This window comes from Nocardia sp. BMG111209 (assembly GCF_000381925.1).
Taxonomy (GTDB): Bacteria; Actinomycetota; Actinomycetes; order Mycobacteriales; family Mycobacteriaceae; genus Nocardia.
The window spans coordinates 4,476,933-4,591,703 of record NZ_KB907307.1 but is presented as its reverse complement, the minus strand read 5'-3'; the positions used below and the strand labels follow the sequence as shown (position 1 = coordinate 4,591,703).

Annotated in this window: 105 protein-coding genes, 2 tRNA genes and 1 pseudogene (2 of these 108 running past the window's edge); 45 read left to right on the top strand and 63 right to left on the bottom strand. The window is 69.4% G+C overall.

Annotated elements, in window-relative coordinates; translation table 11 throughout:
- A protein-coding gene (locus tag G361_RS0121310) for a TetR/AcrR family transcriptional regulator (RefSeq protein ID WP_019929139.1) crosses the window boundary here: on the top strand, nucleotides 1–468 show its 3' portion. Its footprint begins 150 nt before the window's first position; 468 of the gene's 618 nt are visible here — the last part of the coding sequence; its start codon lies off the left edge, out of view; its stop codon occupies nucleotides 466–468.
- A gap of 91 nt (nucleotides 469–559) precedes the next feature.
- Here the strand turns inward: G361_RS0121310 and G361_RS0121305 are convergent, their stop codons facing one another.
- The gene (locus G361_RS0121305; RefSeq protein WP_052172850.1) at nucleotides 560–1,585 is read right to left on the bottom strand and encodes a TIGR03857 family LLM class F420-dependent oxidoreductase; all 1,026 of its coding nucleotides are present in this window, start codon (nucleotides 1,583–1,585) and stop codon (nucleotides 560–562) included.
- Nucleotides 1,586–1,710: 125 nt separating this feature from the next.
- Here G361_RS0121305 and G361_RS47110 point away from each other — a divergent pair, with 125 nt between their 5' ends.
- Genes G361_RS47110 through G361_RS0121290 form a run of 3 tightly spaced genes read left to right on the top strand, consistent with a single transcriptional unit; the run spans nucleotide 1,711 to nucleotide 4,147 of the window.
- Nucleotides 1,711–2,322: a TetR/AcrR family transcriptional regulator gene (locus G361_RS47110; protein WP_019929137.1), complete on the top strand. Its 612-nt coding sequence runs from the start codon at nucleotides 1,711–1,713 to the stop codon at nucleotides 2,320–2,322.
- Nucleotides 2,319–3,410, top strand: a complete 1,092-nt coding sequence (locus tag G361_RS0121295) for a phosphotransferase family protein (protein ID WP_019929136.1) — start codon at nucleotides 2,319–2,321, stop codon at nucleotides 3,408–3,410. The genes G361_RS47110 and G361_RS0121295 overlap by 4 nt, the downstream gene beginning before the upstream one ends.
- A 38-nt stretch (nucleotides 3,411–3,448) precedes the next feature.
- Nucleotides 3,449–4,147, top strand: coding sequence for a response regulator transcription factor (locus tag G361_RS0121290; RefSeq protein ID WP_019929135.1), 699 nt, complete (start codon nucleotides 3,449–3,451; stop codon nucleotides 4,145–4,147).
- 65 nt (nucleotides 4,148–4,212) lie between these two features.
- On the opposite strand, the gene G361_RS0121285 is transcribed toward G361_RS0121290, so the two are convergent.
- From G361_RS0121285 to G361_RS0121260, 6 genes are all read right to left on the bottom strand, one after another.
- Nucleotides 4,213–4,548: a hypothetical protein gene (locus G361_RS0121285; RefSeq protein ID WP_019929134.1), complete on the bottom strand. Its 336-nt coding sequence runs from the start codon at nucleotides 4,546–4,548 to the stop codon at nucleotides 4,213–4,215.
- A 229-nt stretch (nucleotides 4,549–4,777) separates the two neighbouring features.
- Nucleotides 4,778–4,984 (bottom strand): hypothetical protein, encoded by a 207-nt coding sequence (locus G361_RS0121280; RefSeq protein ID WP_155981529.1) that lies wholly within the window; start codon nucleotides 4,982–4,984, stop codon nucleotides 4,778–4,780.
- Between the two features lie 8 nt (nucleotides 4,985–4,992).
- The gene (locus tag G361_RS49615; RefSeq protein ID WP_155981528.1) at nucleotides 4,993–5,295 is read right to left on the bottom strand and encodes a hypothetical protein; all 303 of its coding nucleotides are present in this window, start codon (nucleotides 5,293–5,295) and stop codon (nucleotides 4,993–4,995) included.
- A gap of 308 nt (nucleotides 5,296–5,603) precedes the next feature.
- Nucleotides 5,604–6,767 (bottom strand): lipase family protein, encoded by a 1,164-nt coding sequence (locus tag G361_RS0121270; RefSeq protein ID WP_063711871.1) that lies wholly within the window; start codon nucleotides 6,765–6,767, stop codon nucleotides 5,604–5,606.
- A 48-nt stretch (nucleotides 6,768–6,815) separates the two neighbouring features.
- The gene (locus tag G361_RS44360) at nucleotides 6,816–7,553 is read right to left on the bottom strand and encodes an AraC family transcriptional regulator (RefSeq protein WP_036495310.1); all 738 of its coding nucleotides are present in this window, start codon (nucleotides 7,551–7,553) and stop codon (nucleotides 6,816–6,818) included.
- An 84-nt stretch (nucleotides 7,554–7,637) separates the two neighbouring features.
- Nucleotides 7,638–8,246: a TetR/AcrR family transcriptional regulator gene (locus G361_RS0121260; RefSeq protein WP_019929129.1), complete on the bottom strand. Its 609-nt coding sequence runs from the start codon at nucleotides 8,244–8,246 to the stop codon at nucleotides 7,638–7,640.
- Nucleotides 8,247–8,415: 169 nt separating this feature from the next.
- Here G361_RS0121260 and G361_RS0121255 point away from each other — a divergent pair, with 169 nt between their 5' ends.
- Genes G361_RS0121255 through G361_RS51630 form a run of 4 tightly spaced genes read left to right on the top strand, consistent with a single transcriptional unit; the run spans nucleotide 8,416 to nucleotide 11,550 of the window.
- Complete coding sequence (locus tag G361_RS0121255) at nucleotides 8,416–9,429, top strand: Rieske 2Fe-2S domain-containing protein (RefSeq protein WP_052172692.1); 1,014 nt, start codon at nucleotides 8,416–8,418, stop codon at nucleotides 9,427–9,429.
- Entirely contained in the window at nucleotides 9,426–10,511 is a 1,086-nt protein-coding gene (locus G361_RS0121250) for a dihydrodipicolinate reductase (RefSeq protein WP_019929127.1), read from the top strand. The genes G361_RS0121255 and G361_RS0121250 overlap by 4 nt, the downstream gene beginning before the upstream one ends.
- A gap of 8 nt (nucleotides 10,512–10,519) precedes the next feature.
- Nucleotides 10,520–10,951, top strand: a complete 432-nt coding sequence (locus G361_RS50450; protein WP_019929126.1) for a nuclear transport factor 2 family protein — start codon at nucleotides 10,520–10,522, stop codon at nucleotides 10,949–10,951.
- Nucleotides 10,952–10,959: 8 nt separating this feature from the next.
- Complete coding sequence (locus G361_RS51630; RefSeq protein WP_019929125.1) at nucleotides 10,960–11,550, top strand: TetR/AcrR family transcriptional regulator; 591 nt, start codon at nucleotides 10,960–10,962, stop codon at nucleotides 11,548–11,550.
- Here the strand turns inward: G361_RS51630 and G361_RS0121235 are convergent, their stop codons facing one another.
- The 5 genes from G361_RS0121235 to G361_RS0121215 form a co-directional block, all read right to left on the bottom strand.
- The gene (locus tag G361_RS0121235) at nucleotides 11,551–11,991 is read right to left on the bottom strand and encodes a carboxymuconolactone decarboxylase family protein (RefSeq protein ID WP_019929124.1); all 441 of its coding nucleotides are present in this window, start codon (nucleotides 11,989–11,991) and stop codon (nucleotides 11,551–11,553) included.
- 46 nt (nucleotides 11,992–12,037) lie between these two features.
- Complete coding sequence (locus G361_RS0121230) at nucleotides 12,038–12,913, bottom strand: NAD(P)-dependent oxidoreductase (protein ID WP_081635443.1); 876 nt, start codon at nucleotides 12,911–12,913, stop codon at nucleotides 12,038–12,040.
- Nucleotides 12,914–13,016: 103 nt separating this feature from the next.
- On the bottom strand, nucleotides 13,017–13,874 hold the full coding sequence (locus G361_RS0121225; RefSeq protein WP_019929122.1) for a TIGR03619 family F420-dependent LLM class oxidoreductase: 858 nt from the start codon (nucleotides 13,872–13,874) through the stop codon (nucleotides 13,017–13,019).
- Between the two features lie 13 nt (nucleotides 13,875–13,887).
- A complete protein-coding gene (locus tag G361_RS51625; RefSeq protein ID WP_026343313.1) occupies nucleotides 13,888–14,721 on the bottom strand; it encodes an alpha/beta fold hydrolase in 834 nt (277 codons plus the stop codon).
- Nucleotides 14,718–15,308, bottom strand: coding sequence for a TetR/AcrR family transcriptional regulator (locus G361_RS0121215; RefSeq protein ID WP_036494191.1), 591 nt, complete (start codon nucleotides 15,306–15,308; stop codon nucleotides 14,718–14,720). The genes G361_RS51625 and G361_RS0121215 overlap by 4 nt, the downstream gene beginning before the upstream one ends.
- 161 nt (nucleotides 15,309–15,469) lie before the next feature.
- Between G361_RS0121215 and G361_RS0121210 the strand changes: the two genes are divergently transcribed.
- Nucleotides 15,470–16,933, top strand: a complete 1,464-nt coding sequence (locus G361_RS0121210; protein ID WP_026343312.1) for an HNH endonuclease signature motif containing protein — start codon at nucleotides 15,470–15,472, stop codon at nucleotides 16,931–16,933.
- A gap of 469 nt (nucleotides 16,934–17,402) precedes the next feature.
- Here the strand turns inward: G361_RS0121210 and G361_RS0121205 are convergent, their stop codons facing one another.
- Nucleotides 17,403–18,326 carry an SDR family oxidoreductase gene (locus G361_RS0121205; protein WP_019929118.1) on the bottom strand — a complete coding sequence of 308 codons (924 nt, stop codon included), beginning with the start codon at nucleotides 18,324–18,326 and terminating at the stop codon, nucleotides 17,403–17,405.
- Nucleotides 18,327–18,435: 109 nt separating this feature from the next.
- Between G361_RS0121205 and G361_RS0121200 the strand changes: the two genes are divergently transcribed.
- A complete protein-coding gene (locus tag G361_RS0121200) occupies nucleotides 18,436–19,026 on the top strand; it encodes a TetR/AcrR family transcriptional regulator (RefSeq protein WP_019929117.1) in 591 nt (196 codons plus the stop codon).
- A 57-nt stretch (nucleotides 19,027–19,083) separates the two neighbouring features.
- Here G361_RS0121200 and G361_RS0121195 read toward each other — a convergent pair whose 3' ends face one another.
- From G361_RS0121195 to G361_RS0121175, 5 genes are all read right to left on the bottom strand, one after another.
- Complete coding sequence (locus G361_RS0121195; RefSeq protein WP_019929116.1) at nucleotides 19,084–19,662, bottom strand: DUF1003 domain-containing protein; 579 nt, start codon at nucleotides 19,660–19,662, stop codon at nucleotides 19,084–19,086.
- 49 nt (nucleotides 19,663–19,711) lie between these two features.
- Nucleotides 19,712–21,037: a magnesium transporter MgtE N-terminal domain-containing protein gene (locus G361_RS0121190; RefSeq protein WP_019929115.1), complete on the bottom strand. Its 1,326-nt coding sequence runs from the start codon at nucleotides 21,035–21,037 to the stop codon at nucleotides 19,712–19,714.
- Between the two features lie 136 nt (nucleotides 21,038–21,173).
- Nucleotides 21,174–22,202 (bottom strand): TIGR03617 family F420-dependent LLM class oxidoreductase, encoded by a 1,029-nt coding sequence (locus tag G361_RS0121185; RefSeq protein ID WP_026343311.1) that lies wholly within the window; start codon nucleotides 22,200–22,202, stop codon nucleotides 21,174–21,176.
- A 53-nt stretch (nucleotides 22,203–22,255) separates the two neighbouring features.
- Nucleotides 22,256–23,401 carry a hypothetical protein gene (locus G361_RS0121180; RefSeq protein WP_019929113.1) on the bottom strand — a complete coding sequence of 382 codons (1,146 nt, stop codon included), beginning with the start codon at nucleotides 23,399–23,401 and terminating at the stop codon, nucleotides 22,256–22,258.
- A gap of 22 nt (nucleotides 23,402–23,423) precedes the next feature.
- Nucleotides 23,424–24,353 carry a metal-dependent hydrolase gene (locus G361_RS0121175; protein ID WP_019929112.1) on the bottom strand — a complete coding sequence of 310 codons (930 nt, stop codon included), beginning with the start codon at nucleotides 24,351–24,353 and terminating at the stop codon, nucleotides 23,424–23,426.
- A gap of 167 nt (nucleotides 24,354–24,520) precedes the next feature.
- Here G361_RS0121175 and G361_RS0121170 point away from each other — a divergent pair, with 167 nt between their 5' ends.
- Entirely contained in the window at nucleotides 24,521–25,135 is a 615-nt protein-coding gene (locus G361_RS0121170) for a TetR/AcrR family transcriptional regulator (RefSeq protein ID WP_019929111.1), read from the top strand.
- Between the two features lie 16 nt (nucleotides 25,136–25,151).
- Here the strand turns inward: G361_RS0121170 and G361_RS0121165 are convergent, their stop codons facing one another.
- Both G361_RS0121165 and G361_RS0121160 read right to left on the bottom strand, forming a co-directional pair.
- Entirely contained in the window at nucleotides 25,152–26,879 is a 1,728-nt protein-coding gene (locus G361_RS0121165) for a class I adenylate-forming enzyme family protein (protein ID WP_019929110.1), read from the bottom strand.
- Nucleotides 26,880–27,037: 158 nt separating this feature from the next.
- Complete coding sequence (locus G361_RS0121160) at nucleotides 27,038–27,640, bottom strand: TetR/AcrR family transcriptional regulator (protein WP_019929109.1); 603 nt, start codon at nucleotides 27,638–27,640, stop codon at nucleotides 27,038–27,040.
- Nucleotides 27,641–27,776: 136 nt separating this feature from the next.
- On the opposite strand from G361_RS0121160, the gene G361_RS0121155 reads away from it, so the two are divergent.
- From G361_RS0121155 to G361_RS0121135, 5 genes are read left to right on the top strand one after another with little or no spacing between them, the layout of a single operon-like run.
- Complete coding sequence (locus G361_RS0121155) at nucleotides 27,777–29,147, top strand: NAD(P)/FAD-dependent oxidoreductase (protein ID WP_019929108.1); 1,371 nt, start codon at nucleotides 27,777–27,779, stop codon at nucleotides 29,145–29,147.
- A complete protein-coding gene (locus G361_RS0121150) occupies nucleotides 29,144–30,085 on the top strand; it encodes an alpha/beta fold hydrolase (protein WP_019929107.1) in 942 nt (313 codons plus the stop codon). Before G361_RS0121155 ends, G361_RS0121150 begins: the two co-directional genes overlap by 4 nt.
- Nucleotides 30,082–30,870: an SDR family NAD(P)-dependent oxidoreductase gene (locus G361_RS0121145; RefSeq protein WP_019929106.1), complete on the top strand. Its 789-nt coding sequence runs from the start codon at nucleotides 30,082–30,084 to the stop codon at nucleotides 30,868–30,870. Before G361_RS0121150 ends, G361_RS0121145 begins: the two co-directional genes overlap by 4 nt.
- 2 nt (nucleotides 30,871–30,872) lie before the next feature.
- Entirely contained in the window at nucleotides 30,873–31,940 is a 1,068-nt protein-coding gene (locus G361_RS0121140) for an NAD(P)-dependent alcohol dehydrogenase (protein ID WP_026343310.1), read from the top strand.
- Nucleotides 31,941–31,989: 49 nt separating this feature from the next.
- On the top strand, nucleotides 31,990–33,183 hold the full coding sequence (locus G361_RS0121135; RefSeq protein WP_019929104.1) for a fatty acid desaturase: 1,194 nt from the start codon (nucleotides 31,990–31,992) through the stop codon (nucleotides 33,181–33,183).
- On the opposite strand, the gene G361_RS0121130 is transcribed toward G361_RS0121135, so the two are convergent.
- On the bottom strand, nucleotides 33,180–33,758 hold the full coding sequence (locus G361_RS0121130; RefSeq protein WP_019929103.1) for an SMI1/KNR4 family protein: 579 nt from the start codon (nucleotides 33,756–33,758) through the stop codon (nucleotides 33,180–33,182). The two genes, G361_RS0121135 and G361_RS0121130, sit on opposite strands and share 4 nt — an antisense overlap.
- 112 nt (nucleotides 33,759–33,870) lie before the next feature.
- On the bottom strand, nucleotides 33,871–35,475 hold the full coding sequence (locus G361_RS44355) for a DEAD/DEAH box helicase (protein WP_019929102.1): 1,605 nt from the start codon (nucleotides 35,473–35,475) through the stop codon (nucleotides 33,871–33,873).
- 330 nt (nucleotides 35,476–35,805) lie between these two features.
- Here G361_RS44355 and G361_RS0121120 point away from each other — a divergent pair, with 330 nt between their 5' ends.
- Both G361_RS0121120 and sigJ (G361_RS0121115) read left to right on the top strand, forming a co-directional pair.
- Entirely contained in the window at nucleotides 35,806–36,972 is a 1,167-nt protein-coding gene (locus G361_RS0121120) for an NAD(P)/FAD-dependent oxidoreductase (RefSeq protein WP_019929101.1), read from the top strand.
- Entirely contained in the window at nucleotides 36,969–37,865 is an 897-nt protein-coding gene (gene sigJ, locus G361_RS0121115) for an RNA polymerase sigma factor SigJ (RefSeq protein WP_019929100.1), read from the top strand. The genes G361_RS0121120 and sigJ (G361_RS0121115) overlap by 4 nt, the downstream gene beginning before the upstream one ends.
- 39 nt (nucleotides 37,866–37,904) lie before the next feature.
- Here the strand turns inward: sigJ (G361_RS0121115) and G361_RS0121110 are convergent, their stop codons facing one another.
- Nucleotides 37,905–38,510: a TetR/AcrR family transcriptional regulator gene (locus G361_RS0121110; RefSeq protein WP_019929099.1), complete on the bottom strand. Its 606-nt coding sequence runs from the start codon at nucleotides 38,508–38,510 to the stop codon at nucleotides 37,905–37,907.
- Nucleotides 38,511–38,662: 152 nt separating this feature from the next.
- On the opposite strand from G361_RS0121110, the gene G361_RS0121105 reads away from it, so the two are divergent.
- Together G361_RS0121105 and G361_RS0121100 are read left to right on the top strand one after the other, a co-directional pair.
- Complete coding sequence (locus G361_RS0121105) at nucleotides 38,663–39,601, top strand: hypothetical protein (protein ID WP_019929098.1); 939 nt, start codon at nucleotides 38,663–38,665, stop codon at nucleotides 39,599–39,601.
- Nucleotides 39,602–40,118: 517 nt separating this feature from the next.
- Nucleotides 40,119–40,334: a hypothetical protein gene (locus G361_RS0121100; RefSeq protein WP_019929097.1), complete on the top strand. Its 216-nt coding sequence runs from the start codon at nucleotides 40,119–40,121 to the stop codon at nucleotides 40,332–40,334.
- 1 nt (nucleotide 40,335) lies between these two features.
- On the opposite strand, the gene G361_RS51030 is transcribed toward G361_RS0121100, so the two are convergent.
- Nucleotides 40,336–40,482: a hypothetical protein gene (locus tag G361_RS51030; protein WP_019929096.1), complete on the bottom strand. Its 147-nt coding sequence runs from the start codon at nucleotides 40,480–40,482 to the stop codon at nucleotides 40,336–40,338.
- 97 nt (nucleotides 40,483–40,579) lie between these two features.
- A pseudogene (locus G361_RS51860) lies at nucleotides 40,580–40,945 on the bottom strand (acyl-homoserine-lactone synthase); the annotation flags it as partial.
- Between the two features lie 382 nt (nucleotides 40,946–41,327).
- On the opposite strand from G361_RS51860, the gene G361_RS0121080 reads away from it, so the two are divergent.
- Entirely contained in the window at nucleotides 41,328–41,906 is a 579-nt protein-coding gene (locus G361_RS0121080; RefSeq protein WP_196814521.1) for a hypothetical protein, read from the top strand.
- Between the two features lie 104 nt (nucleotides 41,907–42,010).
- On the opposite strand, the gene G361_RS0121075 is transcribed toward G361_RS0121080, so the two are convergent.
- The 15 genes from G361_RS0121075 to G361_RS0121005 all read right to left on the bottom strand — a co-directional run bounded on the left by G361_RS0121075 (nucleotide 42,011) and on the right by G361_RS0121005 (nucleotide 54,637).
- Complete coding sequence (locus G361_RS0121075; RefSeq protein ID WP_019929092.1) at nucleotides 42,011–42,406, bottom strand: hypothetical protein; 396 nt, start codon at nucleotides 42,404–42,406, stop codon at nucleotides 42,011–42,013.
- A 53-nt stretch (nucleotides 42,407–42,459) separates the two neighbouring features.
- Nucleotides 42,460–43,269: an alpha/beta hydrolase gene (locus G361_RS0121070; protein WP_019929091.1), complete on the bottom strand. Its 810-nt coding sequence runs from the start codon at nucleotides 43,267–43,269 to the stop codon at nucleotides 42,460–42,462.
- Nucleotides 43,270–43,477: 208 nt separating this feature from the next.
- Nucleotides 43,478–43,551: transfer RNA gene (locus G361_RS0121065), tRNA-Gln, on the bottom strand.
- A 293-nt stretch (nucleotides 43,552–43,844) separates the two neighbouring features.
- Nucleotides 43,845–45,713: a tetratricopeptide repeat protein gene (locus G361_RS44350; protein ID WP_019929090.1), complete on the bottom strand. Its 1,869-nt coding sequence runs from the start codon at nucleotides 45,711–45,713 to the stop codon at nucleotides 43,845–43,847.
- 218 nt (nucleotides 45,714–45,931) lie between these two features.
- On the bottom strand, nucleotides 45,932–46,378 hold the full coding sequence (locus G361_RS44345; RefSeq protein WP_019929089.1) for a hypothetical protein: 447 nt from the start codon (nucleotides 46,376–46,378) through the stop codon (nucleotides 45,932–45,934).
- 66 nt (nucleotides 46,379–46,444) lie between these two features.
- Complete coding sequence (locus tag G361_RS0121050; protein WP_052172849.1) at nucleotides 46,445–46,918, bottom strand: MarR family winged helix-turn-helix transcriptional regulator; 474 nt, start codon at nucleotides 46,916–46,918, stop codon at nucleotides 46,445–46,447.
- 95 nt (nucleotides 46,919–47,013) lie between these two features.
- Complete coding sequence (locus G361_RS0121045; protein ID WP_019929087.1) at nucleotides 47,014–47,379, bottom strand: DoxX family protein; 366 nt, start codon at nucleotides 47,377–47,379, stop codon at nucleotides 47,014–47,016.
- A 21-nt stretch (nucleotides 47,380–47,400) separates the two neighbouring features.
- Complete coding sequence (locus G361_RS0121040) at nucleotides 47,401–47,844, bottom strand: nitroreductase/quinone reductase family protein (RefSeq protein WP_019929086.1); 444 nt, start codon at nucleotides 47,842–47,844, stop codon at nucleotides 47,401–47,403.
- A gap of 75 nt (nucleotides 47,845–47,919) precedes the next feature.
- Nucleotides 47,920–49,101 (bottom strand): NAD(P)/FAD-dependent oxidoreductase, encoded by a 1,182-nt coding sequence (locus G361_RS0121035; RefSeq protein ID WP_019929085.1) that lies wholly within the window; start codon nucleotides 49,099–49,101, stop codon nucleotides 47,920–47,922.
- An 80-nt stretch (nucleotides 49,102–49,181) separates the two neighbouring features.
- Entirely contained in the window at nucleotides 49,182–50,147 is a 966-nt protein-coding gene (gene sigJ / locus G361_RS0121030; RefSeq protein WP_036495303.1) for an RNA polymerase sigma factor SigJ, read from the bottom strand.
- Between the two features lie 255 nt (nucleotides 50,148–50,402).
- Entirely contained in the window at nucleotides 50,403–50,774 is a 372-nt protein-coding gene (locus G361_RS0121025) for an Lsr2 family protein (protein WP_026343307.1), read from the bottom strand.
- Between the two features lie 378 nt (nucleotides 50,775–51,152).
- The gene (locus tag G361_RS44340; RefSeq protein WP_019929082.1) at nucleotides 51,153–51,833 is read right to left on the bottom strand and encodes an alpha/beta fold hydrolase; all 681 of its coding nucleotides are present in this window, start codon (nucleotides 51,831–51,833) and stop codon (nucleotides 51,153–51,155) included.
- Nucleotides 51,834–51,888: 55 nt separating this feature from the next.
- Complete coding sequence (locus G361_RS0121015; RefSeq protein WP_019929081.1) at nucleotides 51,889–53,538, bottom strand: GMC oxidoreductase; 1,650 nt, start codon at nucleotides 53,536–53,538, stop codon at nucleotides 51,889–51,891.
- Entirely contained in the window at nucleotides 53,535–54,002 is a 468-nt protein-coding gene (locus G361_RS0121010) for an SRPBCC family protein (RefSeq protein WP_019929080.1), read from the bottom strand. The genes G361_RS0121015 and G361_RS0121010 overlap by 4 nt, the downstream gene beginning before the upstream one ends.
- The gene (locus tag G361_RS0121005) at nucleotides 53,999–54,637 is read right to left on the bottom strand and encodes a hypothetical protein (RefSeq protein WP_019929079.1); all 639 of its coding nucleotides are present in this window, start codon (nucleotides 54,635–54,637) and stop codon (nucleotides 53,999–54,001) included. The genes G361_RS0121010 and G361_RS0121005 overlap by 4 nt, the downstream gene beginning before the upstream one ends.
- A 748-nt stretch (nucleotides 54,638–55,385) precedes the next feature.
- On the opposite strand from G361_RS0121005, the gene G361_RS44335 reads away from it, so the two are divergent.
- The 5 genes from G361_RS44335 to G361_RS0120980 are packed head-to-tail and all read left to right on the top strand — an operon-like array spanning nucleotide 55,386 to nucleotide 73,447.
- Complete coding sequence (locus G361_RS44335) at nucleotides 55,386–63,761, top strand: type I polyketide synthase (protein ID WP_081635440.1); 8,376 nt, start codon at nucleotides 55,386–55,388, stop codon at nucleotides 63,759–63,761.
- On the top strand, nucleotides 63,761–69,025 hold the full coding sequence (locus G361_RS0120995) for a non-ribosomal peptide synthetase (RefSeq protein ID WP_019929077.1): 5,265 nt from the start codon (nucleotides 63,761–63,763) through the stop codon (nucleotides 69,023–69,025). The genes G361_RS44335 and G361_RS0120995 overlap by 1 nt, the downstream gene beginning before the upstream one ends.
- Before the next feature lie 13 nt (nucleotides 69,026–69,038).
- Nucleotides 69,039–70,259: an NAD(P)/FAD-dependent oxidoreductase gene (locus G361_RS44330; RefSeq protein WP_019929076.1), complete on the top strand. Its 1,221-nt coding sequence runs from the start codon at nucleotides 69,039–69,041 to the stop codon at nucleotides 70,257–70,259.
- The gene (locus G361_RS0120985) at nucleotides 70,256–72,415 is read left to right on the top strand and encodes an MMPL family transporter (RefSeq protein ID WP_019929075.1); all 2,160 of its coding nucleotides are present in this window, start codon (nucleotides 70,256–70,258) and stop codon (nucleotides 72,413–72,415) included. The genes G361_RS44330 and G361_RS0120985 overlap by 4 nt, the downstream gene beginning before the upstream one ends.
- Nucleotides 72,416–72,472: 57 nt before the next feature.
- A complete protein-coding gene (locus G361_RS0120980; RefSeq protein WP_019929074.1) occupies nucleotides 72,473–73,447 on the top strand; it encodes an alpha/beta fold hydrolase in 975 nt (324 codons plus the stop codon).
- Nucleotides 73,448–73,456: 9 nt separating this feature from the next.
- On the opposite strand, the gene G361_RS0120975 is transcribed toward G361_RS0120980, so the two are convergent.
- Both G361_RS0120975 and G361_RS44325 read right to left on the bottom strand, forming a co-directional pair.
- Entirely contained in the window at nucleotides 73,457–74,851 is a 1,395-nt protein-coding gene (locus tag G361_RS0120975) for an amidase (RefSeq protein ID WP_019929073.1), read from the bottom strand.
- A complete protein-coding gene (locus tag G361_RS44325; RefSeq protein WP_019929072.1) occupies nucleotides 74,848–75,417 on the bottom strand; it encodes a universal stress protein in 570 nt (189 codons plus the stop codon). The genes G361_RS0120975 and G361_RS44325 overlap by 4 nt, the downstream gene beginning before the upstream one ends.
- Before the next feature lie 183 nt (nucleotides 75,418–75,600).
- Here G361_RS44325 and G361_RS0120965 point away from each other — a divergent pair, with 183 nt between their 5' ends.
- Nucleotides 75,601–76,245, top strand: coding sequence for a TetR/AcrR family transcriptional regulator (locus G361_RS0120965; protein WP_019929071.1), 645 nt, complete (start codon nucleotides 75,601–75,603; stop codon nucleotides 76,243–76,245).
- A gap of 47 nt (nucleotides 76,246–76,292) precedes the next feature.
- On the opposite strand, the gene G361_RS47105 is transcribed toward G361_RS0120965, so the two are convergent.
- From G361_RS47105 to G361_RS0120950, 3 genes are all read right to left on the bottom strand, one after another.
- Complete coding sequence (locus G361_RS47105; protein WP_196814520.1) at nucleotides 76,293–78,035, bottom strand: pentapeptide repeat-containing protein; 1,743 nt, start codon at nucleotides 78,033–78,035, stop codon at nucleotides 76,293–76,295.
- A 313-nt stretch (nucleotides 78,036–78,348) separates the two neighbouring features.
- Nucleotides 78,349–78,933: a flavoprotein gene (locus G361_RS0120955; RefSeq protein WP_019929069.1), complete on the bottom strand. Its 585-nt coding sequence runs from the start codon at nucleotides 78,931–78,933 to the stop codon at nucleotides 78,349–78,351.
- Between the two features lie 36 nt (nucleotides 78,934–78,969).
- Nucleotides 78,970–80,142 (bottom strand): helix-turn-helix domain-containing protein, encoded by a 1,173-nt coding sequence (locus G361_RS0120950; RefSeq protein WP_019929068.1) that lies wholly within the window; start codon nucleotides 80,140–80,142, stop codon nucleotides 78,970–78,972.
- Nucleotides 80,143–80,494: 352 nt separating this feature from the next.
- On the opposite strand from G361_RS0120950, the gene G361_RS0120945 reads away from it, so the two are divergent.
- A complete protein-coding gene (locus tag G361_RS0120945; RefSeq protein ID WP_196814519.1) occupies nucleotides 80,495–81,775 on the top strand; it encodes a hypothetical protein in 1,281 nt (426 codons plus the stop codon).
- Between the two features lie 8 nt (nucleotides 81,776–81,783).
- Nucleotides 81,784–82,353, top strand: coding sequence for a class IV adenylate cyclase (gene cyaB / locus G361_RS0120940; protein ID WP_155981526.1), 570 nt, complete (start codon nucleotides 81,784–81,786; stop codon nucleotides 82,351–82,353).
- A gap of 127 nt (nucleotides 82,354–82,480) precedes the next feature.
- Here the strand turns inward: cyaB and G361_RS0120935 are convergent, their stop codons facing one another.
- Genes G361_RS0120935 through G361_RS0120920 form a run of 4 tightly spaced genes read right to left on the bottom strand, consistent with a single transcriptional unit; the run spans nucleotide 82,481 to nucleotide 85,072 of the window.
- On the bottom strand, nucleotides 82,481–82,768 hold the full coding sequence (locus tag G361_RS0120935) for a hypothetical protein (RefSeq protein ID WP_019929065.1): 288 nt from the start codon (nucleotides 82,766–82,768) through the stop codon (nucleotides 82,481–82,483).
- A gap of 4 nt (nucleotides 82,769–82,772) precedes the next feature.
- On the bottom strand, nucleotides 82,773–84,188 hold the full coding sequence (locus G361_RS0120930) for a DUF4157 domain-containing protein (RefSeq protein WP_019929064.1): 1,416 nt from the start codon (nucleotides 84,186–84,188) through the stop codon (nucleotides 82,773–82,775).
- Nucleotides 84,189–84,479, bottom strand: a complete 291-nt coding sequence (locus tag G361_RS44315; protein WP_019929063.1) for a WXG100 family type VII secretion target — start codon at nucleotides 84,477–84,479, stop codon at nucleotides 84,189–84,191.
- Complete coding sequence (locus G361_RS0120920) at nucleotides 84,479–85,072, bottom strand: WXG100 family type VII secretion target (RefSeq protein WP_019929062.1); 594 nt, start codon at nucleotides 85,070–85,072, stop codon at nucleotides 84,479–84,481. Before G361_RS0120920 ends, G361_RS44315 begins: the two co-directional genes overlap by 1 nt.
- A gap of 283 nt (nucleotides 85,073–85,355) precedes the next feature.
- Here G361_RS0120920 and G361_RS0120910 point away from each other — a divergent pair, with 283 nt between their 5' ends.
- Nucleotides 85,356–85,739 (top strand): hypothetical protein, encoded by a 384-nt coding sequence (locus G361_RS0120910; RefSeq protein WP_019929060.1) that lies wholly within the window; start codon nucleotides 85,356–85,358, stop codon nucleotides 85,737–85,739.
- A 229-nt stretch (nucleotides 85,740–85,968) separates the two neighbouring features.
- Here the strand turns inward: G361_RS0120910 and G361_RS0120905 are convergent, their stop codons facing one another.
- The 4 genes from G361_RS0120905 to G361_RS0120890 form a co-directional block, all read right to left on the bottom strand.
- Nucleotides 85,969–87,684: a DUF3556 domain-containing protein gene (locus G361_RS0120905; RefSeq protein WP_026343305.1), complete on the bottom strand. Its 1,716-nt coding sequence runs from the start codon at nucleotides 87,682–87,684 to the stop codon at nucleotides 85,969–85,971.
- Nucleotides 87,627–88,001 carry a hypothetical protein gene (locus G361_RS49605; RefSeq protein WP_155981525.1) on the bottom strand — a complete coding sequence of 125 codons (375 nt, stop codon included), beginning with the start codon at nucleotides 87,999–88,001 and terminating at the stop codon, nucleotides 87,627–87,629. The genes G361_RS0120905 and G361_RS49605 overlap by 58 nt, the downstream gene beginning before the upstream one ends.
- A gap of 6 nt (nucleotides 88,002–88,007) precedes the next feature.
- Nucleotides 88,008–88,163, bottom strand: a complete 156-nt coding sequence (locus tag G361_RS49600; protein ID WP_155981524.1) for a hypothetical protein — start codon at nucleotides 88,161–88,163, stop codon at nucleotides 88,008–88,010.
- A gap of 32 nt (nucleotides 88,164–88,195) precedes the next feature.
- Nucleotides 88,196–88,280: transfer RNA gene (locus G361_RS0120890), tRNA-Leu, on the bottom strand.
- Nucleotides 88,281–88,664: 384 nt separating this feature from the next.
- Here G361_RS0120890 and G361_RS0120885 point away from each other — a divergent pair.
- Entirely contained in the window at nucleotides 88,665–97,979 is a 9,315-nt protein-coding gene (locus tag G361_RS0120885; RefSeq protein ID WP_019929056.1) for a type I polyketide synthase, read from the top strand.
- Between the two features lie 138 nt (nucleotides 97,980–98,117).
- Nucleotides 98,118–98,540 (top strand): holo-ACP synthase, encoded by a 423-nt coding sequence (locus G361_RS0120880; protein ID WP_019929055.1) that lies wholly within the window; start codon nucleotides 98,118–98,120, stop codon nucleotides 98,538–98,540.
- A gap of 47 nt (nucleotides 98,541–98,587) precedes the next feature.
- Here G361_RS0120880 and G361_RS0120875 read toward each other — a convergent pair whose 3' ends face one another.
- On the bottom strand, nucleotides 98,588–99,214 hold the full coding sequence (locus G361_RS0120875) for a TetR/AcrR family transcriptional regulator (protein WP_231387047.1): 627 nt from the start codon (nucleotides 99,212–99,214) through the stop codon (nucleotides 98,588–98,590).
- A gap of 233 nt (nucleotides 99,215–99,447) precedes the next feature.
- On the opposite strand from G361_RS0120875, the gene G361_RS0120870 reads away from it, so the two are divergent.
- Nucleotides 99,448–100,812: a hypothetical protein gene (locus G361_RS0120870; protein ID WP_020647645.1), complete on the top strand. Its 1,365-nt coding sequence runs from the start codon at nucleotides 99,448–99,450 to the stop codon at nucleotides 100,810–100,812.
- Nucleotides 100,813–100,872: 60 nt separating this feature from the next.
- Here the strand turns inward: G361_RS0120870 and bcp are convergent, their stop codons facing one another.
- Nucleotides 100,873–101,346, bottom strand: a complete 474-nt coding sequence (bcp, locus tag G361_RS0120865; RefSeq protein ID WP_019929053.1) for a thioredoxin-dependent thiol peroxidase — start codon at nucleotides 101,344–101,346, stop codon at nucleotides 100,873–100,875.
- Between the two features lie 122 nt (nucleotides 101,347–101,468).
- On the opposite strand from bcp, the gene G361_RS0120860 reads away from it, so the two are divergent.
- A complete protein-coding gene (locus G361_RS0120860; protein WP_019929052.1) occupies nucleotides 101,469–101,693 on the top strand; it encodes a DUF3618 domain-containing protein in 225 nt (74 codons plus the stop codon).
- A gap of 79 nt (nucleotides 101,694–101,772) precedes the next feature.
- On the opposite strand, the gene G361_RS0120855 is transcribed toward G361_RS0120860, so the two are convergent.
- Nucleotides 101,773–102,084 (bottom strand): excalibur calcium-binding domain-containing protein, encoded by a 312-nt coding sequence (locus G361_RS0120855; RefSeq protein ID WP_019929051.1) that lies wholly within the window; start codon nucleotides 102,082–102,084, stop codon nucleotides 101,773–101,775.
- Nucleotides 102,085–102,269: 185 nt separating this feature from the next.
- Entirely contained in the window at nucleotides 102,270–103,247 is a 978-nt protein-coding gene (locus G361_RS0120850) for a pirin family protein (RefSeq protein WP_019929050.1), read from the bottom strand.
- Between the two features lie 59 nt (nucleotides 103,248–103,306).
- On the opposite strand from G361_RS0120850, the gene G361_RS0120845 reads away from it, so the two are divergent.
- On the top strand, nucleotides 103,307–103,777 hold the full coding sequence (locus G361_RS0120845; RefSeq protein WP_019929049.1) for a MarR family winged helix-turn-helix transcriptional regulator: 471 nt from the start codon (nucleotides 103,307–103,309) through the stop codon (nucleotides 103,775–103,777).
- A 70-nt stretch (nucleotides 103,778–103,847) separates the two neighbouring features.
- On the opposite strand, the gene G361_RS0120840 is transcribed toward G361_RS0120845, so the two are convergent.
- Entirely contained in the window at nucleotides 103,848–104,186 is a 339-nt protein-coding gene (locus G361_RS0120840) for a hypothetical protein (RefSeq protein ID WP_036495293.1), read from the bottom strand.
- A gap of 70 nt (nucleotides 104,187–104,256) precedes the next feature.
- Nucleotides 104,257–104,703, bottom strand: coding sequence for a MarR family winged helix-turn-helix transcriptional regulator (locus tag G361_RS0120835; RefSeq protein WP_036494188.1), 447 nt, complete (start codon nucleotides 104,701–104,703; stop codon nucleotides 104,257–104,259).
- Nucleotides 104,704–104,782: 79 nt separating this feature from the next.
- Here G361_RS0120835 and G361_RS0120830 point away from each other — a divergent pair, with 79 nt between their 5' ends.
- From G361_RS0120830 to G361_RS0120785, 10 genes are all read left to right on the top strand, one after another.
- Nucleotides 104,783–105,157, top strand: coding sequence for a cupin domain-containing protein (locus G361_RS0120830; RefSeq protein WP_019929046.1), 375 nt, complete (start codon nucleotides 104,783–104,785; stop codon nucleotides 105,155–105,157).
- A gap of 83 nt (nucleotides 105,158–105,240) precedes the next feature.
- The gene (locus G361_RS0120825) at nucleotides 105,241–105,834 is read left to right on the top strand and encodes an RNA polymerase sigma factor (protein WP_019929045.1); all 594 of its coding nucleotides are present in this window, start codon (nucleotides 105,241–105,243) and stop codon (nucleotides 105,832–105,834) included.
- Nucleotides 105,835–105,913: 79 nt separating this feature from the next.
- Nucleotides 105,914–106,612, top strand: a complete 699-nt coding sequence (locus G361_RS0120820) for a Rieske (2Fe-2S) protein (RefSeq protein ID WP_019929044.1) — start codon at nucleotides 105,914–105,916, stop codon at nucleotides 106,610–106,612.
- A 90-nt stretch (nucleotides 106,613–106,702) separates the two neighbouring features.
- Nucleotides 106,703–107,203 (top strand): cupredoxin family copper-binding protein, encoded by a 501-nt coding sequence (locus G361_RS0120815; RefSeq protein WP_052172691.1) that lies wholly within the window; start codon nucleotides 106,703–106,705, stop codon nucleotides 107,201–107,203.
- Nucleotides 107,204–107,217: 14 nt separating this feature from the next.
- Complete coding sequence (locus tag G361_RS0120810; RefSeq protein ID WP_019929042.1) at nucleotides 107,218–108,126, top strand: metallophosphoesterase; 909 nt, start codon at nucleotides 107,218–107,220, stop codon at nucleotides 108,124–108,126.
- A gap of 123 nt (nucleotides 108,127–108,249) precedes the next feature.
- Nucleotides 108,250–109,503 (top strand): amidohydrolase family protein, encoded by a 1,254-nt coding sequence (locus G361_RS0120805; protein WP_019929041.1) that lies wholly within the window; start codon nucleotides 108,250–108,252, stop codon nucleotides 109,501–109,503.
- Nucleotides 109,504–109,530: 27 nt separating this feature from the next.
- A complete protein-coding gene (locus G361_RS0120800; protein ID WP_026343301.1) occupies nucleotides 109,531–110,808 on the top strand; it encodes an NADH-ubiquinone oxidoreductase-F iron-sulfur binding region domain-containing protein in 1,278 nt (425 codons plus the stop codon).
- The gene (locus G361_RS0120795; protein WP_019929039.1) at nucleotides 110,805–111,014 is read left to right on the top strand and encodes a ferredoxin; all 210 of its coding nucleotides are present in this window, start codon (nucleotides 110,805–110,807) and stop codon (nucleotides 111,012–111,014) included. Before G361_RS0120800 ends, G361_RS0120795 begins: the two co-directional genes overlap by 4 nt.
- 186 nt (nucleotides 111,015–111,200) lie before the next feature.
- The gene (locus G361_RS44310) at nucleotides 111,201–111,827 is read left to right on the top strand and encodes a TetR/AcrR family transcriptional regulator (protein ID WP_036494186.1); all 627 of its coding nucleotides are present in this window, start codon (nucleotides 111,201–111,203) and stop codon (nucleotides 111,825–111,827) included.
- A gap of 25 nt (nucleotides 111,828–111,852) precedes the next feature.
- Nucleotides 111,853–112,917, top strand: coding sequence for an XdhC family protein (locus tag G361_RS0120785; protein WP_019929037.1), 1,065 nt, complete (start codon nucleotides 111,853–111,855; stop codon nucleotides 112,915–112,917).
- 1 nt (nucleotide 112,918) lies between these two features.
- On the opposite strand, the gene G361_RS0120780 is transcribed toward G361_RS0120785, so the two are convergent.
- The 4 genes in view from G361_RS0120780 to G361_RS0120765 are tightly spaced (at most 38 nt apart) and all read right to left on the bottom strand, a layout consistent with a single transcriptional unit that may run on beyond the window.
- The gene (locus G361_RS0120780; protein WP_019929036.1) at nucleotides 112,919–113,785 is read right to left on the bottom strand and encodes an SAM-dependent methyltransferase; all 867 of its coding nucleotides are present in this window, start codon (nucleotides 113,783–113,785) and stop codon (nucleotides 112,919–112,921) included.
- A 1-nt stretch (nucleotide 113,786) separates the two neighbouring features.
- On the bottom strand, nucleotides 113,787–114,131 hold the full coding sequence (locus G361_RS0120775; protein WP_019929035.1) for a glyoxalase/bleomycin resistance/extradiol dioxygenase family protein: 345 nt from the start codon (nucleotides 114,129–114,131) through the stop codon (nucleotides 113,787–113,789).
- Nucleotides 114,132–114,135: 4 nt separating this feature from the next.
- A complete protein-coding gene (locus G361_RS44305) occupies nucleotides 114,136–114,300 on the bottom strand; it encodes a ribbon-helix-helix domain-containing protein (RefSeq protein WP_019929034.1) in 165 nt (54 codons plus the stop codon).
- 38 nt (nucleotides 114,301–114,338) lie between these two features.
- Nucleotides 114,339–114,771, bottom strand: partial view of a trans-aconitate 2-methyltransferase gene (locus G361_RS0120765; protein WP_019929033.1) — the 3' end only. Its footprint extends 449 nt past the window's final position; 433 of the gene's 882 nt are visible here — the last part of the coding sequence; the start codon falls outside the window, past its right edge; it ends in the stop codon at nucleotides 114,339–114,341.

The window sequence follows — 114,771 nt, the reverse complement described above, 5'->3', positions numbered from 1 at the left end:
ATCGCGACTCCCTCGATCTACCGGCATTTCCCGGATCTGGATCGACTGGTGGCGGCGGTGGTCAGCGACCGGTTCGCCCGGCTGGACGCCGCCCTGGCCGAGGCCATCGGGGCCGGCGCCGATCCGGCCGCGCGGCTACGCGCCTGCTGCGCGGCGTATTGCCGCTTCGGCCTGGACAATCCGGGCCACTACCGCATTCTGTTCGGCGCCGAACTCGCGCTGGATCCGGCGCGGCCGGGGGAGCGGCCCGGCGAGCAGGTCTTCGAGCGACTGGTCGCGGCCACCGCGGCGGGTATCGCGGCGGGGGTGGTCACACCGGGTGATCCGGAGGCGATCGCCGTCAACATCTGGGTCGCCCTGCACGGCATCGTCTCGCTGCGGACCGCACGTCCGCACCGCCGCTGGCCGGAGCCGGAGGTACTGGTCGACGCCGTCCTGACCGGTCAGGCCGGATTACGCCGCGACTGACGAGAACCGCGGCGCCACCACGACGATGATCGCGGCGCGAAAATAACGAGAACCGCAGCGCGGCAACGGTTTACGATCGGCCAGTATACGATCAGTGCCCGTATTCGGCCAGGACCGGCGCCAATTCGTCGGGGGTGGCGCCGTGCAGGATGACCCGGTCCGCGCCGTGGCCCAGTTCCTCGCGCACCCGCGCCGCACAGCGGGCCGGACTGCCGGTCGCGGCGGCCGACAGCCACTCGTCCGGCAGCAGGGTCGCGATGTGCTCCAGCTGTCCGGTGTCGGCCTTGCCGTCGATGGCGCCCGGAATCGAGGTCACCACCGGATCGCCGCGGAAGCGTTGCAGCACAGCCGGATCCCAGTCGTTGGTGCGGACCATCAGATCCCCGTAGCCCTGGAGATAGGTGGCGAGCCGGCCCACGGTCTTGCGCAGCCGCAGATCCTCGGGCAGGTGATCGCCGACGGTGGCCAGGCACGACCACACCCGCACCGCATCGGGATCGCGCCCGGCCTGTTCGGCCGCCTTCTTCACCGTCGCGACGCAGCGGCGCAGCGTCTCGGGCGGAAAATAGGTGTGCAGGACGACGTCGTCGAACACCCGGCCGCCGAGGGCCAGCGACTGCGGCCCGAACGCCACCAGCGCCAGCCGGATGTCCTCGTCGAAGTCGGGATCCAGGAACAACACCGGATAGCGGCCGATCGGCCCGTCGTGATTCGCGATGATCTCACCGCGCCACAGCCGCCGCATCACCTGTGCCCAGTCCGCCAGCTGCGCGGTGGTGACGGCGGGTATTCCGAACGCGGCGTGGATCGCCGCGATACCGCGCCCGACGCCGAGGGTGAACCGGCCGCCGGACAGGCGGTGCATGGTGGTCGCCCAGGACGCGGTGATCAGCGGATGGCGGGTGTTGTAGTTGGTGGCCGCGGTGGCGATGGTCATCCGCTCGGTGACCGCGCAGGCCGCGCCGGTCAGCGACGAGGCCTCCTTGGTGTTCCAGCGCTCGGAGATGAACCCGGTACCGAAGCCGAGTTCCTCACCGCGGCGGGCCTCGTGCAGCAGTGCCGCGGGCCCGTCGATCCCGGCGCCGGCGAGCAGATAGAACCCGAGTTCGTCGTAAATGGGTGTCACGTGCCAACTCCTTGCCGGCGGCGATGCCGGAACCGCGTGCCCTGTCGCGCGGTTAAGATAACATAGTTTCCCATTGTGGGGCAGGCGATCCGGATCCCGGAGCGAGGAGCGCGAACGTGCCGAAGCCGTTGCTGAGCGCGGAGGCGATCTTCGACGAGGCGCTGCGCATCCTGGCCGAGGAGGGCGCCGCGGGACTCACCATCCGCACGCTTGCGGCGCGACTGCGCTGTTCGAACAAGACCCTCTACCAACAGGTCGGCAGCTACGAGGTGCTGGTGCGCGGGGTGGTCGCGCGGGCCTTCGCGCGGCTGGAGCTCGGCTTCGCCGCCGACGCGGTGTGGGAGGTGGCCGCCGAATCGTGGTGCACCGAACTGCGCGCGGCCCTGCTGGCCAATCCCGATCTGTGCACCCTGATGACGATCGCCGACCGCGACGTCGTCATCGATCACGTCCACCGGCTGATGACCGTCCTCGAACGGGACGGTTTCAGTCACAGCCGGGCGGTCGAGGCCGGCGGCATCCTCGCGCACGTCACGCTCAGCATGACGTTGTCGGATGTCGCCGCGCCGGGCGAGTGGGACGATCCGCGCGTCTTCGCGACGACCGTCCGCTGGCTCGTCCACGGAATGGCGCTGTCCCGCGCCGAAGAGAATCTGCGCCACCACGATCGGGCCGAATCACCGCGGACCGGCCGGACGGGGCCGCGACGAAGGAAGAACGCATCATGAACACATCGTCGAGGCGGGCCGACGCCGTCCCGCCCGCGCTGCCGGCCGATCCCGGTCAGCTCACCGCCGAATGGCTCGAATCCGTACTGGGAGTGGAGATCTCGTCGGTGCGCGTCGACGCGGTCGGTACCGGCCAGACCGGTGCGACCTATCGGATCACCCCCGTCTACGCGGGCCCGGAGTCCGGCCCGCACGCGCTCATCGCGAAACTGCCGTCGCAGCGCGCGGAGGTCCGCGAGCGCGTCGCGCTCGGCTATCGAGCCGAGCACGCCTTCTACACCACGGTCGCCGGCACCGTCGCGGTCCCGCTGCCGCGGGTGCACCACTGCGATATCGCCCGCGACGCTTCGGAATTCGTCCTGCTGATGTCGGATCTGCATCCCGCCGTACAGGGCGACCAGATCCGCGGCTGCACGCCGGCCGAGGCGCGGGTGGCGGTGGAGGCGCTCGCGGGCCTGCACGGGCCGCGCTGGTGCGATCCGGCCTGGCTGACCTTCGACGGCGCCGCCCTGCCCCGGGCCCAGGGCGCCGTCGCGCGCGGGATGGGCGATCTCGCCCGCTTCGCCCTGGACGCCACGCTCACCGGCCTCGGCGACCGGCTCACCGCCGAGGACCGCGCCACCCTCACCGCGGCGGCGGACGCGATCGAGCCGTGGCTGGGTATCCATCCGGACCGGTTCTGCCTGCTGCACGGCGACTACCGGCTGGACAATCTGCTGTTCGCACCCGATGCGAGCGCGGTGACCGTGGTCGACTGGCAGACCATCACGATCGGGCTGCCGGCACGGGACCTGGCCTATTTCCTCGGCACCGGCCTCACTCCCGACCTGTGCGCGCGAGTCGAGGCCGACCTGGTCGCGGCCTACCACGCACGGCTGCTCGGCTACGGCGTGACCGGTTATCCGGCGGCGGACGGCTGGACCGACTACCGCCTCGGCATGTTGCAGATCCCCATGCTGACCACCCTCGGCTTCGCCTTCTCCACCGAGACCGACCGCGGCGACGAGATGTTCCTGACCATGCTGTCCCGGGGCTGCGCGGCGATCCGCCGCCTCGGCACGATCGAACTGGTGCGGACACTGTCCTGATCCGGCCCGCTCCCGGCGAACCTCGGTAGCGTGGGAGCGTGCCCGATACCGCTACCACCCCGGATGCCACCGTGCTGGTGGTCGACGACGATGTGAACATTCGCGATCTGCTCTGTGAAGCGTTGCGCCTCAACGGGTTCCACACCGTCGCCGCCGACAGTGGGCAGGCCGCGCTGGCCGCGTTCGCCGCGCATCGCCCCGATATCGTCGTGCTGGACGTGATGCTGCCGGATATGGACGGCTACGCGGTGGCCCGCCGGTTGCGGGAGACCGGCAACGAGGCGCCGGTGCTGTTCCTCACCGCCCGCGGCGCGGTGGCCGATCGGATCGAGGGCCTGGCCGCCGGCGGTGACGACTACGTCGGCAAGCCGTTCAGCCTGGAGGAGGTGGTGCTGCGATTGCGTGCGATCCTGCGCCGCACCAGCGGATCCGGCGACGACAACCTGCTGCGGTACGCCGATCTGCTGCTGGACGTCGCCGCGCACCGGGTGGTCCGCGCGGGCACCGACATCCTGCTGTCGGCGACCGAGTTCAACCTGCTGCACTACCTGATGATCAACGCCGAGGTGGTGGTCAGCAAGGAGAAGATCATCGATCGGGTGTGGCACGCCGACGCGGGCCGGGAGAGCCGGGTGGTGGAGTCGTTCATCAGCCAGTTGCGGCGCAAGGTGGATGCGGTGGACCCGCCGCTGATCCACACCATCCGCGGCGTCGGCTACGTGCTGCGGCGCTCCTGAGGACCGCCACCCCCGGCGCCTACGCCACCCGCATCCGAACCCTCCTCGGCCCACCGCCCGACGGGTCAGACGATCCGGCGCCCCGGATCCGGCCGCAGCGCCCGCGCGCCACACCACTGCGTGACCGCGATCCGTCCGCGATCGTTCCCGGTCGCGATCATGAATTCGACCAGCCCGAGCCAACTCCCGTCGCTGCACCGCGCCCAGGCCAGCAACCGCCCCGGCACCGTCCGGCTCAGATCGAGCCCCCCGGCCTTCACCCGCATCGGCACCGTATCCCGCCCGAACCGCCCGCCGGGCGTCCGGGCGATCGCGACCCCGAGTTCCACCAGGACCGGCACCGGCGGATCGACGACCCGTCGCATCGACGGGCTGAAGATCTCGGGCCAAGTCTCGAACATATATTCGAACTATAGTTGACACGTCTCGGAACGGAAGAGTCCGGCATCGGCGTGGCTGATCAGCGTATCGCCGCCCGGTTCGCCGCTCCCGTCACCACGGGACCTTCGCAGCGACCGGACGAGACCGGATCGCGGCCGCTCCTCGTTCGTCCGGGCGGCCGCGGTGCCGTCCGTGGCCGTCCGGACGAGATCGGCTCACCGTGGCCGATCACCTCCCGGGCCGAGGTGATCAGCGCTGCGACCGCAGCTGTTCGCCGACCCGTCGATGTAATTCTTCGGCCGATTCGATGTCCCAGTACTCCTCGGGCATCTCCAACTCGTGCACTTCGTACCCCGGGCCGCCGTGGATCGCGAAGGTCGGATCCTCCTTGTGCGGATTTTTCGGGGGCCGATAAGTGCCGACGACATCACCGGCTTTGTCGGTCAATACCTGCATCTTCATGATCACATCGCCCAATCGCTCTGGAATTCGGGGAAATAGACGACCATCACGCGGCCGGCAACCGGCTGCGAACAGCTGTTGGAGACGAGCCCGTAGTAGTAGACGGGCCCCTGTGCGCTACGGGCCTGGGCAAAGTGCGTGATCGTCAACTTCACATCCTCTGCCACCGCTGGATGGTTCGGCGAGACGACGCACACCACCGGCCCTTTGTTCGGGTTCTGGCCGGGTGGCCACGAAAAAGTGAACCACAACGTTTCATTGCCGGGTGCAATTGTTGCTGTGCCAAACACAAAATCAGCTGCCATCACAGGTCCTTTCGCCAATTTCGTACCGCCGGCACGGCGGGATCGACAGCAACTCGGCGTTCAACCGCCCGGCGGATTCGGCATTTTCGTGGTGATACATCCGTACGGCGACACGCCGATTCAGCAGTCGCCGGATCGTGGGACCGAAGTGCCACCCAACAGCCTGCGTGAGAAATGGATCGGGGAGAATACCCGTTCGAAATTCTACTCGTCCGCCCGGTCCGGATGAACAGGATGAAACGTCACAACCTGATGAACGGACGGACCGCAGTGCGGCACACGGCCGGGTGACCGAACTCCCGTGGCGCTCACCGATTCGGCAGGACCCCGAGCAGGAATGCCCGGTCGTCGTCGGCGGCCTGCGGCAGCACCGTGAAGTGGGTGGCCGAGGGATAGAGCCGCAATCGGCTGTCGGCGCCGCCCTGCCGGAGTTGCTCCTGCAGCAGTAGCGTCGTCGGCATCGGCTGCACGGTGTCGGGCACGCCCTGCAGGAGCAGGACCGGTGCGCGATAGCCCGTGGTGGGCACCCCGAGGTAGTCGCGCAGCGCCGCGCCGATCGCCGGATCGGACAGCGGCTCGGCATACAGCCTGCCCAGGGGTTGTCCCGCGACGGCGGCCTCGATCGCGCCCATGCAGTCCCGGCCCGCCTCCGCGACGGCCAGCATCTGCCGGCCCCACGGGCTCAGGTGGTCGAGGACGTGCAGCTCCGGGCGGGCGTGGTCGAGTCCGGCCAGGATCATCAGGATGCGGACCTGGAGTCCGTCGAGCGCGGGAGCGGCGGGCAGCTCCGGTCCCGCGACCGCGGCGATGACACCGTCGACATTGCTCGTCGGCGCGTAGGACAGGACGCCGCGCACGTCGAGGTCCGGCGCGTAGTCCGGGGCGGACGCCGCGGCGAACAGCACCGACTGCCCGCCGATCGAATGTCCCGCCAGCACAACCGACTCCGAGAGGCCGGGATCCGATGTCCGTCCGGCCCGGACGATGTCGAGCACGGCGTGCCCGGCGGCCCGCCCGGCCAGGTATTCGTAGACGCCGTCCGCGCCGAGCCCGATGTAGTCCGTCGCCTCCACCGCATAGCCCCGCGCGAGATAGGCGGACAGTTGCGGTGTCTCGTCGAATCCGTCGGCCCGCTGACCGTCGAGATTCGGGGTGCAGCCGCGGGTCGTACCGCTGGTGCTGTGCGCCCACGACACCACGGGCCGGCCACCGGGCGGCGCCGCGCCGGCGGGCAGGAAGAGGTCGCCGCCGCTGATCGCGGGCTCGCCGTTCTGCCCGGTGGTCCGGTACACGATCCGAAACCCCCGGGCCGCACCGGGAATCAGCTCCGCGGGGGTCAGGGGCCGGGATTCGACGATATCGCCGGGCCCGGCCGGCGCGGGCCGGGCCGTCGCCACCGCGGTGCCGGTGATCGGGGACAACGCCAGCAGTGCGGCGAGGGCCGCCCGCCGGAAGAGGGCTGAACTGGTCATGCCGCCGATCATCACCGGCACCGGGTGGCCGTGGCTTGAACAAACCGGCTATCCGACCAGAGCCGCTCCGGCCCAGCTCATTCCGGCGTGCACGAATTCCGACGGTGCGTGACCGAACATCCGCCGGCACGTCCGGCTCAGGTGCGCGCTGTCGGCGAATCCCGCCGCGTGCGCGGCCTCGGTCAGCGATCGGCCCGCCGCGCACGCCTCGATGGCCCGCAGTACGCGCACCCACCGCACATAGGGCCGGAACGGCAGCCCGACCTCGGCCCGGAAGGCATGGCGCAGACGGCTTTCCGAGAGTCCGACCGCATCGGCCACCTCGGTCAGCACGACCGGACCCGCACTCGCCCGCTCCGTCAGCAGCCGGATCGCCCGGGCCACCGCCGGATGCGACGTCCCGGCCGAGGAGGTCGCCGCCACCTCCCACGGATACGGCGGCGCGAGCGAGGCGCCGGCCGCCGCCCACGCCTCGACCGAGCCGGGATCGGCCACCATCGACGTCAGCACCCGCCCCGCCCGCGACATCGGCTCGACCTGCGCCACGATGCCGGTACCGGTTCCCCGCACCACCCGGTGCGCGATATCGGCAGGAACGACGAAAGCCGTTGCGGTCGTGGTTCTTCCGTCGGCATCCGCCAGCGTCACGGTCCCGCCGAGCGCGATGTTCACGCCGACCGTGTGATGGGCGTGCAGCCCCGCCGGCCCGATCCGCCCGGTGAACGCCAGCAGTCCCGGCCGCAGCACCACATCGCCCGACCACTGCCTCGCCGGTGCGTCACCCATGACCGCGAGCGTAACCGCACCGCAGCGGCGGCGGCGTTCCGCCTCGGCCCGGGGAAACACTCGACCGGCGAATCCCGTTGCCGCTCAGTCGGAGAGGTACGCGGTGAGCGCCCCGATCAGCCCGTCGAGCGCGTCGTCGAGATCGCCGTAGGTGCCGAGGGTGCGCTCGGAGGTGATGCCGCGCATCGCGGCGGGGACGAGCGCCGCCACCTGCCGCACCTTCACCGGATCCACGCCGAGGTCGGCGAAGGCGCGCTCACATGCCTTGTCCCAGTTGGGTTTCCAGGAGGCCAGCTCGGCGGCGGTGCGGGGGAAGTCGCGTTCCAGCTCGGCCTGGTCGCGGGGGAGGGCGGCGCGCAGGGTCTCGATGGCCAGCGATTCGGGTGTGCGCAGGCCGACGGCCATCGTGCGGATCAGCGCGTCGACCCGTTCGTACAGGGTGCCACCGGGTTTCAGCCCGGCGGGCAGGTCGCCGCGCTTGTCGGCGGTGTGCCGCAGGACCGCCGCCCACAGCCCGTCGATATCGCCGAACTGGTACTTCACCACACCCCAGGTGGCGCCGATGTCGCGGGCGATCCGATTACCGGAGACGGCGGCGGGATCGCCGGTCGCCAGCGAGGCGATGGCCGCCTCCAGCATGCTCTCCCGGGTCGCGAGGCCGCGCTTGTTCGCGCGCCGCCCGCCGATCGCCATATCCGTCACGAGGGCCGATTGTAGCTGCCTCGACCAGGGAGTTCTATTTTCACATAACCCTCTTGTAATCTTTCAAAGAGGGTTCTATGCTCAGGTCGCCCCGTGGCCCGGGTCACAGCCCGGCGCCGGGCGGGGCGGTACGGGTTCCGCGGTGATCGGGAGGATCGAGATGGCGAGACCACCACTGTCGATGGAGCCCACGGGCTGGTTCCAGGTGGCGTGGTGCACGGAGATCGCGATCGGCGCGGTGCACCGGATGAAGTATTTCGGCCGCGACATGGTGGCCTGGCGGTCGGCGTCCGGGCAGGTCGCGGTGTTCGACGCCTATTGTGAGCACCTCGGCGCGCACCTCGGTTACGGCGGCCGGGTCGACGGCGAGAATCTGGTGTGCCCGTTCCACGGCTGGGAGTGGAACCGCGAGGGCCGCAACGTGTGCATCCCCTACGAGGACCACCCGAACCGTGGCCGCCGCATCCGCAGCTATCCGGTCGCCGAGCGCAACGAGGCCGTCTGGATCTGGTTCGACATCGACGGCCGCCCACCGTATTTCGAGATACCGGACATCTTCGCGGCCTTCGGCGACGACAGGTCCGCGGCCGACTACTATCCGCCGGTGCCCGGGGCGACGCTGTTCCGGCCCGGACTCGAACTGCATCCGCAGTACATCATGGAGAACGGTGTCGACTTCGCGCATTTCAAATTCGTGCACAAGACGCCGTTCGTGCCGGAGTTCACCCGTCACGATTTCTCCGGGCCGGTGTCCTTCGTCGATTTCACCATCGCGTTCGAGGCGGGTGTCGCCGCGGACGAGATCGCCAGCGGCGTCGAATCGATCAACGCCGGACTCGGCTGTTCGATCACCAAGAGCTGGGGCATGGTCGACAACCGCACGATGCCCGCGGTGACCCCGGTCGACGAGACCACCTCCGATGTGCGCTTCACGGTGTGGATCGGCCGCCGCCCCGGCGACGACGCCCCCGAGTTGAACCGCTACGGCGCCACGATGGCCGACTTCGTCATCGAGCAGTTCGCCGCCGACGTGGAAATCTGGGCGCACCAACGGTATTCGGATCCGCCCGGCCTGTCGCGCAAGGAGTACCGAGGCTTCACGGCCCTGCGCGCCTGGGCGGCCCAGTTCTATCCCACCCACTCCTCGAACAACAGAAAGGCCGACGCGCGATGAGCACTCCCGATCGGATCCGGGTATTCCAGGTCGCTACCGGCAATCTCGGCACCGAGATGATCGGCCGCGTCCAGGCGCATCCCGATCTCGAACTCGTCGGATTGCACTGCTACACACCGGACAAGATCGGCCGCGACGCCGGCGAGATCGTCGGCATCGGCCCGATCGGGGTCACGGCCACGGGCACGGTCGAGGAGATTCTCGCGGCCCGCCCCGACGTGCTCACCTTCCACGGCGTATTCCCCGACGAGGATCTCTACGAGAAGGTGCTGGCGGCGGGCATCGACGTGGTGACCACCGCCGACTGGATCACCGGATTCCATCGCGACACCAATCATCCACACCCGTCCGGCCGGAAGGTCAGCGAGATCATCGCGGCCGCCTGCGAACGCGGCGGTTCCACCTTCTACGGCACCGGTATGAATCCCGGCCTGTGCCAGATTCTCGGCATCGTGCACACCGCCGACGTCGCCGAGATCGAGAACATCGTCGTCACCGAATCCGTCGACGTGTCCTGCCATCATTCCGTCGACACCTGGAAGGCGGTCGGATACGGCCGCCCGGTCGACGATCCGACCATCCCGGATTCGCTGTACAAGTACACCGCGGTGTTCGCCGATTCGGTGTACCTGATGGCCGACGCCTTCGATCTCGAACTCGACGAGGTCGCCTTCCGCTACGAACTCGGCGCCTGCACCGAGGAGGTCGATCTCGGCTGGTATTCCCTGCCGAAGGGGTCACTCGGCGCCAGCCACATCAAATATCAGGGCATGGTCGACGGGGTGCCGCGCATCGAATCCCATCTCGAATGGCAGATGACCCCGCACACCGATCCGGCCTGGCGGGTACAGGGCTGCTACATCACCCAGGTGACCGGCGATCCGAACATCTACAGCAAACATATGATCTTCCCGCGCAAGGGATTCGACCTGTCGAATCCGGAGAATTTCGCCTCGATCGGCATGACCGTCACCGGACTGCCCGCCCTGAACTCGATAAGATCGGTCGTCGCGGCCCGCCCCGGCATCGTCACCAGTGCCGACCTGCCGCTGCGCGCCTTCGCCGGCCGCTTCAAGATCTGAACCGGCACATGGATATTCAGCGCATCGGCGACACCCTCGACATCCAGGCGGTACTGCACGCCTACTGCCGCGCGGTCGACACGAGGGATTGGGAACTGTACCGCTCGCTGTTCACCGCGGAGGCGATATTGGATTACCGCTCGGCGCCGTTCGGCCGCAGTGGAATCCGGGACGAGATCGTCGACTGGTTACGCGAATCCATGGCGGTGCTGCCCATGACCCAGCATTTCGTCACCAATATCGAGGCGGATATCGACGGCGATACGGCCGAGGTGCGGGCGCAGTTCTACAACCCGATGCAGTTCCCCGGCTTCCCGGAACTCAGTTTCTGCGGCGGCTACTACCACCATTCGATGGTCCGTACCGCCACCGGCTGGCAGAGCCGCGCACTGCGCGAGGACAATGTCTGGTTCGCCAACAACCCGATGACCGGCCCATAATCGACGGTGTGTCCTCGTCACCGGCCGACCAGCAGGCCGCCCGGCGCAAAACCGGACGGCCTCGATCCACCCGCGCACCCGATGCCATTCGGGCCGCCGCGGTTCGGCTGTTCTCCGAGCACGGCTTCAGCGGTACCTCGGTGCGCGATATCGCGGCCGCGGCGGGCGTCGATCCGGCCCTGGTGATCCGGCATTTCGGTTCCAAGGAGGCGTTGTTCCTGGAGACCGTGTCGGTGGATCACAGCCTGCGCGGCGTGGTCGATGGCCCGCTGGACACGCTCGGCCGCGCGATCCTGCGCAGGCTCGTGGAAGAGGTCCCGGACGACACCCGGAAGCTGTACCGCGCGCTGTTCGGCGCACTGGACCGCACCGAGGTCCGCGCCTACCTGGAGAGTTCGACGGCCCGGCACGTCACCGCGCCGCTGGCCGAGCGACTGCCCGGCCCCGACGCGGCGATCCGCGCCGAGTTGATCGCCGCCCAGATCGCGGGCCTGCTGATGAGCGGCCGGCTGTTCGGCGGCGGTCGCGGCCCGCATCCGGATCCGCGGGTGCTCGACATCTACGCCCGCGCGATCCAGGCCCTCATCGACAGTCCGTGACTATTCCTGTTCGAGCGTCTTACCGGTATTCATCTTCACCGCGGCGCTGACATTCGCCTTCGGATCCTCGGCCCGGCCGGATTCGGCTGCCTTCTGCCGCTTGGCCAGTACCCGCTCGACGACCCCGTTGAGCACCGAGCCCAGTGGGAATCCGAGATAGTGGGTGAGGAAGATGGCCGTCTCCCGCAGTTCCTCGGCGGTCAATTCCCCGTTCTGCAACGCGGCATTGACCTGGATCTCGGCGGCATCCGGCAGATTCAGCGCCGTCACCACGGTCAGTGTCATCATCCGGCGATCGCGCCGGGACAGCCCCGGCCGATTCCAGACGGTGCCGAAGAGATGATCCACGGTCAGCGCGAAATACTCGCCCGGCATATCGGGCATATCCCACGAGTACACCTGGTTCATCGTCTCCAGGCCCTTACGCCGCAATTCGTCCACGACATTCTCCGTTCCGATTCGGGGACAAGGATTCTCGCGACCCGCGTCAGGCGGGCCGGGACGGCAGTTCGCCGCTGTACACCGCGCGCATGTGCGGCCGCGCCGCGGCGACGATCGGCACCTCGATCCCGGCGCTCGCGGCGAATTCCTGCACCGCGGCGAGATCCTTCTGCGCCAGCAGATCCGCCGAGGCGACCCGCTCCTCGGGCACGGTGATTCCCGCGGCGTGCACCTGCAACAGCGTCAGCGGCGCCGCACCCCCGTCGGTATCGCTGACCACCTCCAGCAGCCGCGACAGCGAGATACCACCGGCGGTGGCGATGAGCGCCGATTCCCGCACCGCCGCCCACACGGAATAGGTCAGCGCGTTACGCGCCAGCTTCATCGTCATTCCGGTGCCGAGTGCACCGCAGTACACGACCCGCTTGGCGAAATCGTCCAGCACCGGCCGGGCCCGGTCGACGGTCTCGGCCGGCCCGCCCACCAGCACGGTCAGCCCGTTCTGCGCCGCCGCGGTACCACCGGTCACCCCGGCGTCCAGGAAGTCCACGCCGGCCGCCGCGCAGATGGCGGCCAGCTCCCGCACCTCCCCGAGGGCGACCGTCGACAACAGTGCGACCACCAGCCCCGGACGCGCCGCCGCCAGCAACCCGTCCGCCCCGGTCAGCACGGCCCGCGCCTGATCCGCGTCGAGCACCGCGACCAGGACCACCTCGCTGTCGCGCGCCACCTCGGCGAGCGTCGCCACCTGGGCCGGGACCCCCTCGAGCGAATCCGAGATCCCCGGCCGCACGTCGTACACGGTGGGAATCCGCCCGCGCCGCGCCAGGCTCACCGCCACGCCGCCGCCGATCATCCCGAGCCCGACCACGCCCGCGCGCAGTGTGGTCCCCGAGGCCGATGCCGTTGTCCCAGTTGTCATGTCGAGTGCTCCTGTCCGGTCCACGCGGGGACGGCGGTGATCACGCCCACATCATCCTGAGCGTCCGCGGGCCGTTCTGTCAACGGCGTTGATGAAACTCGTTTCAGTCGAGTCCCAGGTCCCGCCGGAACCGCGCCATATCGCGGAGCTTGTCGGCGAGACTCGCCTCCGGCCCGGAGTAGAACATCCACGGCATGGTCAGGACGTGCGTGACCCCGCCCTGTTCCGCGCGCGCATAATCCGCCGGGGTGATCGCATCCGACAACGGCACCAGCACGGTGAACCCGTCCATGGATTTCCCGGCGGCCGAACGTAATTCACGCAGCCGGGCCGCCGCCGCGATCGCCTCGCCGATCCCGAGCAGATCCCCGACCCACCCGTCGTACCGCGCGGCCCGCCGCAACGCCGCATCGCTGAGCCCGCCGACGAGGATCGGCACGGGCGGCGGCGAGGGCGTCATCTCCAGTTTCGGCGTGCGGTAGAACTCGCCCTCGAACTCCGTCCACCCCGGCTCCCACAACCGCCGCATCAGTTCGATCATCTCCTCCGACCGCTTTCCCCGCTGCGCGAAAGCGGCTCCCAGCAGATCGAATTCGTCCTTGCACCACCCGACCCCGATTCCGAGCTCCACCCGGCCGCCGGACAGCAGTGCCGCGGTCCCGATCGCCTTCGCCGCCGAATACGGATCCCGCAGTGCCGCAACATAAACCGTGGTCACGAACCGCAGCCGCGTGGTCACCTGCGCGAGCGCGCCGATGAGCACCCACGGATCCGGCCAGTCGGAGAACGGTTCCCAGCGCGGCCGCCCCGACCGCGTATACGGATACGGCGTCGTCAACTGCTCGAAGTTGACCACATGATCGGGCACCCCGAGCCCGTCGTACCCCAGATCGTCCGCCGCCCTGGCGATCTCGACGGTTTCCCGGGTGTCCAGGAATCCGGTGCTGATGTAGAACTTCACCCGCGTACCGCCCTCACGCCTCGACCGCCGTGGACAGCGCCTCGGCGATCGCCTCGGCGAATTCGACCGCATCGGTGGTCATTCCGTTGTGCGCCCCCGGGAACTCGGCGACCGTGAGCCCGAGCCGGCGCGCGATCTCGACCGCCGGACGATACGGCAGACACCCCCGCGTCTCCCGCCCGGCGGCCAGCGTCAGCCGATCGGCCACCGGCGCCAGCGCCGCGTAATCCGGTACATACGAGATGAATTCGCGCAATTCGTGCGCCAGCATGATCGGCGCGTTCCCCGCACCGCGCTCCCGCCGCTCCACCTCCCGCACCGGCAGATCACCCGTTTCCGGCAACATCTTCATGGCCCCGCCGATCCCGGCGAAGAACCGCGCCCCCGCCGCCGCAGGCCCCTCGGCATGGAGCAACCGCACCACCTCGTCGACCATCGCGCGCTGCTCCTCGGCATCGGGAAGCACTGCGAAACAAGGCGGTTCGTGCGCAACGAGCCCACGCACCCGCTCCGGATGCCGCGCGAGCAGATCCAGCCCCACGATCGCCCCGTTGCTCACCCCCACGACATACGCGGGCTCGGCGCCGAAATGCGCCAGCAGCCGAACGGCATCGTCACTCTGCACCGCGACGAACTGATCCTCCGGCACCCCGCTGTCGAGCGCGCTGCGCGAATACCCCCGCGCATCGAAGGTGACAACCGTGAACCGCCGCCGCAACACCGCCGCGATCCCGTCGGCCGCCCCGGCATCCCCGCCGCCTCCCGGAATCACCAGTAGCACAGGCCCTTCCCCGCCCACCTCGTAGTACAGCGCGGCCCCGGGCACGCGCAGAAATCCCGATCTCATCGGTCGTCCTTCTCTCCGTAGACAGGCCAATTCGACAACGTCAGATCCAACGCGTCGAGAATGCGTGGCCACGAATCGTCCGTGGACCGCGAATGCGCGAACCCACCCGCCGCCTCCAGCGTCGCGAATCCGTGAAAAGTACTGCGCAACAACCGAGCCGCATCCAACCCCGCGTCGGTACCGAGCCCGTACCCCCGCAACACCGACGAGGTCAACTCGACACTGCGCACCAGCGCCGGATCCCCCGCCACCTCGGCCGGATCCATCCGGATCTGCGTCGCCGCATACCGCTGCGGATATTCCAGCACATAAGCCCGATAGGCCCCCGCGAACGCCACCAGCGCCTCCTTCCCGGACCGCCCCGCCACCGCCACCCCGATCCGATCGTTCAACTCCGCACTGGCCAGCAGCGCCACCCGAACCCGCAGATCGTGCAGATTGCGCACGTGCACATACAGACTCGGATCCTTCACACCGAAATGCCGAGCGACCGCCGACAACGTCAACTTGTCGAAACCGATCTCATCCGCCACCTCGGCCGCAGCCCGCACCACCCGCTCGGTGGTCAACCCGGATCGGGGAGACATGACCCTCCTTCTTACGATTCATAGGTTAAAACCTAATCATATTAGGGTCAAGCCTCCGATGGATGCCGTGCCTGTGCAAAGGGTGCGTGACACGCCCGATTGTGCTGGTAGAGGGGACTTTTCGCTAGCGTGTCGAGTTTGCGGGGCGGTATTATGGGAACATGCGTTCGAGACCCGAGTGCGTCAGTGATCCCTCCACCGAAGCCGCCCTGTGCGCGTTGGAGATCGCCGCGGCCCAGGTCTCCGCCATGCCGACCCAGGCCCTGTCCAATCGTGACCGGCTCACCCTGATCCGCCGCGTCGAAACCATTGTCCGGATGTTGCCCGCCGCCGGGCTGCAATGGATCGCGCAGATGCACGAACAATGGTCCAGCACCGAATTCGCGGCCGACAACCTCGTCGACACCCTCGCCGACAGTCTGCGTATCACCCCCGCCGAGGCCCGCGCCCGCTGGCGCACCGCCGACGACCTCGCCCACCACACCGGCCTCACCGGCGACACCCTCGCTCCACCTTTGCCTGCGACGGCCACCGCCTACCGTGAGGGAGCCATCGCGCCGACCCACGTGAAAATTATTCGCGACGTCCTCCATCATCTCCCCGTCACCGTCGATGTTGCGACCCGCGCCGACGCCGAGGTGATGCTCGCCGAGAACGCCCGCGAGCTCCGTCCGGACCAGCTGCGCAAGGTCGCCGACAAACTCGAAGCCCTGATCAACCCAGACGGTACGTTCACCGACACGGATCGTGCCCGCCGCCGCGCCTTCACCATGGGCCGCCAAGGCCCGGACCTTATGTCGACATGCACCGCCACCGTGGACCCCGAGGTACGCGCCTACCTCGAGGCCATTTTCGCCAAATATGCGAAGCCTGGACTCCTGAACCCCGACGACACCACCCCCATCGTCGAGGGTGACCCGGATGAGGCTGCCGCACAACGCGACACCCGGAACGCCGCGCAGCGACAACATGATGCGATCAAAGCCGTCCTGCGTGACAGTATCGCCTCCGGGCGCCTCGGTCAGCATCGTGGTCTGCCGGTCACCGTGATCGTCTCGATGACCCTACGAGAGCTGGAAGACGCTGTCGCACAGGCGATCCCAGATGGTCCACTGCCCCGGATCGCCGGTCCCGCCGTGGCCACCGGCGGCGGCGCGGTCATCTCGGTCGGCGACGCCCTGCGCCTGGCGTCCCACGCCCACCACTATCTTGCCCTGTTCGACGACAGTGACGGGCGTCCCCTCTACCTCGGCCGCAGCAAACGCATCGCCACCGCCGATCAACGGATCGTGCTGCACGCCCGCGACATCGGGTGCACCTTCCCCGGCTGCACCAAACCCGGATACCTTTGCCAGGTACACCATCGCACCGAATGGTCCGCCGGCGGCGCCACCGACGCCGACCAGCTTACTTTCGTCTGCGAGCCCCACCACCAGCAAGCCGGAACGCATCTCACCGGATGGCATACCACCACCGTTCCGGGCGACCACGCCAATGCTGGACGTACACAATGGATCCCGCCGGTCCATATTGATCCGGCCCGGCGGCCGCGCGTCAACAAATATCATCATCCCGGCGAATATCTGACGCACACAAAAGAACCCGAGTACCGACAACCGGGCTGACAACCTGCCCCCGCCGACCGCCCCGTCACCAGACGGAGGCGGATATCGGCATGTCATCATCGACGGTCCTCCTCGACTCTGCCGCGTGGTCACATTTCCGGGGCCTGGATACCGCGTCTATGAAATGCGATGTGGCCGATCTGTTTCCGCCGCAATCCAGCTCTGTCGCCACATCGGCAACACCGGGAGGTGCCACACTCCGATGCCCATCCGACTACTCGATCCAGTTGACGGTGATCCTGGCCGCGGCCGCCGCCGACTGTGTGCTGCGACGGCAGCACGACCTTGTTCCGGCCGCCCAAACCGATCGGCCCGCGAGCTCGCTCGGCCACAGCGCCACGGTGGTTCAGCACCGGCCATCTCCTCGGTGCGACGGAGCCGCCTCCTGCCGCAAGCACTCGAGACCATGGCCGTGTAAAGCATTCATACTGGCGTAGAACCGATTTCGTTGCCGATACGCCGCATGCGTTCAGTGCGCTCCGTACGGTTGGGCAACAGTGAGATAGTCGCCGTGCTCGAGGTCGTCGAGCAGGGTCGGTTGGATCGGCTTCCAGCCGAGCAGATCTCGCGTGAAAGAACCGGATACCGGGGCGTCGGCGCCGTAGACCATTGCCATGAACGGGCTCACGAAATGCGTTGCGGCCTGCTCCGGGGTCAGTGAAACTGCGGGGAGGTCGAGACCTCGGGCGATCGTGGTCGCAATACGCTCGAAAGGGACGCCGGTTTCGGCGACGCCGTGCAGAACACTTCCGGCCGGTGCCTGTTCCAGAGCCGAGCGGAACAGAACCGCCGCGTCCAGGCGGTGAACCGCAGGCCAGCGATTCGTACCATCACCGACGTAGGCGGAGATCCCGGTCCGGCGGGCGGTGGCGATGAGCATGCCGATGAAACCGTGATCGCCGGGGCCGTGAACGGTCGGGGCGAGGCGGATCACGCTGGCGCGCACACCCTCGTCGGCGAAACCGAGGCATGCGGTCTCGCCCGGAATCCGGAAGGGCGCCAAGCCGTTCGGATCGGGGGTGTCGTGTTCGGTGGTTTCCCGGCCGAGTGGCATGACCAGCGTGCCGGAGGTGCTCACGAAGGGTTTGCCGGAATCGCGCAGGGCGCTCCCGAGTGCCTCGATCGCGGTCCGGTCGCGGCGCATCATGTCGTCCGGGTCGGCGAAATCGCCGCCGAAGGCCATGTGCACGACGCCGTCGGCGGCCTCCGCGCCGCGGCGCAGGGCGTCGAGATCCGCCAGGGAACCGCGGAGCGGGGTGGCGTTCAGTGAGCTCAGGCGCGCGGCGGCGGCGTCCGAGCGGGCCAGGCCGGTGACGGTGTGGCCGGCCGCGATCAGTTCGGTGACGATCGCGGGGCCGGTCAGACCGGAACCGCCGGTGACGAAGACATGCATGGAACTCTCTCTTGTGTCAGTGACTGGCGCTAAGTAGCGCCAGTCACTGACACTACACGTAATGTCAGTGGCTGGCGCAACCATCGAACGAGTCCGGTACCGTGGGCTGATGCCACGGAGCGGAGCGGATGCGCGACGCCGCCTGCAACAGGCGGCGCTCGAGCTGTACGGGGAGCGGGGATTCGACCGGACCACCACCGCCGAGATCGCCGCTCGGGCGGGGCTCAACGAACGCACCTACTTCCGGCATTTCGCGGACAAGCGCGAGGTGCTCTTCGACGGTGAAGCCGATCTGCGCGCGACCCTGACGGCGGCGGTGGCCGAGGCGCCGGACGGGTTGCCGCCGTTCGAGATCCTGCTGTCGGCTTTCCGGCGGGCCGGGCGGATCCTCGAGCGGAACCGCCCGTTCTCCGAACCGCGCCTGGCGGTCATCGCCGCGACACCCGCGCTGCGGGAACGTGAGCTGACGAAGAACGCGTCACTCACCGCGGCCGTCGCGGAGGCGTTGCGGCAGCGGGGGGTCACCACCCGGCTCGCCGAACTGGCCGCCGGAACCGGTTGGGCCGCTTTCCATCACGCGGCTCAGGCGTGGATCGATGACCCCTCGGAAAGCCTGGACGTCCACCTGGACCGGGCATTCGGCGACCTGCACACCCTCGCCGCGGAAATCACGGTGGGGCAAGAGGTTTCGGGCAGATGACCGGGCCCGCCGGGTATCAGCCGACCGGCGCGGCCGCGTCGCCGGTATCGGCCCGGCTCACTCCTCTTGTGACACAGTCACATCGGTGGCTCGCTTGGGGGCCGCACGCTTCTTCGCCTTCTTCCCCTTCACGTCGTCGCCCGCGGCCAGGGCCTCCAGTCGCTCCAAGGATTCACGGATGGTGTCGAGTTCGCGACGGAAGTAGTCGCGGGTGGTGACCTCGCCGACGGCGAAACGGAGGGCGGCGAGTTCGCGGGCCAGGAATTCGGTGTCCGCCTTGGTCTGCGCGGCGCGGGCGCGGTCCTCCTCGAGCGAGACGCGGTCGCGGTTGTCCTGGCGGTTCTGGGCCAGCAGAATCAGCGGGGCGGCGTAGGCGGCCTGGGTGGAGAAGGCCAGGTTCAGCAGGATGAACGGGTACGGATCCCATTGCAGGGCAATGATGAACACGTTCAGCACGATCCAGACGATCACGATCACGGTCTGGATCACCAGATAGCGGCCGGTGCCGAGGAAGCGGGCGATCTTCTCGCTGCCGCGCGCCATTGCCTCGGCGTCCCAGTCGAATCCGCGGAAGCGGGATTCGACCGGCGTCTCCAGGCGCTGCCGGGCGGTGATCTTGGTCGAGCGGTCGCTCACGCCGGCACCCCTCGGCGCGAGCGGTGCCCACGGGCTCCGTCCGGACTGGTCATGGCCGGTCTCCCGTCTCGGCCGGCACGGGTGTGGCGTGCAGGTCCGCCTCGTCTTCGTCCTGTTCGCGCCAGTCCTCCGGCAGCAGATGATCGAGCACGTCGTCGACGGTGACGGCGCCGAGCAGATGATTCTCCGCGTCCACCACCGGCCCGCACACCAGGTTGTAGGTGGCGAAGTAGCGGGTCACCGCGGCAAGCGGGGCCTCCGGCCGCAGCTGTGCCAGGCCGTTGTCGAGCAGGCCGCCGACCAGACTCGCCGGCGGTTCGCGCAGCAACTGCTGGAAGTGCACGCAGCCGAGGTAGCGGCCGGTGGGAGTGGCGGTCGGTGGCCGCACCACGAAAACCATACTGGCCAGCGCGGGGGTCAGTTCGGGATCGCGGATGCGGGCCAGCGCCTGGGCGACGGTCATGGACGGGGTGAGTACCACCGCCTCGGTGGTCATCAGGCCGCCCGCGGTATAGGGCGCGTGTTCCAGCAGGCGGCGCACCGGGCCGGAATCCTCCGGATCCATCAGTGCCAGCAGGGATTCGGCCTCGGTCTGGGACAGTTCACCGAGCAGGTCGGCGGCGTCGTCGGGATCCATCGCCTCGAGGACGTCGGCGGCCCGCTCGGTGCCGAGCTCCTCGAGCAGCTGGACCTGATCGCTTTCCGGCAGCTCCTGCACCACGTCGGCGAGGCGTTCGTCGTCGAGGGCCGCGGCGACCTCGAGCCGGCGCTTGTCCGGCAGTTCGCGCAGGCGGTGCGCCACATCCGCGGCGCGCAGGCCCTCGAACTGCTCGAGCAGCTGGGTGACGCCCTGTCCGGGCAGACCCAGTTCGGTCATGGTGAGGCCGCGTACCTGTCCCCAGTCCACGACGTGGACCTCGCCGCGCCGCCGGAAGCCGACCCCGAGCCGGCGATGTTCGCGCACCGCGACCCGCGACACCACCCAGTCGCGGCTGCGGATCTGTTCGATGCCGAGGTCGACCACCACCACATCGATACCGGTCAGCTGCGGCAGCTCCGGATCGATCACCTGCACGGTGGAGTCCAGGATCTGCGCGATCGCCAGGATCTCGCCGACCCGCTGTTCGAAACGCCGCACGCTGATGGTTCCGGTGTTCAACGTCACCGCACCGGGGTCGACGGTCTGCACCCGCAGCATCGGCACGAAGATCCGCCGCCGGGTGGGCAGTTCGACGATGGCGCCGAGAACCCGCGGCTGCCGATCGTCGTAGCGGATCGAGACCACGATGTCGCGCAGCCGGCCGATGGATTCGCCGTCGGGGCCCAATACCGCCAGGCCCATCAACCGGGCAGCGAAAACCTTGGTCGCTGTCATGGGGCAAGGCTAATGGGTCCGGTCCATCCGGAATGTCGCGCCCGGGGCTCGCGACCTCGAATTCAGCCGCCGTTCGCCGTCCGGGCACCGGCATGCGCGCACCCGGCGGTGATCTCGCGGGCGCACGACCGCCGGATCAGGGCCCGGCCGGCGCCGGCACACGGCGCAGCGCCGCGACCAGATCGGCGATATCGGCGGGTTCGGCGGCGTAACCCGGGAAATAGCAGCACACCTCGTCGGCGTACCGGCCGAACCGGTCGCGGATCTGTTCGGCGCACTGTTCGGGTGTGCCGACGACGGCGATCGTCGCGACCATCTCCGGCGTGATCAACGCACGCATCTCGGGGTAGCGGCCGGCCTTCGACAGCGCGTTCAGCTCGGGCATCAGCGCGGCCCAGCCCTCCACCTCGAGGACCGGTGCGTAGGCGGGTGTCGAGCCGTAGAACGCGATCAACCGGCCCACGGCATCCACCGCCCGGGTCAGCTGCGGTTCGTCGCGGCCCACGGCGACCATCGCCTGCGCGATGATCGCGAATTCCGCCGCATCCCGGCCCGCGCGCCGCAGTCCCGCCTCGACCGCCGGGATCGTGCGTTCGGCGACATGGCGTTTCGAATGGAACGGCATGACCAGCAGGCCGTCGGCCACCTCCGCGGCGGTGCGGGTCATCACCGGTCCGAGCGCGCCGAGCAGCACCGGCGGCGGACCGTACGGGTTCGGCCCGGGATCGAAATTCGGCGGCATCAGGGTGTGGGTGAAGAATTCGCCGCGAAAGTTCAACGGTGCCTTACCTTCCCATGCCGCCAGGATGGCCTTGACGGCTCGCACCGTCTCGGCCATCCGCGCGGCGGGCCGGTCCCAGCGGGCGCCGTAGCGCCGCTCGATGTGCACCTTGATCTGCGAGCCCAGACCGAGCCGGAACCGGCCCCCGCTGTAACTCTGCAGATCCCAGGCGGCGTGGGCCAGATGCAGCGGACTGCGCGGACCGGCGATGGCGACATTGGTCATCAGGTCCACGTCCACCGTGCCCGCGGCCACGACCAGCGGGAAGAACGCGTCGTGCGGTCCCTCGAAGGTGAACAGCCCGTCCACGCCCAGCTCCGCGATCTCCCGTGCGTGCCGGGCGACCGCGTCCGGCGCTCCGTCTATCTGAAGATGCACCCTCACAATGGATTTCCTCGCTCGTATCGACTGTGACCGGCCCGGAACCGGCCGGACGGTCAACCGGTGACCGCCGCCGCCCCGGCCGGCTCCGGTACCGCGGTCCGTCGGCGCCGGAGGTCGAATACCGCTGCGCCGCACAGGATCGCGACGGCGAAGCAGACCACGGTGTACCAGGCGCTACCGGTCGGGCCGCCGTTGCGCGCCCAGCCGTGGGTGGTGTGCAGGAAGTCCGGCAACGCAGTCGCCCACAGCAGCAGCATGATTCCCAGATACACCACCCCGTACGCCCGCACGACGGGATTCGCGTAGATCGGTGCACCGTCGCCGCGGCGGAGCGCGAACCACTGCCGGATCAGGACGACGATCGCGACGGCGCTGAGCACGATCAGTTCGGCGGCGTAGAGCACACCCCGGACGGTGATGTCGTTCGCGCCGAAAACCGTGGCGGGCAACGGCAGTACGAAGGTGCCCAGCGCGCCCAGCACCCCGATCACGATCGTGCGCCACACCAATTGTCCTGCGGGCAGCCGTCTTCCGGCATCGACGTGGCGGCCGACGAAGTACTGCACGCACAGCGCCAGCGACATCGGCCACAGCGCCGCGAACACCACCACACTCGACAGCGGCACCGAATCGAACATGGGCCGATTCAGCGAATTACCGGTCGACCATTCCCACCAGCGCAACTGCGGTCCGAGCTGATCGAAGACCTCGTAATAGGCGTGATGGACGAAGCCCACGCACACGGCGCCCACCGGTACCCCGTAGCGGCGGAAAACGCCGAGCATGCGTACGGTTTCGAAGGCCAGCGTGGCCATGAACGGATAGATCGCCACGATGTACAGCGGCAGCCGCCCCCACAGGAAATCGACGGTGAACACGTTGTGCGCGAACATCGTGTCGACGTGGCCGCCGATCCCGAACGCGGCCGGGAAATACAGCGGCGGTTCGATGATGAACAGATAGGCGGTCGCGCCCAACCACAGCACGAGATTGGTGGGATCGCCGTGGCGGCGCAGGCGCTGGATCGCGTAGATCAACGTCAGTATCGCGCCGAGGATGACGCACACCTCGAGTACCGGCAGCGTCCAGTTCTGCAGGGCGAAGGGATTGCGGAATTCGACGAGGCCGCCCGCGGTCCGGCAGGAGAAGCCGAGTTCGGTGGCGAGCTGATCGAATGTGGGAGAACAGTGTTCGGACATCGTCTACCTTCTCTGCGCCGCGCTAGTGCCGGACCGGCTGATCGGCGGTGTACCACCGCGTGACGTCGTAACCCTCGTCGAACCGGCGGAACCACCGATCGGCGAGCGCGGGCAGGTTCTCGTGCCGGGGATCGTGGCCGGGCAGCTGGCTGCGGACGACCCCGGACAGCGCGACGAGCTGTTCCCGCACCGGCAGCGAATCGAAGGCCCGCGGCATCGTGCCCCGATCGGAGATCCGCAGCGCCGGCACGACGCGCCCGAGCCGTCGCCGGAACCGGTGGGTGGCGAACATCGACATCGCGTCGACCTGCCGGTCCGCGAGCGGCACATGCTCGTTGAAACCGCGGCAGGCGATCCGGATCGTCCGCATGACATGCCGGAAGATCGACGGCGCCATCCGCATCCGGTAGAGATCGCTGCCGACGACCGCGTCGAAGATGATCAACGCCGAACTGCGATGTTCGACCTCCTCGACGAAATGCCACAGGAAAAGCGACGCCACCCGGTCGTCGCCCAGCGCGAACAGGGTCGCGTCGTGATCGAGCATCAATTTGAACACCGGGGTGAAGGTCGCCTCCAGATCCGCGGTGTAGGCGAGCCGGTATTTCAGGGGCGTATTCGCGGTGAGGTCGTCGAATTCGCCGATCACCCGGTCCAGCGTTTCGCGCAGGCCCGGATACGAGCGGATGAGGCCCGCGACGTGCTGGCGGTGCGCGGTCGAATGCTGACCCTCCTGCCGCACGAACGCCTCGGCCTCCGCGGCGATCACCGGATCGGTGAACAGCGGCTTCGCCTCGCGGATCATCTGCACGATCATCTTCTCGAAGCCGATGGCCAGGAACGACACCGCATTGGCCATGGAGGAGAAGGCGGGATTCTCCTCGTTCCACAGGAACGGCACGTCGTAATCCGCGAAGGCGAAGCGCATCTTCCGGATCTGCAATTCGGTCACCTGCTGTACCTCCCTCGGCTCCGGCCCACGCCGCCACCGTTCGAGACGATCATACAGATGGACGTATGTTCGTATGATCGCTTTGCGGGAGTCGCTCGACCGTGCGCCGACCGGCGGCGATCCGGCCGTAAGATTCCTGCGGGACGTCGAGGGCGAGGAAGCGGGCAGTGGCACGACGACGGGGTTGGGGCGGAAGCCCGCCGGACAGCGACGAGGAGGCCTCCCGTCGCATCGTCGCCGCTGCCGTCGAACTGATCACGCGGACCGGCGCGGAGGTCAACATCGCCGAGGTGGCCGAATCGCTCGGTGTCATCCGGCAGACGGTGTACCGGTACTTTCCCAGTTCGGACGCTCTGATGCGGGCGGCCGCGCTCACCTCGGTGGACGAATTCCTCGACCGGCTGGCGGCGCGCGTCGCCGGGATCACCGATCCGGCCGAGGCGATGACCCAGGGCGTCGTGTACGCCCTCGACGAGGTGTCCCGCATCCCGCATCTCGGAATTCTGTTGTCCGGCAGCTATTCCAACCGCCGGCCGGAGGGTCTCACCTCCGGCGAGGCCCGCGCCTTCGGCATGACCATGATCCGGCGGTTCGACGTCGACTGGGAGAGCCACGGTTACGACGACGCGGCGCTGGCCGAACTCGTCGAATTCCTGCTGCGCATCATGCAGTCGTTCTTCCTCGCCCCCGGCGATCCGCCGCGCACCGACGCCGAACTCGAGCGCTATCTGCGCCGCTGGATGGGCACCGCGATTCTGGCCCAGGCCGGCTACACGGACTGATGGCCGGTCCACGCGGTCAGGATGCCGGATCGGCGGCGAGGTAGCGGGCCCGCAGTTCGCGTTTGAGCAGTTTGCCGGTGGCATTGCGCGGCAGGGGGCTCATATCGAAGACGATCTCGGCCGGGACCTTGTAGCCGGGCAGGCTGCGGCCGGCCAGTTCCCGGATGTCCTCGGCGGTGAGCGAGACGCCGGCGCGCAGCGTGACCGCGGCCACGACGCGCTCGCCGAGCCGCCGATCCGGTACGCCGAAGACGGCCACCTCCACGAATTCGTCGGTCGCGGCGAGGACGGATTCGACCTCGAGGCAGGAGATGTTCTCGCCCGCGGCGATGATGATGTCCTTGCTGCGATCCACGATGTAGACCAGGCCGTACCGGTCCAGACGGCCGATGTCGCCGGTGCGCAGCCAATCGTCGTGGAAGGCGCCGGCGTCCGCGGCCGGGCCGAGGTATCCGCGCGCGACCAGTCCGCCGCGCAGTTCCAGTTCGCCGACGGCGCCGGCCGGCAACGGATTTCCGGTCGCGTCCACCACCCGCACATCCATCGTCGGGCTCATCGGGCCCAGAGTGTCCGGAAATGCCGCCAGCAGAATGCCGTTCGCGGTGCACACGCTGCCGCCGGTCTCGGTCATGCCCCAGCCGACGCTGCGCTGGGCGGCGGGCAGCGTGTCCGCGATGCGCCGGGACACGTTCGGCGGGTTGGCCTGACCACCCGGCGCGAGATTCACCAGCGACGACAACCGTTGCGCGGCATCGGGTTCGGCGAGCAACTCGTCGACGGCCAGCGGCGGGCCGGCCACCAGCGTGAGCCGATATCTCTCGACGAGGCCCGCGGCGTGCGCCGGAACCCACCGGCTCATGGTGACGATCTGCCCGCCGGTGTTCATCGCGATGAGCAGTCCGGCCAGTCCGGAGACGTGGAACAGCGGGAACACCAGCAGCGGGGACATGGCGGGCGTGAACGACCGCAGGTCGTCGACCCCGATCCCGTACTGCCGGGACGCGAACCGAATGTTGCACTCGGACACGAACTTCATGTTCAGCACGACGTTGCCGATGTTGCGATGGGTCAGGGCAACACCTTTGGCCCGTCCCGAGGTACCGGAGGTGAACAGGATCAGGCAGGTGGCGTCGGCCGTCGCCGGATGCCGCGCCGCGGTATCGCCGGCCCGGTCGATCAGGTCGCCGAGGGCCGGAACATCCTCCGGCCCGGTCGAATTCGTGGTGATCAGGGTGGCGCCGGGGGCGACCTCGCGCAGGATCTCGAGGCGCCTGGGGTCGGCGACGACGACGGCGCTGGGCACATCGGCGGTCGCCGCGGCGATCTCGGCCGCGCTGCCCCGGCTGTTGTAGAGCACCGCCACCGCGCCGAGCCGGGCCGCCGCGAACAGGACGACCAGATACTCCGACCGGTTCGCCATCATGATGCCGACCCGGTCGCCGGGGCCGATCCGGTAGCGGTCGTACAGGGCCGTCGCCAGCCGCCGGGCGCGGTCGAGAATCTCGTGATACGTGGCGCTGCCGGACTCGTCGGTCACCAGAACGTGGTCCCGGAAACGGGTTTCGAGCTCCGCGACGGCCGCGTAGAAGTTCGGCGCGGCGTACCGGTAGCTGCGCACAGGGCCGCCGTCATTCGGGTCGACCACCACGGTCTCGAACGGGCCGCCCGCCGCGGTCAATTCGCGCTCGAACTCGCGATAACACGCCATGACCTCGGCGGGATCCGACAGATTGCTCTTCTGCATGCGATGTCCTTCGAAGGGAGCCCTGGCTGTCGGTCGCCGATATCGGCGGCGCTCCGCGCGCCACCGGCACTTCGGGACATGAGAGTGGACAGCTGTCTGGAACATAGCACGGGTGTATCCGGCGGACAACGGATTCGGGGGACCGCGGCCGGCCGGATTCAGCGGTGCGGGTCCGCCTGCAGGCCGGGCAACACGTAGCGCCGGATCTGGCGCAGCAGGTCCTCCTGGTCGTCGGGGTCGACGGTATCGCCGGGGACGGTGCCGAGGCTGATCAGCACGCGCGCCACCCATTCCGCGACCTCGGCCGGATCGTGCCCGGGATGGATCTCCCCGCGGGCGGCCGCGGCCGCCACGTAGGGCCGCCAGAAGTCCGCGAGTTCGGGGACCATCCCCGACACGCCCGCGCCGGCGCAGGCCGCGAACTCCTCGGGTTCGGTGCGGCGCAACCGCATCACCAGCGTGCCCGGATCGTCGAAGGCGCGCCGGCCGATGCGTACACCGGCCGCCAGTTGCCCGGCGAAGGTGTCGATGGCGTCCAGTTCGGCCCGCGCGTCGGCGGACATCCGGTCGGCCAGCCGCACGATGGCCGCGCCGAGCAGCGTCGGCTTGTCCGGGAAGTGCCGGTACAGCCAGGCGCGCGACACCCCGGCCTCCTCGGCCACCTCGCTGACGGTGGTGGCGCGAATTCCCTTGCGCGCCAGCAATGTCTGGGCGGCCGTCACCAGCCGGTCGGTCACCTCGGTGGCCGTTGCCTCGGTCATGCGCCTCGCTTCCGTGCCGGTGCGCCCACCCTCCGGCGCATTTTCGCGAAAACCTGTCGATGACCGACGGTATCTGCCATCCTGGCCCCAGTAGACAGATTTTCAAACCTGTCTACAGCGTGGAAAGGATCCATGGATGTATCAACCGCGCACCGCGGTGATCGGCGCCGGAATCAGTGGCCTGACCGCGAGCAAGATGCTCGCGGACTACGGTGTCCCGTACGTCTGCTTCGAGTCCTCCGACCGCGTGGGCGGTAACTGGGCGTTCGGCAATCCCAACGGGCACAGCAGCGCGTACCGATCGCTGCACATCGACACCTCGAAGCATCGGCTCTCGTTCCGCGACTTCCCGATGCCCGCGGACTATCCCGACTTCCCGCACCACACCCAGATCAAGCAGTACCTCGATTCCTATTGCGACGCTTTCGATCTCGGCGGCGCCATCGAATTCCGCAACGGTGTCACCGCCGCGCGCCGGCTGCCCGGAGGCGGCTGGGAGCTCGAGACCCAGCGCGGCGAGGTGCGGCACTTCGACCTGCTGGTGGTGGCCAACGGGCATCACTGGGATCCGCGATATCCCGAATTCCCGGGCGAATTCACCGGCGAGACGCTGCACGCGCACCACTACATCGATCCGGCCACTCCGTTGGACTTCCGGAACAAGCGCATCCTCGTGGTCGGCCTCGGCAACAGCGCCGCCGACATCGCGGTCGAACTGTCCTCGAAGGCGCTGGGCAACACCCTGACCCTGTCGACGCGCTCCGGGGCCTGGATCGTGCCGAAGTACATCGCGGGCCGGCCCGCGGACAAGTACTACCGCACCACGCCGTATCTGCCGCTGTCCTGGCAGCGCAAACTCGTGCAGTGGGGCCATCCCCTGACCTCCGGGCGACCGGAGAACTACGGCCTGCCCACCCCGAATCACAAACTCTTCGAGGCACATCCGACCCAGTCGGTCGAACTGCCGCTGCGGCTGGGGTCCGGGGACGTGATCCCGAAGCCGGACATCGCCCGTTTCGACGGCCGCACAGCGCATTTCACCGACGGCACCGGTGCCGACTTCGACATCGCCGTCTATGCAACGGGTTACAACATCACCTTCCCGTTCTTCGACCCGGACTTCATCAGCGCCCCGGACAACCGGATCGACCTCTACAAGCGAATGTTCCTGCCCGGCATCGACGATCTGGTGTTCGCCGGTTTCGCGCAGTCCACGCCGACCCTGTTCCCGTTCGTCGAATGTCAGGCGCGGCTCATCGGCGCGTACGCGGTCGGCCACTACCGGCTGCCGTCCGAGAACGAGATGCGCCGCGTCATCGTCGCCGATCAGCAGCGCTACACCGGGCACATGCTGGACCGGCCGCGGCACACCCAGCAGGTCGACTACTTCATCTACGAACACGATATGCGGACCCGCGAGATACCGACCGGCGCGCGCCGGGCCCGGGCCCAGGGCGCCCCGCGCTGGGCCGAGGTCGCCGCCACCGAGACGGGAGTCCGCCGATGACCGACGCAGACTATCGGCAACTGTCCTTCACCAGCCACGGAACCACCTGCGACGCCTGGTTCTTCGCGCCGGAGCCGCGGCCGGGCGGGGTGCCCGCCGTGGTGATGGCGCACGGTTTCGGCGGTACCAAGGATTCCGGGCTGGTTCCGTTCGCCCGTGCCCTGCGGGAGGCGGGCCTGGCGGCCCTCGCCTTCGACTACCGCGGCTTCGGCGCCTCGGAAGGTGAACCACGGCAGCGTGTTTCGGTCGCCGGCCAGATCGACGACTATCGCGCGGCCGTCGCCACGGCCGCCCGGCAGCCCGGCGTCGATCCCGGCCGGATCGTGCTGTGGGGTATCTCGATGGGGGCCGGGCACGTGCTGTCCATCGCCGCCGAGCGCAGCGACATCCGTGCCGTCGTCGCGCTGGTGCCGCTGGTCAGCGGTCCGGCCGCGGGCCGGGTCGCGTTGGCGCAGAACGGATCCGCCGCACTGGCCCGCTCCGCGGTGACCGCGGCGCGCAGTGGGTTCGCGGGCCGGTTCGGCGGCCGTCCGACGATGATCCCGCTGGTCGGCCGGCCCGGTTCCGATGCGGCGCTCACCGCGCCGGGCTACTACGAGGACTATCTCGCGCTGGCCGGCCCCACCTGGCGCAACGAGGTCGACGCCGCGGTCGGGCTGGAACTGGGCGGTTTCCGCGCCGATCGGCACGCCGATCGCATCCAGGCGCCGGTGCTGATGCAGATCGCCGACTTCGACCGGGCCGCGCCGCCGCACGCCGCCGCACAGGCCGGATTCAAGGCGCGGGCCGAGGTGCGGCACTATCCGTGCGACCACTTCGGCCTGTTCGCGGGCAATCCGTATTTCGAATCCGCGATGCGCCACCAGATCCGGTTCCTGCGCAGACATGTCGTCGAGCCGCCGGTGGCGGCGGTGGGGACCACGGAGGGAACGAAATGAGTACGGACGAACCCACCGCGGTCGTGGTCGGCGGGGCCTCGGGCATCGGCCTGGCGACGGTGCGGGCGCTGCTGGCCGAGGACTACCGGGTCGTGCTGGCCGACGTGAATGTCGAAGGCGCGCAACGCATCGCGGCCGAACTCGGCGACCGGGTCACCGCGGCGGTCCTGGACGTCACCGACGAGGCCTCCGTGGCAGCCGTTTTCGAGGCGGCCGCCGGTGCGCGGACGGTGGTCAACTGCGCCGGACTGTCGCTGCCCGGCCCGATCGTCGATCTGGACCTGTCGAATTGGCGTACCACCGTGGACGTCTGCCTGACCGGCACGTTCCTGGTGCTCAAACATGCGGGGCGGCACGTCGCCGACGGTGCGAGCATCGTCTGCATCGCCTCGCTCAACGGCCGCCAGCCCGGCACCGGACTGGCCGGATACTGCGCCGCGAAGGCGGGTGTGCTCATGCTGGTCGAGGTGGCCGCGCTGGAACTGGCCGAACGCGGCATCCGGGTCAACGCCATCTCACCCGGCCTGGTGGACACGCCGCTGGTGGCCGGGATCTCGCTGGTCCCGGGCCTGACCGAGGAATACCTCGAGAACACCCCGCTCGGCCGCAGCGGGCGGGCCGAGGAGATCGCCGACGCCGTGGTCTATCTGTCCTCGCCGCGGGCCGGGTGGATGACCGGATCGACGCTGGACCTGAACGGCGGCGCGCATCTGCGCCGCTATCCGGACGTACTGGCCCGCGTGCGTGCGATGGCCGAACCGGCCGAGGGAGTAGATATTTCGTGACGATGCGCGCGTTGCAACTGGTCGGCCCCGGAACCCTGGAGATCCGGGAGGTGCCGGTGCCGGAGATCGGCCCCGGCGACCTGCTGTTGCGGGTGGGGGCGGTGGGCATCTGCCATTCGGATTCGTACGTGCTGAGTCTCCCGTTCCAGTTGCGGGCGGAGCCGCTGACCATGGGCCACGAGATCGCCGGCACCGTCGAGGCGGTCGGCGCCGAGGTCACCGGCCGCAGCGCGGGCGAGCGCGGTCTGGTCTACCTGTGCTGGTCCTGTGGCGAATGCCGGGAATGCCTGCGCGGCAACGAGAATGTCTGCCTGGCCGCCGGCCGGGTCGCGATGCCGCCCTGTCCGGGCCTGGGGCCCGACGGCGGGATGGCGGAATACGTTCGGATTCCGGCGAATTCGTTCGTGCCGATCGACGATCTGGATTTCGTGGCCGCGGCGCCGCTCGCCGATGCCGCGATGACCCCGTACCACGCCGTCGCGGGCACCCTGGATCAGCTGTGGCCGGGCGCGACGGCGGTCGCCATCGGGATCGGCGGACTCGGCCATGTCGCCGTGCAGATCCTGAAGGCGGTGGCCGATATTCGGGTGATCGCGGTCGACATCGCTTCGGGCAAGCTGGAACTCGCCGCGCAGTGCGGCGCCGACCTCGGTCTGCCGGCCGGTCCGGACACCGCCGCCCGGATCCTGGAACTCACCGGCGGCCGCGGCGCGGAGGCGGTCTTCGATTTCGTCGGCACCGACGCCACCGCGCGCCTGGCCGTCGAATCGGTCGCGCCGAACGGCGCCTACCGCATCGTCGGCCTGGGTGGCGGCGCCGTCCCGCTCGACGCCGGTCCCGCGGGCGGTCCGGGCCTGCCGTGGGGCGCCACCGTCCGCAAGTCCTACGGCGGTACCCGATCGGATCTGCTGGCGTCGGTGGCCCTGGCTCGAGCGGGCCGGATCCGGGTGGAAACGGAACAGTTTCCCCTGGAAGCGGGCCCCGAGGCGTTCGAGCGGCTGGATCGCGGAGACATCCGCGGGCGCGCGGTACTGCTACCCTGGCGAGCGGATGTCGGCGGGCTGTTGTGAGGCACCGGGCCGGTTCTCTGTCACATCGAACCACCGTGGGAAGGAACGCATGGCCATCGCCGAGGTCGCGGCATACGCACGTCTCAGTGACGCCGAGATCGCCGCGCTCGGCAGCGAGCTCGATGCGATCCGCAGTGACGTCCTGGACGCCCGGGGCGCACGGGACGCGGTCTACATCCGCCGGACGATCGCCTTCCAGCGCACCCTCGATGTGGCGGCCCGGCTGCTGATCGCGGTCGGCCGCGGCCGGCTCGGCTGGACGGTGGGCACCGCCGGGCTCGCGGTCGCGAAGATCGTCGAGAACATGGAGATCGGCCACAACGTCTGCCACGGCCAGTGGGATTGGATGAACGATCCCGAAATCCATTCCAGCACTTGGGAATGGGATATGGCCGCGCTGTCGTCGCAGTGGCGGTACGCGCACAACTACCGGCACCACGTGTACACGAACGTGCTGGGCATGGACGACGACATCGGCTTCGGCGTGATGCGGATGTCGCGGGACCAGCAATGGCGGCCGTACATGGCACTGCAGCCGTTGCAGAATCTGCTGCTGGCCTTGACCTTCGAGTGGGGGATAGCGCTGCACGGGCTCTATGCCGAATTCGAGCGCGGCGGCCCGGCCGGCCGGGCCGCGCACACGAAGGCCTTCCTCGGCAAGGCGGTTCGCCAAATCGGCAAGGACTACGTGCTGTTCCCGGCGGTGAGCGGCCCGCGCTGGCGGCGCACCCTCACCGCGACCGCCACGGCCAACATCGTGCGCAACGTCTGGGCCCACATGGTGATCTTCTGCGGTCATTTCCCCGACGGCGCAGAGAAATTCAAGCCCGGCGTGGTCGAGCAGGAGACCGGGCACGAGTGGTACCTGCGGCAGTTGCTGGGCAGCGCGAACTTCACCGCGGGGCCGGTGCTGGCGTTCCTCAGCGGCAATCTGTGTTATCAGATCGAGCACCATCTGTTCCCGGAGCTGCCCAGCAACCGCTATGCCGGTGTGGCCGTGCGGGTCCGGGAACTGTGCGAGAAGTACGACCTGCCGTATACCAGCGGTTCGCTGCCGCGCCAGTACTTCCTGGCGATGCGCACCCTGCACAAACTGGCCGTGCCCAACCGCTGGTTGCGCGCGACCTGCGACGACGCCCCGGAGACCGCCTCCGAACTTCGCGTGACCGCGCCGTCGGAGCGGAAACCGTTGCGGCGGAACGGGTTACGTACCGCGTTGCGCCGGGTGCGGACGCGGGCCTAATTTTCGCGGGCCTGCTTCCACAGGTCCGCGATCAGTACCCCGAAACCGGCGTAGCGGTACGGGTCCTCACCGTCGCCGGGCCACCACTCGTAGGCGGTCCACTCGCCGTCGTCGGCGACCTCGGCGGCGTGCAGGAAGAGGTACTGGCCGGCGCCGCCGTCGTCCATCGACACCACCAGGGATCGTTCGAGCACGCTGCCGTACTCGTCGAGCAATTCCGTTCCCTCCCAGGCTCGGATCAGCTCGGGCTCCACGTCGGGGAACCAGCCGACCTCGGCGATCGGGAGCAGGTCGACGGCATAGGAGATGGTGTTCCAGCCGTTGCTGGTCAGCAGGAAGTTCCGGTAGGCGGGGGGAAGCCGGACCCCGAGGCGCTGCTCGGCGGCGGCGATGTCGTCCGCGCTCGCCGGTTCGAATCCCAGCCAGCCCGCGGATCTCTGTGCGGCGCTGAGGAATTGGTCCGCCCGCCCGTCGGCCGCCATGCGCCGCATGAACGGCGAATCGGGAAATTCGGTGCTGTAGGCCCGGAGGAATCCGTGCCATTCGTCAGCGGTCGACGGGGGGACGATGTTCATGCCCGAGCTCCTCATGGCGGCGTATTACGAACGCGCACACCGTAACCCGGGGGACGGGAACCTGCCTGCCGACCCGGGCTCCCGGTGCCGGCAGGCAGGCTGCCCGGCTGTGCTAGCGGCCGCGTGCCTTGGCGGCGCTGCGCGAGAATCCCGCGCGGCCACCGGTACTGCCCGCGGGGACGACACCGCCGCCGTGCCCGCGAGTGCCGCGCCGGCCGGTGGCGGCGCTGCCCTCGGCGCGCTGCTGACCCGCGGCGCCGGTACGCCGCCCCGGGGCGGAACCGCCGCCCTCGATCCGCCGCGTGCCGGTGTCCTCGGTATGCCGCCGACCGGCGGAACCGCCGCCCTCGGCACGGCGCTGACCGGTGTTCTCGGTGCGCCGCCGGCCGGTGGGAGCGTCGCCCTCGGACCGGCGACGGGAACCGTTCGATCGGTTACCCGCGTTACCGGCGCGCGTACCGCCGTTCTGTCCGTTCTGCTTGGCGCGGGCCGGACGCTGGGCCGGGGCCGGCTCCGCCGCGGCGGCCGGCGCGACGGCGACGAGCGGGGCGACCTCGCCCACGAGGCGCGTCACCACCGGCGAATCGGCCGGAACCCGTTGGGGCGCGGCATCGATCCCGGCCTTGCGCAGCAACGCCGTGACATCGCCGCGCTCGGCGGGCAGCATCAGCGTGACGACGTCGCCGGTGCCGCCGGCGCGCGCGGTGCGGCCCGAACGGTGCAGGTACGCCTTGTGTTCCGCGGGCGGGTCGACGTGCACGACCAGTTCGACGTTCTCCACATGCACGCCGCGGGCCGCGACGTCGGTGGCCACCAGCACCCGCGCGGTACCCGCGGCGAACATCGCCAGGTTCCGGTCGCGCGCGTTCTGGGCGAGGTTGCCGTGCAGATCCACGGCCGGAATACCCGCCGCGGTCAACTGCTTCGCCAGCTTGCGGGCCTGATGTTTGGTGCGGGTGAACAGGATTCGGCGGCCGGAGCCGGACGCGAGGCGATGCACCAGCACCTTCTTGGTGGTGGCGTCGGCCGTCTCGAGGACGTGGTGGGTCATGGTGGCGACCGGCACATCCGCCTCGCCCGCCGAATGCCGGACCGCATTCGGCAGGAACCGGGTGACCAGCCGGTTGACGCTCTTGTCCAGCGTTGCCGAGAACAGCAGGCGCTGACCGCCCGCCGGGGTGGCCGTCAGGATCCGGGTGACGGCGGGCAGGAAGCCGAGGTCGGCCATGTGGTCGGCCTCGTCGATCACGGTGATCGCGACCGAGTCCAGCGACACCAGCCGCTGCCCGATGAGATCCTCGAGCCGGCCCGGGCAGGCGACGACGATGTCGACGCCGCGCCGCAGCGCGCGCACCTGCCGCTGCTGCGGCACCCCGCCGAAGACGGTGGCGACGGTCATCCCGAACTCGGCGGCCAGCGGCTCCATCGCGGTGGCGATCTGGACGGCCAGTTCGCGGGTCGGGGCCAGGACGAGTCCGGCCGGTCGGTTCGGTGCGGCCCGTTCGGCCTCGGCGAGGCGGTCGATCATCGGGATGGCGAAGGCGAGCGTCTTACCGCTGCCGGTGCGGCCGCGGCCGAGCAGGTCCCGGCCGGCCAGCGAATCGGGCAGGGTGTCGGCTTGGATCGGGAACGGAGCGGTGATACCCGTGCGTTCGAGGGCTCGGACCAGGGGTGCGCGAACGCCGAGCACGGCGAACGACGGGGAATCGGAATACATGTCTGTGGGTAGTGCCTTTCGGGCATCGGGTGGTGCCACCGCCGGCCGCGGACGCGGGCCCGCGCCGGGGGCACGAGAGGGCGAGATTGCCGGAGGGCAAAATCGATCGCCGTAGGAAGCGCGCTGCAGTGACAGCTCAGCGAACCATCGTGTTACGCGTAGCTTACCTCACCGGGCCCGCACGACCCGTGCGACCCCCGACTCGGCCAGGTCACCGGGCCGCGCATCCTCGGTGCCGAGCGGATCGGACCGGCGGCCGGCCGATCCGCCGGGTGGCGCACATCACATCCGGGCGTGTCATGTTCCGGGGCCCGGCGGTGTCTCTGGGGTATGACCGAACACACCATGCACCGGATCATCGTCGTCGGCGGGGGATATGCGGGCACCCTCGCGGCCAATCATCTGCGGAAGCGGACCGATGTGGTTGTCACGCTGATCAATCCACGCCCGATGTTCGTCGATCGGGTGCGGTTGCACCAGTTCGTCGCCGGTACCGGGGAGGCGACCGTCGCGTACGACACCCTGCTCGGGCCGGGCGTCGAACTGGTCGTGGACAGCGTGACCCGCATCGAGACCGCCACCCGCACGGTGCGACTGGCCTCCGGCGGGATACTGGACTACGACCATCTGATCTATGCGGTCGGCAGCACCGCAGCGGTGCCGACCGTTCCGGGTTGCGCCGAATTTGCCTGTACCGTCGCGGAATTCGAGTCGGCGCAGCGGCTGCGCACCCGGCTGTGGGAGCTGCCGCTCGACGCTCCGATCACGGTGGTCGGTGGCGGTCCGACCGGCGTCGAGACGGCCGCCGAACTGGCCGAACGAGGGCGTGACGTCACGCTCGTGTGCGGGGGAACCCTGTTGCCCGCGATGAATCCGCCCGGCCGCCGATATGTCGCGACCTGGCTGGCGCGGCACGGGGTCACCGTGCTCGAGTCGGAACGGGTGTGCGAAGTGCGTTCGGCGGCAGTGGTTCTCACCGGCGGCGAGACGCGTCCGAGTGCGCTCACCGTCTGGGCGGCCGGTTTCGGCGTGCCGCGGCTGGCGGCGGCCAGCGGACTGCGCACCGACGACCTCGGCCGGTTGCTCACCGACGAGACGCTGACCAGCGTCGACGACGACCGCATCGTGGCGACCGGCGACGCCGCCGCGCCGTCGGGGGCGCCGCTGCGGATGTGCTCCCAGGCCGCGGGCGCGCTCGGCGCGCAGGCCGCCGAGACCGTGCTCGGCCACATCGCCGGAACCGAGCCGGCGGCGATCGACCTGGCCCTGATCGGGACCTGTGTGAGCCTCGGCCGCCGCGCGGGTATCCGGCAGCTCGCCCGCAAGGACGACACCGCGGTGAACTTCTACCTCGGCGGCCGCCTCGGCGCGCGGATCAAGGAGATGACCGCCACCCTCGCGGTCGGCAAGATCCGCCGGGAGGCGCGTAAACCGGGCGCCATGGCATGGGTGAAGGGTGGCCCGCGTCCCACCCGGCCGGCCTCGGTCACCGCATGATCGCCGACGACCACGCCGAGCGGTTCACCCTGCTGCGCCCGCTGCTGTTCACGATCGTCTACGAAATACTCGGCTCGGCAACCGAATCCGACGATGTGCTGCAGGACAGCTATCTGCGCTGGGCCACCGTGGATCTGGCGGCGGTGCGCGACACCCGGTCGTATCTGGCCCGGCTGGTGACCCGGCAGGCGCTCAACGCCCTGCGGGCCGGCGCCCGGCGCCGGGAGGACTACATCGGCCCGTGGCTGCCCGAACCCCTGCTGATCGACGAGCACGACGCGTCGGCCGATACGGTGCTGGCCGAATCGGTGTCGATGGCGATGCTGGTGGTGCTCGAGACGCTCACCCCGGACGAGCGCGCGGTGTTCGTGCTGCGCGAGGTGTTCGGCTTCGGCTACGACGACATCGCCTCGGCGGTGGGCAAATCCGTGACGACCGTCCGGCAGGTGGCGCACCGCGCGCGGGGGCATGTGCAGGCGCGGCGCAGGCGCTGCGACCCCGGCGACGCGGCTCGGATCGCCCGGATCACCGAGCAGTTCACGACGGCCGCCACCACCGGCGACACCCGGGGGCTACTGGCGTTGCTGGCGCCGGACGCCACCTGGATCGCCGACAGCGGCGGTAAGGCGATCACGGTGCGCCGCCCCGTGATCGGCGCACAGCAGGTGGCCCGCTACCTCACCGGCCTGTTCGAGAAGTCGCGGACCATGCCCGATCTCCGGATCGAGATGGTCGCGTACAACAACACGCCCGCGCTGGCCGCGTACCTCGGCGATCACCTCGAGGGCCTCTATCTGATGGAGATCGCCGACGGCAGGATCGCCACCTTCTACGCCATCCGCAATCCGGACAAGCTCGCCACGGTGGCGGTGCCGCGACGGATCAGCCGGTGACGCCGAAGACGCTGCGCCGGTGCTCCTTTCGCTGCCGGTCTACGTGCCGGGGCCGGCCGGGTCGTGGCGCAGCCCGGCCAGCAACAGGGCCACCACGCGGCGGACGTCGTAGCGCGGATCGCGGCCGACGCCCACGCAGAGATTGCCGACCGCGTACATGAGTTCGAAGGCCGTTGTGCCGGAACCGATCTCATCGGCCGCGGCGGCGGCCTCGAGCAGTTCGGCGCAGACCGGCACCAGGCGTTCGAGGAACCAGTGGTGCAGATCGGCGAAGGTGGCGTCGTCGGAGTGCAGTGCCGCGGCGAGACCGTGTTTGGTGACGAGGAAGTCCACGAAGAGATCGATCCACCGCACCAGCGCGGCATACGGGGAGCCGCCGGCGGCCAGCAGCGCCGGGCCGGCCGCGGCGCACTCCTCGACCTGGTGCCGGTAGACGGCGACGATCAGCTCGGCCCGGGTCGGGAAGGCGCGATAGATCGTGCCGACGCCGACACCGGCGCGGGCCGCGATATCGCGCACCGGCGCGTCGACGCCGGAGGCCACGAACGCCGCTGCCGCCGCCTGCAGCAGGGTTTCGTCGTTGCGGCGGGCGTCGACCCGCTTGCGGGCGCGCGCCCCGGTCGTGCCACCGTCCGTCTCGGCCACCGCCGTGTTACCTCCGTCACACCGTCGATGAAGCGGAACCTTGTTCCGTATTATCGATTTCGGAACATGGTTCCGCTTCAAGGTTCTCACATCCGGGCCCCGGCATCGGGGACACGGACGACTCACATATTCCCGCTCGAGGAGAAACACCCATGAACCAGCCCGACGACGTGATCGTCTCGGTGCGCCCGGTATCGCTGCCCGCCCCCGGCCGCGGCACCGAGTTGCGGGTCCGGATCTCGGCCCCGGTCACCGGCACCGGCCTGCCGGTCCTGTTGTTCTCGCACGGCTTCGGTCAGTCCCTGGACAGCTACGCGCCCCTGGCCGACTACTGGGCGGCCGGCGGATTCGTCGTCGTGCAGCCCACCCACCTCGACTCGGCGACGCTCGGCATCGGCCCCGACGACCCCCGTTATCCGGACATCTGGCGGATCCGGGTCGATGACCTCACGGCGATCCTCGACCACCTGGACCTCGTCGAGGCCGCCGTACCCGGTCTGGCCGGACGGATGGATCGCGACCGCATCGCCGCCGCGGGGCACTCCTGGGGCGCGCAGACGGTGAGCATGCTGCTCGGCGCGCGCGTACTCGACGCCGTCGGCGTGCCCGGCGAGTCCGTCGCGGATTCCCGGATCCGGGCCGGTGTGCTGCTGGCCGTGCCGGGAACCGGCGGCGCCGACCTGTCCCCGTTCGCCGCCGAGAACTTCCCGTTCATGAGCCCGGACTTCGCCCGGATGACCACCCCTGCCCTGGTGGTCGCGGGCGACGCCGACCGGTCGCAGCTCAGCGTGCGCGGCCCGGACTGGTTCACCGACGCCTATCATCTGAGCCCCGGCGCCGCGGGCCTGCTCACCCTGTTCGGCGCGGAACACTCGCTGGGCGGGATCAGCGGCTACGCCGTCACCGAGACCACGGACGAGAATCCGGACCGGGTCGCCGCGATCCAGCGCCTCACGCTGGCATATCTGCGCAGCGCGCTGGATCCGGCCGATGCGGGATGGGCTGCGGCGCAGGCGGATCCGGCGGGAATCGGCGGGCTGGGGCGGATCGAATCCGGGCGGCCGATCGCCGCCGCGAGCCCGCGCGGCTAGTTCGTGCCGACCGCCGCGGCGCTGCTGCTCACTCTCGGCGCCGGGTCGCGGCTGTGGCGCCGTGGGCCGCTGATCCTGCGATACCCTCGTCGAAAACCGCAGGCGCACTGTGCTGTTCGGCCCATCTCGCATCCCGATCCGCCGGGATGCGGGGCCGGTCGGTTGCCGTGGCATCGCTGATCGGCATTCGCGGTGACGCCGGTACGGTTCCGGCGGTAGGCGCGCGGGAGCTTTCGTCCGGCTTGTTCCCAAGCACGCCAACGGAATTGCCCGAAATGGCGGGAATCGCGGGATCGTTCCACAGGACTCGCCCAAAATTTGCCATCGGCGGATACTCGCGCACTAGAGTGACGGATGCCGCTGCACCCGAGGGTTTGCGGGTGGGCAGTCCCCCTCGGGGCAGCGGCATTGTCCGGGGCGGGAGGCCCGCGTTCCACATCGGCGCTTCCTCGCTCGTGTTCGGTGCGGGGCCGTACATGAGTCGTGCGGTGCCGGAATGGGATGAGGGAGAACGGGAATGGGGTCGCGCAAGGCGATATTCCGTTTCGCGGAGGAGGTTACGGTTCGCTACGGGTCGCTGGAGGCCTTCTACCTCCGGCTGCACGCCGCGATGGACACCGAACCGACCGTGATACTGCCGGTGATCGACGATCCGCTGGCTCGGCCGATGGCCTATTCGGCGATCGAGCAGCCCAGTCCGGTGCCGGTGTCCTTCGCCGGGAGGTGGCGATGACCTACCCGCGGCGCACGGCCGGGATCGTATAGGCCGTACAGAGTTCGGACTCGATCGTGATCGGGGGCGCCAGGCGGACGACGGGAAATCCGGTCGCCGCGGCCTTGCGCTCCACGGCGAGATGCGAGAAGGCCAGCAGCGTGGACACGTGCTGTGCCGCAGCGTAATCCAGCGCGCCGGTGAGCAGCGCGGTCGCGATCGGCCCCAGCTGTGCCCCCCGCGAACGGCTGCCCCGGCGAGACGCAGAACCGCGAGATCTCCCAGATATCGGGCGAGCACGGCGCCGTCCGCCCACCGAGGGCGGCCGCGAAGACGTCGCGGAGCATGTACGGGCCCTCGGTCGGCAGCAACCGGCAGCAGCCGGTCACCTGCCCGTCCGGGCCGAGGGTGACGACGTAATGTGGTGCGAGATCATCGAATTCGTCGCGTTCGCGCCCGTCCACGGAGTCGACCTGCCAGCGCAGCCGGCGCGCGAACACCTCGTGGCGCAGCCGGAACACGGCATCGAGCAGGGCGGGGGTCACGGCCGGTGCACCGGGTGGCCCGGCCAGGATCGGGATATCGGCCGGATCGCGGCCGGGCAGCGGGGTTTCGGCATGGGGTAGGGGCATCGGCAACTTCGGCATCGGCAACTTCCTCTTCGGCACCGAGATGTCCCGGAAAGAGTTCGCGCGCCGACGGAATCGGACCGATGGCGGCCCGAGCCGCCTGGGCCCACCCGGACCGGGATATCCCGGGGACTGCCCCTCGTTCGGCCGGCTCGGAGTTCGACGGGTGCGGACCGCGGATGCGGATCCGACCGAATTGTCGCAAATCCGAACGAACTCAGGGGATCTCGCATCGCCACGGCCGAGGTGTGCTCGGTGTGCCTGGTGCTTCGCTTCGCATCGCCCGACCTGGACCGGGGACATCGTTATGATGTGACGCACATCGGCCCTGTACCGAGGCGATCGAATCGCCGACGGCGGGCGCGGCGAGGCGGAAGGAGTCGCGATGGCCGACAGCGGATATGCCGCCCTGCGCGAGCAGACCGCCGGGCAGAGCGTTCGAATTCGCCGTGCCGTCGTCGGGATGCGGCCGCTCATATCTACTCGATCAGGAGAACCGATGCCCGGATCACTGTCACGGACAGCGCTACGACTGGCGGCCGGCGCCGCGGCCGCGCTGGCGATTTTCGCGACTGTCACGGCACCCTCGGCGATGGCACAGTTGCCCTCCGGCAGCAGTGGTTCCGGCGCGGCGCCGACGGTCGAGTTGAACGCCTACTGCGGTCAGCCCGGCGCCTCCGGCCGGCTGGCGAACGGCCGGGCCGTCTACTGCACGCCGATCCAGGGAACGAACGCATCCGTGTGGTCGTACACGCACGGCCCGCTGGCCCACGATCCGAACACCCGGGGCTACAGCTGTGACGCCGGCGGCTGCCATCAGCCCGACGGCACCGCGACGCCGGACTACCAGCGGTGCGGGATTCTGTGCGGCGAACCGCCCACCAGCGGTGACATCCAGAGTGGGCTGTCCGATTGCTTCGACGCCGGGACCGCGTTCGAGGAGTGCGAACACCGAATCCACTGAACTGCGTGGATCGTCCGTCCCCGGCCGCGTCGAACGGTCACCGCGGCAGTGTGTTTCGGTTCGCTCGTCGAGCGGGTGGCGCGGTGACCGTTCGGTGGGCACGATCACGCGGCGTCGAGGGCCGCGGTGATCTTGTGGGACATCGCCGCCGCGGCGGGGGCGGGGGTGGCCCGCTCGGCGCCGGCCGCCAGGGCGATCGTGATCGTGGTGCGGAAGTTGTCGGCCTCCGCCGAATCCTGTTCTCGCAGAATGCGCATCGCGGCGGTGAGGGCGGGCAGCACGCGGTCGGCGAGTTCGGCGACCGACTTGCCGCCCAGATCGCCGATCGCGGACTTCTCGGCGAGTACGTGGCCGACCACGCCGGTGGCGGAGGTCAGCGCGATGGAGCCGGCGGTGGCGACCTTGTGCGGCGCGGTGCCGGCGGCGGCGAACAGTGAGATCGCGCCGTAGGCGGCGGTACGCAGGGTCAGCTTGTCGCGGTCGGTCAGGGTGACGGTCATGACGATGTACTCCTCGGAGTCGAATGATGTTCGGGTGGGCGGGAAATGGGTGGTCAGCGGCCGGACAGGTCGGTGACCTCGTGGACGGCGGCGGCGACCGCACGGAAGTCCTTGCGGAGGATGGTGCTGTGGTTGCCGGCGACCTTGGCGCTGATGCGGATGCCGGGGTTGCGCTCGCAGACGGCGTCCAGGCCGGTGCGGATCCGTTCCTGCTCGTCGCCGCGGCTGCCGAAGGAGGTCCCCGAGGCGACGACGTAGCGGACCGGGACGGTGATCGCGTCGAGAACCGGTCCCAGCGCGTCCGTGCGGGACAGTTTGCCGAGTTCGATATTGCTCTCGGCCTGTTGCGCGGCGGACATCCGCGGGGTGAGTCCGGTGGGCCGCAGTAGCGGCATGACCCAGTTCAGGCGTTTGAACAGGGTGCGGATGCGCTGCTCCATCGCGTCGTCGAGCCAGTCGTAGGGGTAGGCGCCGTCGACCAGCACCGCGCCGAGGGCCCGGCCCGGGTTGCGCTCGGCCCAGTGCGCCGCGACGACGGCTCCGTACGACCAGCCGACCAGCAGGGCCCGGTCGACCCCGCGAGCGGCGAGCACGGCGTCGACATCGCGGACCGCGACCTCGAAGGAGTAGTCCGCCGAGCGCCGCGACCTGCCGCGGGCCCGCTCGTCGTAGGTGATGTGCCGGAAGTCGGCGCCGAGCTCGGCGATGACCCGCCGCCAGTAACCCTGGGTGGCGAATTGGCCGTTGAGGTAGACCACCGGGATCCCGGCGCCGCCGGTGTCGGTGACCGCGAGGGCGGTGTCGTCGACCGGCAGCATGCCGGTCCAGTGCGAGGGGGCTGCGGTGGTGGTGTTGTTCGTCATGAGAATGACTTTCGCGGGACCCGCTGACACCGAGCTGTCACGGCGTTGACACCGTGTCAGTGTCCGCCACCGGGGGCATGTCAGGCCCGCGACGGGGCGAATTCGTCCATGCCGCCGCGGTCACGAGGAATATCGCTCTGGCACCAGGACTCGAACCTGGATTCGGGACTCCAAAGGACCCTGGGCTGCCGATTACCCCATACCAGAGCTGCCCGCCGAGGACTCGAACCTCGAACCTTCCGGATCAGAACCGGACGCAACTGCCGATTGTGCCAGCGGGCATTGCTTTCGGAACGACGGATTCGAACCTCCGCCTTGCCATACATTCCGTGATGATCCGAGGGTAGCCACACGCGCTGCCGTGCCGCGACCGAATTTCGGGTCCGCCGGATGCGCTCGAAACCTCAGTCCGCTGCCCTGGGTGTCGAATTGCGCACCGGCACATATTGTTCGAGCTGTCACAGTCGTTCCGGTGCCCGGCAGTCCGCCGATGACGATGAGCATGTCGTCCACTCTGCCGATGGGGTCGGACACCGGGCGGGCCGGTTGCGGTGGTAGTCCGGATCGCTTGGGCATCAATACAATTCGGACGGCGGCTGAGTGCCCGGGGCCGGTGCCGAGCGGAACCAGGTGAGGCGGGCGCGGTCCTTGTGGACGTCGGCGGAGTCGGCGCCGTGGACGCGCTCGCGGATGGGGAGCAGACTCTCCAGGGCGGTGGCGGCGGTGGCCGGGTCGCCGGCGACGCCGGTCCAGAAGGCGAGACCGACTCGGTCCAGGAGGGTTTCGGGGTGTTCGGGGCCGGAGAGGGCGGTGCGGTCGGGGACCAGGGTGGTCAGGAGGTCCCGGGCGCGGGCCGGATCGCCGGCGATGCCCACGAAGTGGATATGGTTGCGGCGGATGACGAGTGCGCCGTGCGAGTCGGGGCCGAAGACTCGGATCGCGATCGGCACCAGGGGTTCGTAGTGGTCGCGCGCGCCCGGGGGGTCGCCCGCGTCGCCGATCTGGAAGGCCAGATTGCTTCGCGCCCAGAGGGTGTCGGGGTGTTCGGGGCCGGAGATCTGTTCGCGGATCGCGACCAGTTGTGCGCTCAGCTCGCAGGCCGCCGCGGCGGCACCGGCCTTGCCGGTCCAGAAGACCAGGCGGTCCCAGGTGACCAGGGTGTCGGGGTGGTCGCGGCCCTGCACCCGGATGCGTTCGGCGAGTACGGCTTCCATGCGGCGGCGGGCTTCCTCCGGGTCGCCGGAACGTCCGATGGCGAAGGCGAGATCGTCGAGGGCCTGGAGGGTTCCGGGGTGGTCCGGGCCGAGTGCGGTGCGGCGGGCCGCGGCCACCTCCTTCAGCAGGATCAGCGCGGTGGCGTAGTCGCCGGCGGCCTCCAGATAGGTGGTGAACTGCAACAATCCGTCGGATTCCTGGTCCAGGAGCAGGCGCGCGTGCGGGAGCAGTGCCGCGTAGATCGGCCACGATGCCCGCTGATCGGGTGTGCCCGGCAGCGATTCGGTCAGTGCGGCCGCCGCGATCCGGCGCCAGGCCGCGCGGGCCGGGTCGTCGAGTTGTTCCAGCACCACGGAACGGACCAGGCGGTGCACGGTGAGGGTTCCGGAGGTCGGTGTCGCGATCAGCGAGTACTCGCGCAGGGCCGCCGTCGCGTCATCGAGTCCGAGTTCGTCCTGGAGCGGGGCCGCCAGGGCGCGATCCGGTTCGTCCGGTTGGGCTGTGGCCAGGCCGGTTTCGAGCAGGAGCCGGATGGGCACGGGTGCGGGCGCGTAGCACGCCAGCAGCCGCAGCAGCGCGATGGCCGCGGGTTGTTCCGTCGCGAGTCGATCGAAGGCTATGTTCCAGGTAGTCCACACCGTTCGGTCATAACCCCATGCGCGGCCACGATTCAAGATCTGCCGTCGCCGTTCGCGTAACAGGGTCAGATAGCGGGCCAGACCGATGGCGGTGGCCCGGACGTAGGCGGCGGCCTGTTCGAGCGCGAGCGGGAGGGTGCCGAATTCGGCCGCGATCGCGTCGGCGGCCCCGGGATCGGCGTCGCCGGAGCGTTGCAGCAGGTAGTCGACGGCGGCGGCGCGGTCGAGCATCTCGACCTCGAGGCCGACCTCCGGGGGCCACTGCGCGGAGCGGGAGGTGATCAGCAGGTGACCGTTGCCGACCGTGGGCAGCGCCGGGAGGACCGTCGCGGCATCGGTGACGTTGTCGAGGATCAGCAGCCACGGGCCCGGCCGGGTGGCGAGTGCGCTGTGTACCCGGGCGACGGGGTCGGCGGTGTCGAGGTGGTCCCGGACTCCGAGGAGGGTGGACAGTTCGGTCATCCCCGCCGACAGGGTCGCCGCCTGCTCCGCCGCGAACTGCCAGATCAGGTCGTACTCCGACTGGTGGCGTTGCGCGTAGGTCGTTGCGGCACTGGTTTTCCCGACCCCGCCGAGGCCGTGCAACGCCACGGTGCGCGGGAGCGCGGTGGCGGTGTCGAAGCGGGTGCGGATCTCGGTGAGCAGGGGTTCCCGGCCGGCCAGCCAGGGCGGGGGGCCGGACAGCCGGACCGGCTTCGCCGTTTCGAGCCGGTGTTCGTAATACAGTGCGCCGATGGCGATCCCGCCACGATCGGCGCGAATACCCGTGTCGCCGAGGGGGTGTGGAGCCGGAACAACGCCGGGATCGGTCAGCCCCGATCCGAACCCGGCGCCGGAGGGAGTCCGGTGGAGACCGAACCGTGGATCGTCACGGCGGCGACGCCGTGATCGGTTGCCTGGACCGAGATGTCGCCGCCGGCGGCGACTCCCTGGCCCTCCGCGTGCACCTCGGCGGCCCGCAGCGGCGCGATGAGCTGTTCGAGTTCGGTGGCGAAGGCGGCATCCGCCTCGGCGGCGGCTTCGATCGCCAGTTGCAGGCGTTGCATCGTCCGCTCGGATTCGGTGCCGGATTCGGTCTCCGACTTCAGCTTTCGCAGTGCCGGATCGTCGCCCAGCACCCGGCCGATCAGGTCGTGCAGGCGATCCATGCCGGTGTCCAGGGCCCGGTCGACCTCCCGGTCCGCCCGGCGGCCGACGCGGTGCAGTTTCCGGACCAGATAGGCGACCGCGTATCCGGCCAGTAGCTCGATTCCCACAGCCGACCCCCAGCTTTCGACAACCCGATACGAGAGTACCGGCTCGGGGCGTTGTCCCGCTTTCGGTTACGCGAGTTCCTCGGTGGAGTCGTGCCCCGCCGCGGCGGTGCGGCGCAGGAAGTCGGCGATCACCTCCAGCTCTGCCGCGCTGTAGTCCCGGCAGAGTTCGTCCATGCGGTGGTTCATTCCGGCGAACATGGTGTAGAGCTCCGGATTTCGCTCACGCAGTGCGCGGACGGTGACGGCGCGGCGGTCGGGGGAGTCGGGGTCGCGTTCGCGGGCCACCCAGCCGCCACGTTCGAGCCGGTCCAATACGCCGGTGAGGGTTGCGGGATGCAGGCCCGTGCGGCGGGCGAGTTCCTTCGGCGACAACTGTCCCTGCCGGTTGAGCAGGTCCAGGCAGGTCCAGTCGGCGTCCTTCAATTCGACCCTGCCGCCGAAGCGGCGGTTGAGCAGTGCCAGTTGGATATTGAGGTCGCGCAGGGCCTCCTTGACGGTATTGGTCAACTGCCGATGCGTGCCCGCGATCCGATCCGTCACCGGATTCACACCTCCCGACGCGGCCGATTGTTCGATATTCGTATCGTACGAGATCGACCGGAAGCGGGGCCCGGTGGTCGCGGCCCGCGTGGCGGTCAACCGTCGAGTGCGAGGCTCGCGACGGCGAGCGGGAGGAAGACGCCGACGGCGCCGAAGAATGTCGGCGAATAATCGCCGACCCGGATGTGGCTGTAGGCCGCGCAGACGAAATACAGCACCAGCCCGGCGGCCGCGGCGGTGCCGACGATCGGCGCGCCGAGCAGGCCGATCGCCAGCCCGGCCGCGCCGGCCAGTTTCAGGGTGCCGATCGGGAAGACCAGCCAGGTCAGCGGGACTCCCGCGGTCTGCATGGCGGGGGTGAGGACCCGCATGATCGGTTCGAAGCGGGTGATCGCGGCGATACCGGAGAAGGTGTTGGCGCCGATGGCGACGAGCGTGACGATCAGGTGTGCGGTGGACATCGCGACTCCTCGGATTCGGGATCAGGCCGGTTCGACGCGGAATATCGCGATGCGATTTGCCGCGGCCGCCATCGCGTCCGCGGAGGCGGCCGCGGCCTGACCCGAATTCACGAAGATCTCGGCCACCCGCGCCGGGCTGGTGGCCACCAGGGTGCGCAGCAACGGACCCCGGTCCTCGACGGGGATCTCGACCAGGCGAGCGGGGGCGGACTTCCGCCCCCGGCTCAGTGTCACCGTGTTCGTGGCGCGGACGTTCGCCACCCACGCCGCCTTGGGAAACGCCTGGAAGATGTACTTTTCGCCGTCCAGTTCATTGACCGCGATCGCGAAGGTGCGCGGCTGCCCGCTGCGCCGGCCCGGCACGGTCAGCAGCTGCATCTGCCCGAACGCGATCCCGGTGCGCTGCAGACCGACGATGACCTTGTTGACGCTGTTGACCATTCTGCGGAAGTTCCGTGTGTCCATGCCTCCGATCGTACTCCATAAGATATGGAAAGCATATGATATCAAGCACGCATCAGGTGGGTGATGCGGCCCGATTCACCGGGTCGTGGTCCGGATCTCACCCGCCACGAGACGACGGCGCCGGGTCGGCAGCAGGATCGTCGGATGCGCGACGCTCCACGCCGCGCCGGCGCAGATGAACTCCTTGACCCGGGCGGCGGTCCGGCCGGTGAGAGCCGTCGGGGTGGCGCGATCGTCCGGGGTGACGCGCTGGATGATCGCGTCCCGGCGGCCGAGGCTGATGCACTGGACGGTGTAGCCGATGGTGGTGTCCGGGACCGGCCGCGCGGTGAGCCGCGCGGCGATCGAGTCGGCGGCCAGCCAGGCCATGGGAATTCCCGACGCGCACGACATGCGCAGCGGCTCACCACCGGCCCCGTCGGCGAGGGCGGCGTCGCCGACGGCGTAGATGCCGGGATGGGAGATCGAGCGCATGGTCTCGTCGACGATGATCCGGCCCGTGTCCGAGACCGTCACGGTGGTGGCGGCCGCGAGCGGGTGGACCGCGAAACCGGCTGTCCAGACGGTGATCTCGGCGGGAATCCGATGGTCCGCCGCGGTGGTCACACCGGTCGCGTCGACGCGCGCGATACCGGTGTGCTCGTGGACGGTGATGCCGAGGCGGTCGAAGCTCTCGCGCAGGTGGCGCCGGGCCTTGTCGCCGAGCCGATCGCCGATCCGGCCGCGCGCGGTGATCGCGACCCGCAGCTCCGGGTGCGACTCGGCGATCTCGGCCGCGGTCTCGATACCGGTGAGGCCGGCGCCGACGATCAATACCGTTGTGCCCGGTGCGGATTCGCGCAGCCGGTCCCGCAGCCGCAGGGCGTCCGCCCGGCTCGCGACCTTGTGGGTGAGTGTATCGGCGCCCGGGATCCCCTGATCGGCGGCGACGCTGCCGAGGGCGTAGACGAGGGTGTCGTAGCCGAGGGTTTCGGCGCCGTGTGCACCGATGACGTCGACGGTTGCGCGATCGGGGTCGAATCCGGTGACCCGCGCCTGCCGGGTCAGGACGCCGGTGCCCGCGTACATGTCGCGCAGCGGGCGGTGGGGGAGGTCCTGGCCGCCGGCGAGCTGGTGCAGGCGCACTCGCTCGATGAAATCGGGGTCGGCGTTGACGACGGTGATCTCGACGTCGTCGCGGTGCAGCCGCCTGGCCAGGCGGCCCGCGGTGCTCGCGCCGGCGTACCCGGCGCCCAGGACGATGATCCGATGCGTCATGACTTGCTCCTATCCGGTTGCTGACACCTCCTGAACCGGACAGCCGGGCAATTTCTGACAGACGAGGGGCGTGAGGTGGGTCACCCCGGGACGCCGACGTCGGGATGCCCCCCGTCGGCGGCCCAGCGACCGGTGAAGCGGTCGAGTTTCTCCGGATTCGCCTGGATCCGGAGCGCGGCGATACCGGCGGTGGTGATGTCGAGGCTGTAGACGCCGAGGATCCGACCGTCGACCTCGACGAGGACGGCGGGCCCGTGGTTGACGCCGGTGATGTGGAAAATCGGTGTGCCGCCGAGAATTCGGTCCTTGACGGCGGTCGGGCGGGCCAGGCCGCACAGGTAGCGGGCGACCGCGAGCGCACCCTCGACCCGCCGGCGGACCGGCAGGTGGCCGCCGCTGTCGGCGACGCTGACCACGTCGTCGGTGAGCAGCCGGACCAGGGCCTCGGTATCGCCGCTGAGGACCGCGGCGAGGAATTCCTCGACGATCCGCCGGGCCGTCGCCGCGTCGACCACGGTCCGGGCGCGTTCGGCGGTGATGTGCTGTTTGGCCCGCCGATAGATCTGCTGGCAGTTGGCCTCGGTGAGATCGAGGATCTCGGCGATCTCGCGGTGCGGATATTCGAACGCCTCGCGCAGTACGTATACCGCACGTTCGTTCGGCGACAACCGTTCCAGCAGCGTGAGTACGGCCAGGGAAACCGATTCGCGCCGGTCGAAGGTGTCGGCCGGGCCGAGTATCCGGTCCGTGGTCAGGACGGGTTCGGGAAGCCATTGCCCCACATAGGTTTCCCGTTTGACCCGGGCCGAGTCGAGTCGATTGAGGCAGAGGTTGGTGAGGACCTTCGTCAGCCAGGCCTCGGGGATTTCGATACGGCCGCGGTCGGCGGCGTGCCATCGCAGATACGTGTCCTGTACCGCGTCCTCGGCATCGCCCGCGGACCCCAGCAGCCGATAGGCGATCGCCTCGAGGCGGCCCCTGGAGTTCTCGAAAACATCGGCCTCGTGGGTGCCCGATGGTGGCGTCCCCGGCGAATCGGCGCTCATGTCGTCGCGCGGGGAATCGCTGTGCCGTGGCGAGAAGATGGTGTGTTCATCGTCGGATGATTGTCGTACCGCCGAGTTCGGGGGCTGCACCGGGGTGGGCGAATACACCATTACCGGTGGGAAGGCGGGAACGACTCCCGGCTCGGTGGAAAAGTGGGAACGGTCGAACCCGTTGCGGCCGTGACATTCCGGCAAACCGGATCGGCGCAACGGGTTCATCGCGACCCGACCGTGGCATTCGCCCGGTCCTCCGAGTCAGTGCTTCCCGTTGCGGTAGGCGCTGATCAGCGCCGCGGACAGGCGGCCGCGGGTGGAGACGGTGTGGCCGGATTTCTGCGCCCACATGCGGATTGCGGCCGTCTCCTCCTTGGACAGGCCCCCACCCTCGCGTCCGGCGGTGCGGGTGCGGGTCCCGGCCCGGGGAGCGCCGCGGCGGCCGACGCGGCGGGCGGCCTGGATGTAGGGCTCGACCTGCTTGAAGAATTCGTCCCGATTTCTCGCTCCGAGGTCGATCTCGTAGTCGGTGCCGTCGAGTGAGAACGTAATCGTCGGTTCCGGAACAAGATTCGGATCGATCCGCTCACCGGAGATGTCGTCGAATGTTTCGACCATGGTTTTCTGCGCCATGTTCACAAGATAGCACGCCGTGCCGCGCGGATTATCCAAAGATAAAGCGGTTCGGAGTTATTCGATAGCTTCGGTTGCGCGATATTCCGCCGTACGATCCGAATGCACGTGCCTTCCGGGCCGATCACGGTGTGCCCGAACGGGACGCGGGCCGCGATGACCGCTCGTATTCGCTGGTCACGGCCGTCGGCGGCCGATCGATGACCTCGGTTGCCGAGGCCGCCGGGCCTATTCGCCTTCCCCGGCCACCGGCGCGGGCCGGTGCGACGGCCCGTCGGCGCGGTTCGCCGGGACGAAGCCGAAAGGCGATTCGAGGGAAAGTGAGTCTGCCGACATTGTGTCCCGGCCGGATGGTTGTTCCACGCGGTCGGTGGTAGTTCAGCCGGCGGCGGTGAACTCCGCGATGATCCCCGCCAGCGCGGCGGGATCCTGCAGCATCGGCAGATGTCCGGTGGAAAGCTCGCGCCGGAATCCGGCCCCGAGCTCGTCGGCGTGCCGGTATTGCATCGCCGGGGACACCTGGCGATCCGCGGTGGTGACGACGAACCCGCGGTGCGCCGGAAATGTTCTCGCGGACACCACATCCCGATAGAGGTGCCGGGATTCCGGCGCGAACTCGGCGACGATCCGTGTGGCGTCCGCCTCGTCGATCCCCGCGCACAACGCCGAGCGGATCGCCTTCTCCGGGGGCCGGGTGCCCGCGAGCCGCATGATCAATCCGATGACAACTCGTTGTGGCGCAGGCAGAGTCGCGAGGAACGAGGTTCCGGCGGCCGGGAAGGTCGCGGCGACCCCGAGCAGTCCGGCCACCCGCTCGGGTGCGGCGGCCACGATCCGGCTCGCCACGACACCGCCGATCGAATGCGCCACGAGCGTGAACGAACCCGCCGGCGCCTGCTCCAGCACAGCCGCCGCGTAGTCGCCGAGATGCGCGCCGGGCTGTTTCGGATACGCCGCGACGATCGAACCGTCGGGCAGGTTCGCGCGAACCCCGTCCCAGATCCAGGCCGGAAGTCCTGCGCCACTGAGGAACAGGATCGGCGTCGGGTGCGGATTCACGTGGATCTCCTTGCGGCTCGGGATGCGCTCGCAAGGGTAGGGGAGGGGTCCGACATCAACCGCCGGCGCGGATGATCGCCTCGATATTGCGTTCGGTGAGTGCGCTGATGGTGAGGGAGGGGTTGGCGATGCCGGCGTTGCCGGGGACCGCGGCGCCGTCGAGTACGTAGAGGCCCGGGTGGCCGGGTATGCGGCCGTAGGAATCGGTGGCCCGGCCGAGCACCACGCCGCCGAGCGGATGGGAGCATGCGTTCGCGTATCCGATGGACGGTGGCAGCAGCGACAGACCGGCCGCGGCGATGCGGCCGCTCGCCGCGCCGGCCGCGGCGATCGCCTCGTTACCGCCCCCGGCGGGCCAATCCAGGACGACCTTGCCGGCGGCCGGGTCGTAGCGGAACGTCCCGCGGGTCTCGTCCAGCACGAGACCGATCACCACGAGCATGCCGACGTCGATCGGGACGCCGGGTACGGCGAAGTTCTCCAGAACGGTCGGCATACCGGACTCGTCCAGTACGCGGCTGGCGACCGCGGCGCCCTGGGTGCCGATATCCGGTGAGTTGAGCGTCCAGGGCGCCATCACGACATTGCCGTTGGAACCCCAGCCCGCACCGACGTGTTCGTTCAGCTCGGGCAGGGTGCCGGTGTCGCGGGCCCGGACGAGCAGTTCGGAGGTGCCGATGGATCCGCCGGCGAGGATCAGCCGATCGCAGGTGAGGGTCCGGGCGGCCAGTACGTCCCCGGTCGGGGCGATCTTGTCGACCGTGAGGACGAACCGGCCGCCTTCCTGGGTGATCGCCTCGACCCGATGTCCCGCGTACACCACCGCCCGGCCGGTGTCCTGCGCGGCGCGCAGATAGGTCCGGTTCAGGTCGGTCTTGCTGCCGTTCGAATTGCCCAGGGTGCTGCGGCCGATGACGGCCGAGGGCCGGGAGCGGCCGGCCAGTTCGGCGCGGATCACGTCCCAGTTCCAGACCGACTCGGACGGATCGGGGCGGTAGCCCGCGCGGGCGGCGAGCGTGTCCCACGCCCGGCTGTGCGCGAACGCCGAGGACTGATAGATATCGGGCGGCATCGTGCTCGCGCGCAGCATCTGCCGTGCCCGCGGATAATAGGTCGCCGCCAGTTCCCGATAGTCGACGAGACCACCGAATACGGCATCGAAGTATCGCTGCTCGGGCTGGACCGTCACCCCGGTGTAGACGATCGAGCTGCCGCCCACCGCCGCGCCGCGCAGCACGCGCATATTCGGGTAGTTGTCGATGCACAGCACGCCGCCGAAATCGTCGACGCCGAGCGGAACCGGAACGCCGGTGGCCGACTGGACCACATCGGAGAAGGTGTCGCGGTGCCAGACCCCGCGTCCGTCGGGCAGCGTCTCCGAGGAGAAGATGTCCCGCCACGGGTCGTTGGGCCAATGCGATCCCCGCTCGAGAATCGTCACCTGTACGCCCGCCTCGCCCAGGCGCAGCGCGGAGATCGCACCCCCGAATCCGGAGCCGATCACGATCACCTCGCTGTGCTCGGGCGGGTCGGGCAGCGGTGCGAAGATCTCGGGCACGATATCGCGATATCCCGCGACGCGGGCCGGGTCCCCACCCGGCGCCGCACCCGCCGGTGCGGGAATCAGGGATGTCGCGGCCGCGGCGGTGCACGCACCGAGGAAGGCGCGGCGGCTGAAGGCGTCGGGGTGCTGGATCGAGGTCACGATTGGGTGCTTTCGTCGGTGTGGAAGGCCGCGGTCACTTCGCGGCGCAGCGTGGTTTCGACATGCCGGACGGCCGTCGCGGCGATGAGGTCACCGAGTGGATTGGTCACGAGGCCGGCGGCCCCGGTCGCGGGCGGATAGCCGATGCGGACGCGGATCCGCGTCGCCCCGGCCGCGGTCGTCTCGAACTCGAATCGGGCGGTTACCAAGGGTTTTCGGGTCGACCGCAACTCGATCACGGCATCGTCGCGCCATTCGACGGCGTGCAGTTCCAGTTCGGTGGTCGCGATCGGGTTGGTGAAGGTCATCACGAAGACGCTTCCGGCGCCGGATTCGGGGGTCCCGCGCGGCCGGAATTCGGTGACGCCGAACATCCATGCGGGCACGTTGCGATGGTCGGCTACGTACCGGAACACGAAGTCGCGGGGGACCGCGACCTCACCCGCTCGCTCGACGATCTTCATCGCACCCGCCCGCCGATCGCGCGGACGCGGGTTTCACCCGAGCGGCCGGGATCGTGCCGCAGCCTCTCGGCCGCGCGCTCCCGGGCGGCGGTGTTGACTGTGGTGAGTGTCATAACGGACGGCCGGGCCGGGTCGCGTCGTCGCGCGATCGGGTCGGCGGCGATACCGATCGGCTGGGCGAGGGCCGGCAGCTCCGAGTTCGGGGTTCCGCAACCGTCGAGCGCCGCCACGGCCGGCAGGCCCTGGGAATGCTCGGCAACATCCAGCGGACGAACGGCGGCCGGATCCGGGTCGGCGCCGGACAGCGGGCGTACTGCCACGAGTTGGCTCGGCAGGCCGCCCGGAAATGCCATCGGTGGTGTTTCCCCGCGCCGATCGTTTGCCGCGCGATCGTCGAGCCAGGCCAGCGGGTCGAATCGCAGGCCGCGAACCGTGATCAACATGTGCTCGACGGGTGCGAGCCGCCGCGCCGCGTCCTGCGACCGGTCGGCGGCGAAGGTGTGCGGGCCGCTCTCGTCCGGCCGCCCGCCGAACTCCCCGAGCCGGCCCGCGCTCGCGCCGCAGAATGTCACAGCAAATGTTTCGCCATCGGTGATCCGGGTGGTCATCGGCGGGCCGGGCGAATTATCGGGCATCCGCGGCATTGTCGAATGCGGCTGTGGATCACCACATGATTGTTCATCGACGATCATAACCATTCCTTCGTTTCCGTGAGCGAAAGAAGAAGCAATCGAGCCGCGAACCGGGAATTCCCGCTGGGGGTGGCCGATTCTCGGCTCGGGCCCCGGCGCACGGATTCCGGCAGGGCAAATCTACGGCGTCGGCGGAAATGTAACGGGCGCCGCGATCTGTTGCATCAGGATTCGGCCGGCGGTGCGGAATGTGCCTTCGCCGAAGGCATTCCGCGCCGGACCTCGGTCAACCGGTTCCGACTATCACGAATTCCCCCCCCCTCGGGTAACGGTGGATTCCAGCGCATTCCGGGCTCGGCGGCGACGCTACCAGCGGTCTCGGTGCCGGGCAATCGCAAGTATTGCCGTGGAACCGCCGGGTACCCGAATCTTTGAGGTTCAACCCGGGCAGCGGGCCGCGGGATCGTACCGGAATACTGTTAATCGGAGTACCGACATTTCAGGTGGGTTGCAGGAGGTTTGTGCCGCTGTTACAGTGGGGCATCGACAAGATCGGTGAACCGAGGTTCGGCGTGGAATCTCCCGAGTCTGCTGTTGCCTTCTCCGGTGTGGTTCACGAATTATCGTCATAACTATTTCCGAAAACCACATCGGTATTGTTCCGTGCTACGCCGGATCGAATGTGTGAGAAGTCCGTCGTAGCGATTCACGGCGCTGTTCCCGGGGGAACGCGCATGTTGGGGGTACTTTCGTGAATTCTGATTCGTTCGATGTCCCGACGCTGGTGCACCTGCTCGGGGCCCGAATCCGGCAAAATCCGGACAAACTCGCCTTCGCGTACCTTCCGGACGGCGAGACGGTGTCCGAGCAATGGACCTACGCCGAGCTCGGGGAGCGCGCGACCGCGGTCGCACGCTGGCTCGACGGCCATGCGGCCCGGGGTGAACGGGTGCTGCTGCTGCACGAGAACGCGCTGCACTTCATCGCCGGGCTGTTCGGCTGCGCGCTCGCCGGCGCGATCGCGGTACCGGCCTACTCACCGGTCGGTCGCAAGCAGGTCGCGCGAATCGGCAAGATAGTCAACGACTCCGGGGCGATGTTCGCGCTCTGCTCGGAGGAGGCCCTGTCCGACACCCGGACGGCGATCGAATCCTTCGAACTGGACCGGCCCCCGCGCTGGTGCGCGTCGGATGCGCTGCCGTTCGCCGACGGGGCCGAGGCGGACGAGCGCGCGCTGCCCGAGCCCGGCGATATCGCCCTCATCCAGTACACCTCCGGGTCGACCAGCGACCCCAAGGGCGTCGTGCTCGCGCACCGGAACTTCCTGGACAACGTGGAGAGCATCCGGTGCGCACTCGGCGCACCCGCGTTCGACGAGGACCTGTTCGGGGTGTTCTGGCTTCCGCTGCATCACGATATGGGCCTGGTCGGCGCGGTGCTGACCACTCTGTACGTCGGGGGCAGTTCGGAACTGATGTCGCCGGCGTCGTTCGTCCTGCGGCCGCTGCGGTGGCTGCAGCGAATCTCGGGGCGCCGCAACGTGATCACCACGGCTCCCAACTTCGCCCACGAGTTGTGCGTGACCACCACCACGCCGGAGGAGCGCGCGGCGCTGGACCTCAGTGGCTGGCGGACCGCCCTCTGTGGCGCGGAGTTCGTGCGGGTGGAAACCATGCAGCGCTTCGCGGAAGCGTTCGCGCCGGCCGGATTCGATCCCGAGATCGCGCAACCGGTGTACGGACTGGCCGAGGGGACGTTGCTCGTCACCGGATCGGCGCGGCCGGGCGGCCCGCTGGTCCGGCACGTGTCGCGGGCCGCGCTGCAACAGCGCCGGGTCGACCCGGCCGAGGCGGCCGCGGGCGGATCCACGGTGCTGGTCGGCTGCGGCAGGCCGCAGAACGACCTGCGCCTGGTCGTCGTCGACCCCGACACCCGGCAGCCCGCCGACGCGAATCGGATCGGTGAGGTCTGGATCGCGGGAGCCTCTGTGGCTGAGGGCTATTGGCTCAACGAGGCGGCCACCGAGGCCACCTTCCACGCCGAACTGCGGGATCCGGGCGCACATCCGGCCGGGCCCTATCTGCGCACCGGCGATCTCGGATTCGTCGACGACGGTGAGCTTTTCGTGGTCGGCCGGTTGAAGGATCTGATCATCCTGCGCGGCCGCAACCTGTACCCCGACGATCTGGAGGGCACCTTCCAGGAGGCGGATCCGATCCTGCTGCGCGGCCGCGGCGCCGCGGTCGCCGTCGACGGTCCCGACGGCGAGCAACTGGTCCTGGTGCAGGAGATCGAACGCGAGATCCCGGCCGGCACCGATCTCACCGCGGTCTGCGCGCGGATGGCGACCGTGGTGGCCGAGGAATACCAGGCCGCGGTCGCCGCGGTGGTGCTGGTGCGCGCGTACAGCCTGCCCAGTACCTCGAGCGGCAAGGTGCAGCGGTACGCCTGCCGCCAGAAGTTCGCCGACGGCACGCTGAAGGAGCAGGCACGCTGGTCGCCGCTGGTATCCGCGACCCCGGCCGCCGCCGGACCGGCGGCGGGACCGGTCCCGCACGAGGTCGCCGCCTGGCTGGTCGACCGGCTGGCCGCCGAACTGTCGGTCGCGCGCGACGATATCGATATCCGGCAGCCGCTGTCGTACTACGGGCTGGATTCGGTGCGCGCGGTCAAACTCGCCGACGCGATCGGCCGGCAGTACGGTATCGAGGTCGCGCCCACGCTGGCGTACGAGTATCCGACCATTTCCGAACTGGCGGAACATATTCGGCAGCTGTGCGGCGGCGGCGCGGACCTCCGGCGGGAACCGGCCGCGCGGGAGATCGCGCCGGACGAGCCGATCGCGATCGTCGGAATGGCCTGCCGCTTCCCGGGCGCCCCGGATCCCGAGGCCTTCTGGGAACTGTTGCGCACGGGCACCGACGCGGTCTCGGCGGTGCCGGCCGACCGCTGGACCCGCGACGATGTGCGATGGGGCGGATTCCTCGACGACGTCCGGGGTTTCGACGCCGAATTCTTCGGGATCTCGCCGCGGGAGGCCGAGCACATCGATCCGCAGCAGCGGCTCGTGCTCGAATTGGCCTGGGAGGGTTTGCAGGACGCCGGTATCGTGCCCGCCGAACTGGCCGGGCAGCCCGTCGGCGTCTTCCTGGGTGTGTCCACCAACGACTACGGCCGGTTGTTCTACTCGACCGAGGATCGCATCGACGCCTACACCGGCACCGGCAACGCCTCGAGCGTCGCCGCGAACCGGATCTCCTACTTCTTCGACTTCCGCGGTCCCAGCGTCGCGATCGACACCGCGTGTTCGTCCTCACTGGTCGCGTTGCACACGGCGTGCGCGTCGCTGCGCAGCGGCGAGAGCACCGTGGCACTGGCCGGTGGGGTGAATCTGATCCTCTCGCCCGCGTTGTCGATCAACATGGCCAAGGCCGGGGTGATGGCCGCGGACGGCCGCTGCAAGACCTTCGACGCGAGCGCCGACGGATATGTGCGCAGCGAGGGCGCGGGTGTGCTGATCCTCGAACCGCTGTCGCGGGCCGTCGCCGCCGGGCATCCGATCTACTCGGTCGTGCTGGGCAGTGCGAGCAATCAGGACGGCCGCACCAACGGGCTGATGGCCCCCAATCGGCGCGCGCAGGCCGCCCTGCTCCGCGACGCGTACGCCGCGGCCGGGGTGTCGGCGGGCGATATCGGCTACGTCGAGGCGCACGGCACCGGCACGCTGCTCGGCGATGCCATCGAGGCCGGGGCGCTCGCGGAGGTCTTCGGGGAGAACCCGCGGCCGGCCGCCTGCGCGGTCGGCTCGGTGAAGTCGAACATCGGCCATCTGGAGGCCGCCGCGGGTGTCGCCGGTGTGATCAAAGTGGCGCTGGCCCTGCATCATCGGGCGATTCCGCCGACCCTGCACTACGAGAAGCCCAATCCCGCCATCGATCTCGCGGACGGTCCGTTGCGGATCGCGCGATCCCTGTCGGATTGGACCGGTGACGCCACCGTCGCGGGGGTGAGTTCGTTCGGGTTCGGCGGCACCAACGCTCATGTCGTGATGGCCGCCGCGCCACGGAATCCGTTGCCCGAGCGCGTGATCCGCACCCGTCCGGCACTGCTGCCGATCAGCGCCCGGACCCCGGCCGCGGTCGCCGAACTCGCCGGCCGGTACCGGGACCACCTGACCCGCGACGGCGCGCACTGGCCCGATATCGCCTATTCCGCCGCGCTGCACCGCCCGCACCACGAGGCCCGTTCGGCGGTCGTCGCCACCGCGTCCGACGAGGCCGCCGCTCGGCTCGCCGCGCCGGGTGCGGGCCCGACCGGCCGGGCGCATCCGGATCGGCCGCCGCGGGTGGTGTTCGTCTTCTCCGGCCAGGGCGGGCAATGGCTCGGCATGGGCCGGCAACTGTTCGCGGACGAACCCGCCTTCCGCGCGGCGATCGTCCGGTGCGATCGGGAGATCCGCCGGGCCGCCGGCTGGTCGGTGATCGACGAACTGCACGCCGGTGCGGACCGGTCCCGGCTGGACGAGATCGCGGTGGTGCAGCCCACGCTGTTCGCGATCCAGGTCGCGCTCGCGGCACTGTGGGACTCCTGGGGAGTCCGGCCCGGCGCGGTGGTCGGGCACAGCATGGGCGAGGTGGCTGCCGCGCACGTCGCCGGTGTGCTCGATCTCGCCGATGCCGCGCGGGTGATCACGCACCGTTCCCGGCTCATGGCCCGTCTCGCCGGTGCCGGTGCGATGGCCGTGATCGAGCTCGCGCCGGAACAACTGCGGGACCGGCTCGCCGAATCCGGTGTGGCGATCGCGGCCGTCAACGGCCCGCGGTCCACGGTCGTGTCCGGTGCGGCCGACGCCATCGCGGATCTCGTCGCGGCCGTCCAGCGCGCGGAGATCTTCGCCCGGCCGATCAAGGTGGACGTCGCCTCGCACGGACCGCACATGGACGCCGTGCGACCCGAACTGGTGGCCGCGCTGGCGGGTATCACCGCGCGGACGGGCACGATACCGATCTTCTCCACGGTGACCGGTGATCGAACGGACGGAACGCATTTCACCGCCGAGTACTGGGGCGCCAATCTGCGGGAGACCGTGCTGTTCGGCCCGGCGATCGACCGGATCACCGAGGACGGCGCCGACGTCTTCGTCGAGATCTCGCCGCATCCGGTGCTGGCCCCGGTCCTCACGCAATCGGTATCCGGCGAGGCCGCGGTGGTCCTGCCGTCCGGCGTCAAGGACGCCGACGAGGCGACGACCCTGCTCACCTCGCTGGGCGCGCTCTACTGCGCCGGGCAGCCGATCGATTGGCGTGTGCTGTATCCCGAGGACGCGGCCTTCGTCCGCACCCCGGCCTATCCGTGGCAGCGGGAACCGCACTGGATCGGCGGCCCCGGCCCGTCGGGTGCGGCGCAACCGGCCGCGGGCGGCTCCGCGGCGACCGGTCTGGAGTCCGCGGTCCATCCCGGTACCGCGTTCCGGCAGTACGAACTGTCGCTGAGGTCGATGGCCTTCCTCGGTGATCACCGGGTCCAGTCCGCCGCGACGCTGCCGGCCGCGCTGCACGTCGCGGTGGCGCTCGCCGCGCTCGGCGATCGCTACGGCGGGCAGGAACACGAACTGGTCGACGTGAGCTTCGATCGGGCGCTGGTGCTCGGCGAGGATTCGGCGCACACGCTCCAGATGGTCATGACCGAGACGCCGGGCGGCCCGGCCTCGTTCCGGACCCTGGCGAGCTCGCCCGCCGACTGGGAACCGTTGCTGCACGGCGGTTTCCGCGCCGGAGCCACGACGGCATCCGCCGCACCGCTCCCGGATCCGGTCGCGGCGATCGGCGCCGGGACCGAGCGGATCGAGGGGGAGGAGCTCTACCGCCGGCTCGGCGCGGCCGGTCTCGACTACGGTCCGGCGTTCCGGCGCGTCGACCATGTGCTGCGGCATCCGGACGGCCGGGCGCTCGCGCGGCTGTCCGGCACACCGGTGCCGGTCGCGGGCCTGCCGTCGGTGCCGGGGGTGACGGTTCAGCTCGATGCCGCCTTCCAGACGCTGGCCGCCGCCGTGGCCGACGCCGAATTCGCCGCGGGCAATCTGTTCCTGCCGGTCGGCTTCGAATCGCTACGGGTCCTCGGCGATATCGCCACGGCTCGATGGTGTTTCGTCGCCGACGGGGTGCGGCCCGGCGCCGGGCCGGAAACCCTCGCCGGTGATCTGCTGATCCTCGGCGAGGACGGCCGGATCCTCGCCGAGTGCACCGGGCTCACGGTCCGCCGGTTGTCCGATGCGGCGCCGGATGCGTTGCCGCGGAACTGGTTCCACGAACTGTCCTGGCAGAAATCGGCCCCGGCCGCCCCGCCCGCCCGCACCGACGGCCGCTGGATCGTGGTGGGTGGCGAGACCGCCGACGCGGTCGCCGGACAGCTTGCCGCCCACGGCCGTTCGGTCTCGGTGACCGGCGAGTGCCCGGCCGGTGCGGATCCGATCGACGCCGTCGAGGCGATCGTGTACCTCGCCGAGGTGGACGGCGACGATCCCGTCGCCGCCGCCGAAGCCGCCGCGTGGCAACTGCTCCGGCTCGTGCAGACCCTGGCCCGGCAGGACCGGCCGCCGCGCTGCTACCTGGTGACGCGGGGCGCCCAATCGGTCACGGGCACCGAGGATCTCGCGGCGAACGCGGCCTTCGCCGCGGTGCTGTGGGGAATGTCGCGTTCGCTCGAACACGAGATCCCCGAATTGCGCTGCACCCGAATAGATCTCGGTTCCGCCACCGACGATCGCGAACTCACCGCGCTCGGCCGCGAATTGTGCTCGGACGACGCCGAAACCGAGGTCGCGCTGCGCGGCGGCCACCGCTTCGTCGCCCGGGTGCGGCCCGCACCCGAACCGGCTCCCGGCCGTCGCCCGGCGCAGCCGGGTGAGGGTTTCGCGGTCCGGCAGCACACCCCGGGCCTGCTCGAGGATCTCGAACTCGGCCAGACCGAGCGCGGCGTCCCGGGCGACACCGAGGTCGAGATCGAGGTGCTCGCCGCCGGTGTGAACTTCCACGATGTCGCGGTGGCGATCGGCATCATCCCGCCCGAGGACGACGAGCGGATCCTGCTCGGCGGCGAATGCGCCGGTCGGGTGACCGCGGTCGGATCCGGGGTGGGCCATGTCGAGGTCGGCGAGCTGGTGGCCGCGATCGCCTCGCCGGCGTTCGGTTCCTACGTCACCACCGATGCGGCACTGGTGGTTCCGTTGCCGGCCTCGGTGTCGCCGACGGCAGCGGCCACGGTGCCGATCGCGTATCTCACCGCCCACCATGCCCTGATCGAACTCGCCGGGGTGCGCGCGGGCGAGCGGGTCCTCGTACACGCCGCGACCGGCGGGGTCGGGCTGGCCGCGATCGCCCTCGCCCGCCGGGCCGGCGCCGAGATCTTCGCCACCGCGGGCAGTCCGGAGAAGCGGGAGTATCTGCGGCGCATGGGTATCCGTCATGTGATGGATTCGCGCACGCTGGACTTCGCGGACGAGATCCTGCGCCGCACCGGTGGCGAGGGCGTCGACGTGGTGCTCAACTCGCTCAGCGGCGAGGCCATGACGCGCAGCCTCAGGGTACTGCGGCCGTTCGGCCGGTTCGTCGAGATCGGGAAACGCGATGTCGTCGAGCACAATACGGTCGGTCTGTGGCAGTTGCGCCGCAACATCTCGCATTTCACCGTCGACATCGCCGCCTACGTGGTGCAACGGCCCGTCCCGGCCGGTGATGCGCTCGCCACGATCATGGCGTCGATCGGTGCGGGGGAACTCGCCGCGCTGCCGGTCACCGAATTCCCGATGTCGCGGGCCGAGGCGGCCTTCCGTTTCATGGCCCAGGCCCGGCACATCGGCAAGGTGGTCCTCGTCGCCGAGGAGGCGCCGGAGATCCGGACCACCGCGCCGCGGCTGCGCGCGGACGCCCAGTACCTGGTGACCGGCGGGCTCGGCGCGCTGGGGCTGGCGACGGCCGACCGGCTGGTGCGCCGCGGCGCGCGGCATCTGGTGCTGGCCGGCCGGCGCGGGCCCGATACCCGTGCCCGCGAAGCGCTGACCCGATGGCGGGCCGCGGGGGTCGAGGTCACGGTGTCGGCCACCGATATCGGCCGCCGCGATCAGGTCGAGGCGATGATGGCCGGGATCGCGGGCCGGGGACTGCCGCTGCGCGGGGTCGTGCACGCCGCCGGCACCCTGGCCGATGCCACCTTCGACCGGCAGGACCGGCACTCGCTGGCCGAGGTCCTGGGGCCGAAGGTGGCCGGTGCGTGGCATCTGCACGCCGCGACCCGGGACCTGCCGCTGGACTTCATGATCTATTTCTCCTCCGCGGCCGGTGTCCTGGGATCTCCGGGCCAGAGCAACTACGCCGGCGCCAACGCCTTCCTGGACTCCTTCGCGCGGTACCGCCGCCGCCTCGGCCTGCCCGCCGCCAGCATCGCCTGGGGCCCGTGGGGCGATATCGGCCTGGCGAGCGCGGACCATCGCCGCACGCACGTCGGCGACCTGGGCCTGCGTCCGATCCCGACCGAGGCGGGGATGACGATCCTGGACCGGCTGATGGTGGCCGATCCGGCGCATCCGGTGATCCTCGGACTGGAACCCGCCGCGGCCGCCCTGCTGGCCCACCTGCCCCGGTGCGCGGAGCTGTATCCCGGGGCCGCCCGGGACGATCGGTCGCGGGCCGGGAGCGCGGTGGCCGAGGCGGTCGCCGCCGCGGCGCCGGGCGAGCGCCGCGCGATCCTGGCCGATCACCTGGCCGGTGTGGTGGCGACCCGGCTGGGTATGACGGCCGCGGATCTCGATCGCGAGCAGCCGCTGCGGTTCATGGGACTGGATTCGATCGGTGCGATGGAGTTGCGCACCCGCATCGAGCGGGATCTGCCGGTGACGCTGCCGGTGCTCAAACTCCTGGAGGGTCCGAGCGTGGCCGACCTCGCCGCGTGGCTGGCCGACCGGCTGGATCTGGGGACTCCCGCCGCGCCGGAACCCGTCCCGCCCGCCGCGCCCGACGACCGGATCGATGACGAGCGGGCAGCCGCGCTGCTCGCGGACCTGCCCGAGCTGTCGGACCAGGCCGTCGAGGACCTGCTGTCCGAACTGCTCTCCGCCGAAGGGGAAGCGTGATGATCAATCAGGACGACGCCGTGCGCGGCCTCGACGCCGACCGCAAACGCGAACTGCTGGAACGTCTGCTGCGCGAGCGGTTCGAGCGCGAACTGTCGTTCGGGGAACGCGGGCTGTGGTTCCACGCCGCCCTCGCGCCGGCCAGTTCCTCCTACAACCTGCTGTACGTGGGCCGCCGCCACGGCGAGCTCGAACTGCCGCGGCTCGAGGCGGCCCTGCGCGGCCTCGTGCGCAGGCACGATCTGCTCGGCACGACCTTCCGGCGCACGGGTGAGCGCGTCGTGGCCGTCCGCGATCCGAACACGCTGCCGCCGATCCGGATCGTCGAGGCGGGTGACTGGCCGCAACAGCGGGTGGACGAGCTGCTGGACGACCTGCTCGAGGCGCCGATCGAGCTGGCCGCGGGACCGCTGTGGCGGCTGACCCTGTTGCGGCGCGGACCGGCGGAACACCTTCTCGCACTGACCATTCCGCATATCGTCGTCGACTTCTGGTCGCTGGATCTGGTATTGGCCGAACTGTCCGAGCTGTACCGCGACCCGGACGCCGAATTGCCCGCCCTGCCCGCGCGATACGCCGACCATGTGCAGTGGCAGCGCGAACTGGTCGGCAGCGCGCGCGGCGCCGAGCTGTGGGCATATTGGGAGCGGCAGCTCGCCGGTGACCTCCCGCGCCTGGACCTGCCCGGCCGCGGACCCCGCCCGGCGACGCAGACCTTCGCCGGCGCCACCAACTACTTCGACCTCGGCGCGGACCGGACCCGCGCCGCGCGGGAACTCGCTCGTGCGCACGGGGTTACGCTCCAGGTGGTCGTGCTCTCGGCGTATATCGCTCTGCTGCACCGTTATTCGGGAGTCGACGACATCATCGTGGGATCGCCGATCGCCGGTCGCGGGATGCCCGGCGCGGAGAACATCGTCGGCTACTTCGTGAATTCGGTGGCGCTGCGCTCGGATCTCGGCGACAACCCGGCCTTCGCCACCCTGCTCGAGCGGACCCGCCGCACCGTCCTGGACGCGGTGGCCCATCAGGACCTGCCGTTCACCGAGCTGGCGCAGCGGCTGGTTCCGGTGCGGGATCCGGCGTATCCGCCCATCTTCCAGGTCTTCTTCGCCTGGGAGAGCACCCGGATGTCGCAGGCCACCGGCGGTCCCGCGCAGCTGTTCGAGCCGGTCGCGCTGCGGCAGGGCGGCGCACCCGTCGATCTGATGCTGATGGTCGCCGAACACGGCGACACGCTCTCGGCCGTACTCCAGTACAACCGCGACCTGTTCGACCCCGAGGTCATCGCGCGGATGGCCGGGCACCTCGGCGAGATCCTCACCGGCGCGGCCGTCGATCCGCACCGGCCCGTCGGAGCCCTGCCGCTGCTCACCGCCGCCGAACTCCGGCAGCGGGCCGCCTGGAACGACACCGCGGCGCCGGAGTTGCGAGATCGGTTGCTGCCCGGCCTGATCCGCGATCAGGCCGACCGGACTCCTGCGGCGGTCGCGGTCAGCTTCCGCGATCGGGACCTCACCTACCGGGAACTGCTCGACCGGGCCCAGCGGCTCGGCGGCCGGCTGCTGGAAGCCGGTGCGCGGCCGGGAGGTGTGGTGGGTATCGCGGTGGAACGTTCGGAGATGTCGGTGGTTTCGGTGCTGGCGGTACTGCTGGTGGGCTGTGCGTTCCTGCCGGTGGATCCCGCACATCCGGCCCAGCGCCTGCGCGGCATCAGCGCGGAGGCCGGGCCCGCCGCGTGGATCACCGACCGCCGCATCCGATATCGCCTGCCCGGCGATGTCCCGGCGGTCTGCGTGGACGATCCGGATCCGGCGGGGCCCGCACCCGAACTGCCCGCGGTGGCGATCACTCCCGACGACGTGGCCTACATCCTGTTCACCTCCGGCACCACCGGCCGGCCGAAGGGCGCGCTGAACACCCATCGCGGCATCGGCAACCGGCTGCTGTGGATGCAGCGGGCCTATCCGTTGCGCCCGGACGATGTCGTCCTGCACAAGACCCCCGCCAACTTCGATGTGTCGGTGTGGGAACTGTTCTGGGCGTTGCTGGCCGGGGCCCGCATCGTCGTGGCGGAACCGGAGCGGCACCGTGACAGCGGCTACCTGGTCCGCACGATCGTCGAAAAGGGTGTGACCGTCACGCATTTCGTGCCGTCGATGCTGCGGATGTTCCTCGCCGACCCCGAGGTCCGCCGCTGCACCGGGCTGCGCGAGGTGATCACCAGCGGCGAGGCGCTCACCGCCGATCTGCGGGACGAGTTCTTCGCCGCCTTACCCGCGCGCCTGCACAATCTGTACGGGCCGACCGAGGCCGCGATCGACGTCACCTACTTCGATGTCGATCGCGCCGATCACGGCCGGTCGGTGCCGATCGGCCGGCCGATCGCGAATACCGCGATCCACGTCGTCGACCGCTACCTGAATCCGGTTCCGGTCGGTGTCGCCGGTGAGCTGTACATCGGCGGTGACGGTGTGGGACGCGGTTATCTCAACCGGCCCGAGCTGACCGCGGAACGGTTCGTCGACGCCGGCGCGCCCTCGGACCCGGCCCGTCCCGGCGGAATGCTGTATCGCACCGGCGATCTCGCCAGGTATCGGCCCGACGGCGAGATCGAATATCTCGGCCGCACCGACAACCAGGTCAAGATCCGTGGTGTCCGTATCGAATTGGGCGAGATCGAGGGCGCACTGACCGGGCACGCGCAGGTGCGCGAGGCGGCGGTGGTGGTCCGCGACGATCACCGCGGCGAGCCGCGGCTGGTGGCCTATCTGGTCGCGGCGGCGCCCGCCGCGGCGCCGAGCACCGCCGATCTGCGGGCACATCTGCGAAACATCTTGCCGGACGCCATGATTCCGGCGCAGTTCGTCCCGGTCGAGGCGATCCCGACCACGCCCACCGGTAAGCGCGACACCCGCGCGCTGCCCGACCCCGACAGCCGGCGGCCGGAGATCTCGGCCGGTTACGAGGCGCCGCGCACCGCGTCGCAGCAGGTGTTGTGTGAACTGTGGCAACAGGTTCTGGGCATCGACACCGTGGGCATCGCCGACGATTTCTTCGAACTCGGTGGCGCGTCGACCCAGACCATGGACATCTGTACCCGCGCCACCGCCGCGGGTATCCCGCTCACCCCGGAACTGATGTTCCGGCACCGGACCGTCGCCGCCCTGGCCGACGCCGTCGACGTCACGGAGACGACCGGGACAGCGGCGCCGGTCCGGCCCGAGGTCACCGCCGATCTTCCTGCGCCGAAACCACTGGCGCCCAAGGAGATCGAGCCGGGCAACACGATCATCGAAAGTCTCGGCGTCTATCTGCCCGAGACGGTCGTGACCACCGGGGAGGTGCTCGCGGGTTGTGAACGGCCGGTACAGATCCCGCTGGAGCAGCTCACCGGAATCCGGACCCGGCGGGTCGTCGCGGACGGCGAATTCACCACCGATCTGGCCGTGCGGGCGGCGCAGCGGTGCCTGGACGCGTCGTCGTATCCGCCCGACTCGATCGACCTGCTGATCTGTACGAACATCTCCAATACCGAAGGGCCCGACCGTCGTCTGGTGTCCGAGCCGGGTACCTCGCAGCGGGTCCGCGCGCGGCTGGGGCTCACGGGTGCGATCGGTTTCGACATCTCCAACGCCTGTGCCGGCCTGTTCACCGGGATCGCGGTCGCGGATCGCCTGCTGCGCGCGGGCCGGGTGCGCAACGCGCTGGTGGTCAGCGGTGAATACGTCTCGCACATCATCGATACCGCGCAGCGCGAGATCGTCGACTTCCTCGACGACCGGCTGGCGTGCCTCACCGTCGGCGATGCCGGCGCCGCGGTGATCCTGGAGCGGGCGGCCACGCCGGGAATCGGCTTCCACGACATCGAGTTACGGACCCTGAGCCGGTACAGCGAGCTGTGCATCGGCAAGCGGACCGGCGAAGCGCACGGCGGCGCGATCATGCACACCCAGGCGGTGGAACAGACGGCCCTGGCCGTCCGGAAGTCGGTGCCGTTCGCGCTGCGACTGCTGGACCGCCACGGCTGGCAACCCGAGGCCGTGGATCGCATTGTGGTGCACCAGACTTCGCAGGCGTCGATCCAGGACGCGATGACGACGATCAATCAGCTGATCGGGCGGACGGCGGCCCATCCGGCCAATACCGTGTCGAATCTGGAGCATCGGGGCAATACCGCCTCCACCACGCACATGGTCGCGATCCACGATCTGGTCGAGAAGGGCGACGTGCAGTCCGGCGATCGAATCCTGTTCGGGATCACCGGTTCCGGGCAGACGATCGGCGCCGCCCTGTACACCTTCGACGATCTCCCGGACCGGCTGCGCGGTGTCGTCGAGACCCGCGCCGCCGCCGACCGACCGCCGCTGCCCGTGCCCGCCGCACCCACCGTGCGGATCGCCGGTGTCGCGGTGGCGCGGCCCGACGGGGAGGACAAGGCGGTCGATCTCGCCGTACGCGCGGGCCGGGAACTCGTCACGGGAGCCGCGGCGCCGGGATTGGTGTTGTACACCGGGGTGTTCCGGGACGACTACATCGTCGAACCGGCCACGGCCACCTTCGTCGCCGACCGCCTGGCGATCAACCACGATCCCGACGATCCGCTGACCGGCGGGACGCTGGCCTTCGACCTGTCCGACTCCGGCACCGGATTCCTGAAGGCCTGCTACGCCGCGACCGCGATGATCGAGACCGGCGCCACGGCAACCGCTCTGGTCGTCGCCGCCGAGGCCGACCCCGATGTGCCGAGCACGCTGCGGAAGCGGCGCGGCATCGAACATCTCGGCTCGGCCGCGCTGCTGACCGCGTCGGCGGGGGCGGACACCGGATTCGGATTGTTCCACTTCGCCAGTCACCCCGAACATCTCGACCGGCTGACCACCTTCACCCGGATGCACGGCGCGGACGGACTCGAGGTGCGGCAGCAGCCGGGCCTCGAGGAGATCTATCTCGACACCGTGCACGAGGCGATCGCCGCGCTGCTGCGGACCGCCGACCGCGGCGTGGGTGAACTCGATGTCGTTCTCGCACCGCAGATCTCGTCCGATTTCCTCACCGCGCTGGCCGCCCGCCTGGACATCCCGCGCGACCGCGTCGTGGATGTGGTGGACGAGGTGGGCACCGGCGGTGACCTGTACACGTCGTCGATCCCGGCGGCGCTGCGGCACTGCTTCGATACCGGCCGCACCCGGACCGGCGATCTCGGGCTCATCGTCGCGGCCGGGGCCGGGGTGCAGGTCGGTTGTGCGCTCTACCACTTCTGAGGACGGAGGCGCGATGGGCGCACACGAGCACGAGGAGATCGTGATCATCGGGGCCGGTATCGCGGGCCTCGGGGTCGCGATGGCCCTGCGGCGGGCCGGAATCGGCGGATTCACGATCATCGAGCGGTCCGGCGGCCTCGGCGGTGTGTGGCACGCGAACGACTATCCGGGCATGGTGACCGATCGGCCGAGTATGAACTACCAGTTCTCGTTCGCGCGGAATCCGGACTGGACCGCGATCTTCCCCGCGCGTGACGAGGTACTGGCCTATCTGCACCACTGCGCCGAAAGTTACCGGCTGCGTTCCGCGCTGCGGCTGCGCACCGAGGTGACCGGCGTCCGGCGCGACGAGCGCGACGACTGCTGGCGGCTGGAGCTCGACGGCGGAAAGTCCACGGTGACAACGCGGTACGTCATCGACGCGCGCGGATCCTGCGGGCCGCCGCGGATTCCGGCGTTCGCGGATCCGGCCGCGTTCCGCGGGGAGACGGTGCACACCCGCGACTGGTCCCGGGATCGCGACGTGACCGGGCAGCGGGTCGCGGTGATCGGGACCGGACCGGCGGCGGTGCAACTGATTCCGGAGCTCGCCGGGACGGCCGCGCGGCTGTACGTCTTCCAGCGCAGCCCGATCTGGGTGCTGCCCAAACCCACCCATATCGTGCCGATGTGGTGGCGGACGGCGCTGGTGCGGGTTCCCGGTATGGGGGTCATGCTGTTCCGGGTCGTCGCCGCCCTGCTCGCCCTGCTGAGCGCCGGGTTCCGGCACCGCAGCGCCGTCGTCCTCGGCCCGATCGCGACCGCGCTGGGCCGCGCCTACCTGTGGAGCCGGGTGCGCGACCGCGAGTTGCGCCGCGCGCTGACGCCCGCCGAACCCATGGGCCGAAGGCGTCCCACCCTGTCGAATCGCTACCACCGGTGCTTCACCCGGCCCGAGGTCGAACTCGTCACCACCGCGATCGACCGCCTCGGCCCGGCGGGGGTCCGCACCATCGACGGCCGGTTGCGCGAGATCGACCTCCTGGTCCTGGCAACGGGTTTCGAGCCCGCGACCGGCGAACCCGGGTCCGGATCGCCGCGGCCCGGCTACTTCACCCTCGCGGGCCCGTCCTCGTGGGGCGGCTCCCGCCACGAAACGGTCGAGACCGAGGCACAATTCATCGTGGGAGCGCTCACCGCGCGGACGGCCGGCGCTGCCACCGTCACATCGACCGGGACACGGGTGGGCCGATGACCACATGGGGACGAATCGTCACGAGCCGAGCGCGATGGGTTGTCGCGCTGGCGGTTTCGCTGTTCATCCTCAGCGGGATCTGGGGTCTCGGCGTACTCGGCGACCTGAACCTCGCCGGATACGCCGACCCCGCGAGCTCCTCCACGGCGGCCGGGCGGTTGATGGACGACACCCCCGGCGGCCGGCGGCCGGACGTCGTGGTGATCTACACCGCCCCACCCGGCCGGACCCTCGACGACATCGGACCCCAGGTGCTGGACCGGATCCGGTCCGTCGACGCCGGCGCGCTGGCCGAACCGATCGAATCATATTGGACCGCAACGGGAATCCGGCGGGGCGCGTTGCGCTCCACCGATCAGCGCGAGGCCCTGGCGACGGTGGTGCTCGCCGGCGACGACGGCGCCAAACTGCGCAACTATCCGGCGCTGGCCGACCACCTCGCCGTCGACGGCGTCTCGGCCCGGTTCGCCGGATACACCGCACTCACCGACGCCTACAACACCAAATCCAAAACCGATGTCGTCCTCGCCGAATCCGTGGCGATCCCGGTGATGCTGATCCTGCTGGTGGTGATCTTCGGCGGGCTGGTGGCCGCGGCGGCGCCGGTGCTCGTGGGCGGGCTCGCGGTCTTCGGCTCGCTGGGGGCGCTGCGGGCGATCAGTACGGTCAGCGACGTCAGTGCGTTCTCGATGAATATCGCCTCGATCATCGGGCTGGGCCTGGCGATCGACTACAGCCTGTTCGTCGTGAGCCGGTTCCGGGAGGAACTCGCCGCGGGCCGGGATCCGGCCGCGGCGGCCGCGCGCACCGTCGAGACCGCGGGACGCACGATCGTCTTCTCGGCCCTGCTGCTGATCGGCGCGTTCGCCGGTTCGCTGGTCTTCCCGATCTCCATGCTGCGATCCCTCGGCTACGGGGCGATCGCGGCGATCGCGATCGCCGCGATCCTCGCCCTGACCGCGTTGCCCGCCGCGCTCGCCCTGCTCGGCACGCGTATCGACGCGGTGCCCTGGCGCCGGGGCGCGGTCCAGCGCGGCGAGGCCAGGGCCCGCCGGTTCTGGAGCGGTCTGGCCAGGTGGATCATGGGCCGTCCGGTCGCGGTCGCCGGGGCGATCGTGCTCGTCCTGGTCGCGCTGAGCCTGCCGCTGGCCGGAATGCGCACCGGCGGAATAGATCCCAACGGCCTGCCCGCCCACGATCCGGCCCGGGTGGCCCAGGAGACGCTCGCCGGGGACTTCCCCAACGCCACCGACGGCGCCACCCTCGTCGTTCGCGGCCGCGACGGCCAGGCGCCTCCCGACATCGCGGTGCAACAATTGATCGTCCAGGCCGGGAAGGTGAACGGGGTCCGGCTGGCCGTGCAGCTGACCGCGGCCGGGGATCGGGTCCTGGTGCGCACCCTGCTCACCCATCCGGACTTCTCGCCCGCGGCCGAGGACACCGTGCGGGCACTGCGGCAACTGCCCGCACCACCGGGCACCACGGTGCTGGTGGGCGGGATGAATGCCGAACGGGTGGACAGCTATTCGGCCATCGTGCGGTCGATACCGGACGCCGTGCTCGTGATCCTCGCCGCGACCCTGCTGCTGATGTGCCTCGGATTCCGGTCGATCGTGCTGCCGCTCAAGGCCGTTGCGATGGCCGCGCTCAGTCTGGGCGCCACCTTCGGCGTGCTCACCCTGATCTTCGTCGACGGTTACGGCGCCGGGGTGCTGGGTGTGGAACCCGGTCCGCTCCCGCTGCCGGCGCTCGTGGTCATCACGATGGCCGTCTTCGGATTGTCCACGGACTACGAGGTTTTCCTGATGTCGCGCATGGTCGAGGCGCACGACCGCGGCGCCGACACCCCGGCGGCCATCGAGGCCGGGGTCGCCCGTACCGGCCGGATCATCACGGCGGCGGCCTCGCTGTTCATCATCGTCACCGGCGCGGCGGCGTTGTCCCAGGTCGCGCTGATCAAGGTCGCGGCGCTCGGGATGGCCCTGGCGATCCTGATCGACGCCACCCTGGTCCGGATGCTGCTGGTGCCCGCCATCATGGCGTTGATGGGTTCGGCGAATTGGTGGACTCCGTTCCGCCGCAAGCACACTCGATCACCGGCCGATCCCGGCGAGCTCGACGACGATGCGGTGAAGGTGCCCAGCGGCTCGTCCTGACGCGGGCCCACTGTGATATATTGCAATGGTTGCAAAAAGTCCGACAGGGGAGCGTCGATGCCAAGTCAGGTCAGCGAGAAGCCCGCCGGGCCGGACCGGCCGTTCCACCGGCAGCCCTTCTCCCGCCTCCCGGAACAGCCGACCCGGCCGCACCCGTACTTCCGCTCCGAGGCGCACGACTTGGCGATGGAGTCCGAGAGCCTCGGCACGCTGCGCGTCCACTACCGGACCTACGGCGCCGGTGAGCCGCTGCTGCTCGTCCACGGCCTGATGACCAGCGGCTACTCGTGGCGCTACGTCCTCGACGGACTCGGCGAGCACTACCGCCTGATCGTCCCCGATCTGCCCGGCAGCGGCCGCAGTTCGGCGCCGGCGCAGCGGTTGTCGGTCGCGGGCCTGGTCACCTGGCTCGGCGAATTCCAGACCGCGCTCGGCCTGACCGGCGGTCCGGTGGTGGGCAATTCGCTCGGTGGCTACCTGGTGCTCCGGCACGCTCTGGCCCAGCCGACCGCCTACTCCCGGATCGTCGCGATCCACCCCCCGGCGTTCTCCGAGCCGAGATTGCATGCGCTGCATACCGCTTTGTCCATCCCGCGCGCCGAGGACCTGTTCGGACTGTGGGTCCGCCGCGACACCGCTCGCTGGGCCCACCGGACCGTGCACTACTACGATGACACCCTCAAATCCCTGGAGGAGATGCGGGAGTACGGCGACCCGTTGAAGTCGGTCCAGGGCACCCGCGCGTTCGCGGGTTATCTGCGAGATGTCATGCGCCCCCGCGATTTCGCCGAATTCGAGGCGGAGCTGATCCGGCGCGGCAATGCGGGAGAACCGTTCCCGGTCCCGGTGCAACTGCTGTATTCCCGGAAGGATCCGATGGTGAATCCGGCGGTCGGGGATCGCCTGGTCGCGCTCATTCCGGGCGCGCGGCTGGATCGGGTGGACCGCTCCTCCCACTTCGTCCAGGTCGACAGCCCCGGCGAGGTCACCTCGTGTGTCCGCCGATTCCTGGAACCCGATCTGCCGCACTGAGTTTCCCGTTCACCACCACGGAGTGGGAAGGTGTGCGTCCCAGCGCAATTGCCGCTCGAGCTGCGCGACGACACCGACCAGCCTTCGTTCCGAGTCGGCGGGTCCGAGCAGTTGGGCTCCGAAGGGCAACCCGTCGTCGGTGAAGCCGGCCGGGAAACCCACTGCGGGCCAGCCGAGTACGTTCCAGGGAAAGGTGTACTGGATCGTGCCCAGCACGACCCGGTCGGTGGCGAACGAGCCCAACCCGTCCACGACCTCGACCGTCGGCGGCGGCATCGCGGTCACCGGCGCGAGCACCAGATCGAAATCCGCGAACAACCGCCCCACCCGCCGCCGCAACAAGGGTTCCACCGCGCGAGCCGACCGGCACGCCGGACCGGTCAGCAGCCTGCCCAGCCGTGCCTTGGTCGTCGTCCGCGGATCCACCTCCGCCGTAGGGAGATCCCGAAGCCGTTGCCGCACGGCCGGAACGATGCGCGAGATCATCGACAACGTCAGCGCCGGCCCGAAACCCGGCTCGGCAACCTCGACATCATGGCCCAGCGCCCGCAACTGCGCGGCCACCCGCCGCACACCGGCCTCGACCTCCGGGTGCAACGGCACTGACGCACCGGTGAACGCGGGCCGCAGCGCGAGCGCGATCCGCAACCGCCCGGGATCCGCGCCGACCGCATCGGACAACGTAACCCGCGGTGCCCCAAGGGTTTCCGTCTTCGGATCCGCGATCACATCGAACAACAACGCCGCATCCGCCACCGTCCGCGCGAGTGGCCCGTACACCGTCAACCCGTTGAACGGCTCCCGCGCAGGATCGGTGGGCACGCGCCCGCGCTGCGGTTTGATCCCGACCAGATTCGTCCACGACGCCGGAATCCGGATCGAGCCACCACCGTCCGAGCCGACCGCTCCCGGCACCAGCCCTGCCGCCACCGCGACCGCACTACCCCCCGACGACCCACCCGGCGTCCGCGCCGAATTCCACGGATTGCGGGTATACCCGAACGCCGGCGCACTGGTGAACGGCCATTGCCCGAGCTCCGGCGTATTGGTCTTGCCGACGATCACCGCACCGGCGTCCCGCAACCGCCGAACCACCTCGGAATCCAGGGTTCTGGGCGGAAACACACCCCCGCACCCGAACGAGGTGGGCAGCCCCGCGACATCCATATCGTCCTTCACCGCGATCGGCACACCGAGCAACGGCAGCCGTTCCCCCGCCGCCAGTCGCCGATCCGCCTCCTCCGCTTCGGCCGGCGCCTGCTCGCCACGAACCACCCGGAACGCGTTCAGACCGTCCTGACTACCCGAGATCCGCGCGAGCGCCTCCCCGACCGCGACACGAGAACCACCGGCCTCGGCCGCCAGCCCGGCGGCCAGCCCGCGCACCCCGGCCCGATCGTTCACAGCGCGGCCCGAGACGACACCTCGACCGGCCCGTGCAATCGGATGAACGACCGAACCCGACCGGCCCCCAACGCCTTTCGTCGAGCTGCACCGCCAGGAGGCGACACTGTACGCGCCGACATCGGACTGACCGACAACACCGTGGCCCGAGACCGCCGCGAGATCTCGTCGGACAACGTTCCCAGCAACCGCCCCACCGGCGTACGCGCACCATCGCCGCTGACCACGACGAGATCGGCCCGATCCTCGGCCACCGCCGACAACAGCGCATCGACCCGGGACCCCGGCACCGCCCGCCCGACCACCTCGGTTGCCCCCCAGCCGAGCGCTTCTCGCACCGCCGAGGTCAGCGTGTCCTCGGCCGGCGCCGCCCGCCGAACCAGATGCGCCTCACCCTTGAGCACATCGGCCGCCGCGGCCACATCGGCCGCACGCACCCGCCCATAAGCACACACGAGAATCAGCCGCGCACCGGCGGCCCCGGCGATAGTCGCTGCCGCGTGCACTGCGATGCGGGAAGTCTCGGAGCCGTCCGCGTCGACGACGATCGTCCGATATCGGTTCATTCGGGTCGCTCCTGGTGCCGTGCGACGGGGAAATCGAGCCACCGGACCGCAGGGTACGAGACCGACGATCGAGATCAAACCCACTGTGTCGCAAGGTGATCGGTTATTGTAACCATTACAAGATCCCGAGAGGTAGACTAACAATCCAGCCGAGTTCTTGCAAGCGATGCAAAAGGGTGCTCAGTGGACGTTCGGAAGAAGCGCACGATCGACGCATTGCTGCGCGCCGCGGAGGAAACACTCCAGGGCCGGCCCATGGACACCTGGACCCTCGACGAGGTCGCCGAACGAGCCGGCGTCGCAGTCGGCTCCATCTACAACCACTTCGGCTCCAAGGCCGGCCTCCTGGCCGCCGTGGTGGAACGAGCCCTCGCGGTGGACCGCCAGTTCATGGACCTGGCCTTCACCCCCGACCGCACCCCCGCCGAACAGGTCTATGCGGTAGCCGAGCAATACCTCCAGTTCTATCTCCAGTACCCCGAGTACTTCCGTATGCTCGCCGCCCCCACCGACCCCGGCCAATACGCCGCCGGCCGAGACCTCGCCGAACGCATGGCCGACCAGATCAAACAACAGAACGACCGCCTCGCCGCCGCCATCCGCCAAGGCATCGAAGCAGGCGTCGCCCGCTCGGTGGACGCCGAAAAGGTCGCCGCTGTCCTATTGGCCGCGTGGAACGGGATCATCAGCCTCCACTGGCGGCCGGACAGCCTCCGGCGCAACGAGGCCGAGCTGCGCGAATTGCTCGCTGCCGCAGCGGATGTCATTGCGCACGGGTTGTTGAGTGAGCGGCACGGTACGGAGTCGGCCCCGGTGAGCGCCGGGTAGAGATCCGCCACTTGCCGACAGCAGCGCGGGCCGGACGGTTCGCTCGGTCAGCCGATCTTTCCCGCGCTGCCGGATGTGACCGGCGGCCACGAATCCGGGAGTACGTTGGCGGGCTTTCGCCGCACATCGTTGTCCCAGGCGAATATCGGTGCTGGTGGACCCCATCTCACCGGATCGGCGAACGACACCCGGCCGTGGCCGAAGTCGGTGGCGCTGAAGTCGGCCGGTTTCTCACCCGCGAACATCGCACCGTCGAACCGGGTGGTGCCGGAGAAGGTCGTGCGGTCGAACTTGGTGTCGCTGGAGAAGGTCGCACGGTCGAAGCGCGCGATGCCGCAGAAGGTCGCGCCGTTGAATCTCGTGTCGCCGAAGAAGGCCGTATCGCCGAACCAGGTGGTGCCGTAGAAGGTCGCGCCGCCGAACCGAGTGTCGCCGCAGAAGGCAGCGCCGTCGAACCAGGCCGTGCCGGAGATGGCCGCGCCACCGAACCAGGCGTCGCCGGAGAAGCCCGCACTGCCGAATCGAGCATCGCCGGAGAAGATCGCACCGCCGAACCAGGCGTCGCGGGCGAAGGCCGTACCGCCGAACCAGGCGTCGCGAGAGAAGGCCGCGCCCCCGAACCAGGCATTGCCGGAAAAGGTGGCTTCGTCGAATCGGGCGGCGCCGAGAAAGGTCGCGCTGTCGAATTTCGAGTCGCCGGAGAAGGTCGCGCCGCCGAACCAGCCGGTGTCGAAAAAGGTCGCGGCATCGAACCAAGCGGTGCCGGCGAAGGCCGCGCCGTCGAACTTGGTGTCACCGGAAAAGGTCGCGCCGTCGAATCTGGTGGTGTGGGAGAAGATTGCGCCGTCGAACCCGGCATCGCCGAAGAAGGTCGCATTCTCGAACCCGGCGTGCCCGGAGAACATCGCGCCGGTGAACCTGGTGGGACCGGAGAAGGTCGCACCGCCGAACCGAGCGTCACCGGAGAAGACAGCGCCACCGAATCGCGCGTCGCGGGAGAAGGTTGCGCCGTCGAACCAGGCGTCACGGGAGAAGGCCGTGCGGTCGAATCGGGCATCGTCGGCGAAGGTCGCTTCGTCGAACCGGGTGGTCCCGGAGAAGGCCGTGCGGTCGAACCGGGTCGGTCCGGAGAAAGTGGCGCCGTCGAATCGGGTGATGCCGGAGAAAGCGGTCGTCGAGAGATCCGGGTTCTCGAGATGCGCGGTGCGGAAGTCGAAATCGTTGGCGGACCACGAATATGCGGCATCGAGACGCAGATGGGCCGCGATGACACGGACGATGGTCTTACGGACCTCACTGTCGTTCTGCCGATAGTCGAACTGCCGTTCCTGATCGCCGCGGCGTTCCCCGTCGGTGTCGGTGACGGGTTCTTTGAGGACGAGCTTGCTCTGATGATTGGTGCCGAGCCCAGGATCGTAGGGCAGGCGCAGATACCCGCAGAGCACGTCGATGCACTGCTGGCGGCGCAGACCCTCGGACTCGTCGGCGACACCGGCCATCGCGTACACCCCCGCGATCCGCACCGCCACATCGGCATTGCCGAGTTGCGCGGCCGCGGCGCTGAACCGTTCGACGAACCGCCCCTGCTCCACATCACGCTGCCGCCGGTAGGCAACCACCAGCGCGACCACACCCCCGACCCCACCGGCCACGGTCAACGCCAACTTCGTGACATCGACCGAGGTGCCGCCGTGCTGAGGATGGAACGCCGCGAACAGAATCCACTCCGCCAGTGTGGCGATGCCGGCACCGATCACGATGGCCAGCAACACTGCGGTAGACAGCCGCATCCGATCCGACCACCGCGAAACCTTTTGCGGTACTTCACGTAATCGCGCGATCCTCGTGCGCGCCCACCCGAACACGGCACGATTCTCACCCATCCCGCCCGATCGTGATTGCGTTATGGCGCAACGGAATCCGCGGAACCGGGCACTTCGGGCGTTATGGGGACACCGGTCGGAATTTGGGGTTGTGTAACAGTGGCGGAACGCCTCGGCAAAGCGACCGACCGGAATTCGGGTGACGAACGATCCGTAACCGCCGGGTGCCCTTCTGGCGGACAGAAGTCACTGCCTGCGCCATGATCGCTACCTGCTCGTCTCATCCCGGATATTTCTCGGTGCGATCCGATGGTTTTCCGACCGTGAGCTTGGGATGGTTGTGCAGTGTGTGCCAAGCATTTTCCCACGGGAAACGCTCGGCGGCGGCCGCGCCGGTCTTCGGCTCGTGTGGTGGGTCTTCTGCCAGCACAGTGACACCCCACTGTGAGAGTTTGCCAACCGCATCACCGATTGGCGGGAAGCTCATCAATGCCCGGTTCACGAACGGTACGGCCACTACGGGAATCCCGAGTCCGATCCCCTCGATCAGTAGGCCCAGCGGCAGCGTGTCGGAGATCCCGACGGCCCACTTCGCCAGCGAGTTCGAGGTGAGGGGTGCGGCGATCATCCCATCGGCCGGCGGCAGTACATCTCGTGTGCCCGGGTCCTTGTACTGGCTGCGCACCGGATGGCCTGTCCTGGTGACCAATTCGTCGACATCGATGAACCGTCGGCCCGCCGGCGACGAGATGACGCACACATCCCATCCGTCGCTCTGGGCGAGGTCCACCAGTTTGCCGATGTCTCGGGCGACGCTCGCGCCGGTGACGATGGCGTAGAGAACCGGAATCCCGTGCTCGTTCATGCATGTCATCGTGCCAGCCCGGCCGGTCGCCGTTGGTTACAGCGGCGTACCCAGCCACGACGCGAATCCCAGCAGACTGTCCGACTGGCGGCGCTGAACTGCGGCGATGCCATGGATGGTTTCGCGGACCGATGGATGCAGGCGCGTCTGCTGTGGCGCGGTGGCACGCGCCTTGGTGAGCGCCACCAGCGCCTTGTCCGGCTTGCCCGCCATCAGCCATGCGCGTGCGTTGTCCTGCCAATGGTGACCTGCTCGCGGAGCCGCAACGTCCGGCGGCAACGTCAGCAGTGCTCCGTCGTCGGCGGCCTTGCCGGGGTCACCGGCTTCCAACTCGACAGCGCAAGAATGTATTTCGACATTGCCCGGACCGAAGTCGGTCGTATAGAGATTGCTTTCCCGGTGCATCGGGCGCGCGATCAGGCGTGCTTCATCGATATGATCTCGCGCGGCCTTCAGCTGCAAACCACGCGCGGCGACGATGGCGGCGCGGAGATGCCCGTATCCGCGTAGAACACGTTGTCGCTCGTTGTCTTCGGGTACCAGCTTCAGGCCTCGATGTACCAGCGACATCGCGATGTCGGTTGAGCCGTACGACATCAGCAATCGAGCGCGTTTCATCAGGCTGCGGACCGCGTACCCGGGATCTTCGACGTGCCCGGCTGCCCAGTCGAGGCGATCCAGTGCCAAGGCTGCCAGTGACGAGTATCCGAGGCGGCAGCAGGCACCTTCGGCGGCGATGTATGCCGCACACAGCATCTCGTACGCCTCGGTACTTTCCAGATCACCTTGTGAGACCTCGGCGGCGCCGTGCAGCTGCCGAATCAGTCCGGGCAGCATGATCACGGCGTGGCGTGTCCGGTCTTCCCGCAATGCCTTTTCGACCCTGGACAGTTCAGCGGACATTGTCGCCGGTGATGAAGGTTGCCCCGCCGATATGTATGCGCCTTCGGAAAGAATCGCGCGAAGTTCGGAGAGTCCCTCGACCGGTCCGTCCTCTTTCAACGTATCGACGAACGGCGTTCCTTGCAGTCGGTCCGGTTCGATCCCCAGCGCTTTCGCCATTGCGGCGATGAATCCGGGTGATGCGACCTCTCGGCCCTGTTCGACCGCTTTGACCATACTCAGGCTGTAGGAGGCGCGCGCCGCCAAACGCTGTTGGCTCAGCCCGGCGAGTTTGCGCTCGGCGGCAAGCCGCTGCCCGATGTGCATGGGTCGAGCGTAGATCGATCACCGCCGGTGCGCTTCTGTCCCTTCGCTGGCCCTCCCCGAGAGCGGTGTCCTCGAAGCTCGACAGTGCCGCGCCGCCCTACCCATCCGGGTCACTCGGATCTCCGGCGGCGGCTGCGTGAGACACCTTGCACGACGCCCGACCATCCACGGCGTCACCGAGTCCGGGGATGGCACACCGAAGTTCGATCCCGGCAGGGCCGATCAGCGGCCGATCGGAATCAGGAGAGGCTCGATGATCGGAATCGCTGAACGCTTTGCGCGCGAACACAAGTCGGCTGCGACGTACCTGGACCAGGCCACGAATTACCACGATGACGAGAAAGGATCTTTGGTGCACCGTGCCCTGGAGCGTGTCGCTGCGAACCGGCCGCACGTCGTCGAGATCGGGCCCGGCGGTGGCGCGGCGGTCGAGTTCCTCGCCGCGCAATTGACCGAGCGACCCCGGCCGGTGCAGTTGACACTGGTGGAAGCACCGGGAGTGATGTCGGAATCGCTGGCCATGGCGGTGGATCGGTTCAATACGATCGGCTCCTGCGAATTGGTCCGTGGCTGGGCACACGACATCGCGGATCTGCTCGCGGAGCAGGTCGATGTGGTCAGCGCGTCGGCGGTGTTGCACGAAATCTATTCCTACAGTGGGGCATATACAGGCCTGCATGCCATGCTGCGGACTCTGCCGACGGTCATCCGTGAGTACGGGTATTTCGTCTATCGCGATGTGTATGCGGTCGCCGCTGCGAGCCTGCACGAGCGAGTGGTCCACTCCTACGGCACCCGGGCGTGGTTGCAGTTCCTGCGTATGTTCCTGCCGCACTATCTCGCCGAGGGGATACATCCGTATCACCATCACGACGACGAGGTGGTCGCACGACAGGACTCGCGGATCGTGCCGGTGAGTGAGCTGGACACCAGGGTCTGCGCGACGATCGAAGCCCCGGTGGGGATCTTCCGTGAGGTGCAACTGCATTACCTCACCTTCCGTGATCATGTCTGGCGGTCCGGGACGGCCGGATTCCGGCCGGTGCTGGACGGGCCGCTGGCCGGCGACTGGATCGACTTCCGGTCCGGGCACAAACGTGTGCACTATGCGGTGACCGGATCGCAGTGGATGCCGACCGCGCAGCAGGCGAATCTCCTCGCGGTCAGCGAGCCGTTCGGCGACCATCACGTTATGGACGGTGATCTGTTCGACGCGGTGTCCGATGTCGCGTTGATGGCATTCATGGCTGCGGCCGAACGCGGCGACGAGGACTGTGCCCGGATCTGGCAGGCGTGGCTGGCGCGGGAGGGCCGTGAAACCTACGCCTACTTGACCACTGGTGATCTGGTTACCACGGTCGCGGTGCAGTCGATCGAAGCGACTGCCGAGCAGGGGACCGTCCTGATGCCGGTCCGCGCCGATGACGTGTTTACCCGAGATCGTCTGTACTACAACAGGTTTCTGACCAAACGGCTGTCGAACCCGCTGGTCGATGCCAAGCAGCTGTGCCTGTTCCAGAACATTCCCGTGCGCGATACCGACACCATCGCACAGGCGTTGGGCACGCTGCGCACGATCTGCACGAAGCCCGATCTCGCCCGCCTGCAGACCGCTGTCCAGTGGAGAGGATGATTCCCGATATGACTCTGATCGAGGTCGAACGCAAACGCGAACTGCCCGACAGCAACAGCCTGCGTGACCGGCTGGCCGAACTCGGTTACCGCGACATCGGTTGTCTGAACGAGACCGACGTCTACTACAGCAGGCCCGACGTGGACTTCATGGAAACCGTTGAGTGCCTGCGTGTCCGGCGTCGGAACGGATTCGCGGAGGTCACCTACAAGCCGCCGTCCGGCGCTGACACCCACCGTGTCGGCGATGTGATCGCGAAGCAGGAGACCAACGTTCGCCTCGCTACACCGGAACAGTCCGATGCGGCGCGGGCGCTGCTGGATGCGCTCGGCATGGTCGAACTCGCGACGGTCGAGAAGGCGCGCACTCAGTACCGGCACCCCGAGCGTGACAATGTGGTAATCGCTGTCGATATCGTCACCGGGGCAGGGGTTTTCGTCGAAACCGAGATCACCGCGGGCGACCGCGATGCGGCGATCGTCGATCTGGAACGGATCGAACACGAACTCGGGATCGAGGGTTATCCGGTGGTGCGGTTGCCGTATCGGGATTTGGTGATGGCGACCGTGCGGGCATGAGCTGATAGTTGTGGCGTACCAGCCCGCTTCCGTGCTCACACTCGGCGGCTGATGACCCGTGCCTGTCATGATCAGAGGGCGAAGGCCGGAATCGAGCACGATGGTCGTTTTTTCCGGCGTCCCGCTCTTATGCCGTACCATTCTCTGCCGCTGCGGAATCACCGGCTGAGAGGGAATGGACGATATCGCCGGGCTCCAGGTGGGACGAGATTTCCTCGGAGAAGACCAGTGAGAACTTTCCCGGCTCGGGCTGGTGGAAGTCGAGGGATTCGAGGACTCCTCGAAACACCGATCCGTTCTTCTTTCGCAGCTCGACGTGCTGGCCGACGGTGAAATCCCCGGTTGCACTGCCGACAACGAAGGGGGTGGGCCGGAAGCTGACCGGGAAAATATCTTCCACATAGAATTCGCTCACGGATTCAGCCTCCCTGACTTCCCGCAGTGTATCTGTTCCAGAATTCCTCATCGGCTGTGTACGCTTCGTCCTCCAGTTGCCGAGTGACGCTCGAGCCTACTCGTCCGTCCGCGTACTGATCGATGTGAACTCGCTCGTGGACCAGATTCCGCATCAACGTCTCTTCATCGGCGAAAGCGCTGGGAGCCAACGCGATATGCCCCGGAGCGGTGCTGGCGCTGGCCTGCATCGTGTCGAAGTAGCGAACGTCGTCGGCGGAACCGGCGACATCCACACGGACGCCTCGCAGGTCCACTCCGGCTCTGCGCGCGTACTCCTCGATGGTCTGCTGGGTCATCGGGAGATGGTCGCCGCTGTCCAGGATCTCCCTGTTCGTCCTGGATCCCATCCGGGAGAAGAGACGTCCGTCCGCCATGACTGCCGCGCGCCGGGCGAACGGGTTGAATTTGGTCTTGACCGCGTCGACCCAGCGTCGAACCTTCTCCAGCAGTGGTTTCAGTCGTTCGGCGAGGGGTTTGATGACGTCGGTGACGATCTCGGCGGCTTTGGTGGCGAGTTCGGTGATGACCGTGGCGATGCGGCGGGCCTTGACGGCGACTCGTGCCGCCATGGCGGTGTTGCCGACCCATTCCGACACCGAAGCGGTGAAGGGGGTGAGCACGGCGAAAACTGTTTCGGCGGCTACGGTTTCGGCGGCAAACTCACTCAGTTCGTCGAGGATCTTCCGATGGGCATCATCGAGGTGCTGGGCATAGGTGTTGCAGCCGTCGCCGAGGGCTCGACAGGCGTCGGCGAGGGCGGTGAGGTCGGTCTGCCGGTCCCGGCAGGTGGTGACCGCGGTGTCGATCTCGGGGGACTGTTGATTGCCGAGTAGTGCGACAGCGCTGGGTATTTCACCGGCGAGGGTCCGGTAGTCGGACGAGGCGGTGTGCCACGCGGTCGCGGCGGAGTGCAGTTGGTCCTGGTGGCCGTCGGGCCAGGTGAGGCCGACGGCGTCTCTGATGATCGACCATCCGAACGGTTCGGGGATGCCGTGGCCGGCAGCGGACGGCACGGATTGGGGCAGACAGGGTTCCGGTGTCAGGGCCGGGGCGGCCGGGGCCGGGAGATCGCGGTGGTCGGCGGTGGTTTCGGTGACGTGGTGGTTGTGGGCGCCGACGATGATCAGGTCGCGGATCTGCCCGCACGCGATGGCAAGTGCGGCGGAGGTCGAGATCGCCAGATCGGCGGTCTCGTCGTAGGAGGTGGCCCACTGCCGGCCGACGCTGTCGTCGCCGGCCATGCCCGCATAGTTGGTGAGGACGGCCGCCAGTGACGAGTGGGTGATTGTCGCGTCGGTGGCTATCTGCCCGAAAATCTCTCCGGCACTGTGATATTCGTCGGCCCGGTGCACGATCACCGGCACGGTCGGTGTCGCCATCTACGGCCACATCTGCAGGTTGACGGTGCCGACGCGGTGATAGGCGTTGCGAGCCACCGTGAGTTCCTGCCGCAGCGCCGAAAGCGCTTGCTGCATAGCGGTGATCGAGGCGATCTGGTCATTGTGAGCGGCACGGTGTGCGGCGGCGCCGGCACCGGTCCACTGCACGTGCAGCCGGTCGATCCGGTCGTCGAGGTCTGCCGCGGTGCTCTCGATCGCGGACTCCAGTTTCGCGGTGTCGTCGATCAATTGCTGCAGGCGGTCGAGGTCCACCCGGTAATCGGCCGACATCACAGTGCTCCCGGCAGATCGAGGCTGAAGCTTACTGCGGCAATCGTTTCCGCTGATCGCGTGTCTACGGTGAGGTAGCTTTCGGCGGTACTGTGCAGGGCGGCCGCGTCGGTGAGCAACGACCCGACAACACGCCGCGCGCTGTCCTCCCACTGTGCCCAGGGTTCTTCGTGGGAACCCGCTGCCACACCTCGCCATTCGCTTCCGATGAACGCCGCGACCGCGCGCATGTGGATGTCGATCGTGTCGGCGAGTTGCTGCGCAGTGGCCTCCAACCCGCCGGCGGTGGCATGAAGCGTCTCCGGATTCGCTTCGAGTTGACCGGTCATACCGTGTTCCCCCTCGCTGCCTGTCTGGTTCTCGCTGTGGTCCGTTTCAGTACTTCGCACCCATCCCACGACACCGCCGACAAGTTCCGGCTCCGGCGATGGGCACGATTCGAACAGGATCGAACTAGAGATGTCGACGTCCGGACACGCAAGGACTCGGGCGATCCCGGCGTCGAACACCGCATCGAGTTGGGTCGCGACCTCGGCGTCCCCCCATTTCGCGCATGCGGCAAGGGACTCGGTCAGGTCGAAGTTTACTGTCATCGTGCCGGCGCTCGATCGAGCGGGCTGCCGTTAGCTCAGATGTTGCCCTGCCAGAGCGCAGAGACGGTTGTGCCGGGTATCGACGCAGTCGGCCGAAGCGGCGAGCAGCTCGGCCGGCAGTCGATGGGTCAGTAGGACACTCTGCCGAACTCGATCGCATAGGCGTGCGTCGTCCCGGACGAAGCGGGTCGTCTCCGCGCCGTGACATTGCGGGCCGTGATTCTACGATTGACCTGAGGGGCAGCGTACGTCGCGAGCCGGTGAGCGAAAGGACTTGCGGTGCATGATCGATCGGATCGGGCACAAGACACCTACCGAGCGCTTCTTCACAGCATGGTGGCGGGCCGGCGTCTCGGGCCTATTGGTGGCGGGGTTCGTCTCGTGGGCGGTGTGGGAGGCTTTGGACGAGCCCACCCACTGTGATTACCAATCACCCTGCTCGACGGGCACGCTCCTGTCGAATGGCGCCGTCCCGCTCTGCTGCCTGTGGGGATTCTGGTGTGCCGCAGGCGTGGTCACCTGGCTGGTCGGCCGGTTCACCACATCCCGAGGCATGCGCTCGGGCTCGGTGCCGGCGCTGCTGAGCGGAGCGACGGTCTTCGTGTTCGGCTTGTTCGCCGCCGTCACGACCCTCCTGCACGTCATCGACGCCACCTATGGCCTCTGACCGCGCCGATTGTGCTTGACACCCAACACAGTTGTCCATGATGACCTGATGAACAAGCTCCTCGTGCTGATCAACGGATTACCGGGCTCGGGCAAGACGACACTGGGCCGAGCAGGCTGCACCGCTCGGTCTCGCTGCCACCCTGTTCGTCGACACGACCCGGACGATCGACTGTGCCGCCCTCGCCGAGCAGGTCGAGCGCGCGGGTGGTGTGCCACGGTGACAGAAGTCACTGTGCCGCAACCCTTTCGAGCGGCTGCACCGGGACCGGATCGGCCGGATCGGGCCAGGGTTGGCGGGCGATCATGTCCGCCACGCGCACAAAGCCTTCCTCGACGAGACCTGTTGCCGCGTCGACGATCCGGTAGTGCTGGCGCTGCCGGTGGATGGATTGCGCCTCGAGGATGACCACGCGCACATCGCCGGGTTCGAATGCACAACGGCGTTGCAGGGCGGCGAGCAGTTGCTCGTTGTGCAGGTGGCCCTCGCCGAAATTCCAGCCCACGGCATGACCGGCGACGGTTTCCCCGTCCCGCACGGCATAGTCGTCGAGGTTGTCGACGGCGCGCTCGATGAGTGTGTTGAGCGCGCGGCCGTGCGGGTGCATCGCCCGCCAGGCCATGCCCTTGGCGATGATCATGTCCATCTCGTGCGCTCCGTACAGCGCCGTGAGCTGCGTGGTCGCCGAGCCGGAACTCGCCGTGAGCGCGGCCTCGATCCGCTCCTCGGCGTTACCGCGGAACAGCCAGACGCTGGTGGCCCAATTACCCGCGTAGTACCGCATCGACGGAAGGAACGAGATCCATTCCGGCTTCAGGTTACCCACCGCCGGGACCACCAGAAGCGCGAGCAGCAGCACGATCCCGAGCACCGGCGACCGCAGATCGAGGACATCGACATCGGCGTAGTGCCCGAACAACCACGGAATGCTGATGACGAAGAAGACATTCCACTCCAGCGGCACCCCGACCGGCATCGTCGACAGGATGTGCAGGTGGAAGACCATCATCGCGCCGACCGCGATCACCGTGAAAGTACCGCCGTGGCAGAAGAATACGAGACACGCCGGAATCGTGTACTCGACCACCGTGCCGAAGTGCGCCAGCCCGAACGGTATCCGGGAGGCCCGCAGGTCCCGCGGAAAGTCGCGGTACATCTTGCGTTTGAGCCACCGCAGCCGCATCACCGGACTGTTGCTCATCATCACCGAGACCACGAACGGGAAATGGTGGTTGAGTTTGGACGTGGCCGCACCCCACCACAGCGCCAGCATGATCAGCTTCCAGCCGATGATCTGCTCGGTGGGGGAGAAGAAGAACACCAGCACCGCCAGGCCGTAATGCTCGGCGCGTGCCGCGAGAAACACTGTCTTGTCGCGCAACCCGAGCAGCGCCAGCGCAACCAGTAGCGGGATCACCGTCCGCGCGTCGAGGACGCCGGCCGCGGTCGCCCGGCCCATGAGCGTCCAGATCGCCGACACCAGCACGACCGCGTACAGGGCCATGTCGGCCGCGGTACGGCGATCGCCTCGGGTGAACGGCACGCGGCGCGGCCACGGTGGCAGCCGCACGGTGCCGGGACGCAGGAAGTACAGGATGCCGCCGATCGGCGGCAGGAATCGCATGGTGAGCGGCCCAGAGCCGCAACCGAGTCCGACCAGCTCCCACAACAGGGTCCAGACGATCAGCTTCTGGTAGGCCACCGGCTGGGTCCACCACTCGGTGAGGTGGCCGATCCCGCCGAACCCGGCCGTCAGCCCGATGACCGCCGCGGCCCCGGCCACGTAGACAACGCATTTGAGCAGATACAACGGAAGCACACCCCACGGAGTGCCGAACCCGTACTCGGCCCAGTGCACCGACATGATGCGCATACGCTCGCTGCGCGTTAGCGACTGCCAGCGTGTTTCGTCGATGTCCGGAAGGTCCGGAGCCAGAAATCCCACGGCCGCAGCCTAAGTTCGGCCAGGCAGGTGCGCAGCACGGGCCGGTCGATCGTGCCGGCCGGGCTGTGCGGCCGCCGGTCTACAGCGCCGAATTCGACGGGAATCTCGAACCCGGCCAACGAATTCCGCATGGCGAGTTCGTCAGCCACGACGTCCGTCTCGACCAGGATCGGGTAGCCGTATTCGTCGATCCGGCCCGCATCACGGGTGCGCAGCCAGCCGTCGACGATGCCTCGGTCGTCACCCCGGCCGTCCGGGTAGCCACGCAATAGTCGTCGGCGAAGTACGCGTTCCACGCGTATGTGCCGGGTCAGCATCAGACCTCATGCCTCGCGCACGACGGCTGCGATCGGCAGGGAGTTCGCCGCGATCCGCTCGATGACCAACAGCAGGCCAGGATCGGTACGAATGCCGGAAAATTTCGCAGGTAGAAGCACTGCATCCGGGTCTTCCCGCAGTGTCCGAGCCCCCTCGAACACGCCCGTCCGGAAACCTCACGAACGACGAAACCTGGTGCGCGAGGGGGGACTTGAACCCCCACGTCCGAAGACACTGGAACCTAAATCCAGCGCGTCTGCCTATTTCGCCACTCGCGCGTGCTGGTACGACCGTCCAAACTCTACCGGCCTTGACCGAGATCGCGAAGCTCGCCACGAGTGTTTCATACTCGCGAGTAGGTCTACCTGGATTTATAACAATTCGATAACCGGCAATATGAGGGACCCTCAGCTTTCCTTCGCGGGTGTAACCGGGGTGGACCAGCGGGTTCAAACATGAGGGAGGGTCATGTTTGGGGTCGTTCTTGGACGAACGTACCGAAATACTCGGCGGTAGCCGGAGGCGCTCCGGACAAACGTGAGGCTTTCCTCATGATTCTGTGCCACCCTGGCCAGGTATCGGGTCCGCGAGGCCGCGGGTAGTCCACGTTGTCGTGGCCGCCCGGACCAGGGACGAGCCGCCAGAGAAGGAAGTCGAACGTCTTGACGATCAACGAGAGCGCCGGAACGAACGCGAAGGTGGCCCGGGGAGCCGGGCAGAGCTCGAACTCGGGAATCAAGTCGTCATTGCTGGACCGCCTGCTGGCCGGCGAGACCTATGCTCTCGCCTTCGGTGGGCAGGGGGCGCAGTGGCTGCGGGAACTCGAGGAGATCGGGCGCGACAGCGCGCTGGAACCCGAGCTGACCGCACTGGTGAACGACGCCGCGGCCCTGCTGGAGCCGGTCGCCGACCAGTTGCTGGTGGTCCGGCCCGTGGGGTTCGACCCGGTGGCCTGGATGCTGGAGGACGAGATCGCGGACACGGACGCCGGTGAGGTGTCCGCCGCCCCCTCCGAGCAGGTGCTGCGGTCGGCCGCTATCTCCATGCCGGGTGTCTTCCTGACCCAGGTCGCCGCGCTGCGGGCGCTGCGCCTGCAGGGGCTGGATCCGGCGCAGCACGCGCCGGTCGCCATCATCGGGCATTCGCAGGGTCTGCTGGCCGCCGCGGCCGCCGAGGCCAACGGGGAGCGCGATGTCGAGATGCTCGCGCTGGCCCAGCTGGTCGGCGCCTCCGCCTCGCTGGTGGCGCGCCGGCGGGGGCTGATCCCCGTCGGGGACAAGTCGTCGATGGTGGCGGTGTCCAATGTCGATCCCGAGCAGTTGCGCGCGGTCGTCGCCGAGGTGTCCGCGGGTGCCGATCCGCAGGCCGCCGCGGTGGTGTCGATCCGCAACGGGCGGCGGCGGGTCGTGTTGTCCGGCACGGTCGCTCAGCTGGAGCGGGTGCGGCAGCGGTGCGCCGAGATCAACGCCGAGCAGACCCGGGACCGTGAGGCCAAGAAGCGCGGTGGCGCGGTCTTCGCGCCGGTGTTCGAGGACGTCGAGGTCGAGGTCGCCTTCCATCACCCCGCGCTCGCGGAGACCGTGGACCTGGTCGCCGGCTGGGCCCGGCAGTGCGGACTGGACGAGGAGCTCGCGGCGGCGCTGGCCAAGGCGATTCTGGTGGATCCGGTCGACTGGGTCGCCATCGTCGAGGAGACCATCGCCTCGGGGGCGCACTGGATCCTGGACCTCGGTCCCAGCGATCTGCTGAGCCGGCTCACCTCCGGCTCGCTGAAGGGCTCGGGCGTGGGTGTGGTCGCGGCCGCGACCCGGCCGGGGCAGCGCAGCCTGTTCACGCCGGGCGCCGCGCCCGAGGTGGCCGCGCCCTGGGCGTCGTTCGCGCCGCAGCCGATCCGGCTGCCGAACGGACGGGTGGTCGTCGAGACCGCGTTCACCCGGCTCACCGGACGTTCCCCGATCCTGCTGGCGGGTATGACCCCGACCACCGTCGACGCGAAAATCGTTGCCGCCGCGGCGAATGCGGGCCACTGGGCCGAGCTCGCCGGTGGCGGTCAGGTGACCGAGCCGATCTTCGCCGATCGGGTCGCCGAGCTGAAGACGCTGCTGCACCCGGGTCGCGCGGTGCAGTTCAACTCGCTGTTCCTCGATCCCTACCTGTGGAAGTTGCAGCTGGGCGGGAAGCGGCTGGTGCAGAAGGCCCGCGCCGCGGGTGCGCCGCTGGACGGCGTCATCGTCACCGCCGGTATCCCGGAGCTGGACGAGGCCGTCGCGCTGATCGAGGAGCTGTCCGAGGTCGGCATCGCGCACGTGGCGTTCAAGCCGGGCACCGTCGCCCAGATCCGGGCCGTGCTGCGCATCGCGGACGCGGTGCCGGACTACCCGGTGATCATGCACATCGAGGGCGGCCGGGCCGGCGGGCACCACTCCTGGGAAGACCTGGACGACCTGCTGCTCGAGACCTACGCCGAGCTGCGCAACCGCGGCAACGTGGTGGTCTGCGTCGGCGGCGGTATCGGTACGCCGGAGCGCGCGACCGACTACCTGACCGGTACCTGGTCCACCGTGCACGGATATCCGGAGATGCCGCTGGACGGCGTACTCGTCGGCACCGCGGCGATGGCGACCCTGGAGGCCACCACCGCTCCCGAGGTCAAGCAGCTGCTGGTCGACACGCCCGGCACCCCGGACTGGGTCGGTGCGGGCACCGCCTCGGCGGGTATGGCCTCCGGACGCAGCCAGCTCGGCGCCGACATCCACGAGATCGACAACGCCGCCTCGCGGACCGGCCGGCTGCTGGACGAGGTCGCGGGCGACGGTGAGGCGGTCGCCGCCCGTCGCGACGAGATCATCGCGGCGCTGAACGGCACGGCCAAGCCGTACTTCGGCGATGTCGCCACCATGACCTACCGGCAGTGGCTGGACCGCTACGTGGAACTGGCCGCCTACCTGCCGCATCAGCAGCCGCGCAGCGCGGACTTCGGCAGCGACATCGGCGAGGCCATCGCCGACGCCACCCGCTCGGTATGGCTCGACATCACCTGGCGGGACCGGTTCGCGGAGATGGTGCGGCGCACCGAATCCCGTCTGAACCCGGCCGACCACGGCGAGATCGCCAGCCTGTTCACCGAGGACGGCTCCTTCGAGGAGCCGGTCGAGGTGCTCGCCACGCTGGCCGAGCGCTACCCGAGTGTCGCCGACACCGTGCTGCACCCGGCCGATGTGCCGTTCTTCGTCTCGCTGTGCAAGATCCCGGGCAAGCCGGTCAACTTCGTGCCGGTCGTCGACGGCGACGTCCGCCGCTGGTGGCGGTCGGATTCGCTGTGGCAGGCGCACGATCCGCGCTACGCCGCCGACGGGGTGTGCATCATCCCGGGCACCGTCGCGGTCGCCGGGATCACCCGCGTCGACGAGCCGGTCGGCGAGCTGCTGGACCGGTTCGAGCAGAGCACCGCCTACACGCTGATCCGCGGCGGGGTCACCCCGACCGCCGTCGACGGCCGTCGCCGCGCCGAGGTCACCCACGGCGCGCTGGATGTCGTGCTGGCCGCCCCGGACGTGCAGTGGGCCGGGCGCACCACCCTCAACCCGATCCACCGCCTCGGCGACCTGGATCGCTGGATCACCGACGAGAAGGGCGCGATCCACCCGCCGACCGGCGCCACCCTGGCGCCGACCACCGGTCCCGACACCGACAACGCCTACGTCGAGCTGACCGTGCCGCTGGCCGCCCGCGACGCGGTGCGGATCCGGATCACCGTGCCCGCCTCGGTGTACAACGGCGGCGCCCCGGTGATCACCGAGGCCGACGCCGACGCCGCGATGTCGGCGCTGCTGGCCGTCGCGGCCGGCCGCGAACTGCCGGAGATCAAGGACGTCAACGGGACTCCGGTCGCGCACGTCAACCTGGCCTGGACCCCGGATCTGATCGCCGACCACGCCGGTGTCACCGGTTCGGGTCTGCCCGCCGGGCTCAGCACCATCGGCCGGACCGTGCCGGACGTGCTGGTCGGCGCCTGCTGGCCCGCCGTGTTCGCGGTGCTCGGCGCGACCCGCACCGACGGTGACCACAGCGTCATCGAGGGCATGCTGGACCTGGTCCACCTGGACCACCGCATCGAGCTGCTCGCCGAATTGCCTTCCGAGCCCGCGGTTCTCGCGGTCCGCGCCGAATCGGCCGGGGCCACCGACACCGATCTGGGCCGGGTCGTCGAGGTGCGGGTCAGCGTCGGCGCGCTGCGCGATCAGGGCCTGGAGGCCACGCCGGTCGCGAACCTGGTGGAGCGCTTCGCCATTCGTGGTCGCAACGGCGCGGGCGAGCTGGCCGATCCGGCGCGGGCCGCCGGGACCGTGTCCGAGGCCGCCGTCGACACCCCGCGCCGGCGCCGCCGCGACGTGGTGCTGTCCGCGCCGCGGGCGATGGCCGCCTTCGCCGCGGTCTCCGGTGACCACAACCCCATCCACACCAGCGATTCCGCCGCCAAGCTGGCCGGTCTGGGCAGCCCGATCGTGCACGGCATGTGGCTGTCGGCCGCCGCGCAGCACGCGGTCTCGGCGGTGGATCCCTCGGCCGCGCTGCCGCCGCGCACCGTGACCGCCTGGACCACCCGCTTCCTCGGCATGGTCCGGCCGGGTGCGCAGATCGACGTCCGCGTCGAGCGCGTCGCCGTCGACACCGGCACCGAGATCGTCGAGGTGTCCTGCCGCACCGGCGGTGATCTGGTGATGACCGCGACCGGGCGACTGGCCGCGCCGAAGACCGTCTACGCCTTCCCGGGCCAGGGCATCCAGACCAAGGGCATGGGCCTCGACGCCCGCTCCCGGTCCAAGGCCGCCAAGGAGGTCTGGGACCGCGCCGACAAGCACACCCGCGAGGCGCTGGGCTTCTCCATCCTCGCCGTGGTGCGCGACAACCCGACCTATCTGCGGGCCCGCGGCGTCGAGTACCGCCACCCGCAGGGCGTCCTGCACCTGACCCAGTTCACCCAGGTCGCGATGGCCACCCTGGGCGTCGCCCAGGTCGCCGAGCTGCGCGAGGCGGGCGCCTTCGTCGAGGGCGCGATGCTGGCCGGCCACTCGGTCGGCGAGTACAACGCGCTGGCCGCCGTCGCCGGAGTGCTGCCGCTGGAGGCGGTGCTGGAGGTGGTGTTCCAGCGCGGATCCGCGATGCACGAGCTGGTGCCGCGGGATGCCCAGGGCCGCAGCGACTATCGGATGGCCGCCATCCGCCCGTCGCAGGTCGGCCTGCCCGACGCCGAGGTCGTGGACTTCGTCGCCGGTGTCGGCGCCGCGGCCGGCGAATTCCTCGAGGTCGTGAACCTGAACCTGCGCGGCTCGCAGTACGCGATCGCCGGCACGGTCGCCGGGCTCGAGGCGCTGGAGGACGAGATCGAGCGTCGCCGTGCGGAATTCGGCGGTAAGCGGGCCTTCGTCCTGGTGCCCGGCATCGACGTGCCGTTCCACTCGACCGTGCTGCGCGAGGGCGTGCCGGAGTTCCGGACCAAGCTCGAGGAGCTGCTGCCGCAGGACGTGCATCCGGAAATCCTTGCCGGACGCTACATTCCGAACCTGGTGCCGCGGCCGTTCTCGCTGGAGCGCGAATTCATCTCGGAGATCGCCGATTACGTGCCGTCGCAGCCGCTGCGCGATGTGCTGGCCGACTGGGACTCCTGGACCGCGCGCCCGACCGAGCTGTGCCGCGTGGTGCTGATCGAGCTGCTGGCCTGGCAGTTCGCCAGCCCGGTGCGCTGGATCGAGACCCAGGACCTGCTGTTCGGTGACCTCGGTGTCGAGCGGTTCGTCGAAATCGGTTTGGCCGCAACGCCGACCGTGGCGAACCTGGCCTCCAACACGCTGAAGCTGCCGCAGTTCGCGACCGCCCGCGTCGAGGTGCTCAACATCGAGCGCGAGGCCGGTGTGGTGTTCTCCACCGACACCGATCCCGCGCCGGTCGACGAGCCGGAAGAGGTTGTGGCCGAGGCTGCTTCGGCGCCGGCCGCCACCGCTGCACCGGTCGCCGCCCCGGCCCCGGTCGCCTCCGGCGGCCCGCGTCCCGACGACATCCCGTTCACCGCGGCCGATGCTACCCGGGTGCTGATCGCGCTGTGGACGAAGCTGCGGCCGGATCAGATCGGCCCGGTGGACACCATCGAGGGCCTGTGCGACGGCGTCTCCTCGCGCCGCAACCAGCTGCTGGTCGACCTCGGTTCCGAACTGTCGCTGGGTGCCATCGACGGCGCCGCCGACGCCGATATGGGTGCACTGGCGGCCACCGTGCAGCGCCTGGCCCGCACCTACAAGCCGTTCGGCTCGGTGCTGTCCGACGCGATCGGCGACCACCTGCGCAAGGTGTTCGGTCCGTCCGGTAAGCGGCCGGCCGCGATCACCGATCGGGTCAAGAAGGTCTGGCAGCTCGGCGACGGCTGGGCCCACCACGTGACCGCCGAGGTCTCGCTCGGCACCCGCGAGGGCGCCAGCGTCCGCGGCGGCGATCTGGGCGGCCTGGTGTCCGGTGCGCTGGGCGACGGCGGGGCCGTCGACGCCGCGATCGACGCCGCCGTGCAGGCGGTCGCCGCGCGGCGCGGCATCAGCGTGGCGCTGCCCGCGGCCGGCGGTGGCGGCGGCGCCACCGTGGACGCCGCGGCGCTGGGCGAGTTCACCGAGCAGATCACCGGCCGGGACGGCGTGCTCGCCACCGCGGCCCGGGTGGTGCTCGAGCAGCTCGGCCTGACCGATCAGGTCTCCGCGCCGGAGGCCACCGAAGACTCGCTGGTCGATCTGGTCTCGGCCGAACTCGGCAGCGACTGGCCGCGACTGGTCGCCCCCGTCTTCGACGCCAAGAAGGCCGTGCTGATCGACGATCGTTGGGCCACCGCCCGCGAGGATCTGGCCCGGCTGTGGCTCGGCGACGACGCGGAGATCTCCGACGCCGCCGTGGACGGCTTCCTCGGCTCGGGTGAAGCCGTTGCGGCACAGGCGAGTTGGTGGCGTGAGCGCGCGATGGGCGAGGCCCGTTCGGTCCTCGCCGGCACCTACGAGCGGATCGCCGCGGCGGCGGTCGAGACCGCGCAGCCCGGTGTCTGGTCGTCCGAGGTGGCCGTGGTCACCGGCGCCAGCAAGGGTTCCATCGCGGCGGCGGTCACCGGGCGGCTGCTCGGCGGCGGCGCCACCGTGGTGGTCACCACCTCCAAGCTGGACGACGCGCGGCTGGCCTTCTACAAGCAGCTGTACCGCGACTACGCCCGCCACGGCGCGGCGCTGTGGGTGCTGCCCGCGAACATGGCCTCCTATCAGGACATCGACACGCTGATCGACTGGGTCGGCAGCGAGCAGTCCGACAATGCCGGTGGCGCGAAGGTGCTGGTGAAGTCCGCGCTGCAGCCGACGCTGCTGCTCCCGTTCGCCGCCCCTCGGGTGGCGGGCGACCTCTCCGACGCCGGCGCTCGCGCCGAGATGGAGATGCGGGTGCTGCTGTGGTCGGTGGAGCGCCTGATCGGCGGCCTGTCGAAGATCGGCGCCGACCACGATGTCGACGCGAAACTGCATGTGGTGCTTCCGGGTTCGCCGAACCGCGGCATGTTCGGCGGCGACGGCGCCTACGGCGAGGCCAAGGCCGCGCTGGACGCGGTGGTCGGCAAGTGGCGGGTCGAGCGGGCCTGGTCGCAGCGGGTCACGTTGGTACACGCGCTGATCGGCTGGGTGCGCGGCACCCATCTGATGGGCGGTAACGACCCGCTGGTCGGCGCGGTCGAGAAGGCCGGCGTGCACACCTGGTCGACCGGCGAGATGGCCGACGAGCTGCTGAAGTGGGCCGGCGAGCGGGCCCGGCGGGTCACCGCCGACGGACCGCAGACCATCGACCTCACCGGCGGCCTCGCCAACGTCAAGCTGGATCTGCCCGAACTGGCCAAGCAGCGCGAGACCGAGTCCGGCGAGGACGAACTCGTGGTGCAGGAGAACCGGACCATCCCGGCGCTGCCGGCCCCGCCGACCCAGTCGTCGGCTCTGCCGGTGCCGCAATGGGGTTCGGTCACCGCCGATCTCACCGATATGGTCGTGATCGTCGGCGCCGGCGAGCTGGGCCCGTGGGGTTCGGCGCGTACCCGCTTCGAATTCGAGGTCGAGGACCGGCTGACCGCCGCGGGTGTGCTCGAACTGGCCTGGACCACCGGCCTGGTCGTCTGGGAGAACGAGCCCAAGGCCGGCTGGTACGACGTCGCCTCCGGCGATTACGTCGACGAGTCCGAGCTCGTGGACCGCTACCACGACATCGTGGTCGAGCGGTGCGGCGTGCGCCGCTACGTGAACGACGGCGCCATGATCGAGAACGCGGCTCCGCTGCTCACCTCGGTATTCCTCGACAAGGACCTGTCCTTCGTGGTCACCAGCGAGGCGGAGGCGCGGTCCTTCGAGGCCGCCGATCCGGAGCACACCGTGGTCGCGCCGGTCGCCGATTCGGGCGACTGGCAGGTGACCCGCAAGGCGGGCACCGAGATCCGGGTGCCGCGCCGGGCGAAGCTGTCTCGGACCGTCGGCGGCCAGATCCCCACCGGCTGGGATCCGACCAAGTACGGCATCTCCGCCGATATGGCGGGCTCGATCGACCGGGTCGCGCTGTGGAACATCGTCTGCACCGTGGACGCGTTCCTCTCCTCGGGCTTCACCCCGGCCGAGCTGATGAGCTGGGTGCATCCGGCGCTGGTCGCCAACACCCAGGGCACCGGCATGGGCGGTATGTCCTCGATGCGCTCGCTGTACATCGACAACCTGCTCGGTGAGCCGCGGGCGAACGACATCCTGCAGGAGGCGCTGCCGAACGTGGCGCTGGCGCACGTGGTGCAGTCCTATGTGGGCAGCTACGGCGGCATGATCCACCCGGTCGCGGCCTGCGCGACCGCGGCGGTGTCGGTCGAGGAGGGTGTGGACAAGATCCGCCTCGGCAAGGCCGATGTGGTGGTGGCCGGCGGCTACGACGACCTCGGCATCGAGGGCATCGTCGGCTTCGGTGACATGTCCGCGACCGCCGACTCGGCGGTGATGAGCGCCAAGGGCATCAGCGACCGGTACTTCTCCCGGGCCAACGACCGCCGTCGTGGCGGCTTCGTCGAATCCCAGGGCGGCGGAACGATTCTGCTGGCCCGCGGCGACGTGGCGGTGGCGGCCGGGCTGCCGGTGCTCGGTGTGGTGGCCTACGCGCAGTCCTTCGCCGACGGCGTGCACACCTCGATCCCGGCTCCGGGCCTCGGCGCGCTGAGCGCCGGGCGCGGTGGTGCGGAGTCCCGCCTGGCGGCCGCGCTGCGGAAGCTGGGTGTGTCGCCCGACGAGATCGCGGTGGTGTCCAAGCACGACACCTCCACGGCGGCCAACGATCCCAACGAGTCGGAGCTGCACGAGCGGCTGGCCGGCGTGCTGGGCCGGTCGGAAGGCGCCCCGCTGTTCGTGATCTCGCAGAAGTCGCTGACCGGGCATGCCAAGGGTGGTGCGGCGGCCTTCCAGCTGATCGGCCTGTGCCAGGTGCTGGAACAGGGCGTCGTCCCGCCCAACCGCAGCCTGGACTGCGTCGACGAGAAGATGCAGCAGTACCCGCATCTGGTGTGGCCGCGGCAGCCGCTGCGGTTCGGGGATCGGTTCGCGCTCAAGGCCGGTCTGGTCACCTCGCTCGGCTTCGGGCACGTGTCCGGCCTGCTGGCGGTCGTGCACCCGCAGGCGTTCATCGAGGCCATCGCCCCGGAGCAGCGCGAGGAGTACCTGCGCCGCGCCGAACAGCGGCAGCTGAGCGGACGGCAGCGGTTCGCCGAGGCCATGTGCGGCGGCGCCCCGCTGTACGAGCGGCCGGCCGATCGCCGCTTCGGTGGCGACGGCACCCCGTCGGCGAAGATGCGCCAGCTGGAGGCCGATGTGCTGCTGTCCGACCAGGCACGGCTGAGCAGCGACGGGGTGTACATTCCGACCGGGTGCACCACCACGCCGTCCGCGAAGTAACTCCGTACTGCGACAAGCGAAATCGTCGCGACAGCGCGACCGGTGCCCCCGCACCGGTCGCGCTGGTATGTTGCTGCCTGGTATGCCCAAGTGCGCGAATCAAGTTCGCCGCCCGAACGACGAGGAGCATCCACCGCTGTGACCATTCTCGGTATCGGCCTGGACCTGGTGACCATCTCCGAGTTCACCGAACAGATCGAACGCACCGGAACCACCATGCTGCGGGAGAGTTTCACCGCCGGTGAGCGTCGCTACTGCGAGGGCCGGGCCACCGACCGCGCCCGCAGCTACGCCGCTCGCTGGGCCGCCAAGGAGGCGGTGCTGAAGGCCTGGGCCTCTTCGCGTTTCGCCCGCAGCCCGCAGATCGGCGACAATCCGTATCCGCTGATCGAGGTCGTCAACGACGCCTGGGGCCGGCCCAGTATCAAATTGCACGGTCTCGCCGCGGAATTCCTGCCGCGCGTCCGAGTTCACCTGTCGCTCACCCACGATGGGGACACCGCCGCCGCGATGGTGGTGCTGGAGGATCCGGGCGAACTCGCCGACCTCATCGAGGGCTGACGGCCGGCGCGATTCGGTTGCCCGCGGCGGCAACCGAATTCGCGTGCTCAGTCCTGGCGCTGGCCGCCCATGCGCGATTCCTTCTCCGCGACCAGCAGATACGCGACCATCAGCCGCTTGAGCTCGGCGACGGCGTCCTCGTGGCTCTGGCCGTCCTGCACCGAGAAGTTCAGCATCGAATAGACCACGTGCACCAGCACCTGCGCCATCATCGAGCGCCGGCCGCGGGGGGTGCGCGGCATCAGCGGGCGCAGCATCTGCGCCACCACTTCGGCGAACTCGTTCAGATGCAGTGCGCCCGTGGCCCGGGTCGACGGGGTGGACTGCATGGCCAGCCACACCTCGCGCCGCGACGGATCGGTCAGCCACAGCCCGGCGAGATGATCCACGAGTTTGTTCATGTGCCGCAGCCAGTCCATGGACGGCACTTCACCGTGGAATTCCGACAACTCCTGGGTGACGGCCACCAGATCCTGGCGGTTGAGTTCGCAGACGATCACGTACTTGTTGGCGAAGAACTGATACAGCGTGCCGATCGGCACTTCGGCACGGGCGGCGACTTCCTCGCAGGTGAACGACTCGAATCCGACCTCGACCAGCAATTCCCGGGACGCCTGGAGCAGGGCGTCGAACTTGCGCTTGCTGCGTTCCTGGGTGGGACGGCGACGCGGCATCAACTCCTGCGGATCGTCCTGCAACTCCACTGCGGGGTCCGGACGCCTTTTCTGCTTCGTCGCCGCGTGCACTTCCACCACATTCACCAGGCTAGCGGTAGCGACACACGGATGACACGCGCCGGTGCCGGTGCTATTCCGTTTCGTGCCCGCTCATAGCCCATCCGGACCGTTCTCGGTGACGAACCCCTAGCGAATTTTCCTCGGAATCCACCTTGCGGAAGGCATTTGTTGTGGCTGTATCCGTGTTGACATTCGGCGTTTCCACCGAACGCGGCACCGTCCACGCGGTGGCCCTGACCTGCCCGGTCGGCCGCGACGGTGACGGGCCGGGCAAATTGCCCGACCGGGTGGTGGTGCATCGCACCCGGACCTTCGACGAGCCCGCGGAGCTCGGCCCGCTGGTCTCGGAGCTACTGGACGAACTGGCCGCCGACGTGGGCCCCGGCCCGCGGATCGCCGGTACGGCCGTCGCCTACCGCGATCCCGCGCAGCGGCGCGCGATCGTCACCGGCCTTGCGGACGGACCGTGGCGCGACGCGTCCCTGGTGTCGACCAAGTCCGCGCATCTGGGACTGGCCCGCGCGCTGGTCTGGGCCGGCGATTTCGAGCATCTGATGATCTGCGAGATGTCGCCGGGCTATCAGGTGTTCACCGTCGCCTCGCCGGATCGCGACCGGGTCCTGGCGACGATCGGCGCCGCCTGCCCGGTGGTGACCGAGGCGGCGCTGCGGCCGGTGGTGATCGCGGCCCGCGATCAGCTGGAGGAAGCGGGCCTGTGGCCGGACGTGGTGATGCTGGTCGGGTCGGCCGCGCCCGAACCGGAGGTCGCGGCGGCGCTGAACGCCGGATTCTCCGCTCCCGTGATCCGGTCCCGGATGGCCGCGAGCGCGGCGGCGATCGGCGCCGCGCTGGTGGTGGAACCGGAACCGGTCGCGACGGCCGAGCCGGGCGAGCGCGGCCGGATGTCGCGCGGCAGCACGATGTTGTTCGCGGCGGCCAGCGTGCTGGCCGGTGGTCTGGTCGCCGGCGGCGTCTACGAGATGTCCGCGACGACGCACGGGACCGCGAAACCGTCCTCGGCCGATCCCCAGGTGGCCGCGGAGACGCATCACGTACCGCATCAGGCACCGGAACCGGAACAGCCGCCGGAGATGCGCCAGGACGGCGATCAGAACGCCCCTACGGCGGTTCCGGCACCCGGCGCGGCCACCGACCCGGCGATCGGCGCCGGCGACACCGGAACGATCACCGTGGACACCTCGGCGCTGACCTGGACCGCGGGCCACGGCACCACCGCCGCCCCGGCCGCCGGATGGCCGAAACGGCTGCAGCGGGATCCGGTCGGCGCGGACGCCGTCACGAGCGCTCCGGGCGGCGCGAACACCGCGGACGCGATGGTCCCGATCCCCACGATCGAGGCCGATGCCCCCGACGTCGGCGATGTCCCCGACGCCCCCGTCGGCTCGTCGCACGCGCTGCTGTTCCCCGGCGAGGCCCCGCCCCCGACGGTGGACGACCCGGAATTCGGCCACTGGCTGGACAACCACTGGCGGTTGACGATGCAGTCGGTGATCGCCTCGATGCCGCGCACCTGACACCCGCCCGGAACACCAGGCCCGCAGTCATACGGCTGCGGGCCTTTCCGTGCGCGCTTCCTACACCGACAGGTCGCGGCGCAGCTTCGCGACGTGTCCGGTGGCCCGCACGTTGTACTGGGCCAGGGCGATCTTGCCCTCCTCGTCGACGAGGAAGGTGGAGCGGATCACGCCGGTGACGGTCTTGCCGTACATGGTCTTCTCACCGAAGGCGCCCCACGCGGTGAGCACCGCGCGATCCGGATCCGACAGCAGCGGGAACGTGAGTTGTTCCGCGTCACGGAATTTGGCGAGCTTGGCGGGCTTGTCGGGCGAGATGCCGACGACATCGATACCCGCGCCCTCGAGTTCGGCGAGACTGTCGCGGAAGTCGCAGGCCTGCTTGGTGCAGCCGGGGGTGCTCGCGGCCGGGTAGAAATACACGATCACCTTGCGGCCGCGATAATCGGCCAGCGACACCGGTTTCCCGTCGGCGTCGGGCAGGGTGAACGCGGGGGCGGTGTCACCGGTAGTCAGGCGGTGGTTCTCGGTCATGCCTGAGCACGGTAGCCGACGGCTGTGACATCCACGCAGGCCCGCCACGACACCCCGGGGTGCGGATGCGCGCGGTTAGACTCGCGTGTCGACGGCAGCAAACGAGTACAACAGGAGACGACGTGGCGAGGGATACCGAGAGTATCGAGCGGGAGATCGAAGCCGCACGCAACCGGCTGGCGAACACACTCGACGAGCTCGCGGTGCGCGCCGACCCGCAGCGGATCGCCGACAACACCAAGAAGGCGATCTTCGCGAAACTGAACCAGCCGCAGGTGAAGTACAGCCTGATCGGCGCCGGCGCGCTGGTCGTGCTGGTGACCGCGGTTCGGATCTTCCGGCGCTGACCGCAGCCGTCGCGAAAGACGGAACACCCGGTGCGGAAATCCGCACCGGGTGTTCTCGTTCCGGCGGCCGTGCGATGAATCAGGCGGTCGGGCAGGCCATTCCGGTACCGTCGGGGTCCAGGTGCGGGGAGTACCCGGGCTCGCCGCGGAACAGCGGCGCCCGCCCGGCCGCGCGGGCCTCGTCGCAATTCTTGAACGTGCCACCCGCCGAGCCGGTCTGGGTGAGACCGGACGAGCCGGTCGAACCGATGAGATCATCGATGCCGGACGAGCCGGTGCCCGCGGACCCGGTGATGATGTCATCCGCCAGGGCGGTCGGGGCGGTGAATGCGAGCGGGGCTGCGAGGGTGATCAGTCCCGCGCCGGTCACGATGAGCCTGCGAACGTTCATGTATTCCTCGATGTGGTGCGGTAGGTACGGGCGAGTCGACCGGCGCTCCCCGTTGCGCCCGCCGCCTCGGAGCTGACTGGGTCCGGTGACTGCTGGACAGCGGCCCGGCCGCGAGCCGCCGAGTCCACCCTTCTGATGGGCCGCGTCGTTGTCAACTCGGCGTCCGGAAGGCGCTTACCGGCGGGTCACTCGCCGAGGCGGTGGGTCGCGAGGTGCTCGGCGGGGATCGTACCCATCCGCCCGGCCTCGAAATCGGCTACGGCCTCGATGATCTCCTGCCGCGTGTTCATCACGAACGGCCCGTACTGCACCACCGGTTCCCGGATCGGCTCGCCGCCGAGCAGCAGCACCTCGAAGTTGCCGGTCGGGGTGTCCTGCCGCGCGTCCGCGGTCACCGTGAGCGCGTCACCGTGGCCGAGGACGGCCAGTTGCCCGGCGGTGATCGGCCGGCCCTCGGCCCCGGCCGTGCCGCTGCCGGACAATACGTAGACCATCGCCGAGAAGTGCTGCGGCCAGAGCATTTCCAGTCGCGCACCCGGGCCGATCGAGGCGTGTGCGTAGGCGATCGGCGTGTAGGTCGACCCCGGTCCCTCGAATCCGTCGACGGTGCCCGCGATGACGCGGACCAGCGCGCCGCCGTCGTGCGAGCTGACCAGGGTGAGTTCGCTCGCGCGCAGGTCCTGGTAGCGCGGCGGGGCCATCTTGAGCGCGCGCGGCAGGTTCACCCACAGCTGGATGCCGTGGAAGGTGCCGCCGGAGATCACCAGCGGCTCGTCCGGCAGTTCGTCGTGCAGGATGCCGGATCCGGCGGTCATCCACTGGGTGTCGCCCTCGCCGATGACGCCACCGCCGCCGTTGGAGTCGTGATGGACCATCGTCCCGTCGAGCATGTAGGTGACGGTCTCGAAGCCGCGGTGCGGATGCCAGGGTGCCCCCTTGGCCTCGTAGGGCTGATAGGCGACCGGGCCCATCTGGTCGAGCAGGATGAACGGATCGGCCGAGCGCAGTTCCGGGCCGGGGAACGGCCGGGTGACCCGGAATCCGGCCCCCTCGCGCTGGGTGTGCCCGGTGACCACGGCACGCACCGGCCGCTGCCGCTGGGTTTCGGCGGGACGGGACAGCCGCGGCAGCACCAGGATGTCGTCGACGGTGACAGCGGGCATGTGAACCTCCTCGAACAGTTGGTGTCCATGTCAACCAAAAGCTGATTAGGATCATTCCCATGGTGCGATGGCTGACCGCGGCGGAACAGACGACCTGGTCGGCGTACATCCGGATGCGGCAGCGGCTGGAGGCCGCGATGGCGGCCGGTCTCGCTCGGGACGGCCTGTCGATGCCGGACTACGAGATCATGGTCGCGCTGTCCGACCGAGCGCTGGCTCCCGACGGCCGGATGCGGGCCCGCGACCTGGCCGCGGAGATCTGCTGGGACAAGAGCCGGTTGTCGAAACACCTGGCCCGCATGGACACTCGCGGCCTGATCGAGCGTGCCCCCGCCGACGACGACGCGCGCGGCATCTCGGTCTGCCTCACCGAGCGCGGGCGCGAGGCGTTGCAGCGGGCCGCCCCCAACCATGTCGAACTGGTCCGGCAGCTGTTCGTGGACGACCTGACCGCCGACGAGTCGACGCTGTTGCGCACCCTGTCCGACCGGGTCGCCACCGCCGCGGAGGAACTGGCCGACCTGGACTGAGCCCGCGGGCCGCCGGTGCCCCGGCGGCAGTCGGCCCGGCGCCCGGTGGCGCGATCATGGCTGCCGCCGGTCAGGATTCGGCGGTCCACGGGCGGACCGGTGGTTTCACCCAGAGGATCTTCTCGTCGGAGTGCTCGCGCCGGGCGGCGGGATGCTGCGGATTGCGGGCGGCCCAGGCGTCCTTCTCGTTCAGCAGGTCGGCGACCAGGGTCCAGGTTTCGTCGGTGCTGGGCGGGTTGATCCCGGCGGCGCGGGCGAGTTTGCGGCGGGCGGGGTCGGGCAGTTCGAGCAGTTCGACGCCGGAGATGTCGCGCTGCCAGACGTAACCGGCCAGCCGGCGCGCCTTCTCGGCCCGTTCCTTCGAGGCGTGCCCGGTGTGGGCCCAGTCGGTGTTGTCCCGGTCGGTCATGGCGAAGGTCATCCTGGGCGGCGGGTGCGGGGGATCGGCGAGGCCGGTGGGCTCGAGCGTAGTGGTCCGCTCACCAGGCGGCCGGCCGGACCCGGCCCGGCCGGACCACCCGGGCCAGCCGGTCGCGGGTCTCGGCGACGGCGGGTCCGCCGAGGACGGCCGCCCAGCGGGCCGCGAAGGCGTCCGCGGCGGCCTCGGCCGCGCGCGTGACGGCCCAGCCGCGGTCGGTCAGGGTGATCAGCCGGGCGCGGGCATCGCGCGGATGCGGGTTGCGCGTCGCGTAGCCCTTGGTCACGAGTTCCTCGACCAGCTGGCTGGCCGCCTGTTTGGTGACGCCGAGGTGGTCGGCGATCTCGCCGACGGTCGCGCCGTCGGGGGCCATCCGCACGAAGACGAATCCGTGGGTGGGCCGCAGGTCGGTGAACCCGGCCGCCGTCACCCCGGCATGGATGGCGTCGGTGACCTCCGCGGCCGCCGCCAGCAGGATCAACGGGAGGTCGGAGGCGGGTGCGGGCATGGATATATGGTGGCACTTGACAGGTTGGTCAAGTGGATTGACTATATAGACAAGCTACTTGTCTATCTGAGGAGTCCCGATGCCCGTCGTCCGTGCCGCCGACGCCGAGGTCCACACCATGCACAACGCCACCTTCACTTCCTATGTCCGCCCGAGTACCGGAAGCACGGAGATCTGCCTGTGGCGGTTGGAGGTCGGGCCCGGCACCACCGGCCAGGGCCACCGCATCCTGCGGGAGGAGGTGTTCCTGATGCTGTCCGGCGCCGCCGAACTCACCGTCGGCGACGAGACCACCACGCTGATCGGGGGAGATGCGGCCGTTGTGCCCGCGGGATCGCTGCTGCGCATCGATAATCCGGGTACGACGCCGGCGGCGTTCGCGGTGGTGGTGCCGGTCGGGTTCAGTGCCGAACTGGCGGACGGAACCCCGATCACCCCACGCTGGGTGAACTGAACCGCTCCGCCCCGCGTAACCCTCCGCACTATCTACTCATGGGCGTACCGAGGCGCCCGCTGACCGCAGTGGAGGGGCGGCACATGGCCGGACTACCTGGCCCCGGACATCGGGCCGCGCGGCCGCGCGCGCCCGAACTGCGACTGGTACCCGCCGACGGCTATGCCGACTGGGATTCGGTCTACCGGGACAACGTGTCCTGGGTCTACGGCCTCCTGTTCGGCAAGGTCGGCAACCGGCCGGACGCCGAGGACCTGACCGCCGAGGTGTTCACCACGGCCCTGCCGCCCCTGCGGCTCGACGCGACGGTCCCGGAGGTACGCGCCTATCTCCGGGCGACCGCCCGGACCGTGCTCGCGACCTACTGGAAGATCCGGCTGGGCCGCGAGATCACCACGATCGATCCCGACGACATCGATTCCGGCGCACTGGGTTCCGGCACACACGCGGCCGAACCGCTGCCGGAACCCGAGAGCGGCGTCGCGGAACGCCGGGCCCGCGCGGTGCTCGACCGGCTACCACCGAGATACCGGCGCATACTGGAACTCCGTTTCCTCCAGGGCCTGTCGGTACGCGACGCCGCGGCGGAACTGGAGGTCACGGTCGCCAACGCGAAGGTGTTGCAACACCGGGCACTACAGATGGCGGCCCGAGCGGACGAGGAGGACCCGACATGATCACGGCATCTCCCGAACGCATCGCGGCGCCCGCGCGGGTGCCGACTCTCCCCGGCGCGATCCGGGACGGGGTGATGTCGTGAGCGACAAGGATGTCGAGCGGTACGTCGAGGATCTGCTCGCGGGCCGTCGGCCGCGGCCGTGGCAGCCGACCGACGACGAGGCGGAGCAGTTGCGCACCGCGATCACGATGCGCGCGGGGCGTCCCGGCGGCGATGTGCCCACCGAGGAGTTCCGCACCGATCTGCGCCGCCGGCTGGCCGCCGAACTGGGCGAGCCCGGCGCCGACGCGCCACCGGTGGCCAAGGGCGACAACCCGACTCGCCGCCGGTGGTTGATCGGCACCTCGGCCGCTGCGGTCGCCGCCGCGGCCGCGGGGGTCGGCGCGGTCGCCGAGCACGCCGTCACCGGCGGTGGCGCGCCCGCGGCACAGCCCGAGCCGGCCCTCGTGCCGACCGAGGGCGAATGGCACACCGTGGCCGCATCGGCGGATCTGACCGACGGCGGCACGATCTCCTTCGACACCGGCTCGGTGCGCGGATTCGTCTGCCGCCGTGGCGATATCGTGTACGCCCTGTCCGGTATCTGCACCCACCAGGGTTGTGCCCTGTGGCTGGACGCACCGCTGTTGCGCTGCCCCTGCCACCGCACCGCCTTCGATACGGCGGGGCAGGTGGTCACCCATCAGCTGCCGCAGCAGCCGGCCCCGCTGCCCCGGCTGCAGGTGCGCGAGAAGGACGGCACGATAGCGGTTTTCGTACCGGCCCGGCCGGCCTGAACCGATCGTGTAACCCCATCCGCTATCTCCTCACGACGGCAGCGCACCACCCGGTGATCATCGAATGCCGTTGCCCATCAAGGAGAGCGAATGAGACCCGCTACCGCACCGTGGCGCGCCCTGAGCGGCGCGCTGGCCGCGGCCGCCTGTGCCGTCGCCGTGACAGCCTGCGGCACAACGACTTCGACGACGACACCGGCGGCCCCGACGCCGGTGTTCGCATCCGGTTCGGAAACCCCGGGCTTCCCCGCACACGGCACCGCGATGCCGAACATGCCCGGGATGTCGATGCCGCCCGCCACCGCGGCGGCGTCGGCCCCGGCGTCGGCCCCGGCCCCCGGTGGCCCGGCGGTCACCATCGACAACTTCGCCTTCGCCCCGGCCACCCTCACGGTCCGGGTCGGCAGCACGGTCACCTGGACCAACCACGACGAGGAGCCGCACACCGTGGTCAGTGGCGACGGCACCCTGCACTCGCCCGGAATGGGTACCGGCGCAACGTATTCCTTCACCTTCACCAAGGCGGGCACGGTGGACTACGTGTGCTCGATCCATCCGTTCATGCACGGCACCGTGGTGGTGACGCCGTGAACGGGCCGGAGGGGATGAACCGCCGGGAACTGCTGCGGCACTCCGCCTGGTTCGGGGCGGCGGTCGGCCTGGCGGTGGCCGGCGGCGAGGTGATCTCGCAGGTCGCCGGCGCGCCGATCGCGCGCGCCGACGCCGCGCGCCCGGATCTGCGCTTCGTGCAGCTGTCCGACAGTCATATCGGCTTCCAGGGGCCGGCCAATGCCGATGTCGCGGCCAGTTTCGGGGAGGCGATCGGCCGGGTGAACTCGCTCGGGTACGCGCCGGATTTCGTGATCCACACCGGCGATCTCACCCATCTGTCCACCCCGGAGCAGTTCGACCAGGTGAAGCAGATGCTGCTCGGCCTGAACACCCCGCACGTGTTCACCGTGCCGGGCGAACACGATTCGGTCGACGACGCAGGCCAGAAATATCGGTCGGTGTTCGGCCGGGGCACCCGCGGCGACGGCTGGTACAGCTTCGACATCGCCGGCGTGCACGTGATCGCCCTGGTGAACACGCTGAATCTGCAGAGCCTCGGCCATCTGGGCACCGATCAGGTGGACTTCGTCCGCAAGGATGTCGCGGGCCTGCGACCGGACACCCCGATCGTGGTGTTCAGCCATATCCCGCTGTTCGCGATGTATCCCCAGTGGGGATGGGGGACCGACGACGCCATGCAGGTGCTGAGCCTGCTGAGCCGCTTCGATTCGGTGACCTGCCTCAACGGCCACGTGCATCAGCTGTTCAGCAAGACCGAGGACAAGGTCACCTTCCACAGCGCCACGACCACCGCGTATCCGCTGCCGCATCCCGGCGACGGTCCGGCCCCGAAACCGGTGACGCTCCCACCGGGGCAACTGCACGCGGCACTCGGCGTCCGCGAGGTCAGCTATCGGAAGGGACAGCAGGCCCTGGCGGTCACCGATACGCCGCTGCCCTGATCGCGGGGGAATTCGCCGCTTCCACTCCCGTCGGAGAGTGATATTCTCCGATAAAGAGATGACCAATCTCCAGAATGTAGTCGGGGTCGAGTGTGGTGGTCCCGGGAGCAGTGAGGTGTCAGGGTGAACATCGACGACATGATCTTGGTGAGCATCGATGACCATGTGGTCGAGCCGATCGACATGTTCGAAGGCCGCGTCCCGGCGAAGTGGGTGGACCTGGCTCCCAAGGTGGTCGTCGACGACAAGGGCATCGACCGCTGGGTCTACCGGGGCCGCCCCACCGGCGTCGCGGGCCTGAACGCGGTCGTCACCTGGCCGGCCGAGGAGTGGGACCGCGACCCGGCGGGCTACGCCGAGATGCGGCCGGCGGTCTACGACATCCACGAGCGGGTGCGGGACATGAACGTCAACGGTGTGTTCGGGTCCATGTGCTTCCCGACCTTCACCGGATTCTCGGCCGGGCACCTGTCCCACCTCAAGGACGAGATCACCGTCGGCATGATCTCCATCTACAACGACTGGCACATCGACGAGTGGGCCGGCGCCTATCCGGACCGGTTCATCTCGATCGCGATCCTGCCGATGTGGGATCCGCAGCTGGCCGTGGCCGAGATCGAGCGGGTCGCCGCGCGCGGGGTGCGCGCGGTGACCATGCCCGAGCTGCCGCACATCGACGGCCTGCCCAGCTATTTCGACATCGAGTACTGGGGCCCGGTGTTCCAGGCGCTGCAGGACCACGACGTGGTGATGTGCCTGCACATCGGCCAGGGCTTCGGCGCGCTGAAGCTGGCCCCCGACGCCCCGATCGACAACCTGATGGTGCTGGCCCCCAGCGTGTCCCAGTTGGCCATCCAGGATCTGCTGTGGGGTCCGGCGCTGCGCAGCTATCCGGGCCTGAAGATCGCGCTGTCCGAGGGTGGCATCGGCTGGATCCCGTTCTACCTGGATCGCTCCGATCGCCACTACACCAACCAGAAGTGGCTGCGCCGCGATTTCGGCGGCAAGCTGCCCAGCGACGTGTTCCGCGAGCATGTGCTGGCCTGCTACGTCACCGACAAGACGTCGCTGAAGTTGCGGCGCGAGATCGGCATCGAGAACATCGCGTGGGAATGCGACTACCCGCACTCGGATTCGTACTGGCCGGACGCGCCGGAGCTGGTGCTGTCCGAGCTGCAGGCCGTCGGCGCCGACGACACCGAGATCGACAAGATCACCTGGCAGAACGCGTGCACGTTCTTCGGCTGGGATCCGTTCGCCCGCACCGCGCGTGCGCAGGCCACCGTCGGCGCGCTGCGTGCGCAGGCCACCGACGTGGACACCTCGACCCGCACCCGCGCGGAGTACGCGCGCCTGTACGCCCAGCGCGTCGCCTGATCCCGTCCCCGCGAGATGGAAGACCTGATGACCGGACAATTGAATGTCGGTGTGGCCGAAGGCTGTACGCCGAGGCTGCTGCGTGACCTCACCGATACCGAATCGCTCGGCGCCTACCGGGACACCGGCGGTTACGCCGCGCTGCCCGATCCCGAGACGTTCGTGACCACCGTCACCGACGGCGGCCTGCTCGGCCGCGGCGGTGCCGCATTCCCGTTGGGCCGCAAGCTGTCCACCGTGCGCAATGCCGGGGTACGGCCCGTGGTGCTCGCCAATGGTGAAGAGGGCGAACCGGCTTCGGTGAAGGATCGCTGGTTGCTGCGCTACCGGCCGCATCTGGTGCTGGACGGCCTGCGGCTGGCCGCGCACACCGTCGGCGCCGATCGGGCCGTGCTCTACGTGTCCGATCCCGCCGCAGCCCGCGCGGTGGCCGCCGCGATCGCCGACTTCGACGGCGTATTGGGCGGCGCCGCACTGGATCTGGTCACCGTGGACCCCGGCTATGTGGCGGGGGAGGAGACCGCGGCGGTGCGCGCGGTCAACGGCGGTCCGGCGAAGCCGACCGACAAGCCGCCGCGGCCGTTCCAGGAGGGCGTCGACGGCCGGCCGACCCTGGTGAGCAATGTGGAGACGCTGGCGCACCTGCCGTATCTGCTGGCGCACGGCGCCGCGGAGTTCCGGTCGGTGGGCACCCCCGGGTCGCCGGGCACCTTCCTGTCCACCGTCACCGGCGCCGGCGCACCGGTGACCTACGAGCTCCCGCACGGCACCCCCGTGCCGGAACTGCTCGCCCGGCACGGTGTTTCGCCCGACCGGGTGACCGGTCTGCTGCTCGGCGGCTACTTCAACGGCCTGATCAACCGGCGCGTACTGGACGCGAGCATGGATCACGAGACGCTGCGCGGTCTCGGCGCGGGCCTCGGCTGTGGCGCCATCGCGGTGCTCACCGAGCAGACCTGCGCGGTCGCGGTGGCCGCGGCGGTGCTGCGGTACTTCGATCGGGAGAACGCCGGGCAGTGCGGCTCGTGCTTCAACGGCACCGCCGCCATGGCCGCCGCCGCCGAGGCGCTGCGCGACGGCCTGGCCACCGGCGAGGATCTCGACCGGCTGCGCCGCTGGTCGACGGTGCTCCGCGGCCGCGGCGCCTGCGGCACACTGGATGCGGCGACGAATGTCGCGGCGAGCCTGTTCGCCGAATTCCCGGACGAGGTGTCCGCGCATCTCGGCGGCGCGTGCCCTACCTGCGCCGCGCATCCGTACACCGCCGTCCGCCCGTTCGAAGTGGAAGCTGGGGAGCTGGTATGAAAGTCCGTCTGGATCGCACCCTCTGCGACGGGTTCGGGATCTGCGCCAAGCACGCCCCCGAGTATTTCCCGCTCGACGACTGGGGTTATGCCTCGATGGAACGCAACGGTGACGACGTCCCCGCGGCCGACCACGGCGCCGTGCAGCGCGCCCTGCTGGACTGCCCGGTGCACGCCATCATCGAAATGAAGAACGGCACAAAGTAATTCGACACCGGACGGACCGGCGCTCCCGCACACCGCGGGTGGCGCCGGTCCGTTCGTGTCGCACACCCGGTGCGATATTCCGGAGGACGTCCCCACCTGCGCGTAGTCCGTGAAATCGGGCGCGGAAACCGGTAAGCTGAACAGGTGTTAAGCGCGCCGAACGGGACAGTCGAGCAGAATGTTCGCATGACCTCGACGCGCCGTATGGGTACCGAGCACTCCAAGACCCGTCACCAGCTGCTCGACATCGTGGAGCGGCTGATGCTGGAGGAGGGCTACGCCGCCGTCGGTATCCGCCGGGTGGCGCGGGAGGCGGGGGTCACCCCGCCGTTGGTGCACTACTACTTCCAGACCCTGGACGACATGTTCATCGCGGCGCTGGACCGCCGGGCCGAGCAGTTGCAGGTCCGCCAGGCGCAGATCCTGGAATCGGCGGAACATCCGCTGCGGGTGATGTGGGAGCTGGCCAATCAGCCCGCCGGCACCACGCTCACCAACGAGTTCGCCGCACTGGCCGCGCACCGCAAGAAGATCCGCTCGCATCTGGCCGACTACGCGCAGCGCTATCGCACGCTGCAGCTGTCGGTGCTGACCCGGTACCTGGAACAGCGCGGCCACAGCATGTACGGCATCGCGCCCGAGGCCGCGATCTTCCTGATGACCGCGATCTGCCAGGTCCGCATCCGCGAGGAGTCGCTGGGCATGACCACCGGCCACGCCGAGGCGCTCGCCCTCGTCGATCAATTCATCGCGCGGCTCGAGGGCGACGACCCCGCGACCGCCACCGCACCGGCCGCCGGCGCGGACGGCTGACCCGCCTGCCGAGAGGATGTGTGCGATGCGCGAACTGGCCGCCGAACTGTCGGCGTGGCATGCGGCGGGACGCAGCTTCGCCGTGGCGACGATCGTGGACGTCACCGGCAGCGCACCGCGGCCCGCCGGCGCCACCATGGCCGTCGGCGCCGACGGCGCGGTACTCGGCAGCTTGTCCGGCGGCTGTGTCGAGGGCGCGGTGTACGAGTTGTGCCGCGAGGTACTGGAATCCGGACGGCCCGTGCGAGAGACGTTCGGCTACAGCGAATCCGACCCGTTCGCGGCCGGTCTGACCTGCGGCGGTGCGCTGGACGTGTTCGTGCACCGCGTCACCGCGGCCGACCACGCCGTCCTGGACGCGGTCCTGTACGGCCCGGAACCCGTTGCGCTGGTGCGGGATCTGCGCACCGGCACGCTGCTGGCGCTGGCCGGTGACGAGGTCGTCGGCGGCCCGCTGCCCGCCGAGGTGGTCGCCGAGGCGTCGGCCATGCTGGACACCGGCGCCACCGGCCTGCGCGTGGTCGGCTGCGAACCGGCCGAGGTGACCGTCTTCGTCGAATCCTTCACTCCGCCACCGCGAATGATCATCGTCGGCGCGATCGACTTCGCCGCCGCGGTCGCGAGCATCGGCCGCTTCCTCGGCTACCACGTGACGGTCTGCGACGCCCGGCCGGTGTTCGCCACCGCCGCGCGGTTCCCGGACGCCGACGAGGTGGTCGTCGAATGGCCGAACCGCTATCTGGCGCGGGCCCGCATCGATTCCCGCACCGTCGTCTGCGTGCTCACGCACGACCCGAAATTCGACATCCCGGTGCTGGAACTGGTGCTGCGGCTGCCGATCGCCTACGTCGGCGCGCTCGGTTCCCGCCGCGCCGACCGGGACCGCCGCGACCATCTGCGCGCGGCGGGCCTCACCGAAACCGAACTGGCGCGGCTGCATTCGCCGATCGGCCTGAATCTCGGCGGCCGGACCCCGGCGGAGACCGCGGTCGCGATCGCCGCCGAGATCGTCGCGCACCGCCGCGGCGGCACCACCCGCCCGCTGTCCGCGACCGACGACCCGATCCACGCGATGCGGCCGAGCGCCTGACTCAGGTGCGGGCGACGAGCAGATCCTCACCGCTGGACGGGCGCAGCCCGTCGGTGCGATCCGCGAAATAGCGGTCGCCCAGCGCCTTTCCGGAGACGTGCCGGACCTCCGCGAAGCCTGCCGACCGGGCCAGCGCCAGCATGTCGTCGGGGGCGTAGAAGCTGAGGAACGGCGTACCCGCGGCCTGCGCGCCGCGCTGCGACATCTCGAGGCCCGTGCGATCGGCCTCGTCCACCAGTTCGGCGGGCAGCAGGAAGGTCATCACCACCGTGGAACCCGGTGCGAGACCGGCCGATCGGCGCAGAGTGGCGGCGGTGGCCTCGCGGGTGAGATACATCGAGACCCCGGCCGAGGCCACCACGGCGGGACGCGCCGCGTCGAAACCGCCGGCGCGCACCTTCTCCCACCAATCCTCACCGGCCTCGAAATCGACCGGCACCAACCGCAACCACTCCGGGACGCCGTAGCCCAGCTCGATCAGCCGATGCCGCTTCCAGGCCTGGGTGCCGGGCCGCTCGACCTCGAAAACCCGTAGCCGGGAACCGAGATCGGCCCGCCGCTGCGCGAAGGTGTCCAAACCCGCACCGAGCAACAGATATTGGCCGACACCCGCGTCCACCTGCTCGGTCACCAGATCCTCGATGAACCGGGCCCGCGCCACGATCGATGCCCGGAATCCGGCGGTGCCCTGCGGATGCATATCGCCCCGCTCGCGCCAGCCCGGCTCGGGATCGACCAGCCGCAGGCCCACGTCGTCCGCCAGGACGGGCGGCGCGGCGTCGACCTCCAGATGCCGCGCGCGCCACAGCGCGACCCGGACAGCGGTGTTGTCCGGCGGTTCGAGACGGTCGTCCGGCACGGTCCCCACCTCAGTTCTTTCCCGGAGCCTGGATGCTCCACAGCCGGCCGTCGGGGTCGCGGACGGTCATCTCCCGCGTGCCGAAATGGGTGTCCGCGAATTCGGTGACCACCTCGACCGCCGGATCGGGCCGGAAGGCGTCCGCGTCGGCCACCTTCAGCACCAGCTGTGCCTCGGCCGGCCGATCCTCGGGCACCTCGGCGACGAACACGTACGGCCCCTGCGCCGCCCGCAACTGCCCGGAGTTGTGGCCGGTGTCGAAATCGAGCCGGAAACCCAAGGCCTGGAAGAACTTCGCGGCCTTCCCCCAATTGTGCGTGGTGAGGAACACCGCCTCGATCCCGTCGGTGGTCATCCGTTCACTCCTCTTGCGTCGATGGCTGTCCGTGGGCCTCGAGATAGTCCCGCAGCGCCGCGGCGACCAGCGCCGACAGCGACGAGCCCGACTCGATGGCGTGCAGCTTGACCTGCTTGATCAGCTCGACCGGCAGGTACACGTTGAACTGTTTGACGTTCTCGCCCACGCACCGATGCTAGCATGCTAGCAATCTAGCAACAAGGCTCAGTTCTCCGGCCGGCGAGCGAAGTGCACGGTCTTGGCGGTGAGCAGATAGACGTCCGGCCGCTGGTCGACACCGGCCGGATCGGCGGGATCGAGCAGCCGGTCCAGCGCGGCCAGGTCGTCGGCCTCGAGCAGATCGCCGAGGGAGTCGCGGTGGCGTTGCAGATCCTGGCGCACCCAGTGCCGCGGCGTCCCGGTCAGCGGCGCCGGGCGGTCCACCAGATAGCTGCGGCTGTGTGCGTCGATCAGGCCCGCGGTGCGCAGCATCTCCGGCCAATCCTCCACCACCGCAACCGATCCCGGCAGTTCCGCGCGCATCCGCTCGAATCGCTCCCCGACCAGCGCGTCCAGGCGCACCTGCAGTCCCGGCCGCCCGAAGCCGATATCGCGTGGCAGGGTGCGCCGGGGCAGCCCGCCCTCGGCGACGGCCAGC

Excerpts from the sequence above, each read along its gene's own strand:
- G361_RS0121080 (WP_196814521.1), top strand. The coding sequence starts at position 41,328 with ATGGCCGACAGCGGATATGCCGCCCTGCGCGAGCAGACCGCCGGGCAG.
- G361_RS0121035 (WP_019929085.1), bottom strand. The coding sequence starts at position 49,101 with ATGACGCATCGGATCATCGTCCTGGGCGCCGGGTACGCCGGCGCGAGC.
- G361_RS44355 (WP_019929102.1), bottom strand. The coding sequence starts at position 35,475 with ATGTATTCCGATTCCCCGTCGTTCGCCGTGCTCGGCGTTCGCGCACCC.
- G361_RS0120950 (WP_019929068.1), bottom strand. The coding sequence starts at position 80,142 with ATGCACATCGGGCAGCGGCTTGCCGCCGAGCGCAAACTCGCCGGGCTG.
- G361_RS0121260 (WP_019929129.1), bottom strand. The coding sequence starts at position 8,246 with ATGGCGATCGGCGGGCGGCGCGCGAACAAGCGCGGCCTCGCGACCCGG.
- G361_RS0120920 (WP_019929062.1), bottom strand. The coding sequence starts at position 85,072 with ATGACAGTAAACTTCGACCTGACCGAGTCCCTTGCCGCATGCGCGAAA.
- G361_RS50450 (WP_019929126.1), top strand. The coding sequence starts at position 10,520 with ATGGATATTCAGCGCATCGGCGACACCCTCGACATCCAGGCGGTACTG.
- G361_RS0121145 (WP_019929106.1), top strand. The coding sequence starts at position 30,082 with ATGAGTACGGACGAACCCACCGCGGTCGTGGTCGGCGGGGCCTCGGGC.
- G361_RS0120980 (WP_019929074.1), top strand. The coding sequence starts at position 72,473 with ATGCCAAGTCAGGTCAGCGAGAAGCCCGCCGGGCCGGACCGGCCGTTC.
- cyaB (WP_155981526.1), top strand. The coding sequence starts at position 81,784 with ATGACTCTGATCGAGGTCGAACGCAAACGCGAACTGCCCGACAGCAAC.
- G361_RS0120835 (WP_036494188.1), bottom strand. The coding sequence starts at position 104,703 with ATGCCCGCACCCGCCTCCGACCTCCCGTTGATCCTGCTGGCGGCGGCC.
- G361_RS0121105 (WP_019929098.1), top strand. The coding sequence starts at position 38,663 with ATGAACCAGCCCGACGACGTGATCGTCTCGGTGCGCCCGGTATCGCTG.
- G361_RS0120785 (WP_019929037.1), top strand. The coding sequence starts at position 111,853 with ATGCGCGAACTGGCCGCCGAACTGTCGGCGTGGCATGCGGCGGGACGC.
- G361_RS0121270 (WP_063711871.1), bottom strand. The coding sequence starts at position 6,767 with ATGACCAGTTCAGCCCTCTTCCGGCGGGCGGCCCTCGCCGCACTGCTG.
- bcp (WP_019929053.1), bottom strand. The coding sequence starts at position 101,346 with ATGACCGAGAACCACCGCCTGACTACCGGTGACACCGCCCCCGCGTTC.
- G361_RS0121120 (WP_019929101.1), top strand. The coding sequence starts at position 35,806 with ATGACCGAACACACCATGCACCGGATCATCGTCGTCGGCGGGGGATAT.
- G361_RS0121280 (WP_155981529.1), bottom strand. The coding sequence starts at position 4,984 with ATGCAGGTATTGACCGACAAAGCCGGTGATGTCGTCGGCACTTATCGG.
- G361_RS0121230 (WP_081635443.1), bottom strand. The coding sequence starts at position 12,913 with ATGACAACTGGGACAACGGCATCGGCCTCGGGGACCACACTGCGCGCG.
- G361_RS0120830 (WP_019929046.1), top strand. The coding sequence starts at position 104,783 with ATGCCCGTCGTCCGTGCCGCCGACGCCGAGGTCCACACCATGCACAAC.
- G361_RS0121180 (WP_019929113.1), bottom strand. The coding sequence starts at position 23,401 with ATGTCCGAACACTGTTCTCCCACATTCGATCAGCTCGCCACCGAACTC.
- G361_RS0121205 (WP_019929118.1), bottom strand. The coding sequence starts at position 18,326 with ATGCATGTCTTCGTCACCGGCGGTTCCGGTCTGACCGGCCCCGCGATC.
- sigJ (WP_036495303.1), bottom strand. The coding sequence starts at position 50,147 with ATGAGCGCCGATTCGCCGGGGACGCCACCATCGGGCACCCACGAGGCC.
- G361_RS0120995 (WP_019929077.1), top strand. The coding sequence starts at position 63,761 with ATGATCAATCAGGACGACGCCGTGCGCGGCCTCGACGCCGACCGCAAA.
- G361_RS51625 (WP_026343313.1), bottom strand. The coding sequence starts at position 14,721 with ATGAGATCGGGATTTCTGCGCGTGCCCGGGGCCGCGCTGTACTACGAG.
- G361_RS0121130 (WP_019929103.1), bottom strand. The coding sequence starts at position 33,758 with ATGAACATCGTCCCCCCGTCGACCGCTGACGAATGGCACGGATTCCTC.
- G361_RS44325 (WP_019929072.1), bottom strand. The coding sequence starts at position 75,417 with ATGAACCGATATCGGACGATCGTCGTCGACGCGGACGGCTCCGAGACT.
- G361_RS0120825 (WP_019929045.1), top strand. The coding sequence starts at position 105,241 with ATGGCCGGACTACCTGGCCCCGGACATCGGGCCGCGCGGCCGCGCGCG.
- G361_RS0121070 (WP_019929091.1), bottom strand. The coding sequence starts at position 43,269 with ATGACGAACAACACCACCACCGCAGCCCCCTCGCACTGGACCGGCATG.
- G361_RS0121040 (WP_019929086.1), bottom strand. The coding sequence starts at position 47,844 with ATGGACACACGGAACTTCCGCAGAATGGTCAACAGCGTCAACAAGGTC.
- G361_RS0120910 (WP_019929060.1), top strand. The coding sequence starts at position 85,356 with ATGATCGATCGGATCGGGCACAAGACACCTACCGAGCGCTTCTTCACA.
- G361_RS0121160 (WP_019929109.1), bottom strand. The coding sequence starts at position 27,640 with ATGACCGAGGCAACGGCCACCGAGGTGACCGACCGGCTGGTGACGGCC.
- G361_RS44330 (WP_019929076.1), top strand. The coding sequence starts at position 69,039 with ATGGGCGCACACGAGCACGAGGAGATCGTGATCATCGGGGCCGGTATC.
- G361_RS44315 (WP_019929063.1), bottom strand. The coding sequence starts at position 84,479 with ATGTCGGCCGATTACCGGGTGGACCTCGACCGCCTGCAGCAATTGATC.
- G361_RS0121075 (WP_019929092.1), bottom strand. The coding sequence starts at position 42,406 with ATGACCGTCACCCTGACCGACCGCGACAAGCTGACCCTGCGTACCGCC.
- G361_RS47105 (WP_196814520.1), bottom strand. The coding sequence starts at position 78,035 with ATGCGGCTGTCTACCGCAGTGTTGCTGGCCATCGTGATCGGTGCCGGC.
- G361_RS0120855 (WP_019929051.1), bottom strand. The coding sequence starts at position 102,084 with ATGAACGTTCGCAGGCTCATCGTGACCGGCGCGGGACTGATCACCCTC.
- G361_RS0121255 (WP_052172692.1), top strand. The coding sequence starts at position 8,416 with ATGGCGAGACCACCACTGTCGATGGAGCCCACGGGCTGGTTCCAGGTG.
- G361_RS0121295 (WP_019929136.1), top strand. The coding sequence starts at position 2,319 with ATGAACACATCGTCGAGGCGGGCCGACGCCGTCCCGCCCGCGCTGCCG.
- G361_RS0121135 (WP_019929104.1), top strand. The coding sequence starts at position 31,990 with ATGGCCATCGCCGAGGTCGCGGCATACGCACGTCTCAGTGACGCCGAG.
- sigJ (WP_019929100.1), top strand. The coding sequence starts at position 36,969 with ATGATCGCCGACGACCACGCCGAGCGGTTCACCCTGCTGCGCCCGCTG.
- G361_RS0121005 (WP_019929079.1), bottom strand. The coding sequence starts at position 54,637 with ATGCCCGATAATTCGCCCGGCCCGCCGATGACCACCCGGATCACCGAT.
- G361_RS0121165 (WP_019929110.1), bottom strand. The coding sequence starts at position 26,879 with ATGCAGAAGAGCAATCTGTCGGATCCCGCCGAGGTCATGGCGTGTTAT.
- G361_RS0120875 (WP_231387047.1), bottom strand. The coding sequence starts at position 99,214 with ATGCCGCGTCGCCGTCCCACCCAGGAACGCAGCAAGCGCAAGTTCGAC.
- G361_RS0120800 (WP_026343301.1), top strand. The coding sequence starts at position 109,531 with ATGACCGGACAATTGAATGTCGGTGTGGCCGAAGGCTGTACGCCGAGG.
- G361_RS0120775 (WP_019929035.1), bottom strand. The coding sequence starts at position 114,131 with ATGACCACCGACGGGATCGAGGCGGTGTTCCTCACCACGCACAATTGG.
- G361_RS44360 (WP_036495310.1), bottom strand. The coding sequence starts at position 7,553 with ATGGGTGACGCACCGGCGAGGCAGTGGTCGGGCGATGTGGTGCTGCGG.
- G361_RS0120810 (WP_019929042.1), top strand. The coding sequence starts at position 107,218 with ATGAACCGCCGGGAACTGCTGCGGCACTCCGCCTGGTTCGGGGCGGCG.
- G361_RS0121210 (WP_026343312.1), top strand. The coding sequence starts at position 15,470 with ATGCGTTCGAGACCCGAGTGCGTCAGTGATCCCTCCACCGAAGCCGCC.
- G361_RS0121250 (WP_019929127.1), top strand. The coding sequence starts at position 9,426 with ATGAGCACTCCCGATCGGATCCGGGTATTCCAGGTCGCTACCGGCAAT.
- G361_RS0121025 (WP_026343307.1), bottom strand. The coding sequence starts at position 50,774 with ATGGCGCAGAAAACCATGGTCGAAACATTCGACGACATCTCCGGTGAG.
- G361_RS0120850 (WP_019929050.1), bottom strand. The coding sequence starts at position 103,247 with ATGCCCGCTGTCACCGTCGACGACATCCTGGTGCTGCCGCGGCTGTCC.
- G361_RS0120815 (WP_052172691.1), top strand. The coding sequence starts at position 106,703 with ATGAGACCCGCTACCGCACCGTGGCGCGCCCTGAGCGGCGCGCTGGCC.
- G361_RS0121100 (WP_019929097.1), top strand. The coding sequence starts at position 40,119 with ATGGGGTCGCGCAAGGCGATATTCCGTTTCGCGGAGGAGGTTACGGTT.
- G361_RS0121140 (WP_026343310.1), top strand. The coding sequence starts at position 30,873 with ATGCGCGCGTTGCAACTGGTCGGCCCCGGAACCCTGGAGATCCGGGAG.
- G361_RS0121190 (WP_019929115.1), bottom strand. The coding sequence starts at position 21,037 with ATGACAGCGACCAAGGTTTTCGCTGCCCGGTTGATGGGCCTGGCGGTA.
- G361_RS49605 (WP_155981525.1), bottom strand. The coding sequence starts at position 88,001 with ATGCTGACCCGGCACATACGCGTGGAACGCGTACTTCGCCGACGACTA.
- G361_RS0120840 (WP_036495293.1), bottom strand. The coding sequence starts at position 104,186 with ATGACCGACCGGGACAACACCGACTGGGCCCACACCGGGCACGCCTCG.
- G361_RS0120795 (WP_019929039.1), top strand. The coding sequence starts at position 110,805 with ATGAAAGTCCGTCTGGATCGCACCCTCTGCGACGGGTTCGGGATCTGC.
- G361_RS0121010 (WP_019929080.1), bottom strand. The coding sequence starts at position 54,002 with ATGAAGATCGTCGAGCGAGCGGGTGAGGTCGCGGTCCCCCGCGACTTC.
- G361_RS44310 (WP_036494186.1), top strand. The coding sequence starts at position 111,201 with ATGACCTCGACGCGCCGTATGGGTACCGAGCACTCCAAGACCCGTCAC.
- G361_RS0121200 (WP_019929117.1), top strand. The coding sequence starts at position 18,436 with ATGCCACGGAGCGGAGCGGATGCGCGACGCCGCCTGCAACAGGCGGCG.
- G361_RS0121215 (WP_036494191.1), bottom strand. The coding sequence starts at position 15,308 with ATGTCTCCCCGATCCGGGTTGACCACCGAGCGGGTGGTGCGGGCTGCG.
- G361_RS0121155 (WP_019929108.1), top strand. The coding sequence starts at position 27,777 with ATGTATCAACCGCGCACCGCGGTGATCGGCGCCGGAATCAGTGGCCTG.
- G361_RS0121150 (WP_019929107.1), top strand. The coding sequence starts at position 29,144 with ATGACCGACGCAGACTATCGGCAACTGTCCTTCACCAGCCACGGAACC.
- G361_RS0121285 (WP_019929134.1), bottom strand. The coding sequence starts at position 4,548 with ATGTTCGAGACTTGGCCCGAGATCTTCAGCCCGTCGATGCGACGGGTC.
- G361_RS49615 (WP_155981528.1), bottom strand. The coding sequence starts at position 5,295 with ATGGCAGCTGATTTTGTGTTTGGCACAGCAACAATTGCACCCGGCAAT.
- G361_RS0121045 (WP_019929087.1), bottom strand. The coding sequence starts at position 47,379 with ATGTCCACCGCACACCTGATCGTCACGCTCGTCGCCATCGGCGCCAAC.
- G361_RS0120845 (WP_019929049.1), top strand. The coding sequence starts at position 103,307 with ATGGTGCGATGGCTGACCGCGGCGGAACAGACGACCTGGTCGGCGTAC.
- G361_RS0120985 (WP_019929075.1), top strand. The coding sequence starts at position 70,256 with ATGACCACATGGGGACGAATCGTCACGAGCCGAGCGCGATGGGTTGTC.
- G361_RS0120955 (WP_019929069.1), bottom strand. The coding sequence starts at position 78,933 with ATGAACGAGCACGGGATTCCGGTTCTCTACGCCATCGTCACCGGCGCG.
- G361_RS0120930 (WP_019929064.1), bottom strand. The coding sequence starts at position 84,188 with ATGGCGACACCGACCGTGCCGGTGATCGTGCACCGGGCCGACGAATAT.